This window comes from Porticoccus sp. (assembly GCF_965660005.1).
Classification (GTDB): domain Bacteria; phylum Pseudomonadota; class Gammaproteobacteria; order Pseudomonadales; family Porticoccaceae; genus Porticoccus.
This window is the reverse complement of the sequence record NZ_CBFHYF010000003.1, coordinates 14,125-114,376: the sequence shown is the minus strand read 5'-3', so window position 1 is coordinate 114,376 and position 100,252 is coordinate 14,125. Positions and strand designations below refer to the sequence as shown.

Annotated in this window: 97 protein-coding genes; 52 read left to right on the top strand and 45 right to left on the bottom strand. The window is 51.7% G+C overall.

The genetic code is table 11. From position 1 onward, the window contains the following. Positions 1-447: integrase core domain-containing protein (locus ACTF5G_RS01815; RefSeq protein WP_438951104.1), on the top strand; the 447-nt coding region annotated here is incomplete at its 5' end. A 38-nt stretch (positions 448-485) separates the two neighbouring features. Further along, the gene (locus ACTF5G_RS01810; RefSeq protein WP_438951103.1) at positions 486-1,241 is read left to right on the top strand and encodes a hypothetical protein; all 756 of its coding nucleotides are present in this window, start codon (positions 486-488) and stop codon (positions 1,239-1,241) included. Between the two features lie 417 nt (positions 1,242-1,658). Here ACTF5G_RS01810 and leuA read toward each other — a convergent pair whose 3' ends face one another. Continuing rightward, the gene (gene leuA / locus ACTF5G_RS01805) at positions 1,659-3,350 is read right to left on the bottom strand and encodes a 2-isopropylmalate synthase (RefSeq protein ID WP_438951102.1); all 1,692 of its coding nucleotides are present in this window, start codon (positions 3,348-3,350) and stop codon (positions 1,659-1,661) included. A gap of 222 nt (positions 3,351-3,572) precedes the next feature. On the opposite strand from leuA, the gene ACTF5G_RS01800 reads away from it, so the two are divergent. Together ACTF5G_RS01800 and putA are read left to right on the top strand one after the other, a co-directional pair. Then, a complete protein-coding gene (locus tag ACTF5G_RS01800; protein WP_438951101.1) occupies positions 3,573-4,034 on the top strand; it encodes an Lrp/AsnC family transcriptional regulator in 462 nt (153 codons plus the stop codon). Between the two features lie 118 nt (positions 4,035-4,152). Beyond that, a complete protein-coding gene (putA, locus tag ACTF5G_RS01795; RefSeq protein ID WP_438951100.1) occupies positions 4,153-7,326 on the top strand; it encodes a bifunctional proline dehydrogenase/L-glutamate gamma-semialdehyde dehydrogenase PutA in 3,174 nt (1,057 codons plus the stop codon). Here putA and ACTF5G_RS01790 read toward each other — a convergent pair. The 7 genes from ACTF5G_RS01790 to ACTF5G_RS01760 all read right to left on the bottom strand — a co-directional run bounded on the left by ACTF5G_RS01790 (position 7,323) and on the right by ACTF5G_RS01760 (position 14,280). Further along, positions 7,323-8,090: an enoyl-CoA hydratase/isomerase family protein gene (locus ACTF5G_RS01790; protein WP_438951099.1), complete on the bottom strand. Its 768-nt coding sequence runs from the start codon at positions 8,088-8,090 to the stop codon at positions 7,323-7,325. The two genes, putA and ACTF5G_RS01790, sit on opposite strands and share 4 nt — an antisense overlap. A gap of 24 nt (positions 8,091-8,114) precedes the next feature. Next, the gene (can, locus tag ACTF5G_RS01785) at positions 8,115-8,771 is read right to left on the bottom strand and encodes a carbonate dehydratase (protein ID WP_438951098.1); all 657 of its coding nucleotides are present in this window, start codon (positions 8,769-8,771) and stop codon (positions 8,115-8,117) included. Between the two features lie 115 nt (positions 8,772-8,886). Further along, on the bottom strand, positions 8,887-9,576 hold the full coding sequence (gene phoU, locus ACTF5G_RS01780; protein ID WP_438951097.1) for a phosphate signaling complex protein PhoU: 690 nt from the start codon (positions 9,574-9,576) through the stop codon (positions 8,887-8,889). Between the two features lie 10 nt (positions 9,577-9,586). Further along, the gene (gene pstB, locus ACTF5G_RS01775) at positions 9,587-10,399 is read right to left on the bottom strand and encodes a phosphate ABC transporter ATP-binding protein PstB (protein WP_438951113.1); all 813 of its coding nucleotides are present in this window, start codon (positions 10,397-10,399) and stop codon (positions 9,587-9,589) included. A gap of 94 nt (positions 10,400-10,493) precedes the next feature. Then, positions 10,494-11,762 (bottom strand): phosphate ABC transporter permease PstA, encoded by a 1,269-nt coding sequence (pstA, locus tag ACTF5G_RS01770; RefSeq protein WP_438951096.1) that lies wholly within the window; start codon positions 11,760-11,762, stop codon positions 10,494-10,496. Positions 11,763-11,785: 23 nt separating this feature from the next. Next, entirely contained in the window at positions 11,786-13,174 is a 1,389-nt protein-coding gene (gene pstC / locus ACTF5G_RS01765) for a phosphate ABC transporter permease subunit PstC (protein ID WP_438951095.1), read from the bottom strand. Positions 13,175-13,290: 116 nt separating this feature from the next. Next, positions 13,291-14,280 carry a substrate-binding domain-containing protein gene (locus ACTF5G_RS01760; RefSeq protein WP_438951112.1) on the bottom strand — a complete coding sequence of 330 codons (990 nt, stop codon included), beginning with the start codon at positions 14,278-14,280 and terminating at the stop codon, positions 13,291-13,293. Positions 14,281-14,593: 313 nt separating this feature from the next. Here ACTF5G_RS01760 and ACTF5G_RS01755 point away from each other — a divergent pair, with 313 nt between their 5' ends. The 3 genes from ACTF5G_RS01755 to ACTF5G_RS01745 are packed head-to-tail and all read left to right on the top strand — an operon-like array spanning position 14,594 to position 16,954. Beyond that, complete coding sequence (locus ACTF5G_RS01755) at positions 14,594-15,151, top strand: TRAP transporter small permease subunit (RefSeq protein WP_438951094.1); 558 nt, start codon at positions 14,594-14,596, stop codon at positions 15,149-15,151. Continuing rightward, entirely contained in the window at positions 15,151-16,521 is a 1,371-nt protein-coding gene (locus ACTF5G_RS01750; protein WP_438951093.1) for a TRAP transporter large permease, read from the top strand. The genes ACTF5G_RS01755 and ACTF5G_RS01750 overlap by 1 nt, the downstream gene beginning before the upstream one ends. A gap of 34 nt (positions 16,522-16,555) precedes the next feature. Beyond that, positions 16,556-16,954, top strand: a complete 399-nt coding sequence (locus ACTF5G_RS01745; RefSeq protein WP_438951092.1) for an acyl-CoA thioesterase — start codon at positions 16,556-16,558, stop codon at positions 16,952-16,954. 109 nt (positions 16,955-17,063) lie between these two features. Here ACTF5G_RS01745 and ACTF5G_RS01740 read toward each other — a convergent pair whose 3' ends face one another. Continuing rightward, entirely contained in the window at positions 17,064-17,318 is a 255-nt protein-coding gene (locus tag ACTF5G_RS01740) for a GrxA family glutaredoxin (RefSeq protein WP_438951091.1), read from the bottom strand. Positions 17,319-17,421: 103 nt separating this feature from the next. Continuing rightward, entirely contained in the window at positions 17,422-18,111 is a 690-nt protein-coding gene (locus ACTF5G_RS01735; RefSeq protein WP_438951090.1) for a ceramidase domain-containing protein, read from the bottom strand. Between the two features lie 499 nt (positions 18,112-18,610). Between ACTF5G_RS01735 and glyQ the strand changes: the two genes are divergently transcribed. The 5 genes from glyQ to ACTF5G_RS01710 all read left to right on the top strand — a co-directional run bounded on the left by glyQ (position 18,611) and on the right by ACTF5G_RS01710 (position 23,213). Next, positions 18,611-19,561, top strand: coding sequence for a glycine--tRNA ligase subunit alpha (gene glyQ / locus ACTF5G_RS01730; protein WP_438951089.1), 951 nt, complete (start codon positions 18,611-18,613; stop codon positions 19,559-19,561). Further along, complete coding sequence (gene glyS / locus ACTF5G_RS01725) at positions 19,558-21,651, top strand: glycine--tRNA ligase subunit beta (protein WP_438951088.1); 2,094 nt, start codon at positions 19,558-19,560, stop codon at positions 21,649-21,651. Before glyQ ends, glyS begins: the two co-directional genes overlap by 4 nt. Continuing rightward, positions 21,652-22,227: a D-glycero-beta-D-manno-heptose 1,7-bisphosphate 7-phosphatase gene (gmhB, locus tag ACTF5G_RS01720; protein ID WP_438951087.1), complete on the top strand. Its 576-nt coding sequence runs from the start codon at positions 21,652-21,654 to the stop codon at positions 22,225-22,227. After that, the gene (locus ACTF5G_RS01715) at positions 22,224-22,952 is read left to right on the top strand and encodes a lysophospholipid acyltransferase family protein (RefSeq protein ID WP_438951086.1); all 729 of its coding nucleotides are present in this window, start codon (positions 22,224-22,226) and stop codon (positions 22,950-22,952) included. The genes gmhB and ACTF5G_RS01715 overlap by 4 nt, the downstream gene beginning before the upstream one ends. 87 nt (positions 22,953-23,039) lie before the next feature. Next, positions 23,040-23,213, top strand: a complete 174-nt coding sequence (locus tag ACTF5G_RS01710; protein ID WP_438951085.1) for a hypothetical protein — start codon at positions 23,040-23,042, stop codon at positions 23,211-23,213. Positions 23,214-23,320: 107 nt separating this feature from the next. Here the strand turns inward: ACTF5G_RS01710 and gyrB are convergent, their stop codons facing one another. From gyrB to rpmH, 9 genes are all read right to left on the bottom strand, one after another. Beyond that, the gene (gyrB, locus tag ACTF5G_RS01705) at positions 23,321-25,741 is read right to left on the bottom strand and encodes a DNA topoisomerase (ATP-hydrolyzing) subunit B (protein ID WP_438951084.1); all 2,421 of its coding nucleotides are present in this window, start codon (positions 25,739-25,741) and stop codon (positions 23,321-23,323) included. A gap of 36 nt (positions 25,742-25,777) precedes the next feature. After that, the gene (gene recF / locus ACTF5G_RS01700) at positions 25,778-26,881 is read right to left on the bottom strand and encodes a DNA replication/repair protein RecF (RefSeq protein WP_438951083.1); all 1,104 of its coding nucleotides are present in this window, start codon (positions 26,879-26,881) and stop codon (positions 25,778-25,780) included. A gap of 46 nt (positions 26,882-26,927) precedes the next feature. Then, positions 26,928-28,028: a DNA polymerase III subunit beta gene (dnaN, locus tag ACTF5G_RS01695; protein WP_438951082.1), complete on the bottom strand. Its 1,101-nt coding sequence runs from the start codon at positions 28,026-28,028 to the stop codon at positions 26,928-26,930. 103 nt (positions 28,029-28,131) lie between these two features. Then, on the bottom strand, positions 28,132-29,559 hold the full coding sequence (gene dnaA / locus ACTF5G_RS01690; protein ID WP_438951081.1) for a chromosomal replication initiator protein DnaA: 1,428 nt from the start codon (positions 29,557-29,559) through the stop codon (positions 28,132-28,134). Between the two features lie 344 nt (positions 29,560-29,903). After that, positions 29,904-31,277: a tRNA uridine-5-carboxymethylaminomethyl(34) synthesis GTPase MnmE gene (gene mnmE / locus ACTF5G_RS01685; RefSeq protein ID WP_438951080.1), complete on the bottom strand. Its 1,374-nt coding sequence runs from the start codon at positions 31,275-31,277 to the stop codon at positions 29,904-29,906. Between the two features lie 35 nt (positions 31,278-31,312). Further along, positions 31,313-33,010 carry a membrane protein insertase YidC gene (gene yidC, locus ACTF5G_RS01680; protein WP_438951079.1) on the bottom strand — a complete coding sequence of 566 codons (1,698 nt, stop codon included), beginning with the start codon at positions 33,008-33,010 and terminating at the stop codon, positions 31,313-31,315. Positions 33,011-33,016: 6 nt separating this feature from the next. After that, positions 33,017-33,247 (bottom strand): membrane protein insertion efficiency factor YidD, encoded by a 231-nt coding sequence (gene yidD / locus ACTF5G_RS01675; protein ID WP_438951078.1) that lies wholly within the window; start codon positions 33,245-33,247, stop codon positions 33,017-33,019. Positions 33,248-33,249: 2 nt separating this feature from the next. Then, the gene (gene rnpA / locus ACTF5G_RS01670) at positions 33,250-33,615 is read right to left on the bottom strand and encodes a ribonuclease P protein component (protein ID WP_438951077.1); all 366 of its coding nucleotides are present in this window, start codon (positions 33,613-33,615) and stop codon (positions 33,250-33,252) included. A gap of 26 nt (positions 33,616-33,641) precedes the next feature. Then, complete coding sequence (gene rpmH, locus ACTF5G_RS01665) at positions 33,642-33,776, bottom strand: 50S ribosomal protein L34 (protein ID WP_305170331.1); 135 nt, start codon at positions 33,774-33,776, stop codon at positions 33,642-33,644. Positions 33,777-34,357: 581 nt separating this feature from the next. On the opposite strand from rpmH, the gene mnmG reads away from it, so the two are divergent. The 15 genes from mnmG (at position 34,358) to glmS (ending at position 49,191) form a co-directional block, all read left to right on the top strand. After that, complete coding sequence (gene mnmG / locus ACTF5G_RS01660) at positions 34,358-36,250, top strand: tRNA uridine-5-carboxymethylaminomethyl(34) synthesis enzyme MnmG (RefSeq protein WP_438951111.1); 1,893 nt, start codon at positions 34,358-34,360, stop codon at positions 36,248-36,250. Beyond that, a complete protein-coding gene (gene rsmG / locus ACTF5G_RS01655) occupies positions 36,251-36,877 on the top strand; it encodes a 16S rRNA (guanine(527)-N(7))-methyltransferase RsmG (RefSeq protein WP_438951076.1) in 627 nt (208 codons plus the stop codon). It begins immediately after the preceding gene. A 10-nt stretch (positions 36,878-36,887) separates the two neighbouring features. Then, positions 36,888-37,682: a ParA family protein gene (locus ACTF5G_RS01650; protein WP_438951075.1), complete on the top strand. Its 795-nt coding sequence runs from the start codon at positions 36,888-36,890 to the stop codon at positions 37,680-37,682. Between the two features lie 4 nt (positions 37,683-37,686). Then, the gene (locus ACTF5G_RS01645) at positions 37,687-38,544 is read left to right on the top strand and encodes a ParB/RepB/Spo0J family partition protein (protein ID WP_438951074.1); all 858 of its coding nucleotides are present in this window, start codon (positions 37,687-37,689) and stop codon (positions 38,542-38,544) included. A 168-nt stretch (positions 38,545-38,712) separates the two neighbouring features. Beyond that, on the top strand, positions 38,713-39,096 hold the full coding sequence (locus ACTF5G_RS01640; protein WP_438951073.1) for an ATP synthase subunit I: 384 nt from the start codon (positions 38,713-38,715) through the stop codon (positions 39,094-39,096). 24 nt (positions 39,097-39,120) lie between these two features. Continuing rightward, positions 39,121-39,984, top strand: a complete 864-nt coding sequence (atpB, locus tag ACTF5G_RS01635; RefSeq protein WP_438951072.1) for a F0F1 ATP synthase subunit A — start codon at positions 39,121-39,123, stop codon at positions 39,982-39,984. A gap of 41 nt (positions 39,985-40,025) precedes the next feature. After that, positions 40,026-40,256 (top strand): F0F1 ATP synthase subunit C, encoded by a 231-nt coding sequence (gene atpE, locus ACTF5G_RS01630; RefSeq protein WP_036858829.1) that lies wholly within the window; start codon positions 40,026-40,028, stop codon positions 40,254-40,256. A 49-nt stretch (positions 40,257-40,305) separates the two neighbouring features. Beyond that, positions 40,306-40,776 (top strand): F0F1 ATP synthase subunit B, encoded by a 471-nt coding sequence (locus ACTF5G_RS01625; RefSeq protein ID WP_438951071.1) that lies wholly within the window; start codon positions 40,306-40,308, stop codon positions 40,774-40,776. Between the two features lie 12 nt (positions 40,777-40,788). Continuing rightward, on the top strand, positions 40,789-41,325 hold the full coding sequence (locus tag ACTF5G_RS01620) for a F0F1 ATP synthase subunit delta (RefSeq protein ID WP_438951070.1): 537 nt from the start codon (positions 40,789-40,791) through the stop codon (positions 41,323-41,325). An 18-nt stretch (positions 41,326-41,343) separates the two neighbouring features. After that, entirely contained in the window at positions 41,344-42,888 is a 1,545-nt protein-coding gene (atpA, locus tag ACTF5G_RS01615) for a F0F1 ATP synthase subunit alpha (RefSeq protein ID WP_438951069.1), read from the top strand. A 50-nt stretch (positions 42,889-42,938) separates the two neighbouring features. Next, positions 42,939-43,799 carry a F0F1 ATP synthase subunit gamma gene (atpG, locus tag ACTF5G_RS01610; RefSeq protein WP_438951068.1) on the top strand — a complete coding sequence of 287 codons (861 nt, stop codon included), beginning with the start codon at positions 42,939-42,941 and terminating at the stop codon, positions 43,797-43,799. Between the two features lie 38 nt (positions 43,800-43,837). Next, positions 43,838-45,238, top strand: a complete 1,401-nt coding sequence (gene atpD, locus ACTF5G_RS01605) for a F0F1 ATP synthase subunit beta (RefSeq protein WP_438951067.1) — start codon at positions 43,838-43,840, stop codon at positions 45,236-45,238. Between the two features lie 23 nt (positions 45,239-45,261). After that, a complete protein-coding gene (locus ACTF5G_RS01600) occupies positions 45,262-45,693 on the top strand; it encodes a F0F1 ATP synthase subunit epsilon (RefSeq protein WP_438951066.1) in 432 nt (143 codons plus the stop codon). 276 nt (positions 45,694-45,969) lie between these two features. Beyond that, positions 45,970-47,346 carry a bifunctional UDP-N-acetylglucosamine diphosphorylase/glucosamine-1-phosphate N-acetyltransferase GlmU gene (gene glmU, locus ACTF5G_RS01595; RefSeq protein ID WP_438951065.1) on the top strand — a complete coding sequence of 459 codons (1,377 nt, stop codon included), beginning with the start codon at positions 45,970-45,972 and terminating at the stop codon, positions 47,344-47,346. 15 nt (positions 47,347-47,361) lie between these two features. Beyond that, the gene (glmS, locus tag ACTF5G_RS01590; protein ID WP_438951064.1) at positions 47,362-49,191 is read left to right on the top strand and encodes a glutamine--fructose-6-phosphate transaminase (isomerizing); all 1,830 of its coding nucleotides are present in this window, start codon (positions 47,362-47,364) and stop codon (positions 49,189-49,191) included. Positions 49,192-49,639: 448 nt separating this feature from the next. On the opposite strand, the gene ACTF5G_RS01585 is transcribed toward glmS, so the two are convergent. Further along, a complete protein-coding gene (locus ACTF5G_RS01585; RefSeq protein WP_438951063.1) occupies positions 49,640-50,500 on the bottom strand; it encodes an SIS domain-containing protein in 861 nt (286 codons plus the stop codon). 128 nt (positions 50,501-50,628) lie between these two features. On the opposite strand from ACTF5G_RS01585, the gene uvrD reads away from it, so the two are divergent. Then, positions 50,629-52,797 (top strand): DNA helicase II, encoded by a 2,169-nt coding sequence (gene uvrD, locus ACTF5G_RS01580; RefSeq protein ID WP_438951110.1) that lies wholly within the window; start codon positions 50,629-50,631, stop codon positions 52,795-52,797. A gap of 17 nt (positions 52,798-52,814) precedes the next feature. Next, entirely contained in the window at positions 52,815-53,909 is a 1,095-nt protein-coding gene (locus ACTF5G_RS01575; protein ID WP_438951062.1) for a TRAP transporter substrate-binding protein, read from the top strand. A 21-nt stretch (positions 53,910-53,930) separates the two neighbouring features. Here ACTF5G_RS01575 and ACTF5G_RS01570 read toward each other — a convergent pair whose 3' ends face one another. The 9 genes from ACTF5G_RS01570 to def all read right to left on the bottom strand — a co-directional run bounded on the left by ACTF5G_RS01570 (position 53,931) and on the right by def (position 62,439). Beyond that, positions 53,931-54,977 (bottom strand): succinylglutamate desuccinylase/aspartoacylase family protein, encoded by a 1,047-nt coding sequence (locus ACTF5G_RS01570; RefSeq protein WP_438951061.1) that lies wholly within the window; start codon positions 54,975-54,977, stop codon positions 53,931-53,933. Between the two features lie 13 nt (positions 54,978-54,990). Beyond that, complete coding sequence (gene rimK, locus ACTF5G_RS01565; protein ID WP_438951060.1) at positions 54,991-55,896, bottom strand: 30S ribosomal protein S6--L-glutamate ligase; 906 nt, start codon at positions 55,894-55,896, stop codon at positions 54,991-54,993. Further along, positions 55,893-56,318 carry an ATP-dependent zinc protease family protein gene (locus ACTF5G_RS01560; protein ID WP_438951059.1) on the bottom strand — a complete coding sequence of 142 codons (426 nt, stop codon included), beginning with the start codon at positions 56,316-56,318 and terminating at the stop codon, positions 55,893-55,895. The genes rimK and ACTF5G_RS01560 overlap by 4 nt, the downstream gene beginning before the upstream one ends. A gap of 37 nt (positions 56,319-56,355) precedes the next feature. Continuing rightward, the gene (locus ACTF5G_RS01555) at positions 56,356-56,670 is read right to left on the bottom strand and encodes a tetratricopeptide repeat protein (RefSeq protein WP_438951058.1); all 315 of its coding nucleotides are present in this window, start codon (positions 56,668-56,670) and stop codon (positions 56,356-56,358) included. A 63-nt stretch (positions 56,671-56,733) separates the two neighbouring features. Then, positions 56,734-58,185 carry a TrkH family potassium uptake protein gene (locus ACTF5G_RS01550; protein ID WP_438951057.1) on the bottom strand — a complete coding sequence of 484 codons (1,452 nt, stop codon included), beginning with the start codon at positions 58,183-58,185 and terminating at the stop codon, positions 56,734-56,736. Between the two features lie 23 nt (positions 58,186-58,208). Continuing rightward, on the bottom strand, positions 58,209-59,591 hold the full coding sequence (gene trkA / locus ACTF5G_RS01545) for a Trk system potassium transporter TrkA (RefSeq protein ID WP_438951056.1): 1,383 nt from the start codon (positions 59,589-59,591) through the stop codon (positions 58,209-58,211). A gap of 62 nt (positions 59,592-59,653) precedes the next feature. After that, positions 59,654-60,961, bottom strand: a complete 1,308-nt coding sequence (gene rsmB / locus ACTF5G_RS01540; RefSeq protein ID WP_438951055.1) for a 16S rRNA (cytosine(967)-C(5))-methyltransferase RsmB — start codon at positions 60,959-60,961, stop codon at positions 59,654-59,656. After that, positions 60,958-61,902 carry a methionyl-tRNA formyltransferase gene (gene fmt, locus ACTF5G_RS01535; protein ID WP_438951054.1) on the bottom strand — a complete coding sequence of 315 codons (945 nt, stop codon included), beginning with the start codon at positions 61,900-61,902 and terminating at the stop codon, positions 60,958-60,960. Before fmt ends, rsmB begins: the two co-directional genes overlap by 4 nt. 30 nt (positions 61,903-61,932) lie before the next feature. Continuing rightward, on the bottom strand, positions 61,933-62,439 hold the full coding sequence (gene def, locus ACTF5G_RS01530; RefSeq protein WP_438951053.1) for a peptide deformylase: 507 nt from the start codon (positions 62,437-62,439) through the stop codon (positions 61,933-61,935). A gap of 135 nt (positions 62,440-62,574) precedes the next feature. On the opposite strand from def, the gene ACTF5G_RS01525 reads away from it, so the two are divergent. From ACTF5G_RS01525 to aroE, 6 genes are all read left to right on the top strand, one after another. Further along, positions 62,575-63,597, top strand: a complete 1,023-nt coding sequence (locus ACTF5G_RS01525) for a LysM peptidoglycan-binding domain-containing protein (protein WP_438951052.1) — start codon at positions 62,575-62,577, stop codon at positions 63,595-63,597. Positions 63,598-63,682: 85 nt separating this feature from the next. Further along, a complete protein-coding gene (dprA, locus tag ACTF5G_RS01520; RefSeq protein WP_438951051.1) occupies positions 63,683-64,780 on the top strand; it encodes a DNA-processing protein DprA in 1,098 nt (365 codons plus the stop codon). Between the two features lie 102 nt (positions 64,781-64,882). Next, positions 64,883-65,389 carry a 5-(carboxyamino)imidazole ribonucleotide mutase gene (gene purE, locus ACTF5G_RS01515; RefSeq protein ID WP_438951050.1) on the top strand — a complete coding sequence of 169 codons (507 nt, stop codon included), beginning with the start codon at positions 64,883-64,885 and terminating at the stop codon, positions 65,387-65,389. Between the two features lie 11 nt (positions 65,390-65,400). After that, positions 65,401-65,958: an L-threonylcarbamoyladenylate synthase gene (locus ACTF5G_RS01510; protein ID WP_438951049.1), complete on the top strand. Its 558-nt coding sequence runs from the start codon at positions 65,401-65,403 to the stop codon at positions 65,956-65,958. A gap of 91 nt (positions 65,959-66,049) precedes the next feature. Beyond that, positions 66,050-66,952 (top strand): oxygen-dependent coproporphyrinogen oxidase, encoded by a 903-nt coding sequence (gene hemF, locus ACTF5G_RS01505; protein WP_438951048.1) that lies wholly within the window; start codon positions 66,050-66,052, stop codon positions 66,950-66,952. A gap of 23 nt (positions 66,953-66,975) precedes the next feature. Further along, positions 66,976-67,803: a shikimate dehydrogenase gene (gene aroE / locus ACTF5G_RS01500; RefSeq protein WP_438951047.1), complete on the top strand. Its 828-nt coding sequence runs from the start codon at positions 66,976-66,978 to the stop codon at positions 67,801-67,803. Between the two features lie 39 nt (positions 67,804-67,842). Here the strand turns inward: aroE and ACTF5G_RS01495 are convergent, their stop codons facing one another. Then, entirely contained in the window at positions 67,843-68,409 is a 567-nt protein-coding gene (locus tag ACTF5G_RS01495; protein WP_438951109.1) for a gamma carbonic anhydrase family protein, read from the bottom strand. Positions 68,410-68,531: 122 nt separating this feature from the next. Here ACTF5G_RS01495 and ACTF5G_RS01490 point away from each other — a divergent pair, with 122 nt between their 5' ends. Further along, positions 68,532-68,771: a YheV family putative zinc ribbon protein gene (locus tag ACTF5G_RS01490; RefSeq protein ID WP_438951046.1), complete on the top strand. Its 240-nt coding sequence runs from the start codon at positions 68,532-68,534 to the stop codon at positions 68,769-68,771. 15 nt (positions 68,772-68,786) lie between these two features. On the opposite strand, the gene ACTF5G_RS01485 is transcribed toward ACTF5G_RS01490, so the two are convergent. After that, positions 68,787-69,440 (bottom strand): hypothetical protein, encoded by a 654-nt coding sequence (locus ACTF5G_RS01485; RefSeq protein WP_438951045.1) that lies wholly within the window; start codon positions 69,438-69,440, stop codon positions 68,787-68,789. Between the two features lie 88 nt (positions 69,441-69,528). Then, positions 69,529-70,848 (bottom strand): MATE family efflux transporter, encoded by a 1,320-nt coding sequence (locus ACTF5G_RS01480; RefSeq protein WP_438951044.1) that lies wholly within the window; start codon positions 70,846-70,848, stop codon positions 69,529-69,531. 190 nt (positions 70,849-71,038) lie between these two features. On the opposite strand from ACTF5G_RS01480, the gene coxB reads away from it, so the two are divergent. From coxB to ACTF5G_RS01460, 4 genes are read left to right on the top strand one after another with little or no spacing between them, the layout of a single operon-like run. After that, positions 71,039-72,184 (top strand): cytochrome c oxidase subunit II, encoded by a 1,146-nt coding sequence (gene coxB, locus ACTF5G_RS01475; protein WP_438951043.1) that lies wholly within the window; start codon positions 71,039-71,041, stop codon positions 72,182-72,184. Positions 72,185-72,199: 15 nt separating this feature from the next. Then, entirely contained in the window at positions 72,200-73,753 is a 1,554-nt protein-coding gene (gene ctaD / locus ACTF5G_RS01470) for a cytochrome c oxidase subunit I (protein ID WP_438951042.1), read from the top strand. A gap of 17 nt (positions 73,754-73,770) precedes the next feature. Next, complete coding sequence (locus tag ACTF5G_RS01465) at positions 73,771-74,325, top strand: cytochrome c oxidase assembly protein (protein ID WP_438951041.1); 555 nt, start codon at positions 73,771-73,773, stop codon at positions 74,323-74,325. A gap of 46 nt (positions 74,326-74,371) precedes the next feature. Further along, a complete protein-coding gene (locus tag ACTF5G_RS01460) occupies positions 74,372-75,277 on the top strand; it encodes a cytochrome c oxidase subunit 3 (RefSeq protein ID WP_438951040.1) in 906 nt (301 codons plus the stop codon). Between the two features lie 80 nt (positions 75,278-75,357). Here ACTF5G_RS01460 and ACTF5G_RS01455 read toward each other — a convergent pair whose 3' ends face one another. Then, positions 75,358-75,612 carry a twin transmembrane helix small protein gene (locus tag ACTF5G_RS01455; RefSeq protein ID WP_438951039.1) on the bottom strand — a complete coding sequence of 85 codons (255 nt, stop codon included), beginning with the start codon at positions 75,610-75,612 and terminating at the stop codon, positions 75,358-75,360. A 41-nt stretch (positions 75,613-75,653) separates the two neighbouring features. On the opposite strand from ACTF5G_RS01455, the gene ACTF5G_RS01450 reads away from it, so the two are divergent. The 5 genes from ACTF5G_RS01450 (at position 75,654) to ACTF5G_RS01430 (ending at position 79,828) form a co-directional block, all read left to right on the top strand. After that, complete coding sequence (locus tag ACTF5G_RS01450; RefSeq protein WP_438951038.1) at positions 75,654-76,442, top strand: SURF1 family protein; 789 nt, start codon at positions 75,654-75,656, stop codon at positions 76,440-76,442. After that, positions 76,439-77,068 carry an SCO family protein gene (locus tag ACTF5G_RS01445; protein ID WP_438951037.1) on the top strand — a complete coding sequence of 210 codons (630 nt, stop codon included), beginning with the start codon at positions 76,439-76,441 and terminating at the stop codon, positions 77,066-77,068. Before ACTF5G_RS01450 ends, ACTF5G_RS01445 begins: the two co-directional genes overlap by 4 nt. Positions 77,069-77,201: 133 nt before the next feature. Beyond that, positions 77,202-78,191, top strand: a complete 990-nt coding sequence (locus ACTF5G_RS01440) for a COX15/CtaA family protein (protein ID WP_438951036.1) — start codon at positions 77,202-77,204, stop codon at positions 78,189-78,191. Positions 78,192-78,209: 18 nt separating this feature from the next. Further along, positions 78,210-79,124, top strand: coding sequence for a heme o synthase (gene cyoE, locus ACTF5G_RS01435; RefSeq protein ID WP_438951035.1), 915 nt, complete (start codon positions 78,210-78,212; stop codon positions 79,122-79,124). 77 nt (positions 79,125-79,201) lie between these two features. Then, positions 79,202-79,828, top strand: a complete 627-nt coding sequence (locus ACTF5G_RS01430; protein ID WP_438951034.1) for an SCO family protein — start codon at positions 79,202-79,204, stop codon at positions 79,826-79,828. 18 nt (positions 79,829-79,846) lie between these two features. On the opposite strand, the gene znuB is transcribed toward ACTF5G_RS01430, so the two are convergent. From znuB to ACTF5G_RS01415, 3 genes are read right to left on the bottom strand one after another with little or no spacing between them, the layout of a single operon-like run. Beyond that, the gene (gene znuB / locus ACTF5G_RS01425) at positions 79,847-80,626 is read right to left on the bottom strand and encodes a zinc ABC transporter permease subunit ZnuB (protein WP_438951108.1); all 780 of its coding nucleotides are present in this window, start codon (positions 80,624-80,626) and stop codon (positions 79,847-79,849) included. After that, positions 80,619-81,362, bottom strand: a complete 744-nt coding sequence (gene znuC, locus ACTF5G_RS01420; RefSeq protein ID WP_438951107.1) for a zinc ABC transporter ATP-binding protein ZnuC — start codon at positions 81,360-81,362, stop codon at positions 80,619-80,621. The genes znuB and znuC overlap by 8 nt, the downstream gene beginning before the upstream one ends. Positions 81,363-81,364: 2 nt before the next feature. Further along, the gene (locus ACTF5G_RS01415; protein WP_438951033.1) at positions 81,365-81,853 is read right to left on the bottom strand and encodes a Fur family transcriptional regulator; all 489 of its coding nucleotides are present in this window, start codon (positions 81,851-81,853) and stop codon (positions 81,365-81,367) included. Positions 81,854-82,056: 203 nt separating this feature from the next. Here ACTF5G_RS01415 and ACTF5G_RS01410 point away from each other — a divergent pair, with 203 nt between their 5' ends. Continuing rightward, a complete protein-coding gene (locus ACTF5G_RS01410) occupies positions 82,057-82,962 on the top strand; it encodes a zinc ABC transporter substrate-binding protein (protein WP_438951032.1) in 906 nt (301 codons plus the stop codon). Positions 82,963-82,973: 11 nt separating this feature from the next. Here the strand turns inward: ACTF5G_RS01410 and ACTF5G_RS01405 are convergent, their stop codons facing one another. Further along, positions 82,974-83,942 carry a homoserine kinase gene (locus tag ACTF5G_RS01405; protein ID WP_438951031.1) on the bottom strand — a complete coding sequence of 323 codons (969 nt, stop codon included), beginning with the start codon at positions 83,940-83,942 and terminating at the stop codon, positions 82,974-82,976. Positions 83,943-84,054: 112 nt separating this feature from the next. Between ACTF5G_RS01405 and polA the strand changes: the two genes are divergently transcribed. Next, entirely contained in the window at positions 84,055-86,781 is a 2,727-nt protein-coding gene (polA, locus tag ACTF5G_RS01400) for a DNA polymerase I (protein ID WP_438951030.1), read from the top strand. Positions 86,782-87,225: 444 nt separating this feature from the next. On the opposite strand, the gene yihA is transcribed toward polA, so the two are convergent. After that, a complete protein-coding gene (gene yihA / locus ACTF5G_RS01395) occupies positions 87,226-87,834 on the bottom strand; it encodes a ribosome biogenesis GTP-binding protein YihA/YsxC (protein ID WP_438951029.1) in 609 nt (202 codons plus the stop codon). 133 nt (positions 87,835-87,967) lie between these two features. Between yihA and ACTF5G_RS01390 the strand changes: the two genes are divergently transcribed. The 4 genes from ACTF5G_RS01390 to ACTF5G_RS01375 all read left to right on the top strand — a co-directional run bounded on the left by ACTF5G_RS01390 (position 87,968) and on the right by ACTF5G_RS01375 (position 91,863). Further along, positions 87,968-88,606 carry a c-type cytochrome gene (locus ACTF5G_RS01390; protein WP_438951028.1) on the top strand — a complete coding sequence of 213 codons (639 nt, stop codon included), beginning with the start codon at positions 87,968-87,970 and terminating at the stop codon, positions 88,604-88,606. 109 nt (positions 88,607-88,715) lie between these two features. Further along, positions 88,716-89,360 (top strand): thiol:disulfide interchange protein DsbA/DsbL, encoded by a 645-nt coding sequence (locus ACTF5G_RS01385; RefSeq protein WP_438951027.1) that lies wholly within the window; start codon positions 88,716-88,718, stop codon positions 89,358-89,360. 181 nt (positions 89,361-89,541) lie between these two features. Further along, on the top strand, positions 89,542-90,657 hold the full coding sequence (locus tag ACTF5G_RS01380) for a phosphoserine transaminase (RefSeq protein WP_438951026.1): 1,116 nt from the start codon (positions 89,542-89,544) through the stop codon (positions 90,655-90,657). Positions 90,658-90,693: 36 nt separating this feature from the next. After that, positions 90,694-91,863: a phosphoglycerate dehydrogenase gene (locus ACTF5G_RS01375; protein WP_438951025.1), complete on the top strand. Its 1,170-nt coding sequence runs from the start codon at positions 90,694-90,696 to the stop codon at positions 91,861-91,863. A gap of 37 nt (positions 91,864-91,900) precedes the next feature. On the opposite strand, the gene ACTF5G_RS01370 is transcribed toward ACTF5G_RS01375, so the two are convergent. The 5 genes from ACTF5G_RS01370 to ACTF5G_RS01350 form a co-directional block, all read right to left on the bottom strand. Next, positions 91,901-92,146 carry an Hpt domain-containing protein gene (locus tag ACTF5G_RS01370; protein ID WP_438951024.1) on the bottom strand — a complete coding sequence of 82 codons (246 nt, stop codon included), beginning with the start codon at positions 92,144-92,146 and terminating at the stop codon, positions 91,901-91,903. Next, on the bottom strand, positions 92,110-94,554 hold the full coding sequence (locus ACTF5G_RS01365) for an ATP-binding protein (protein ID WP_438951023.1): 2,445 nt from the start codon (positions 94,552-94,554) through the stop codon (positions 92,110-92,112). The genes ACTF5G_RS01370 and ACTF5G_RS01365 overlap by 37 nt, the downstream gene beginning before the upstream one ends. Before the next feature lie 14 nt (positions 94,555-94,568). After that, complete coding sequence (locus ACTF5G_RS01360; protein WP_438951022.1) at positions 94,569-94,997, bottom strand: ABC transporter substrate binding protein; 429 nt, start codon at positions 94,995-94,997, stop codon at positions 94,569-94,571. A gap of 14 nt (positions 94,998-95,011) precedes the next feature. Beyond that, positions 95,012-95,458 (bottom strand): hypothetical protein, encoded by a 447-nt coding sequence (locus ACTF5G_RS01355; protein WP_438951021.1) that lies wholly within the window; start codon positions 95,456-95,458, stop codon positions 95,012-95,014. Positions 95,459-95,610: 152 nt separating this feature from the next. After that, the gene (locus tag ACTF5G_RS01350; protein WP_438951020.1) at positions 95,611-97,611 is read right to left on the bottom strand and encodes a TonB-dependent receptor plug domain-containing protein; all 2,001 of its coding nucleotides are present in this window, start codon (positions 97,609-97,611) and stop codon (positions 95,611-95,613) included. Between the two features lie 302 nt (positions 97,612-97,913). Between ACTF5G_RS01350 and pdxH the strand changes: the two genes are divergently transcribed. Further along, the gene (gene pdxH / locus ACTF5G_RS01345; protein ID WP_438951019.1) at positions 97,914-98,549 is read left to right on the top strand and encodes a pyridoxamine 5'-phosphate oxidase; all 636 of its coding nucleotides are present in this window, start codon (positions 97,914-97,916) and stop codon (positions 98,547-98,549) included. Between the two features lie 72 nt (positions 98,550-98,621). Here the strand turns inward: pdxH and rho are convergent, their stop codons facing one another. Beyond that, complete coding sequence (rho, locus tag ACTF5G_RS01340; RefSeq protein ID WP_036861129.1) at positions 98,622-99,881, bottom strand: transcription termination factor Rho; 1,260 nt, start codon at positions 99,879-99,881, stop codon at positions 98,622-98,624. Between the two features lie 217 nt (positions 99,882-100,098). Continuing rightward, the coding region (locus ACTF5G_RS01335; protein ID WP_438951106.1) for a thioredoxin family protein at positions 100,099-100,252 on the bottom strand (154 nt) is incomplete at its 5' end.

The window sequence follows — 100,252 nt, the reverse complement described above, 5'->3', positions numbered from 1 at the left end:
GCTGATACGTTAGATGACGCTCTAGCCTTCGCTGACATTGAACAAGTAGAGGTCGCGTACCGACTCCGCCTGCTCAGTGACAATGGCCCATGCTATCTGTCATCTGATCTGGCCGATTACCTGAAGGGCCAGGGCATGACGCACACACGAGGGCGGCCCTATCACCCGCAAACGCAGGGCAAGATTGAACGCTGGCATCGTTCGATGAAGAACCAGATACTTTTGAACAATTATTACTTTCCGACAGAACTGGAAGAGCAGCTACACGGCTTCGTGCAGTACTACAATCACGAGCGTTACCATGAGTCGCTGAACAACCTGACACCTGCAGATATGTACTACAAACGAGGAGAAGAAATACTGGAGCAACGGGCCCTGATCAAACGCAACACCTTAGCGATGAGACGGAAAACGCACTACGATAGACAAGCAACCCCGATGAGCTAACTCTCTCTTAAATCAGGCGTGGCCAAGTCCGGATTTCTTTGACGACATACAATGATAGGCATGCCATTTTTAGAAACTCTAGCTCTAACTATACCGACAATGAAGATAAAAAAATTGAGGTTCCACCGGAAGATATAATTCTAAATTTCTTTGAGTTGGCGCCAGATTTCTCGGTACAAGGAGATATGATTAAGTATGATGAATCTCTAGACTACAAAATAGAATTGGGGGAGGTAGATCGTGCTCTTGTTGAAGCAATACTTGCATCTGACTCCGGCATTGTTACAAGGTCAGAATTATTAAAAGCTGGCATTGAACGGGGTTTGAATGAGTCTTCGTTACAGGTTTCGATCACATATTCCCCACTTTTAAAACATATCGGAATAGATACTTATAAGCTCATTGGAAAAAATTTAGAAACTGGCACACTTTTAGCCCACCGCGATATTGTAGCAAGTAAGACCAAGAGAAAAAGCTTACTCTTCAGCGACTGGCACCAAGGTTTGATTAGGCTTGTAGTACGATGTCCACAATTTAATTCTTTGGTGGTCGGTTCTCCATCAATGTTTAAAAGTTACCTGACGGATAAAAAATTTCGTGCTGTTGATGAAAATGGCGACTCTTTCGGGACTATTGGAATAAATTCACGTGGAACTATCTACGGGATGAATACGTTCGTGGCACAAAAAAATGTTAGAGAGAACGATATACTTGTCATTATGTTTGATATCTTGGACTCAGTAGCACATCTTCACATAGCTGATATTAATGAGTTTCAAGATATGGTCGACTAGTCTGTATTTAATAGCTCATCAGTTCTAGCAATCACAGGAACCGTTCGTTTCGCACACTCGAGGGTGTTCAAAACTCTGAGTCAGCCAATCAGCGGTTATAGGCTGATATAATATTAGGGTCAGTGTAAAAACTCACTTATCGATCTTCTCTCAATTCAATGGGCTTGGAGTCATTGATTTCCAGTTGAATTCTGGGGTAAGACCAGCTCTATTTTCTTTATTCACCGCAGCATCCAAGTCACCGAAAACCAGCGGCAGTTGAAGGGTTGGGAGAAAAAATTGTGACGTGAAAGGCATCTATCTTCCTTGATAGGAGGATGGCAACGGGGAAACAGCATCGTCGACTGAGGCAACCCTGCCAAATACTGGCCGCCGGGGTTGGAGAAACCCCGACAGTCCTATGGCCTATTAAGGGAGTTAGGCGCTGACTGCTGCCACCGGTTCTAATTCCTGTGCTACCCGCTGACGGTTAAGCCCATTAAAAATCGCCACAATCGCCGCACTGACAATATTCCGGTGCACCCCTACGCCGAATATCGCCGGGCCATCATCGATCTGCATTTCGATATAACACACTGCCTCCACTTCTGAACCAGTGCCCAGGGCGTGCTCGTGGTAGTCGATGATGCCAATATTCCCGTCCAGGGCTTTTACCGCCGCGTCAATGGTGCCGTTGCCAATGCCGTTTACTGTTATGGCTTTGCCATGCGCCACAAACCGGATCTGCACTTCGGTGGCACCTTTGTCACCGTGGCTGTGGGTGGTGACATCCGCATCTTCGAAACTGTAAGCGCCGTTATCCTGCAAGTACTCCTGTTCAAACAGGGCGAAAATATCGGCACTGCTGGCCTCGCGGCCCTGCCGGTCGGTGAAGGCCTTCACCACACGGCTGAACTCGATTTGCAGGCGACGCGGCAATTCCAGCCCGTACTGCTGTTGCAACAGGAAGCTGACGCCACCCTTGCCGGACTGGCTGTTGACCCGTACCACCGCTTCGTAACCCCGGTTCAGGTCCGCCGGGTCGATGGGCAGGTAGGGCACCTCCCAGACCTCGCCCTCCACCTGCTGGGCAAAGCCTTTCTTGATGGCATCCTGGTGGGAACCGGAAAAGGCGGTGAACACCAGCTCACCTGCATAGGGGTGGCGGGGGTGCACGGGCAACTGGTTGCATTCCTCGACGGTGCGGCGAATGGCCTCGATACGGGAAAAATCCAGCCCGGGGTGAACGCCCTGGGAATAGAGATTCAACGCCAGAGTGACAATATCCACATTGCCGGTGCGCTCACCGTTACCGAACAGGCAGCCCTCCACCCGGTCGGCACCGGCCATCAGCGCCAGTTCTGCCGCCGCCACGGCGGTGCCCCGGTCGTTGTGGGGGTGGACGCTGATAAGAATGCTGTCCCGGCGCGCCAGATTGCGGTCCATCCATTCCACCTGATCGGCATAGACGTTGGGGGTGGACATTTCCACCGTGGCCGGCAGATTGAAAATCATTTTGTGCTCGGGGGTCGGCTGCCAGATGGCGCTGACCGCGTCGCAGACCTCTTTGGCCACCGCCAGTTCGGTGCCGGAAAACACCTCCGGCGAGTACTGGTACACCCACTCGGTCTCCGGGTGCTGGCTAGTGTAGTGCTTGACCCAGCGGGTACCCTGCTCGGCGATGGCTTTCACCCCCGCCACATCGGTGTTGTAGACGATGCGGCGGAATTGTGGCGCCGTGGGGTTGTACAGGTGCACGATGGCGCGCCGGGCACCCACCACAGATGCCACAGTGCGGGCGATCAAATCCTCTCGCGCCTGGGTCAATACCTCAATGGTGACATCTTGGGGGATACGATCTTCCTCAATCAGGCGGCGCACGAAATTGAAGTCGGTGTCGGAGGCGGCTGGGAACGCCACTTCGATCTCCTTGAAACCAATCTCCACCAGCATCTCGAAAAAGCGCAGCTTGGTGTCCACCGACATGGGGTCGATCAGGGACTGGTTGCCGTCCCGCAGGTCGGTGCTCATCCAAATGGGCGGTTTTTCGAGGGTGCGGCCGGGCCAGCGGCGGTCGTGCAATTGCACCGGCACGAAAGCCCGGTATTTGCTGGCGGGATTGCTGATCATACGGTTCTCCAGAGTTATTGAATAAACCCTGAAAAAAGCCGGTAACCAAAGCAGAGGGGCGGGTAGCGGGACTCTGGGGGTACCGGGAGCTTCTGGCCCACTGCTTTTCTCAGGATGGTTGACAGTTTAATGCGTTAAAGGCGGCATTTTATTGCTACTTGTATAGTAATTTTTATTATTTAAGCAATAATATGTTTATATAAATATTAATTGAGCAATTATATGAAACTGGACGCCTACGACCGGGCAATTCTCAGAAAGCTGCAACAGGAAGGGCGCATCTCCAACCAGGATCTGGCGGAAAATGTGAACCTCTCGCCATCCCCCTGCCTACGCCGGGTGCGGTGTCTGGAAGAGGAAGGGGTTATCGATGGCTACACCGCCCGGCTGAATGCCCGGCGGCTGGGATTAAACCTGATGGCCTTTATCCAGATCAGTATGGACAAACATATTCCCGAGCGCTTCGAAGGGTTCGAATCGGCGGTTGCCAACTTCCCGGAGGTGCTGGAGTGCCACTTGATCACCGGACAGGCGGCGGACTACTTGCTCAAGGTGGTGGTGGAGGATATGGACGGCTACCAGCGGTTTTTGCTGAATAAAATTACCCGTATCGAGGGGGTATCCGGAGTGCAATCTTCCTTTGTGTTGAAATCGCCGCAGAATACGGCAGCATTGCCGGTATGAACACCTATCACTTGCTGAGGTTTTTTCTGCCACTGTAACAAGGGCAGCATAGCTATTCGAAACTTGCCAGATCAGCGTCCATACTTAACTCAGCGCCCATCTTTCTCTCCGGATAGCCATGACATTGACCGATCTCAGAACCCGGATTCAACAAACCACCATTGCCGACGAGCACGGTTGTGTCGAACGACTGCTGGCGGCCTTCCCGCTCAGCGAGACACCGCAACAGCAATCACTTATTCAGGCCCGCCAATTGGTAGAGAGTTGCCGAGAGACAACCGAGGGCAAATACCTGCTGGATGCCTTTTTACAGGAATTCGGCCTGTCCAATCGCGAAGGCGTTGCCCTGATGTGTCTGGCGGAGGCACTGCTGCGGGTGCCGGATGAGGCCACCGCCGATAAACTGATCGCAGAAAAAATTCGCGACGGCAACTGGGCCAATCACCGTGGGCACTCGGATTCCCTGTTCGTCAATGCCTCGGTCTGGGGCCTGATGCTCAGGGGTGCGATGCTGCCCCTGGGTGAATTCCCGCTGACTGAAGAGATCACCGCAGATACCAGCCGCTGGATGAAACCATTGGTGAGCCGACTGAGCGAACCGGTGGTAAGACGGGCCATGTTGCGGGCCATGCAGATGATGGGCAGCCACTATGTGCTGGGCCAGACCCTGCCCGAAGCCATCGCCAGGGGCCATGACGAGGCACCACCGAATACCCGGTTTTCCTTTGATATGCTGGGTGAAGGGGCCCGCACGGAAGCGGACACCCGGCGTTATTTCGAGGCCTATGCGGCCGCCATTGAAACCATCGGCAATGCCAGCCGGAACGCGACTACAGCCCCCACCTCACCCCGTACCTCGGATGGCATTTCGGTCAAGCTGTCCGCCCTGCACCCCCGCTATCAATTCAGTCAGCGGGATCTGGTGATGCGCGAACTGCTGCCGCGCATCCGTGAGCTGGCCATGGCTGCCCGAGGGCACCGTATCGGCCTGAGCATTGATGCCGAGGAGGCCGCCAGACTGGAGCTGTCCCTCGATATTTTTGAAGCGCTGGCCCACGACCCTGCGCTGGCTGACTGGAATGGTCTGGGCTTTGTGCTACAGGCCTACCAGAAACGTGCCCCGGCTGTGGTTCCCTGGTTGATCAGGCTGGCCGGCGAAACCCGTCACCAATTCATGGTCAGGCTGGTGAAAGGCGCCTATTGGGATACAGAGATCAAACTCGCCCAGCAACAGGGACTGGCGGACTACCCGGTGTTTACCCGCAAGGCACATACGGACCTCTGTTACCTGCACTGTGCGCAACAGCTGCTCGCGGCGCCGGGAGCCGTTTATCCGCAATTTGCTACCCACAACGCCCAGACCATCACCACCATTCAGCAGCTGGCCGGCGATGCCCCCTATGAATTCCAGCGCCTGCACGGCATGGGCGAGGTACTCTACGGGCAATGGCAACATGGGCAATCGCAACGGCAGCCGGCTGATCTGCCACCGGTAAGGGTTTACGCGCCGGTGGGCGAACACCGCGATCTGTTGCCCTATCTGGTGAGGCGTTTACTGGAAAACGGCGCCAACAGCTCCTTTTTAAACCACCTGCTGGATGAGCAGATGTCGGTGGATTCTCTGGTGAGCCCCCTGCTACCCCAGATTCGCTCGGTGACGCCCCATCGCCACCGACTGATTCCATTACCGGTGGATATCTACCGCGCCGCCGGTGAAGAGCGTGCCGGGGCGGCCGGTTTGGACCTGAACAATCCACTGATCAGTGAACCACTGGTTGCCGCACTCAACGAGACACCCGTCCCTGTCCAGGCTGGACCCGTGGTGGGCGGGGAATGGATACAGCGGGACCCGCAGCCGGTCCTGTCCCCCGCCGATGGCATAACGGTGGTGGGCCACTGCACGATGGCCAACGATGAGGATGTGGCCAAAGCCCTGCAGCAGGCGGCCACAGCACAGTGGGAATGGAACCAGCGCGGCGGTACCGCACGCACTGACATACTGGAACGCATGGCCGAGCTGCTGGCAGAACATCAGCTGGCGCTGTTGAAGCTGATTGTGCAGGAGGCGGGGCGCACAATTGCCGATGCGCTGGCCGAGGTCCGGGAAGCAATCGACTTCTGCCACTATTACGCCCTGCAGGCCCGCTACCGGTTTTCCGGGGGTATCGATCTGCCCGGCCCCACCGGAGAGAGCAACCAGCTCTGTCTCGAAGGCCGGGGCGTGTTTCTCTGCATCAGTCCGTGGAATTTCCCGCTGGCGATTTTTACCGGACAGACCGCAGCGGCATTGGTGGCAGGCAATGCGGTGATCGCCAAACCCGCCCTGCAGACACCGCTGGTGGCCGCCAAAGCCACAGAACTGTTCCATCGGGCCGGTGTTCCAGTCGATGTGTTGCACCTCCTGCCTGGCGAGGGCGCAAAACTGGGCGAACGGTTGCTGCCGGATCCACGAATCGCCGGCGTTGCCTTTACCGGCTCCACCGCTACGGCCAAAACCATCCAGCGCCAGCTGGCCCGTCGCCCCGGTGCCATCGTGCCACTGATCGCGGAGACCGGTGGCCAGAATGTCATGCTGGTGGATTCCACCGCCCTGCCGGAACAGGTGGTGGACGATGTGATTTATTCGTCTTTCCTCAGTGCCGGGCAACGTTGCTCGGCACTGCGAGTGCTGTTCATTCAGAACGATATTGCCGATGACCTGCTGACGACGCTTACCGGCGCACTGCAAACCCTGAAAGTTGGCAATCCCGCCAGCCTGGCTACCGATATAGGCCCGGTGATTGACGGGCGCGCCAGGGATACGCTGATGGCCCATATCGAGCGGATAAGCCGGGAAGGCACATTACTGGGGAGTCTGAAAACGGAACAGATACCCTCGCGAGGATATTTTGTGGCGCCGCATCTGGTTGAGATCGACTCACTGGCGCAACTGCCGGAAGAAGTGTTTGGACCAATCCTGCATGTGATTCGCTATCGCGCCGCAGACATTGACCGGGTACTGGCGCAAATCAACGACAGTGGCTTTGGTCTGACACTGGGGATTCAAAGCCGCCTGAAACGGTTTGCCGATTATGTGTTCAGCCATACCCGGGTAGGCAATACCTATATCAACCGCAACATGGTGGGCGCTGTGGTGGGCAGCAATCCCTTTGGCGGCTGCGGACTATCCGGCACCGGCCCGAAAGCCGGAGGCCCCCACTACCTGATGGCCTTTGCGACCGAGAAAACCCGCACGGAAAATACCACTGCTCGCGGCGGCAATACGGCGTTGTTTTCGCTGCCGGATAATTAGCGGTGGGTAAAATTCGGTTGGCGATTTTCCCAGCGCGCCCGCAGCCCTTCCTGCAGATCTCCGGAGCGGTGGCAGCGCAGGGTCAACGCGAGGGTATCGGCAGGGTCAACATTGCCATCTGCCGCCTGATCGCAGAGCTGCTTCATGACGCTTACTGCGGTCGGTGAGAGTGGTGTCAATGTGCCCACCAGTTTCGAAGTTTCCACCTCAAGCTCATCCTGAAGCACCAGATGGGTCAGGTAACCGGCCCGCAACAGCATTTCTGCATCCAGCACTTCCGCTGCCACCAGAATCCGTTTGGCCGTGGTGACACCCAGTCGCTTCACATAGCGGCGAATGCCGTTGGGCGGATAGCAGAGACCGATTTCGGCGGCAGGCACCTTGAGCCGCATACCGTAAACACCTATCCGGAAATCGCAGCACAGGGCAATTTCCGAGCCACCTCCGTAGACACTGCCATTGAGTGCACAGATCACCGGCATGGGCATGGCCGTGAGTCGATCAGTGAGGGTTTCAAGTTTATCACCGGTCAGGTCGCCCGAAGTCACCTCTTCGAGCGATGCGCCAGCGCAAAAGGTTTTCTCCCCCTGACCGGTGATCACCAGGACCCGGATATCCCGGTTGGCGTCCACCTGATTCAGGCAATCGATAAACAGATCAATGCCAGCGGCAGTCAGTGAATTGTGTTTGGCTGGGTTATTGAGAAGGATGTGAGCTACCGCTCCTTCCATGGATAGCACAACCGGGGCGTCCAAATTGCTCATAGTTTCGGGCTCTTGTATTCGGGATCAGGTGGGTTCGGCATAGCGTTGTTTGATGCCTTCGACAGCTGCGTGATAGACGTTGCGCATTTCTTCACGACAACTGATATTCATGTTCAGATCGCGCAACAGGCCATCGGCAATACCGTAAATCCAGCCATGCACCGTCAGCGACTGACCGCGGATCCAGGCATCCCTGATGATGTTGGTTTTACAGACATTGACCACCTGCTCAATGACGTTCAATTCACAGACCTGATCGATGACCCGGTCTTCATCGGCATTATCGGTCAGGTAAGTCTGATGGATGTACTGCACATCCTGAACATTCAACAGCCAATGGTCGATCAATCCCAGATTTTGCTTCAAGACGGCGGCTTTGACACCACCACAGCCATAGTGACCAGTCACTATCACGTGCTTGACCTTGAGATATTCGACGGCATACTGCATCACTGAGAGGCAGTTGAGGTCACTGTGCACCACCATATTGGCCACATTTCGGTGGACAAATAATTCGCCGGGCATCAGGCCGACAATTTCATTGGCCGGCACCCGGCTATCGGAACAGCCGATCCACAAATACTCCGGCGTTTGCTGTTTTAAAAGCCGCTCAAAAAAGGAGGGATCGTTCTTTTTCTGGGCCGCGGCCCAGGCAACATTGTTCTCAAACAGTTGTTTCACTGTGAATACTCCACCGGACTCTTTCAGGCAACAAGTGTACGGTCAGTGGGGATACAAAAAAACCGGATTTTTAATCCGGTTTTTAAAGTGAGTCTGGCCGTGTCGCTACGGTGATTCAACCGGGGTCGCGATGCCGGATATCCCGACCCTGCACCAGATAGACGATATGCTCGCAGATATTCTTGGCGTGGTCGCCAATGCGCTCCAGGGAGCGCAGTGTCCAGAGAATATTCATGGAACGCGAAATACTGCGGGGGTCTTCCATCATGTAAGTGATCATTTCACGCAGGGCAGACTTGTAGTCCATATCCACCTGACGGTCGTCTTTCATCGTGGCGATTGCCGACTCGGCATCAAAACGTGAGAAGGCGTCCAGGGCATCATTGAGCATTTTTCTCACACAATTGCCGATATGACGCACCTCGGTATAGCCCCGGGGAGCGCTGCCATGCTCGGAGAGCAAAATCGCCATTTTGGCAATTTTGTTGGCTTCGTCACCGATCCGCTCCAGATCCCTAAGTGTCTTGGACACGGCGAGCACCATCCGAAGATCACTGGCCGCTGGCTGACGCCGGGCAATCAGGGTGGTGCAGGTATCATCAATGTCCATTTCCATGGCATCGATTCTGGATTCCACCTCGATGACTTTATCTGCCAACGTGCTGTCAGCATCTTCCAGAGCACGAATTGCATCGGCTACCTGTTTTTCCACCAGGCCACCCATTTCCAGCATGCTGCTCCTGATTTCTTCCAGGTCTTCATTAAATTGTCTGGAAATATGTTGGTCGAGATTCAAGTTGTCCATCCTCAGCTCCTTAGCCAAAGCGTCCTGTGATATAGGCTTCCGTCAGCTCGTGTTGCGGCTTGGTGAAGACGGTGTCGGTGTCGTTCATTTCGATCAGCCAGCCGAGGTGGAAATAGGCGGTGCGCTGGGAAACCCTTGCGGCCTGCTGCATCGAGTGGGTCACGATGGCGATGGTATAGGACTCACTCAACTCCCTGATCAGCTCTTCAATCCTGGCGGTGGCAATCGGGTCCAGGGCCGAGCAAGGCTCGTCCATCAATACCACTTCCGGGCTGACGGCAATGGTCCTGGCAATACATAGCCGTTGTTGCTGCCCACCGGAAAGGCCGGTACCGGGAGAGTCCAGACGATCTTTCACCTCGTCCCACAACCCCGCCTTGCGCAAGCTGTTTTCGACAATCTCGTCCAGATCGGTTTTGCGATTGGCCAGGCCGTGGATGCGCGGGCCGTAGGCGACGTTGTCATAAATCGACTTGGGAAAGGGATTGGGCTTCTGGAACACCATTCCGACCCGGGCGCGCAGTTCCACCACATCCAGCTTCGGGTCGTAAATATCCTGATCTTCCAGATACAGGCTGCCCTGAACACAGCAGATATCAATCGTATCATTCATCCGGTTCATGCAGCGCAGGAAGGTGGATTTACCACAACCACTGGGGCCGATCAGTGCCACCACCTCGTTTTTACCGATATCAAGACTGATGCCGTGGATCGCCTGATCCGTATCATAAAACACATCAACATCGCGCATGCGCATCTTTGGGTCATCCACAAAGGGTGCGCCAACGGTCTTTTCCGGAATAAACAAATTTTCTTCTGCCATAATCTGCTCTTGTGCATCAACTCTTCGGTCCACCTGCACAGCATCCTGAAACACATTTATTTTTTCTGCAATATCCATTGTTTCTTCCTGTCAGTTACCAGCGACGTTCCAGGCGTTTGCGCATGACCACCGCCAGGGTATTCATGGTGATGAGAAATGTCATAAGTACCATGATGGCTGCCGATGTCATGGTGACAAACGATTGTTCGGGGCTGCTGGCCCAGAGAAATACCTGAACCGGCAAGACCGTGGCGGCATCCAGTGCCCCAGCGGGCAGCTCAACGATAAATGCCACCATGCCAATCATCAGCAACGGGGCTGTTTCGCCCAGGGCCTGGGCCATTCCAATGATGCCACCGGTCAGCATGCCCGGTAGCGCCAGCGGCAAGACAAATTGCAGTACCACCTGCATTTTTGAGGCGCCCAGCCCCATGGCCGCCTGGCGAATGCTGGGGGGAACCGCCTTGATTGCTGCACGACTGGAAATAATGATGGTGGGCAACGTCATCAACGTCAGTACCAACCCACCCACCAGGGGAATCGAGCGCGGCATGCCGAACAGGCCGATGAATACTGCCAGCCCCAGTAAACCGAAGATGATGGAGGGCACAGCGGCCAGATTGTTGATATTCACTTCGATAAAGTCGGTGAAGCGATTTTTCGGCGCAAACTCCTCCAGATAAACAGCCGCGGCCACCCCGATGGGGAAACTCAGCGCCAATGTCACCAGCATGGTGAATAGAGAGCCCAGTATCGCACCCAGAATACCGGCCTGTTCCGGTTCACGGGAATCGCCCCGGGTAAACAGCGAGTGATTAAAACCCGCTCGAATCTCCTGAGTTTGCTCCAGTTCAACCATCCAGGCTCGCTGTTGTTCGCTGAGACGGGCCGTTTTACGCTTTGCCTCACTGCTCTTCAGAAACATATCTGCATCATCATCGAGCTGTAACCACAACGTGCGGGTCTGGCCGAGTAACTCCGGTGAGTCTTCCAGCATGTTCCGCAGTAGATACCCCGCAGCGGTGCTGACCAGGGCATACAGTGCGCGCTTGTCTTCACGCCCTTCCACACCGGGAAAGCGTGCCAGCAGGGCCTCGCGGACAATGCCTTCGTAGTTGCCGTACTGCAATTGTTCCGGGTCGCGCGGATCGTCTATTTCCAGGATTTCCGGATCAAAGGTAATCTGCAGAGAGACGGAATATTCGTAAAATGCCCGATAGCCCTTGCCAATGATGTCGGTGAACAGCAACAGCAGCGCCAACAGACCAATACTGATGGCACAGATACCATAGACCTTGAAGCGTTTTTCCGCCCGATAGCGCCGTGCCAGCGTTTTGCGGACCTGCTCAGTGGTTTCACTCATACTTTATTCTCCTGCAGCCGAGTCTATTCGTACTGTTCCCGGTATTTCTTGACGACGTGCAGAGCAACCACATTCATCAGCAGCGTGGTGACAAACAGCATCAGGCCCAGGGCAAATGCCGCCAGTGTTTTGGCGCTGTCGAATTCCTGATCCCCGGTCAGCAGCGTGACAATCTGTACCGTGATGGTGGTGACAGCCTGCAAGGGATTGGCGGTGAGATTTGCCGCCAGACCGGCCGCCATCACGACAATCATGGTTTCACCGATGGCCCGTGAAGCCGCCAGTAGAATACCGCCCATAATGCCCGGCAGCGCCGCGGGGAAAATCACCTTTTTGATGGTTTCCGAACGCGTGGCACCAAGGCCCAGTGAAGCATCCCGCATCGCTCTGGGCACGGCGGTGATCACATCGTCAGACAGGGACGAGACAAAGGGAATCAACATGATCCCCATCACCAGTCCGGCAGCCAGCGCAGATTCAGATGAAACGGACAACCCCAGGAACTGGCCGACATCGCGAATAAAAGGCGCCACGGTGAGCGCAGCAAAAAAACCGTACACAACGGTTGGCACACCAGCCAGCACTTCCAGTGCCGGCTTGGCGAAAGATCGCACCTTGGAGTGGGCATATTCCGCCAGATAAATGGCCGACATCAGCCCCACGGGTACCGCCACGATCAGGGCAATGGCAGAAATCAGCAGGGTGCCAGCGAACAACGGCACAGCACCAAAGGCACCCTCCGAGGCCACCTGGTCCGCACGCAGCGCCATTTGCGGGCTCCAGTTGAGCCCGAATAGGAAATCCGTGATTGGTACCTGACCAAAAAACCGGATCGATTCAAACAGCACAGAGAACACGATGCCGACCGTGGTCACAACAGCCAGTACCGCGCAGAGCATGAAGATGACCAGCAATACCCGCTCCACCTGTTCGCGGGCAGGCAGCCTAGCGGAAACGCGCAACCATGCCCAGGCACCACCCAGCATGGCCAGTACAATCACGACCACGGCCATGGCCATGGCACTGATCGATTGCAGCTGGTTCAATCGTTCGGCGGCTTTGGCCACGGCGGCATCCACGAAATCCGGTGGCAGTGCACCACTGGCAACATTGCCTATCTGGCTGAGAGCCAGGTTGCGTGCAGTGTCATCCACCGGTTGCAGCCCTGCGGGCAGGCTGTCCAATACCATGATACGGATCAGGGTCTGATCGAATACCATCCAGAACACCAGCACCATCAGTGCCGGCAGCGCACACCAGATCGCCGAGCGCATCGCATAGTAAAACGGCAGCGAGCGCAGATGACGGATACCACCCAACGGCTGTGCAACCTGCAGTGCCCGGTGGCGACCCATGATGAAGGCCGTAACAATCATCGCGGCAAGTATTAATAATAACTGTCCGGTCTGCATGAACTGCTCCAGTCTCTCTCCGTCATCAACATTTATTCAGTGACGTGAACTTCCCGATAACCGGGGACAAAAAAGCCCGACGTATTTCACGCCGGGCCGGGTGACTCTAGTCTGGCTTATTCAAACTCTTTGCCTGTCATGCTGTTGAGCGATTTGGCGTTATTTGCCCATGTCATGCGCTCATTTTTTGGTGACGGAATCAGGCCCTTGTCCGCCAGATAGCCTTTATCGCCCCAGGCGCGATCATTGGTGAACTCTTTCACGTACTCCTGGATACCGGGAATCACACCGACGTGGGCTTTTTTCACGTAGAAGAACATGGAGCGGGCCATCGGGTATTCACCACTGCCGACTGTTTCCATGTTCGGGCTGACACCTTTGATTTTTACGGCTTTCACAATAGAGCGGTTCTGATCGAGGAACGAGAAGCCAAAGACGCCCAGTATAGTGGGTGAAGATTCCAGTTTCTGAACGATCAGATTATCGTTTTCGCCAGCTTCGATGTAGTGGCCATCTTCGCGAATGCTGCGACACACGGATTTGTATTTGTTTTTGTCCTGAGCTTTCATCGCTTTTAACCAGGGGAACGTTTTGCAGCCGCCTTCAACACCCAGTTCGTTGAACGAATCGCGGGTACCGGAAGTAGGCGGCGGACCTACCACTTCAATTTTGACATTTGGCAGTGCCGGATTGACGTCTTTCCAAGTTTTGTAGGGATTGGGCACCAGCTCTTCTGTGCCGTTCGGATTTGGCACATCCTTGGCCATCGCCAGGTACAGATCACGCAGGGAAATATCGAGATCCGCTCCTTTTACGGAATTGGCGACTACCAGACCATCATATCCGATCTGCACTTCGGTAATATCTTTAACACCGTTGGAGTTGCACAGCTCAAACTCCGACTGCTTCATACGACGGGAAGCATTGGTGATATCGGGATGCTGGGTACCGACACCCTGACAGAACAGCTTTAGTCCACCACCGGAACCGGTGGATTCAATTTTGGGGGTCGGGAAACTGGTGTTGCGGCCGAACCGTTCTGCCACCACAGTGGCAAAGGGGTAGACGGTGGATGAACCGACTATGGAAACGGTATCACGAGCCATTGCTGGCACACTGGATAGAGCCAGTGCTGCAGCGAGTACTAATTTATGGATATTTTTCACGTTTGCCTCCAGGGCTGATCATTAACATCGGGACTGATGCTAGTGGTCTATCGTGACAACTCTATGAATCTTGTATGACAGTAATGTGACAGCTATCAGATGCCAATATATATACAGGCTTCCAGCTGGATTGCCATGCCGGCTTCATCTTTGCCACAAGCGCCTTTCATGACCTGCCCGACCGGACAGGTTTGTTCTGGTCGCGACCGGCTCGGTCTTATAAACTGTGCGGCAGTTGCGAGAGATAATAAAAATGCCTCGACTTGTTCATTTTCTTGAGAGTCTGGCCAGGGGTATCGACTGTTTTACCGAATGGACCGGCAAGCTGGTCGCCTGGTTGACCCTCGCCATGATGGCACTGACCTGCCTGGTGGTGGTGATGCGCTACTTCCTGCAGTCCGGCTCGATCGCCCTGCAGGAATCCGTCACGTATCTTCACGCGCTGGTTTTCCTGCTGGGTGCAGCTTCTACGCTGAAACGCGGCGGTCATGTCCGTGTGGATATTTTCTATCAACATTACAGCCCCCGTATCAAGGCACTGGTAGATGCACTGGGCGGTCTGCTGTTTCTAATCCCCGTGTGCCTTTTGATACTGCTGTTCTGCTGGGAATACGTCGAGAACAGCTGGGCAATCCGGGAAGTTTCCAGGGAAGCGAAGGGGTTGCCGTGGGTATACCTGCTGAAAACACTGCTCATCGTCATGCCGGTGACTCTACTGTTACAGGGCATAGCGGAGTTGATCAAAAATCTGCTGTTTTTCTTTGGCCTGACCCAGATACAGACCATTGAACATCAGGAGCACCTGCTCTGATGGCTGAATACATTCCCCTGCTGATGTTTGCGGTAGTCTGTCTGATGCTCATGGGGGGCTACCCGGTGGCACTCTCGCTGGCAGGGACTGCCCTGATTTTTGCGATGGTGGGCACCGCTACCGGCCATTTTGATATGTCCTTTTTGCATGCCCTGCCCAACCGGCTATACGGCACGATCGATAACACCACCCTGATCGCGGTACCCCTGTTTGTCCTGATGGGCGTGATGCTGGAGAAATCCAGGTTGGCGGAGGACCTGCTGGACAGCATGGCCCTGCTATTTGGCAAGTTCAAGGGAGGTCTGGGCATTTCAGTGGTGGTGGTGGGTATGCTGCTGGCCGCCAGTACCGGGATTGTCGGCGCCACAGTGGTAGCCATGGGCCTGATGTCCCTGCCCACCATGTTGAAACGGGGTTATGACCCCGCACTGGCAACCGGCTCGATCTGTGCTACCGGGACGTTGGGCCAGATCATTCCACCTTCAATTGCACTGGTTCTGCTGGGCGACATCCTGTCCAGCGCCTATCAGCAGGCCCAGCTCGGGCTGGGTATTTTCAATCCCAAGACGATCTCCATCGGAGATCTTTTTGTCGGCGCCATTGTGCCCGGCACACTGCTGGTAATCATGTACATTCTGTATTTGATTCTCATCTCGCGAATTAAACCGCAACTTGCCCCGGTGGTTGAAATCGACGGGGATTCAAACCTCTCACCCACCAGGTTACTGCGCAGCCTGTTGCCGCCGGTGGCATTGATCGTGGCCGTACTGGGCTCGATCCTCAGTGGTGCCGCCACCCCCACGGAAGCGGCGGGCGTCGGCGCGATGGGCGCCACACTGCTGGCTTTGGGTCGCCGGCAACTGACCATGAAAAGATTGCGCGACGTCACGCAGTCAACCACTGAAGTCACTGCCATGGTGTTTCTGATTCTGATCGGTGCCGCGATATTTTCACTGATCTTCCGGGGTTTTGGTGGCGAGGAATTGATGGAGGATCTGTTCAATCGTATTCCCGGCGGGATTATCGGTGCCACACTGGTGGTCATGGTGGTGATTTTTCTACTGGGTTTTATTCTCGACTTTATCGAAATTACATTTGTCGTCGTACCCATCGTCGGACCTATTTTGCTGGCAATGGGGCTCGATCCAATATGGCTTGGTATCATGATCGCCATCAATCTGCAAACCTCTTTTCTGACACCGCCGTTTGGCTTTGCCCTGTTCTATCTGCGCGGTGTCGCACCCCCCTCGGTGGCGACCCGTGATATCTACCGTGGCGTCGTGCCCTTTATCATCATTCAGCTATTGCTGATGTTGATGTTGGCCATCTGGCCACCACTGGCCACCTGGCTGCCATCGGTGGTTTTTTGAAACCCCCACCGGATCCAATAATAAGGAGTAGAGCTTGACCGAGATTAATCAACCGCCGGCACCCCGTGGCGAACTCACCCTGCAAACCATTGCCATGCCCAAGGACACCAACTCCAGTGGTGATATTTTTGGCGGCTGGCTGCTCTCGCAAATGGATCTTGGCAGTTCCATTCTTTCTCAGCGAATTGCGCGAGGTCGCGTGGCAACGGTTGCGATCAGTGAAATGTCGTTTCTTCGACCGGTTCCGGTTGGCGCCATCGTCAGTTGCTACTGCGAGCTGATGCAGGTTGGCAGCAGTTCCATGACCATCAACGTTGAAGTCTGGATCAATATTGAACCCACCAATGAGCCCGCGAAAGTGACAGAGGGGCAGTTTGTCTTCGTTGCCATCGACGAACAGGGGAACACCCGCACGGTCAAAAAAGACAAATAAAAACGGTACTGGTGTTGAGCCAATACCGTTCTGTATGTTTATGCAGAGGTGTGCATATGGTCGTGTGTCAGGCCCGGGTCCATTTCAGGCGGGGACTGCTGAAGCCTGCTCAGGCCTGCTGCGTAGGATCTGTTTTCTCAAAATATTCGGTCAGTTCCTGAAAACCACCGATATATTGCTTGCCATGAAATATCTGTGGCACTGTATTGACCGGCTGTCCAATCGTTTTCGCCAGGTCTGCCGGGGTGATACCCTCATCGTGGATATTCACATAACGGTATTCCAGCCCCTTTGCTTCCATCAGAGCTTTAGCCCGGCGACAGAAACCACAGGCATCGTGACCGAAGATCGTAAAAGGTTGCATGGTTCATCTCCTGCTGGAATCGGATGTTTATAGTAAATACTTTAACTTTCCACCAACAATAGCTCCAGCTAATTATAACTATGCAGGCAATAGCAAAGCGCAATTATCGGTTTGCTATCTGCTCACGCAACCACAGCATTCTCAGCAATATCAGGATAGCAACCGCTGCCAGCAAGTGCTTGAGGGTATGCCCACTGATGACGGTAGTTGCAGCAAAAATCTGCTGGTCCAGAAATTCCGTCAACTTTGCCAGACCGTAGCAGAGCAAAATGACCGGGATATCCCGGCTCCTGGTGAACCTTGACTGACTGATGGTCATCAGCAGGACAATGCAGATTATCGGCAGAAACTGCACCAACAGATAGGGCCGCAAGTCGCCCCTGCCGAGGCTTTCCGTAATATGCCAGTAGATAACGGATGCTGTTCCGGTCAACAACAGTGGATAAAAAAGTATTTTTTGCAAATAACGACCCAGGTACTCGGCAAACAACGCCGTACTCATCGCCATAAAAACAACGGCCATTGGCAGACGATCCCAGAACAGCGCCTGATTGCTCGGATTGAGATGAAACCAGGTCGAACCGATACCGGTAAACATAACAGCAGCAAACAGCGTCAGGTAGGTGGGTGTCACGGAGAGATTATCGTGCACCAGCTGCTTTCTCCACAGCAGCACAACACCACAAATGCCGAGCAGGATAAGCGGCAGGTTGGACACCACATTCAGGAAGTTTTTTATGCCAAACAGCATTCTTTGGTCGGCAAACTGCAGATATTGTTTCGGCTGTGCCACGGGATCTAAAACCAGAAAAACTAGGCCACTAACGCTGAGCAGCAAAAGTAGCAGGAGAGCAATTTTCTTATCCACGGCGTGAGCACATTTTTCTGGTATCCCTATTGATCCCTGACTGGTGGGCAAGATTAACTGCCATGGCGTATCCTGTGATCGGGAACATTATTCCCAACCTCCTCCCCGACACCCACTGCCCGTCGAGCCTCGCGGTGGGCTATAGCACAATCACCCCTGCGCTGGCTTTTCCTGTACGGCCAGTGAAGCACTGTATCAACCTTTGACTTTGTCTGCTCAGCAACCAGCCGCCCAAAGTGAATACCAACCGTCTTGCAAAGCGCCCTTCGCACTTCGTATTGCCAGGACAACTCCCGCAAACCCGCTTTCAAATCCTGTGGCAGGTATTGACTGTCCAGGCAGACACCCCCCGGCAATAAAGCCCTTACTATTCGGGGGTTGCAGTCTTATAATTGCCAACTTTGCATGTCATAGGGGAACTCAGTTGTCACAAACTACACCGGATGTTTCAACTTTCCAGGGGCTGATTCTGGCTCTGCAACATTTTTGGTCGAAGCACCACTGTGTGATCCTGCAACCGCTGGATATGGAAGTGGGTGCAGGCACCTTCCACCCGGCAACTTTCCTGCGTGCGATCGGCCCGGAAAGCTGGCACAGCGCCTATGTGCAACCCTGTCGTCGCCCCACGGACGGTCGTTACGGCGAGAATCCCAATCGACTTCAACATTACTACCAGTTCCAGGTGGTCCTGAAGCCTTCCCCCGACAATATTCAGGAGCTGTATCTCGACTCCCTGCGACAACTCGGCATCGACACCAATATCCACGATATACGATTTGTTGAGGACAACTGGGAATCCCCCACACTCGGCGCCTGGGGTCTGGGTTGGGAGGTGTGGCTGAACGGCATGGAGGTGACACAATTCACCTACTTTCAACAGGTGGGCGGTCTCGAATGTTTCCCGGTTACCGGTGAAATCACCTACGGTCTGGAACGGATTGCCATGTATTTGCAGGGCGTGGACAGCATTTACGACCTGGTATGGACTGAAGGGCCGGAAGGTCGCGTCACTTACGGGGATGTTTTTCACCAGAATGAAGTGGAGATGTCGGCCTTTAACTTCAATGAGGCCAATGTGGATTTCCTGTTTCACAGCTTCGATGTTTACGAAAGCGAGAGTCAGCGATTGATTGAAAAAGGTCTGCCACTACCCGCCTATGAAATGGTCATGAAAGCCTCTCATGCTTTCAACCTTCTGGACGCGCGGCGCGCCATTTCTGTCACAGAGCGACAGCGTTTCATTCTCCGGGTGAGAGCCCTGGCAAGAGCCGTGGCTCAGGCCTATTTCAATTCACGCCTGGCGCTTGGCTTCCCGCTGGCCCTACCCGCACTTGCCAAAGAGGTTCAACAACACGCCGCAGAGGCTCAAACATGAGTTCAGATTTTCTTGTTGAAATTGGCACAGAAGAGCTCCCGCCAACCTCACTGTTGGACCTGTCAGAGGCGTTCAGGATAGCGATTGTTAACCGACTGACCGGACTAGAGCTGAATTTTGGTGCAGTGGCTTCATTTTCGTCCCCTCGTCGCCTGGCAGTGGTTGTTCGCGAGCTCGATCCGATGACACCCGGACAGGAAGCCATCATTTGGGGTCCACCCAAATCCGTTGCCTTCGATCAGGCCGGCATGCCAACCCGCGCCGCCCAGGCCTTTGCCGAGAAAAACAACTGTCCACTGGCTGGGTTACCGGAAATGGTTGAGCATGATGGCAAACAGGAAAAACTGTGCCACAGGGTCAGCCAACCGGGACAATCAACGGCTGCCCTGCTGGGGGATATCGTGTCCGGTGCCCTGGCGGCACTGCCCATCCCAAAGCGGATGCGCTGGGGTACACGCCGCGAAGAATTCGTTCGACCCGTTCACTGGATCATCATGTTATTCGGTAAGGATGTCGTCGATGCGCAAATAATGGGCCTCCCCGCCGGCAACCGGAGTCGCGGTCACCGTTTCCATGCCCCCGATGATATCGTTATTGACAGTCCGGCCAGCTATTGTCAGCAACTGAAACAAGCGTACGTCTTGGCAGACTTTGATGAACGCCGGGACTTGATCCGGGCAGGTGTTGATCACGCAGCCAGACAAGCTGGTGGTCATGCAGTCATCGATGACGATTTACTTAATGAGGTAACGGCCCTCAATGAATGGCCCGTGCCATTGGTGGGACAATTTGAACCGCGCTTCCTGGACGTGCCGGCGGAAGCCTTGATTTCTTCCATGAAATCCCACCAAAAATATTTTCATGCCCTGGATGATAGCGGCAAGCTAATGCCGATCTTTATTACCATCGCCAATATTGAGAGCACAGACCCCGATCAGGTCATCCGCGGCAATGAAAGGGTGATACGACCACGCCTGTCGGATGCCGCCTTCTTTTACGACACTGACCGGCAAACCACATTAGCCGAGCGGCGCGAATTACTTCGCAGCGTTGTGTTTCAGGCAAAGCTCGGATCCTTGTTTGATAAGTCTGAGCGCGTTGCCAACCTGTCCCGGGCACTATCGGGGACAACTGGCGCTGACAGTGCACTGGCTTATCGAGCCGGCCAGTTAAGCAAGTCGGATCTGGTGAGCGAAATGGTCGGTGAGTTTGATGACCTGCAAGGGACCATGGGCCGCTATTACGCCATGCACGATGGCGAAAACCCAGAAGTCGCCAGTGCGCTCTTCGAACAATACCTCCCCCGCTTTGCCGGTGACGCCATCCCCACCACCAAAACCGGCATTACGCTGGCTATTGCCGATCGTCTCGATACCCTCGTTGGCATCTTCGGTATTGGACAGCCACCTAGTGGCTCGAAGGACCCGTTTGCCTTGCGTCGCGCGAGTCTCGGTGTATTGCGCATTATTATCGAACACAACATCGACATTGATCTCAAAGCGGCACTGAAACTGGCCCTTGATCAACATACCGGTGTATCCACACTGGCTGACAACACTGACAAAATAAGCAAGCAAGTACTCACTTACATACTGGAGCGTTTTAAGGCGAGGTATGACGACGAGAATATGCCCCCCGAGGTTTTCCAGTCCGTTGCTGCGCGACAGCTCAGTAATCCACTGGATATTCATTTGCGAGTGCTGGCGGTGCACACTTTCAATCAATTAGCTGAAGCAGAGGCCCTTGCCGCTGCCAACAAGCGAGTATCCAACATTCTCGCCAAACAAACCGATCTGATCAACCGGAAGGACCTAAACCACAGCTTGCTCACCGAGCCCGCCGAACAGCAGCTTGCGAGCATACTGGGGACACTGACTGATGTGGTATCCCCACTCCTGCAAACCCGAGATTACTCTACCGCATTAAAAGAACTGGCTAAATTACGGGCCCCTGTCGATCAGTTTTTTGATGAGGTTATGGTCATGGCAGAAGACCCAGAAGTGCGCTTGAATCGTCTTGCGCTATTACAAAAGCTTCAAGATCTGTTCCTCAATATAGCGGATATTTCACTGCTGGTACCGGCCAAGTAAATGACGAAGCTGGTGATTCTCGATCGGGATGGCGTAATCAATCAAGACTCTGATAATTACATCAAGTCTGTCGATGAATGGGTGCCCCTGCCCGGCAGTATAGATGCTATAGGCAGGCTCTACCGGGCCGGTTATACCGTGGTTGTTGCTACTAATCAGTCTGGTATTGGACGAGGTCTTTTTGATCTTGATGATCTGGAAGCCATGCATGCAAAGCTGTCTGACCTGTTGATAGAACAGGGCGCAGAACTGGGGGGGATCTTTTATTGTCCCCATACACCGGAAGATCACTGCCATTGCCGCAAACCGGCACCCGGGCTTATCGATGCCATTGCCAATGAATTTGGTATTTCTCTCAACAGAGTTCCGCTGATCGGGGATAGCCTGCGGGATCTTCAGGCGGGATTGAGTAATCACTGTGTTCCCATTCTGGTAAGAACCGGTAAAGGTGCCACCACAGAAAAGAAACTGCCCTCACAACCAGAAATCGAGTTACAACAGGCAGCGGTGTTTGATGATCTTGATCAGGCTGTGGATCATATACTGGCCCACCCGGGACACAGGAATTCCCCATGAATAAAGCGATTATGCTGCTGCGCTCATTGTTGTTTTATCTACTTTATATGCTAATAGTTTTTGTTTTCGGCCTCGTTTCTACCTGCTCCGGGCCTTTTCTAAGCTACCTGAACCGACACCGTCTACTCACCACTGCTGGCATGCTAATCAATCGAGCTCTGAGTCTCACCTGCGGCATCAAAGTTAAGGTAGATGGCCTGGAAAATATCCCTCAGACCCCATGTGTCATACTCAGCAAGCACCAGTCCACTTGGGAAGTATTTTTTCTACAGCGGCTGTTTATGCCTGTCAGCACTATTCTGAAACAGGAGTTGCTGAAAATACCTTTTTTTGGCTGGGGTATCCGCCTTATGCACCCCATTGCCATTGACCGAAGCAATCCTCGTCAGGCCATGAGCCAGGTTATGAGTCAGGGTAAACAACGTATTATTGAGGGTAACCGGGTAGTTATTTATCCGGAGGGCTCCCGGATCCCCTTCGGTAAAATTGGTAAATATGGCAGAAGCGGCGCAGCCCTGGCCATTGCAGCAGGCGTGCCCATCATACCCGTAGCCCACAATGCTGGCTATTGCTGGCCTGCCCGACAGCTGATTAAGCGATCGGGTACGATCCATGTGATCATTGGCAAACCCATAAATATTACACCGGGGAGCAACAGTCAGCTTGTTACTGAGCAAGTTAAGGATTGGATAGAAACACACCAGTTACAACTGACGTGCCATTAATTTTGCCATCACTTGCTGTGCTAGATTTTCAGCCTATACTCTCTTAAACTCAACTTGTGAATACCGCAATCAAAATGAGTTTTATCCATGAAAGATATTGATAACGGCTCTTACGTCGGCGAGGATCGCCGCAAAGAACAGCAGCGAAAAAGCGATGATCGACGAGAAGATATTCGCTTTGAACCGGATAAAGAGGATCGCAGAAAAAATCGGGGCCGCCGAAAAACGGATGGTGACATCTGGCGACAACGTGAAGAATAGAACCGGATCGTCTTTCGTACCCATCCGCCCTAGGAAGACTCTCTCAGAAGAGTACAAGAAATAAAAAACCCGGCATAAGCCGGGTTTTTTATTTCTAAATGAATTCCCTAGACGTCCAGATTGGTGACGGATAATGCGTTGGTTTCAATAAAGAGCCGTCGTGGTTCCACTTGATCACCCATCAACGTATTGAACATCTGATCTGCGGCGATAGCATCTTCAATGGTTACTCTGAGCATTCGTCGCGTTTCAGGATTCATTGTTGTCTCCCAAAGCTGCTCTGGATTCATTTCGCCCAGACCTTTATAGCGCTGAACATTATAACCGCGACGTGATTCACCCATAAGCCAACTGATGGTTTCACTAAAGCTGGTAACCGGTTTACGCCGATCGCCCCGCTGGATATATGCGCCCTCTTCAATCAGGCCTTGCAGCTGCCTGCCCAAGGCAACAATTGCACCATATTCACCCGATACAAAAAATTCATGGTTAAACCGGTACTTGGTCGGCACACCATGGGCGGTCAATTCAACGACGGGCAAAAAGATATGTCGCTCTGGGTCCTCAACAACACTTACCTGATAGCGGTGGCTACCTGCAACGTTGTCCTGTGTGAATGAGCTAGCCAGCTCATCGCTCCACTTTTCGACAACCCCACGATCTGAAAGCTGTCGGGATTCAAGGGGAGTGGTATAGATCAATTTTTGCAAGACGCTTTCAGGGTAAACCCTCGACATGCGATCAATAATATTCATCACACGGCGATAGTCTGCAACCAGGCTTTCCAGCGCGGGGCCGCTGATCGGGGGGGCCTCTGCGGTCACATGGAGGCTGGCCGTTTCCAGTGCGGACTGGGTAAGAAAGGCCGTCAGTGACTGGTCGTCTTTAAGGTATTGCTCCTGCTTTCCCTTGCTGATTTTGTAAAGGGGCGGCTGGGCAATATAGATGTGTCCCCTTTCAACCAATTCGCGCATTTGACGGAAGAAAAAGGTCAGCAAGAGCGTTCGGATATGAGAGCCATCCACATCGGCATCTGTCATGATCAGAATCGTGTGGTAACGAAGTTTGTCGGGATTGAATTCTTCAGTCCCGATACCGCAGCCCAGCGCGGTAATCAGTGTGCCCACTTCAGCACTCGATAACATTTTGTCAAAACGGGCTTTTTCCACATTGAGTATTTTGCCTTTCAGGGGAAGAATGGCCTGTGTGCGCCGATCTCTACCCTGCTTGGCAGAACCACCCGCAGAATCACCCTCCACCAGATACAGCTCTGATAAGGCCGGGTCTTTTTCCTGACAATCGGCCAGCTTTCCAGGCAATCCGGCTATATCCAAAGCACCCTTGCGGCGAGTCATATCACGTGCTTTGCGGGCAGCTTCCCGTGCCCTGGCTGCATCCACCATCTTGTTGACAATACTCCTGGCATCCTGGGGATTTTCCAAAAGGTAGTCTGTAAAATTGCTGCCCATCTCTTGCTCAACAGCTGTTTTTACTTCTGAGCTGACAAGCTTGTCTTTTGTTTGTGACGAAAATTTCGGATCAGGCACTTTAACCGAAACAATTCCGGTTAATCCCTCTCTGGCATCGTCTCCAGTAGTATTGACCTTGGCGTTTTTGCCAAGCCCCTCTTTTTCAATGTATGTATTGAGGCTTCTCGTTAAAGCGGCCCGAAACCCTGCCAAATGGGTGCCACCGTCACGTTGCGGTATGTTGTTGGTGTAACAGAAAATATTTTCCTGGAAGCTATCATTCCACTGGAGTGCCACCTCAACGCCAATACCATCTTCACGTTGAACATTAAAATGCATTATTTGATTGATCGTGGTTTTGTTAGTATTCAGATACTCCACGAAAGCCTTGAGTCCACCCTCATATTGATAAATGTCCTCCTTACCACTCCGCTCATCGAGCAATACGATACGCACGCCTGAATTAAGAAACGATAACTCTCTCAACCGTTTGGCCAAAATTTCATAATGAAATTTGATATTGGTAAACGTCTCTGTAGAGGGGATAAAGTGAATTGTTGTGCCAGTTTCACTCGTATCGCCCACTACCGCCAATGGCTCCTGGGGAACACCATGGCGGTAAAGTTGTTCATAGATATGCCCACCACGCCTGATGATAAGCTTCAGCTCTGCAGACAGCGCGTTAACCACGGAAATGCCGACCCCATGCAATCCGCCGGAAACCTTATACGTGTTATCGTCAAATTTTCCACCGGCATGGAGCACTGTCATGATCACTTCAGCAGCAGAGACGCCCTCTTCGTGCAGCTCCGTGGGTATACCTCGTCCATTATCAGAGACCGATACTGATTCATCTGGATGAATAACGACCCTGATTTCCGAACAATGGCCAGCAAGCCCTTCGTCAATGGAATTATCGACAATTTCAAATACCATGTGGTGTAAACCGGTACCATCGTCGGTATCTCCGATATACATCCCCGGGCGCTTTCTTACCGCATCAAGGCCTTTTAGAACCTTGATGCTGGAAGAGTCGTAGCTATTTTGTTCGTCAGTCATAGGAGTCCCTAACAATTGTTAATTTCCGGACAAGAATCACCCTGTGTAGCGATCTTCCCGGATACAACCCTGTTCCACGTGGAACAATTTCATGTCGTTTGCGGAATCAGACCAAAGGTTCAACAAGCCCTCTCGCTCTACTCCGGTAACAAAGATCTGCGCACCCAAAACGGCGAGCCTCTCACATACCTGCCTTCTATGCTTTATATCCAGCTCTGCCGGCAGATCATCTATTAGATAGAGGCCGGACCTGCCGGTCTTATTGTTAAAAAGGTATCCTTGGGCAATCTGCATAGATATGGCGAGTATCTTTAGCTGCCCACGAGACAATATATCGGCTGCATTTTGCTTTTTGATCCTAATGCGTAAATCTGCGCGGTGGGGTCCATGATGGGTGGTTTTTAAATGACGATCTCTGGGGCGATCTGTCAGTAACACCTCTGATAAATCCTTTGTTTCATCCCAGCCAGGAAAAACACTGTAATCTACATCACCCAGATCTTCTGATAGTTCACAGGCTATCTTCCTGACTATCGGCAGTAGCTCCTGGAGGTATACTTTTCTCAAGCAGTCAATCTGTTGGGCGAGCTCGACAAACTCCGCGTCCCAAACAGCCAGAACCTGTTCGTCTATTCTATCATGTCGCATTAGCGAATTGCGTTGTTTCAATACCCGCTGATAGCGCTGCATCAAATGCCGGTAGTTGTGTTCCACGTGGAACACACCCCAGTCGATGAATCGACGTCGATATTGTGGCCCCCCACCAATCAGATCAAAGCCTTCCGCATTCAAAAGTAATAGCGGCAAAGCTTCAGCCAGCGCAGAGGCAGCGGCAATTTGTTGTCCATTTATTTTGAATAAGAAATCTCCCTGTCGACCACGGGATACGCCGATTGGGGTTGATACACCGGAAGATTCTCGCAAACCATAAGCGGTGCAAACCTGCTCTTGTGTATTTATTACGGTATTGAGGATACGGCTCCGAAAAGAGCGGCCACGGCCCAATAAAAAAATCGCCTCCAGGAGGCTTGTCTTCCCGCTACCGTTAGCACCGTGAAAAAGATTTACTTGAGGGGAAAGAGACAGCTCAATGTGCTTCAAATTTCTCAATCCATGCACATGCAACTGTTTAAGATACATTGAAGGTGTCTATTTTTATACCCAAAATCAGATCAGGCGCGTCGTATTATAGCCGCATCGGCATAACCACGTAGACCGCGCCCTCAGATGCCGGATCTTCAATCAGTGCGCTGCTATTCGCATCGGACAAGGTGAAACGCACCTCATCTCCTCGCAATACGTTAAGCACGTCAATGACGTAACTGACATTAAAGCCGATTTCCAATTCACCGGCATTGTAGTTAACAACGACATCCTCCTGAGCTTCCTCCTGTTCCGGATTGTTCGCGGTCAGAGCAAGGAGACTGTCACCGAGGAGTAAGCGCACTCCACGATATTTTTCATTGGAGAGAATTGCCGTGCGGCTAAATGCGTGACGCAACTCTTCACGACGCCCGGTGAGCTGCTTATTACCTCCTTTTGGTAAAACACGCTGGTAGTCCGGATAAGCACCATCAACCAGTTTCGATGTAAAACGAAATTCGGGCGTGGAAACTCGTATGTGGTTATTGCCAAGTACAACCTCTACATCCGCAGCCTCGACAAGCAAGCGGGATAGCTCCAGAACACCCTTACGCGGTATGATCACCTGTATCTTGTCGTCAGCAGTGCTCTCCAAAGGTGCATCCCGCATTGCCAACCGGTGACCGTCAGTTGCAACAGCACGAACATGGCCGTCCCCAACCTCCAGCAACATCCCGTTCAAATAATAGCGAACATCCTGCTGCGCCATAGCAAAAGCTGTACTATCCAGCAACTGCTTGAAGGTTTGCTGACTCAGCGAAAACTCTCTGTTACCTGGACCATCCTCTACACTTGGGAATTCATTTGCCGGCAGCGTTGAGAGCGTAAATCGGCTGCGCCCACTGGTGACGATTGCACGACCACCATCTACAGAAATAGTCAGCTCTGCTCCGTCAGGTAGAGAACGACAAATATCCATCAACTTTCGACCCGGAACGGTGATTTCGCCCTCTACTGATGGACTATCCAGATTGAGATAACCAAGAATTTCCACTTCAAGATCGGTTCCGGTTAACGACAAACGGCCGCCACTCAAACCAATCAGCACATTGGAAAGGATGGGCAGAGTCTGGCGTCTTTCAACGACACCTACCACCAATTGCAGAGGCTTAAGAAAATCTTCTCGGGATACGGTGAACTTCATTAGTAATCTTCCAACAAGTAAATAAGGTCGGTTCGTTGAGGGCTATCATTATCATCTATCCTGCAATCCGGGAACAGTTTTTGTCCCACCCTCTCTCCATACATTAGGTAGTCAATGCGCGAAGCAATTGCTTCATATCGTCACTGATATCGCGGCTGGTTTCCTGCAGCTCTTTAACCTTTCGGCAGGCGTGGAGAACCGTTGTATGATCTCTGCCGCCAAATGCCTCACCTATTTCAGGCAAACTGTGGTTCGTCAGCTCTTTTGCCAACGCCATTGCCACCTGACGCGGTCTGGCTATGGATCTGCTTCTGCGTTTTGAGAGTAACTCTGATAGTTTGACTTTGTAATATTCGGAGACTACCCGCTGAATATTGTCGATGGTCACCAACTTATCCTGCAGGGCCAAGAGATCCCGGAGGGATTCCCGAATTAAATCGATATCTATCATCCTGCCCGTAAAGTGAGCACTTGCTATCACTCTCTTTAATGCGCCTTCTAGCTCTCGTACATTTGACCTGATTCTGTGGGCGATGAAAAAAGCAGCATCGGTGGGCAGATCAATCTTTGCCTGGTGCGCCTTTTTTATCAAGATTGCCACGCGTGTTTCAAGCTCGGGGGGCTCAACCGCGACCGTCAGCCCCCAGCCAAAACGGGACTTGAGGCGCTCCTCGAGACCATTGATTCCCTTTGGGTAACGGTCACAGGTCAGTATCATTTGCTGCCCTCCCTCCAGAAGTGCATTGAAGGTATGGAAAAACTCTTCCTGTGACCGCTCTTTCCCTGCAAAAAATTGAATATCATCGATTAACAGTGCATCGACAGAACGGTAAAAGCGCTTGAAATCGTTTATAGCATTTAACTGCAACGCCTTGACCATATCGGCAACAAATCGCTCGGAATGCAGATAGATAATCTTTGCATTGGGTTTCTGCAGACGCAGGGCATTGCCCACAGCATGCATCAAGTGAGTTTTCCCTAACCCGACACCGCCATAAATAAACAACGGGTTGTAGGAGCCACCCGAGTTTTCTGCCACCTGTTTGGAAGCCGCCAGAGCCAACTGGTTCGATTTACCCTCCACAAAGGAAGAGAATGTAAACACTTCATTTATGTTGCTTTGATGATTCAGGCCACCTTCTATACCACTATTTCTGGGGATAGAGTGCCCCTGTGATCGGGGTGGTACAACAACGGCCGGGGGTGATACTTCCGTGTCAGCCTCCGCCGCGGTATTTGGCATCGGCATGGCCACAGCATCGCTTTTTTCGTGAACACCTGATTCAACTGAAACAGCACACCGCTCCCCGCAAACCTGTTGGTAAATGTCGACGATTCGATCGAGAAACTTGTCAGACACCCAGTCTTTTACAAAGCGGTTAGGTGCCAGCAAACAGACATTATTCGGGGAGCTCGATTCCCCGGATTTTGACGTGTCGAGCCTAAGTGGCCTTATCCAGGTATTAAATTGCTGTGCTGGCAATTCTTCCTGAAGATAACCCAGGCACTTTTCCCATAAAATTTGAGCCAAACCAAACCCCTTCTTATGCTTCGTGGGTGGCACGAAAATACGGATAATTCGTGTTGTTTTTATGGACTCAGTCTATCGACAAAATGGTTGGTTATCCACACCTATCTGATATTACCAATACTGGCGATAAATTATAATAATTTATATATATCAGTAAGTTATATAATATCTATAGTTATCTATTATGCACAAAAAATATATTTATTATGGTTGTTTTTTAACCAGTATCTGTGGATAACCTGTTATCAAAATGTGAGTTTGCTGGGGGTTTGCTGTCGATTAGTCCACAGGAACTGGCGGCGTCACCGGATTTCCATGATTGATGACTACCTGTACAAGAAAAGTCATTTTCCGATACAAAAACTGGCAAAAATTCGCCCAAGTAGATCATCCGAAGTAAATTCACCTGTAATTTCCGCCAGGCACTGCTGCGCCAAACGCAGGTCTTCGGCCAACAACTCCCCCGCTCCCGCTTGATGAAGCTGCTCTACACCACTGTGCAGGTATTGTTGTGCCCGCTCTAATGCATCCAGGTGTCGTCGTCTTGCGGCAAAACTGCCAACCTCGCTACTCGTATAGCCCATGCATTGCTTGAGGTGGTCAACCAGATAGTTCAATCCCAAACCCTGTTTGACGGAGAGTGTTACTACTGGATGGCCACGGTCCTCTGTAATTCCGACCGGAAGAGTTGATGTGTCGGCTTTATTCAAAATAAAACTGATATTTTCTGCCTGAGGAAACCTGCTGAAATAATCAGGCCAGTTTTTTTTTGGATCCAGTGAGTAGGGTTGGCTGCTATCCACCACAAATAAAATCCGATCCGCCCCCTCTATTGCCTGCCAGGCACGGCGAATGCCTTCCTTTTCCACCGGATCACCCGTATCACGAAGGCCCGCCGTATCAATTACGTGCAGTGGCATTCCATCCAGGCTTATCTCCTCCCTCAATAAATCTCTGGTGGTTCCCTCTACTTCGGTGACTATTGCACTATCCCGACCAGATAGTGCATTGAGTAAACTGGACTTGCCGGCATTCGGTTTGCCTGCGATGACAACCGTCATGCCCTCTTTCAGCAAGGCACCCTGTCTTGCCTGATAAAACAGCTCATCGAGCTGGATAATGATTCCATTCAAATCAGCACTGACCCGGCCATCGGCCAAAAAATCGACTTCTTCTTCGGGAAAGTCGATAGCTGCCTCGACATATATCCGCAGGGCGGTCAACGCCTCCAGCAATTGGTGAATTTGCGTTGAAAAGGCTCCCTGCAGAGAGCGGATTGCACATCGGGCTGCCTGTTCGGAGGTGGCATCAATCAGGTCAGCAATGGCCTCAGCTTGAGTCAGATCCAGCTTATCGTTAAGGAAGGCCCGTTGTGAAAATTCACCGGGGCGGGCAAGTCTGGCACCCAGCTGAATAGCGCGTTGCAGGAGCATATCCATGATGACTGGACCCCCATGCCCCTGCAGTTCGAGTACATGCTCTCCGGTAAAAGAATGCGGTGCAGGAAAGTAGATCGCTAAACCGCGATCAATAACCTGATTTTTGGCATCGTGAAAGTCCGTAAATACCGCTTGTCGTGGTTCGAGCTTTCTCCCGATAAAACCGTTGATCAATGGGTCAAGAGCAAGACCTGAAATACGTACCACACCAACCCCGCCCCGTCCGGGGGGGGTGGCTACTGCGACAATAACATCCTGATCGTGACTGAGGCCGTTCATGTATCACCAACAAGGCCCCCTGCGGGAGCCTTGTATCATTTCTTTTTCAAGGGAGCCGCTTCTATCTGGCGGGTGATCATCCACTGTTGGATTATTGAAAGAATATTGTTTACCGTCCAGTAAAGCACTAGTCCAGCCGGGAAGAACATGAAGAAAAAAGTAAAGGCTATGGGCATCATTTGCATGATTTTGGCCTGAGTAGGATCCGGAGGTGTGGGATTCAACTGCTGCTGAATATACATGCTGGCACCCATTAGCAACGGCAGAATAAAGAGCGGGTCCTTGACCGACAAATCCTGAATCCAGAGTATCCATGGTGCATGCCGCAGCTCCACACTTTCAAATAGTACCCAATAAAGTGCTATAAACACCGGCATTTGCACCAGAATAGGCAGGCACCCACCCATAGGATTTACTTTTTCTCGCTTGTATAGATTCATCGTCTCCTGGGATAGCTTCTGGCGATCATCCCCATAAAGATCTTTGAGGCGCAACATTTCTGGCTGCAATCGACGCATATTTGCCATGGAGCGATAGCTGGTGGCAGATAATTTATAGAATGCTGCCTTAATGAATACGGTCAGGAGAATAATCGACCAACCCCAGTTACCAATCAGTTCATGCAATTGATAAAGGACCCAGAACAGGGGTTTTGACACCCACCAGAGCCAGCCATAGTCCACAGTCAAATCAAGGTAGGGAGAAATTTCTTCCAACCTGTATTGATCTTTGGGACCAGCATAAAACGCTGCTTTAAGCTCTCCGGTGGCACCTGGTTCAACTGATATTTGTGGTGAGGTAAAACCAATAGTGTAAAGATCCTGGTTACCCAATTGACGCAGGGAAAATGCATTGGTCGTCGATTGATCCGGTATCCAGGCACTGATGAAATAATGTTGGATCATAGCAATCCAACCGCCCTCCAGGGTGTCCTTGAAAGGTGCTTCAACGAGATCTTCAAACTCGACCTTTTTGTAATTTTCTTCTGTGGTGCGCAAAGCGGCACCCACATAAGGGTTCATCCCCATTCCAGTGGCCACGGATGGCTCGTGGCTATCCCGTTTTATCTGGCCAAATAAGCCGGCTTGCCAAGCATTGGTGCCCTGATTGTCAACAAGGTAGGTTACTTCTATCAGGTGATCAGCTCGAGTAAAACTGAAGCGTTTAGTAATGGTGACGTCATCCTGCTGGAACACCATATCTACCTGTATTCCCTCGGCACCATCAGCAAGCCGATATTCACTTTTTTCAGCTTTGAAGAGAGGACGCCCCTCGGTGTTATCTGTTCCATTAATGCCAATCAAACCACTCTGGGCAATGTAAGTATTACTGGCTGTCTGATTTAAAAGAACGAACGGCGGAGAATCTTCCTGTAACCTTGTCAGGTGTTCCGGCAGTTCCACCCGAACAATATCACCGCCCCGAGTATCGATCAGCACATGCAGTACATCGGTAGATACCGACAAAAGCCGTGTTGTTGAAGTACCCGGAGCGTCCGTTTCTGTCGATGTGGCCTTCACCGCAACATTATCATTTTGTAATGTCGGTATTTCGTTGGTCGCAGGTTCGGGGGTTGACTCAGCCGGTAGTTGCTTTGTATCCGGGGCTAGTATGGTTTCTTCAGACACAGGATTCTGATCTGTCTGGGCACCTTGAAAGGTATCCCACTCAAGAAACAACATATACAGCACTACCAACATGCCACCTATCAATAAAGAACGTTGCCAATCCATAGTAATTTAACTCTTTTCTTTTTCAGATTGCGGTACAGGATCATAGCCACCGGCATAGAAGGGGTGACACTTTAACAGACGCTGGAAGCCTAGATAGACACCCTTTGAAGCGCCGTGCACTTTAATTGCTTCCTCAGCGTAGCAAGAGCAACTGGGATAGAAACGACAGTTTTTTCCTAACAGTGGGCTTACCAGGTACTGATACCCCTTTAGTAGAGCCAGCAAAAATGAGCGCACGACTACAATTCCGCCTGAAGTTTACGCGATAAACGCCGCCAGCTGTTTTCAAGCAGGTCGGTTTGTTCTTTCGGCGTTAAGCAATCCATACCCTGACGGGCCAGGAAAATGATATCGAGAGAATCGAGAAGGTTTTGAGACTGGCGAAAGGTTTCACGGACAACTCGCTTGACACGATTGCGATCAACTGACCGACGAATATGTTTTTTTGCCACCACAAGACCGAGCCTGGGCAGACACAGCCCGTTAGGTTTGGCCAGTAATAGAAGATTTGGGTGTGCAACTTTGAAGCAGGTACCAGAAAAAACAGCCTGGTAAGCCCGGGCTGTTAATAGACGCTTGTTTCTGCCAAAAGATGTCTCGGGCACAGGACTGCCCTGATCAAGGATAACAGTCAGGCTGCCAGGCGCTTGCGGCCCTTGGCGCGACGACGATTGATTACCTGACGACCATTTTTTGTGGCCATGCGTGCACGAAATCCGTGGGTACGCTTGCGCTTCAATACACTGGGCTGAAATGTTCTTTTCATGGCGGACTTCCTTAAGCTGGCCGGTTACCTTCTGAGGGCGGAGGATTTTAATGAATATCTGGAGGCATATCAATGAAAGATCTTCCGCTGAAACAAATAATCTTCATACAAACTTACCCACAGAAAAAACCACCTTCAAAGCTAGTTACCCACAGCTGTGCTAAAACTGTGGGTAACTTACGGGATAATTGGGCGGATTTATCCTTAATAAAATTGTGGGTAACTTCTTATTTACGAGACCTGTGGGTAACAGGGGGTTTAGCCCACAAGATACACAAAGAAACGGGCGGCTCTCTATGCAACTTAGCAAGTGGTTTATACAGCTTGTAACTAATTAATATTAAAAGGATATTTTGATCTACCCACAGAAAAACAACCGTACATATATAACTACTATTTACTAATACTTACATAAAGAAAATATATTTAATCTATTTTTATGGTTAACGGAGACAATACCGAACTTGCCAAATTAAACAAAGAGACAATGAATAGGGCTAACAAAACCAAACGGTTAAATTATAAACAATTTACTTTATAATCACCGCCCCTGCCAAAAACTACAGAGCGGCCTTTTGTCCATGTATTATCCGGAAACGTTCGATGTCATCGTCATTGGTGGCGGTCATGCCGGAACTGAAGCTTGTCTGGCTGCGGCCCGAATGGGTTGCAAGACACTATTGCTTACACACAACATCGAAACATTGGGACAGATGTCCTGTAACCCGGCAATCGGGGGCATAGGCAAAAGCCATCTAGTGAAAGAGGTCGATGCCCTGGGTGGCATTATTGCCAAAGCAACCGACTTGAGCGGTATACAGTTCCGAACCCTGAATGCCAGAAAAGGGCCAGCCGTCAGGGCAACCAGGGCCCAGGCAGACCGTATTCTATACAAGGCCGCTGTTCGTCAGATTCTCGAAAACCAGCCCAATCTGTGGATTTTTCAGCAAGCAGCTGAGGATTTGCTTATGGATGGGCTGCGGGTGAGCGGTGTGGTTACTCAAATGGGGTTGCGTTTCAGCGCGAAAACAATTGTTTTGACAGCGGGGACCTTTCTGGCGGGAAAAATACATATCGGGCTGGAAAACTATGCCGGTGGTCGAGCAGGCGATCCGCCAGCGATGGGGTTGGCGGCAAGGCTTCGGGAGTTGCCCCTGAGAGTTGATCGGCTGAAGACCGGGACACCGCCAAGGATTGATGCCCGAAGTGTGAACTTTGATGGATTGCAGGTACAGTGGGGTGATAAACCTGAACCTGTCATGTCCTATCTCGGAGACGCCTCTCAACACCCACAGCAGACCTGCTGTTACATTACCTACACCAATGAGCGGACACATGAGATTATCCGTGGTGGGATGAACCGCTCACCCATGTACACCGGGGTTATCGAGGGAGTTGGTCCCCGATACTGCCCTTCGATTGAAGATAAAGTGGTACGGTTTGCCGATAAGCAAAGTCATCAGATCTTCATTGAACCGGAGGGCTTGACAACCCACGAACTCTACCCCAACGGTATTTCGACCAGTTTGCCCTTCGATGTGCAGATGGAACTGGTTCGCTCGATAGAGGGCTTTGAAAACGCACATATAACCAGGCCGGGTTACGCCATTGAGTACGATTATTTTAATCCTCAGGATTTGCAGTATTCATTGGAGAGCAAGCACATTGACGGGTTGTTTTTTGCTGGCCAGATAAATGGTACTACCGGGTATGAAGAAGCTGCCGCACAGGGCTTGCTGGCGGGATTAAATGCCGGATTGCGGAGTCGTGAAAAGGCACCGTGGTGCCCGCGACGGGATGAAGCCTACATCGGTGTCTTGGTGGACGATCTGATTACCATGGGAACGCAGGAACCCTACCGGATGTTTACCAGTCGTGCAGAATATCGGCTGTTGTTGCGGCAGGACAATGCCGACCTGCGTCTTACTGAGAAAGGGCGGGAACTCGGATTGGTTAACGATGAGCGTTGGCAGCTCTTTTGTACGAAACGTGAAGCGGTAGCAAGAGAGCAGCAACGACTGAAGGGTTGCTGGATTCAGCCAGATAGCCCGCAGGCTGAGGTGATCGCCCAAAAAACCGGATCTATGCCAATGCATGAATACAGTCTCTTCGAGCTGCTGAAGCGACCGGAATTGCACTATGAAGATATTCGATTATTGCAGGAAGTGCCGCCGCAAATAGCCGAGGAAGTGGCTGAGCAAGTGGAGATCGATGCAAAGTACGCAGGCTACATTGCCCGCCAACAAGAAGAAATTGACCGTATGCAGCGCCAGGAAAACACGCCGATCCCAGCTGATTTTGATTTCAGTGTAGTCAAGGGGCTGTCCAATGAGGTAAAACAGAAACTGATAGCCGCGCGGCCGGACACCCTGTCCAGAGCATCCCGTATACCGGGTGTTACGCCAGCGGCGGTATCTTTGTTGCTAATCTATCTCAAACGAAAATCGCTGGTTGAAAAAAAGATCGCCTCCTAAATGTCGGACCGCGAACGGATACTCCGCGAAGGACTGCAAAGCCTGGGGTTACCCTTGGATGCTGGACAGGTAGCTGCCCTTTTTGCTTATCTGGAGTTATTGCAGCAGTGGAATCGTGCCTATAATTTGACAGCTATTCGTGACCCCGAAATGATGCTTACCCATCACTTGCTGGATAGTCTGAGCATAGCTTCATGGATAAAGGGCACGCGTATTATTGATGTGGGCACCGGCCCCGGGTTGCCAGGTATACCACTGGCTATCTGTTACCCGGAGCGCCAGTTCAGCCTGCTAGACAGCAATGGCAAGAAAATCCGCTTTCTCTTCCAGGTAAAAACCACCCTGGGTTTGGGGAATGTTCAGGAGATTCAATCCCGCACTGAAGCCTACCGGCCGGAACAGCCCTTTGATGCCGTAATCAGTCGGGCGTTTACGAGTCTGGCCGGAATGACTGAAAAATGCGCTCATCTGCTTTCTGCGCATGGGCGTTTCTATGCCATGAAGGGCCAATATCCTGAGCAGGAGTTGAGAGAGTTGCCAAAACACTATAATGTCGTTGGCGCACATCAGCTTGTTGTTCCAGGTGTTGAAGGTCGTCGGCACTTGATAGAAATTGCGCCCGTCTGAGGACATTGCCTTGAGTCAAACATTTGCCATTGCCAATCAGAAGGGTGGCGTGGGGAAAACCACCACCAGTGTAAATCTGGCGGCTTCATTGGCCAGCTATAACAAGCGTATCCTGTTGGTAGACATGGATCCCCAAGGTAATGCCACCATGGGCTGCGGTGTAGAAAAAAACCAGCTGAAAACCACCATCCTTGATGTACTCACCGGTGACACGAAAACAGAAGAAGCGCTGCAGCGTTGTGAAACAGGCAACTTTGATCTGTTACCAGCCAACGGTGATCTCACGGCAGCCGAAGTGGAGTTGCTTCGAGTGACCAATAAAGAAAGCAGGTTGCGCCATGCTCTGGCCAGGGTGAAAAACAGTTACGATTACATTGTTATCGATTGCCCGCCGTCACTGAGTATGTTGACAGTGAACTCACTGGTGGCCTGTGATGGCGTCATCATACCCATGCAATGCGAGTATTATGCCCTGGAAGGGTTGTCGGCGTTGATGATGACCATCGGGAGAATAGGGAAATTTCTCAATCCGAAGCTACAGGTCGAAGGTATATTGCGCACCATGTACGACCCCAGAAACAGTTTGACCAATGAGGTGACAGCGCAGTTGCGAAGATACTTTGGCGACAAAATCTATCGTATTGCCATCCCTCGTAACGTCCGACTGGCGGAAGCCCCAAGTTACGGACAACCGGCGCTCAGCTACGATAAGCACTCGAAGGGAGCGCTTGCGTATCTGGGGCTGGCAGGAGAGATCATCCGCAGAGGTAAATCGCCGAAAGTGCAGATTGACAAAGCAGGTTAATTTTATGGTCAGAAGAAAAGGTTTGGGCCGCGGTCTGGATGCACTCCTGGGGGTTGATGACGATGAGAATACATCAGTCTCTCAGGGGGCAGATCACCTGAAAGAGTTGCCTCTTGAATTTATGAGCCGCGGTAAATATCAACCGCGCAGGGATATGCACCCTGAAGCACTGGAGGAGCTTGCCAACTCCATTCGTGTGCAGGGAATAATGCAACCTATCGTGGTGAGACCTGTCGGTATAGACCGCTATGAAATTATTGCCGGCGAGCGCCGCTGGCGAGCAGCCCAACAGGTTGGCCTGGAGACAATCCCTGCGTTAATCAGGGAGGTGTCGGACGAGTCTGCCATTGCGATGGCATTGATTGAGAATATTCAACGTGAAGATCTCAATGCAATGGAAGAAGCCCAGGCTCTGACGCGACTGCAACAGGAATTTGATCTGACCCAGCAGCAGGTCTCGGATGCGGTGGGTAAACCCCGCAGCACGGTAGCAAATATCATGCGCCTGATGAGCCTTGAGGAAGACGTGCAAAAATTGCTGGAGCATGGTGATCTGGAAGCAGGCCATGCCAAAGCCCTGCTTGGCTTGTCGGGTATGGAGCAGGCGGAGGTTGCCAGAACGGCTGTGGCAAAAGGTTTGACTGTCCGGCAGACGGAAGCACTGGTGAGGAAGAAGCTCCAACCACCGGTGGGAAATAAAATACGAAAAGAAAACAGTGATATCAGGGTACTTCAGGATAAGTTGTCGGAGCAGATCGGCGTACCTGTATTTATTGAACACTCGGCTAAGGGCAAGGGAAAATTGACCTTTAAATACAATAATCTGGATGAGCTGGAAGGAATTCTTGAGCACATAAAATAGCGCCAAGCCATAAGCAGCATCAATGGCGGCTATTTGTACGACAGCAACTAAAACTAACCCCGGTGGCAAAGTTTAGTTGAATCTGCAACTTGTACTACCTATAATTGCCGCCCGTTTGGGTTGACAAAATTGTCATCATGAGCAGATAGCACGAGTGGAGGGTGGTGAATGAAAGCTACCATTGAATCTCCACCGGTAGCTCGAATAGCGCTGGTCCAACTGATGGTTCTGTTGGTTTCGGTACTGGCATTGCTACCGCTAGATAGCGTTCTGTGCTGGTCCTTGCTGATTGGTGGGGTGATACAGATAGGCCCACACGCCTATTTCACCCGGCAAACCTTTCGCTATATGGGGGCCAGGCAGACACCAAAAATAATACGTGCCATATACAGGGGAGAGGCGGGCAAATTATTGCTCACGGTTGTGTTGTTTGGTTTGACGTTCAGTTATATGTCGCCAGTCAGCATACCTGCGATTTTTCTTGGCTATGGCGCGATGATAATTGTGCAGTGGCTTTGCGCCGCAAAGGTGTTGAGCCACACGGGTAATTAGACCTAGCTGGTTTGAGAGATAAAAATGGCAGGCGATACACAACAAACGGGAACAGAGTACATCCAGCACCACCTGACCAACCTTACGTATGGTCAGCACCCGGAAAATGGCTGGAGTTTTGCTCACAATGCCCAGGAAGCAGCTGAAATGGGCTTCATGGCAGTCAATGTGGACAGTTTGGGTTGGTCATTCGGTCTGGGTCTTATCTTTCTTGTTCTGTTTCGCTGGGCAGCCAAACGTGCCACTACGGGCATTCCATCTGGCTGGCAAAATTTTGTTGAAATGATGGTGGAATTTGTCGATGGAACTGTAAAAGACAGTTTTCATGGCAGAAATCCCTGGATAGCACCGATGGCCCTGACAATATTTGTCTGGGTTTTCCTGATGAACCTGATGGACCTGATACCGGTCGATGTGATCCCCTGGTTAATGCTTCAGGCCGGTGTACATTTTCAGAAAATCGTTCCCTCCACTGACCCAAATATCACCCTCGGAATGGCATTAGCCGTTTTCGTCATGATTATCTATTACAGCATCAAGGTGAAAGGTGTTGGTGGGTTTGTGGGTGAGTTGACCCTGCAACCCTTCTCCGCCAAAAATCCCGTGGTTCAAGCTATTTTTGTACCAATCAACCTGGCCCTTGAGTTGGTTGGCCTCCTGGCGAAACCTTTCTCCCTGGGTTTGCGGTTGTTCGGCAATATGTATGCCGGTGAAATGATTTTTATCCTCATCGCCATGATGTACAGCGCAGGTTGGATATTGGGAACCTTTGGTGGTGTTCTGCAATTGGGATGGGCCATATTCCATATTCTGATCATTACCCTGCAAGCATTTATTTTTATGGTTTTGACCGTCGTGTACCTGAGCATGGCACACGAAGATCACTGATTTACTTTTAACTTTACTACTACAGTCATTAGGAGATAAAAATGGAACTCATCTTGGTTGCAGCCGCAATTATGGTTGGTTTTGGTGCCCTGGGTGCCGCAGTTGGTATGGGTCTGCTCGGGGGTAAACTCCTGGAAGGCACTGCTCGTCAACCGGAGCTGGGTCCGATGCTGCAGGGTAAAATGTTCCTTCTGGCGGGTCTGATTGATGCGATTCCGATGATCGGTGTGGGTATCGGCATGTATTTGATCTTCGCGGTTTATGCCGGTTAAGCAACAACAACCCGATTCTTTTATTTAACCCCAGGAACGAGGTGTTGGCGTGAATATTAACCTGACCCTATTTGGGCAGCTGGTTTCTTTTCTGTTCTTTGTGTGGTTCTGCAAAAAGTTTGTATGGACTGCCATTATCAATGCAATGGAAGAACGGCAGAAGAAAATAGCCGATGGCTTGGATGCTGCTGATCGCGCGTCGCGTGATCTGGAGCTGGCACAAGAAAGAGCCACCGAGCGGCTCAAGGAAGCCAAACAGGAAGCGGCATCCATACTTGAGCAAGCAAACAAGCGGGCTAACCAGATAGTTGGAGAAGCCAAAGAGCAAGCTCGCGCCGAAGGCGATCGTCTCAAAGCGGCAGCTCAGGCGGAAATCGAACAAGATGTTAACCGTGCGAAGGAAGAGCTTCGTAAAAAGGTTGCAACACTTGCTCTGGCTGGCGCTGAGAAAATCTTGCAGGCAAATATTGATGAAGGCGCGAACCGTGCGCTTGTCGATAAACTTGCAGCCGAGCTGTAACCGAGGTTTAACATGGCTGAATTGAGCACGTTGGCCCGGCCCTATGCAAAAGCGGCTTTTGAATATGCCGAAGGTGCGGGTGATCTGCAAAACTGGTCTGATAGTCTTGCTGTAGCAGCTGCGGTTGCACAGCAGCATGTAGTAGAAAAGCTGTTGAGTTCGCCAGCCTACACGGCAGCACAACAGGCAGAAAAAGTAATAACAGTTTGTGGTGATGCCCTTTCCGGCAAGACGCTGAATTTTATTCAGGTTTTGGCGGATAATCGCCGTCTCAGACTTTTACCACAGATTTACCAGCAGTTTGAAACACTCAAGGCTAACCGCGAAAAAACCGTTGAGGTAAATGTGGTTTCAGCCCGGGAGATCAGTGCTGAGCAACAAGAAAAGCTGGCCAGTGCGCTCAGTGCGAAACTGGAACGCACCGTTAATATGCAGGTATCCGTTGACAGCACCCTGATAGGTGGCGCTGTGGTAAGGGCTGGAGACACTGTCATTGACGGATCCATACGCGGGCGATTGTTAAAACTCGCCGAAGCATTACATTCATAGGATTGAGGACCAGAGCAAATGCAGCAACTGAATCCATCCGAAATCAGTGAGATCATCAAACAGCGTATTGATAGCCTTGATGTTTCCTCTGAAGCGCAAAACGAAGGCACAATCGTTTCGGTATCTGACGGTATTATTCGCATTCACGGCCTTGCCGATGTGATGTACGGTGAGATGATCGAATTTGAAGGTGGTATCTACGGTATGGCCCTCAATCTCGAGAGAGATTCTGTCGGTGCCGTTATTCTGGGTGATTACCAAAGTCTGGCTGAAGGTCAGAAGGCCCGGTGCACAGGCCGCATCCTGGAGGTTCCGGTTGGACCGGAGCTGGAAGGCCGTGTGGTTGATGCTTTGGGCAATCCCATTGATGGTAAAGGTCCAATCAATGCGAAAATGACGGACCCACTGGAAAAAGTTGCGCCCGGTGTTATTGCCCGTCAATCTGTAGACCAACCGGTACAAATCGGTCTCAAGGCCATTGATGCCATGGTGCCGATTGGACGCGGACAGCGGGAACTGATTATTGGTGACCGCCAGATCGGTAAAACAGCGATCGCGGTCGATGCCATCATCAACCAGAAAGATTCTGGGATTAAATGTATTTATGTGGCGATCGGTCAGAAGGCATCTTCCATTGCAGCCGTTGTGCGCAAGCTGGAAGAGCACGGTGCTATGGCCCATACCATTGTGGTTGCGGCAACCGCATCTGATCCCGCTGCCATGCAATATCTGGCCCCTTTTGCTGGTTGTACCATGGGTGAGTACTACCGCGATCGCGGTCAGGATGCCTTGATCATTTATGATGACCTGACCAAGCAGGCCTGGGCGTATCGTCAGATTTCTTTGTTGTTGCGTCGTCCGCCGGGCCGCGAGGCTTACCCTGGCGACGTCTTTTACTTGCACTCTCGCCTCCTTGAGCGCGCCGCTCGCGTTAACCCCGCCTATGTTGAAAAATTCACCAACGGTGAAGTCAAGGGGAAAACCGGTTCATTGACAGCATTACCTGTGATTGAAACCCAGGCGGGCGATGTATCAGCATTTGTACCGACTAACGTTATTTCGATCACTGACGGACAGATCTTCCTCGAGGCAGATATGTTTAATGCCGGCATCCGTCCTGCCATGAATGCCGGTATCTCGGTATCACGGGTAGGTGGCGCCGCACAAACCAAGGTGATCAAGAAATTGTCGGGTGGTATTCGTACGGCACTTGCCCAGTATCGTGAACTGGCGGCATTCTCTCAGTTCGCCTCGGATCTGGATGAGGCGACCAAGTCTCAGCTCGATCACGGTGAACGAGTTACTGAATTGATGAAGCAGGGCCAATATTCACCCCAGAGCGTGGCAGAAATGGCCATGATGATTTATGCCGCTGACCGGGGTTATCTGAAAGAAGTTGAGGTCAGCAAGATTGGTGATTTTGAACATGCGCTGCTTTCGTACATGAAAGCAGAACACAGCGACTTGCTTGATCAGATAAATCAGACCGGTGACTGGAACGACGACCTTGATGCCAGTTACAAGGCTGCGCTGGAGAAGTTCATCAGCACTCAAACCTGGTAATTTCTGATTTGGGCTGACATCGTCAGCCCAAAATTGTGAAAGGCTAAATTATGGCAGTCGGAAAAGAAGTCAAAACAAAAATCAACAGTATCCGCAGCACACAGAAAATCACCAGTGCTATGGAGATGGTTGCAGCGAGTAAAATGCGGCGGGCACAGGAGCGTCGCGAAGTGAGCAAGCCGTATGCCGACAGAATTCGTTCGGTTGTAGGCCATCTCGCCAATGCTAATGTTGAGTACAAACATCAGTACATGGAAGAGCGCGAAGTAAAGCGCGTCGGGTTCATTATCGTATCAACTGATCGCGGCTTGTGTGGTGGTTTGAACACCAACCTGTTTAAAGAAGTCATTCGGTCAATGAAATCCTGGTCGAATGAAGCCATTGCTATTGATCTCTGCGTGTTGGGGAACAAAGCGGCAGCCTTCTTTGGTGGTTTCGGCGGCAATATTGTTGCCACCGTAAAAGACCTTGGTGACCAGCCTTCCGCCGGCGACCTTATCGGTGGTGTAAAGGTAATGCTTGATGCCTATGATGAAGGAATCATTGATCGCCTCTATCTGGTTTCAAATGATTTTGTCAATACGATGACCCAAAAGCCTGTTGTGGAGCAGTTGTTACCCCTTTTGCCAATCGAAGATCAAAAGATGAAGCACCACTGGGACTACATCTACGAACCCGATGCCAAGGATTTGCTTGACGGACTCCTGATTCGTTATATCGAATCCCAGGTTTACCAGGGCGTGGTAGAGAACAAAGCCTGCGAACAGGCGGCGAGAATGATTGCCATGAAGAGCGCCACCGATAATGCGGGTGACTTGATCAATGAATTGCAGTTGCTTTACAACAAAGCACGTCAGGCGGCTATTACCCAGGAGCTGTCGGAAATCGTTAGTGGTGCAGCAGCCGTTTAACACAAGATTTTACAGCCTTAGTTTAAGAGGAATCAGACATGAGTAGCGGACGTATCGTACAAATTATTGGTGCGGTGATTGATGTGGAATTCCCACGCGATCAGGTACCCAACGTATATGACGCACTGTTAGTTGATAAGCAAGGTCTGACCCTGGAAGTCCAGCAGCAGCTAGGTGATGGCGTAGTGCGTACTATTGCCATGGGCTCCTCAGAGGGTTTGAGCCGGGGCCTCAGTGTTGGCAATACCAACGCGCCGATCAGTGTACCAGTCGGTCTTGCAACACTCGGTCGCATCATGGATGTACTGGGTAATCCGATTGATGATTGTGGCCCTATCGGGGAAACCGAGCGCGCCTCAATCCACCGTAAGCCACCGGCCTATGATGAGCTGGCTGCGTCTACAGATTTGCTGGAAACAGGAATCAAGGTAATTGATCTGGTGTGCCCGTTTGCCAAGGGCGGTAAGGTGGGATTGTTCGGTGGTGCCGGTGTCGGTAAAACCGTAAACATGATGGAACTGATTAATAACATCGCTACCGAACACTCTGGATTGTCGGTGTTCGCTGGTGTCGGGGAGCGTACCCGGGAAGGTAATGACTTCTACTTTGAGATGCAGGAATCGAAAGTCGTTAACATCGAAACACCCAGTGAGTCGAAGGTGGCAATGGTCTACGGTCAGATGAACGAACCGCCGGGTAACCGTCTTCGCGTCGCATTGACCGGCCTGACCATGGCGGAAAAATTCCGCGATGAAGGTCGTGACGTGTTGCTGTTTGTTGACAACATCTATCGTTACACGTTGGCGGGTACGGAAGTTTCTGCGTTGCTCGGTCGTATGCCCTCTGCTGTGGGTTACCAGCCAACGCTGGCTGAAGAAATGGGTGTTCTCCAGGAACGTATTACCTCTACCAAAGTGGGTTCCATCACATCGGTACAGGCTGTGTATGTTCCCGCAGATGACTTGACTGACCCGTCACCTGCCACCACATTCGCTCACCTCGACTCAACGGTTGTACTGAGCCGTGATATTGCAGCCAAGGGTATTTATCCTGCAGTAGACCCGCTGGATTCTACGTCACGTCAGCTCGATCCGCTGGTAATTGGTCATGATCATTACGATACAGCCCGCGGTGTACAGACGGTTCTTCAACGCTATAAAGAGCTGAAAGACATCATTGCCATTCTTGGTATGGACGAACTCTCAGAGGAAGACAAGTTGGTGGTATCTCGCGCCCGGAAAATCGAGCGCTTCCTGTCCCAGCCTTTTCATGTGGCTGAGATCTTCACCGGTTCACCTGGAAAATATGTTTCTTTGAAAGACACGATTGCCGGCTTCCAGGGCATTCTTAACGGCGACTACGACAATCTGCCCGAGCAAGCATTTTACATGGTAGGTACGATTGATGAAGCTGTTGAGAAAGCAGGAAAAATGAAGTAAACGATCAATATAGGCACTAAGATATGGCTATGACTGTGCACTGTGACATCGTAAGTGCCGAGCAATACCTGTTCTCCGGTTTAATAGAGCTTCTCGTTGCCAGTGGTTCTCAGGGGGAACTCGGTGTTACGTTTGGTCACGCCCCGCTGTTAACTGACCTCAAACCTGGTCCTGTCCGGATAGTTAAGCAGAATGGTGAGGAAGAAATTTATTACCTTTCCGGTGGTTATCTGGAAGTGCAGCCTAACAAGGTATCTATTCTGGCTGATACAGCATTGCGGGCAGATGATCTCGACGAAGCTGCAGCACTAGAAGCCAAGAAGCACGCAGAACAGGATATGACCAATCAGAGTGGCGAGTTTGACTATTCCCGGGCCGCCTCTCAATTAGCCGCTGCGGCTGCTCAGCTCCGTACCATTGAGCAATTGCGTAAAAAAATGGGTGGCAAAAAATAATCCGTTTTGAATCGTTGTTTATAAAAGGGTGGCATTTGCCACCCTTTTTTTATGCGGTCACAGACAGAACACCACGGGTTTGCCTGTGGATGAAGGTCAACTCTGTCAGGAGTTGTAATTTAGCGAAGCGGGGCGTAGTCCCCAGAACCCCGGCTTTAGCCGGGGGAATCTATACGTGGTTATTGCCTGCCAGCTGGAGGGAGGGCATGGGCTCTGACATCGTGGTAATTAGCAGCTGATACTGATTAAATACCCCGATTTACCGAGGAGATTCCTATGGCAACGGACGTCGTCATACTGGCTGCTGGCAGGGGGACCAGAATGAAATCCCGTCTGCCTAAAGTACTGCATTGCCTGGCCGGACGCCCATTGCTACAGCATGTTGTAGATGCCGGCAACGATCTCAAGACAGCCAGAATCATCATTGTCACGGGTCACGAATCGGAAAAGGTTAGGTCCGCTATCAATGGCGAAGCCCTGTTCTACGTTGAACAAAAGCAGCCATTAGGCACGGCCCACGCGGTTCAGCAGGCGGTTCCGGAAATTCGTAGTGATGCCACAGTATTGATACTTTATGGCGATGTTCCGTTAATTCAGCCAGCTACAATTCAGACTATGGTCGATATGGCCGCTGACGGGTCATTGGTGCTGTTAACGGTGTTACTTGGCGATCCGTCTGGGTATGGGCGAATCATCAGGGATCAAGCGCAGGAAGTGGTGGCGATCGTTGAAGAAAAGGATGCTAGCCAACAGCAACTGGATATTTGTGAAGTGAACACCGGTGTGATGGCGCTGCCCGCAGAAAAGCTGAAAAACTGGTTACCTGTGATTGATAACAAGAATGCTCAACAGGAGTACTATCTCACAGACCTTATCTCGCTTGCACACCAGCACCATTATAAGATTAAAACGTTGCAGCCCCTTTTCCCACAAGAGGTAGAGGGTGTGAATAATCGTAGTCAGCTGAGCCGGCTGGAACGTTATTATCAGCGACAGCATTCGGAACAGCTCATGCTGGCAGGAGTCACCATCGCCGATCCAGACAGAGTGGATGTGAGGGGGAAACTGACCGCCGGCATAGACAACTACATCGACGTTAATGTGGTTTTTGAGGGCGATGTCCAGTTGGGCAATAATGTATCTATTGGTCCAAATTGCCTGATTATCAACAGCCGTATTGCCGATGGGGCCGAAATAAAAGCCAACAGTATTGTGGAAGGAAGCCTGGTCGGCCCAGACTGTGTTGTGGGCCCTTTCGCGAGATTGAGGGCGGGTACAGAGATGGCCGAAAGTGCGAAAATAGGTAATTTTGTAGAAACCAAAAACTCTTCCCTGGGGAAAGGCACAAAAATCAACCATCTCAGTTATGTGGGGGATGCCTGTTTGGGTGCCAACGTCAATATTGGAGCAGGCACTATTACTTGTAACTACGATGGTTTGAACAAGCACCGGACTACGATCGGTGACAATGCTTTTATTGGCTCAAATACTTCTCTGGTGGCGCCGGTTACTATTGGCAAGAACGCCACCGTAGGGGCGGGTTCCACTATTACATGCGATGTACCCGATGGTGAGCTCGGGTTGACTCGGGCGAAACAGCAGAACATCGAAGGTTGGAAACGGCCGGGAAAAAACGATGAATCTCTTCAGTAATTAACGGAAAACCTTATGTGCGGAATAGTTGGGGCACAAGCACAACGGAATGTGATCGGCATCCTGATCGAGGGGCTCAAAAGACTGGAATATCGCGGTTACGACTCCGCCGGTTTGGCTGTAATTGATCAAAACGGTGAGCTGCAGTTACGGAAGAACAAAGGCAAGGTGGCACAACTCGTCGATCGACTGGTTGAGCAGCCCACTCGGGGTAGCGTGGGCATTGCCCACACACGCTGGGCTACTCACGGCGTCCCCAACGAAATCAATGCCCACCCACATACCTCCGGTGGGGTTGCCGTTGTGCACAATGGCATTATTGAAAACCATGCAGAATTGAAAAAAGAGCTGACGGGTTTGGGCTACCAGTTTACTTCGGAAACAGATACCGAGGTGGTTGCCCATCTTGTTAACCATCTTCTTAAAAGCACCGCCTCGTTACGTCATGCAGTGCAGATTTGTACGACCAGATTGCAAGGCGCCTATGCGCTGGCAGTGATCAGTACTTCTGAACCCCGATCATTGATTGGTACCCGTAGTGGTAGCCCGCTGGTAATTGGTGTTGGTATAGAAGAAACATTTCTTGCCTCTGACCAAATGGCGCTGCGCCAAGTAACGGATCGCTTTGTATTCCTGAAAGAGGGTGATCTGGTTGAACTGGCAGAAGGTAGCTACAGGATTTTCGACAAGACAGGCAACCTGGTCGAGCGTGATGTAGACACGCTGCCCGGAGGTGATGATGTCACCGATAAGGGTGGTTACCGACATTACATGATGAAAGAGATATTTGAGCAGCCAGCTGTCCTTGATGCCACACTACAGGGACGTATCGGTCAGGCCCATGTATTGCCGGAAGCATTTGGAAGTCGCGCCGTAGAGGTATTTGCCCGGGTAAAAGCCGTCCATATTGTCGCTTGTGGCACCAGTTATCACGCCGGGCTTGTAGCCCGCTACTGGTTGGAAGAGTGGGCCGGTATTCCCTGTCAGGTAGAAGTGGCAAGTGAATATCGTTACCGTACAGTTGTTGTTCCCACCGATACGCTGTTTGTCACGATTTCTCAATCCGGAGAAACAGCCGACACCCTGGCCGCCCTGACTTCGGCAAAAACATCCGGTTATCTTGCCACGCTGGTCATCTGTAACGTAGCCAACAGCTCACTGGTGAGAGAGTCAGATATGGCCCTCATGACCCATGCCGGGCCTGAGATCGGTGTCGCATCGACAAAAGCATTCACCACCCAGTTAGTGGCCTTGCAGCTACTCTGCATCGGTATTGGTAAAAGCCATGGCCTGACTGAAGAAACAGAGCGATTGCTGGTGGAGGCCCTTCGTCAATTGCCCCAACTCTGTCGGGATACGCTTTTACTGAATGAACAGATTGAAAAAACCTTTGAATGTTTTGCCGATAAACAACATGCGCTTTTTCTCGGTCGAGGTGTGCAGTACCCGGTTGCACTTGAGGGAGCGCTCAAGCTCAAGGAGATCTCTTATATTCACGCTGAAGCCTACCCTTCAGGTGAACTCAAACACGGCCCCCTGGCGCTGGTCGACAAGGACATGCCGGTGGTGGCTGTGGCACCCAACAACGAGTTACTGGAGAAATTGAAGTCAAATCTACATGAGGTAAAAGCCCGGGGTGGTCAACTGTTTGTCTTTGCCGACCTGAATGCCGGCTTTGAGAATGAAACGGATCTGACGGTGATCAACCTTCCCCATGTCCCGAAGAGCCTTGAAGCCATCATTTATACGTTACCGCTGCAATTACTCTCCTATCATGTGGCTGTATTGAAGGGGACCGATGTAGACCAGCCACGCAACCTGGCGAAGTCCGTCACCGTGGAATAAGCGTCATCAAATGGCCTGATTCCAAGGCCATTCGCCTGAGAGTCCCTCTCGCTTTTATTGAATATCCGGTAACAACCGATAATTGTGGCTGTTCCCTGTGCGCGAAATTCAGGACGCCTGAACTGCGCAAAGGTCATGCCGCTTGGGGCGAATAATCGGGTGTGAAGGCATAGACAGCAGACAACCACGATAAAATTAGTAATTGATCATCATGTTATGATGATAGTATAATAATAAAAGTTGATTCCCATCCAATTTAAAGTTAAATAATACGCAACTGTTCCTCCTGAGCAACCAGCCCTCTGATAGTGAGAAACGTGTTTTTACGAAAGGGACGGGGGAAAGCGCAACCGACGAAAGTTGGGTGCCAAAATTTTTATCTCGTAGCTCGAACCTTTACCCCATTTCTTAATGGGGTTTTTTTTGCCCGATTTTGGTGGAGTGGGCTTTAGTGATTTTCCAGTGGTTCACGGAGTACTTCCAGACCGAGTTGCATTTCCAGCAGGTGTTCCTGGAGGCGACCGCCTTTGTGCTGGGCAACACCGATTGCCAGCACATCAATCAACACGAGGTGAGCAATGCGTGATGACAGTGGGGTATAGATTTGAAAATCCTCTTTGACATCAATAGTTAGCGGGATAGTAGCTGCATTGGCTACTGGAGAGTCTGAAGGGGCGATGGCGATAACAATGGCACCCCTACTCTTTACGCGCTCCATGGCATTGATCAACGTGGTCGTTCTTCCCGACTGGGAAATAGCAATGACGATATCACTAGGTGCCATTGAGGCAGCCGACATATTCTGTAAGTGCGGGTCAGCATAGGCGGCCGCAGAGACCTGCAGGCGGAAAAATTTGTGCTGTGCATCGGTTGCGACAGCAGCGGACGCACCAAACCCGTAGAACTCAACCCGATTGGCCACACAGATTGCCTGAACGGCCCGATCAAGCATTTTCAGATCCAGAGAATCACGAACTTTCAATAGTGTATCGACAGTGGAATCGAACACCTTGAATGTGTATTCAGCCACAGAATCCTGGTCAGTGACGGCAATCTGGCCATAGCTCGGGCTGGATGCCAGCTGCTGTGCCAGCACCAGCTTGAAATCCTGAAAACCATTGCAACCCACTGCGCGACAGAAGCGCACCACAGTGGGTTCGCTGACTTCAGCCTTTTCTGCCAAATCCACGATTCTCATGCGAATGACATCGGTCAAATTGGCCAAAATAAACTCTGCCACCTTGCGCTCGGATTTGCGTAAATTAGGCAGACTACTGCTGATGGCCCAGGTGAGTTCAGCGGGTTTCATGGTGATCTCTCCACAATACGAGCTTTATTGTAAATAATTTACAGAAAAATGGCATTCTTGTAGTGAAAGTCTATTGCCGTACGCAAGGATCGCCCACCGGCATCAGTGTTCTGATAGAATTTACCGCCATGGATGTCACAACAATACTCGATCCCCTGAATACCGCCCAACGTGAAGCCGTTTCCAGCAATGCCAGCCATCTTCTGGTGCTCGCAGGTGCAGGCAGTGGCAAGACCCGCGTTCTTGTTCATCGAATTGCCTGGTTGATACAGGTGGAACAGGTTTCGCCCTATTCGATCCTGGCGGTCACCTTTACCAACAAGGCGGCAAGGGAAATGCGGGGTCGCATTGAAGACCTGTTGGGTTTCTCCGCTCAGGGAATGTGGGTGGGCACTTTTCACGGATTAGCTCATCGGCTACTCAAAATGCATTGGCAGGATGCGGGTCTTCCGGAAAATTTTCAGATACTCGACAGTGACGACCAGCTTCGACTGGTCAAACGCCTGTATCAGAGCTTGGGCATTGATGATAGCCGCTGGCCCCAGCGGCAGGCCCAGTCGTTTATCAATAACCAGAAAGACGAGGGACTGCGCTGCCGCGATTTGCAACCGGCCCATGACCCCTATCAGCGAACCATGCAACAGGTTTATGCTGCTTATGAGGAAGCCTGTGAGCGCGGCGGAATAGTGGATTTCGGCGAATTACTGCTTCGCGCCCATGAGCTCTGGCTGAAAAATCCAGAACTCCTGCAACACTATCAGCATCGTTTCCGGCATTTGCTGGCAGATGAATTTCAGGACACCAATGCGATTCAATATGCCTGGTTGCGAGTGCTGGCAGGTGATCAGCTGCCGGTAACGGCAGTGGGTGACGACGATCAGTCCATTTATGGCTGGCGTGGTGCCAAGGTGGAAAACATTCTCAACTTCCCCCGTGATTATCCGGCCACCCGGATGGTGCGACTGGAACAGAATTATCGCTCCAGTAAAAATATTCTTGAAGCAGCCAATGCCGTGATTTCACGCAATTCCAATCGCCTGGGAAAAAACCTCTGGACGGACGATAACGAAGGTGAAGCTATTTCACTTTATGCGGCCTTCAATGAGCAGGATGAAGCCCGTTTTATTGCCGAGCGTCTGAGAGACTGGGTCAATCAGGGTAATCTGCGCGAGGAATCGGCCATTCTCTATCGTTCCAATGCACAGTCCCGGGTGCTTGAAGACGCCCTGTTGCGCGCTGCAATTCCCTACCGCATTTATGGGGGGCAAAAATTTTATGAACGTCAGGAAATCCGCAATGCCCTCGCCTACTTGAGATTGCTGGTCAACCGTCACGACGATGCAGCATTTGAGCGGGTGGTCAATACTCCGACCCGGGGGATCGGTGATAAAACAATTCAGGAGCTGCGTGAGCTGGCCCGTGATGAAGGGATGTCGCTCTGGCGAACAGCGGAGCATGCCATTGCTGCGGGTCAATTTTCTGGTCGGGCCAGTAATGCGCTGGAGGGCTTCCTGACCCTAATCGGGAGGCTCGACCAAGAGACTACAGATTTCCCGCTACATGAACGGGTGGATCATATTATCGAGGGCAGTGGATTAATCGATTTTCATCGCCGGGAAAAAGGAGACCGGGGTGAATCACGAGTGGAAAACCTGCAGGAACTGGTGATCGCCAGCCGATCCTTTGAGCCAGAAGACAAAGACCTGCCACCACTGTCGCAATTTCTCGATCAGGCGGCCCTGGATGCTGGAGATCGGCAGGCGGATGTGGGTGAGGATGCGGTACAGCTGATGACATTGCACTCGGCCAAGGGGCTTGAGTTTCCGCTGGTTTTTCTGGCGGGTATGGAGGAAAACCTGTTTCCCCACCGGATGTCCGCAGAGGATCCCGGACGACTTGAGGAGGAGCGGCGACTGGCCTATGTGGGGATTACCCGGGCGATGCAGAAGCTTTACCTCACCTTTGCCGAATCCCGTCAGCAGTATGGCACCGAAAATTATAACCGCGTATCCCGGTTTGTCCGTGATATTCCAGCCAATCTGGTGGAAGAGGTCCGGTTGCGAGCTCAGATCAAACGACCTGCCAGTTATGCCCGACAACCGGCGATGAACCTCAGCGATAGCGGAGAGAACACCAGTCTTTCTCTCGGGCAGCGGGTTTTGCACCCTATTTTCGGTGAAGGCGTCGTTTTAAATTTTGAGGGTAATGGTGCCCATGCCCGGGTACAGGTAAATTTTGATAAAGAAGGGACCAAATGGCTGGTTTTGGCCTATGCCAAACTCAGTCCAATGGGTTAATCATCGAGGAAAAGACTATGAAAACGCCTATTTTGTTGACCATGTTGTTATTGACCCTGGTGGGTTGTGGTGGCGACAGTGACATGGCTTCTCCTGGCCAGCAACAAGCCACCCAGAAAACCTACCAGTGGAAAATGGTCACTACCTGGCCAAAAAACTTTCCCGGACTGGGTATGGCCGCTGAAAACTTTGCTGTCCTGGTGGAGCGGATGAGTGGGGGCCGGCTGACAGTAAAAGTCTACGGGGCAGGCCAGCTTGTGCCGGCTATGGAGGTGTTTGATGCGGTCTCACAGGGGGCCGCTGAAATGGGACATGGGGCCTCCTATTACTGGAAGGGAAAATCGCCGTCTAGCGCACTTTTTACGACCATTCCGTTTGGTCTCAATGCCCAGGAAATGAATGGCTGGTTGCAATACGGCGGCGGCATGGCGTTGTGGCGCGAACTTTATGAACCCTTCAATCTGTTACCTCTGGCAGCGGGGAATACCGGTGTACAGATGGCCGGCTGGTTTAATCGTGAAATCAACTCTCTGGAAGATCTCAAGGGACTGAAAATGCGGATCCCGGGTTTGGGTGGAGAGGTAATCAGCCGTATGGGTGTTGAGGCAGTCAATATTCCCGGGGGAGAGCTCTATACCTCGATGCAAACGGGTGTTATTGATGCCACCGAGTGGGTTGGTCCCTACAACGATCTGGCCTTTGGTTTTCATCAGGTAGCCAAGTATTACTATTACCCCGGTTGGCACGAACCGGGTCCGACACTGGAGTTGATGGTTAACAAACAGGCCTTTGCATCACTGCCAGACGATTTGCAGGCCATAGTCGAGGGTGCAGCGAGAGCGATTAACCAGGATATGCTGGACGATTACACAGCCCGCAACAATGGTGCGCTAAAGGAACTGGTGGAAACTCACGGTGTAGAGGTGCGGCCGCTACCGGACGAGGTGCTGGCGGAACTGAATCGGGTCACCGATCAGGTGTTGGAGGGAATAGCCAGCAGGGACCCACAATTCAAACGGGTTTACGAATCCCAGCAGGCATTCAAAGCCGGTGTTATGAACTATCACAAAATCTCGGAAGAGGCGTATTATCGGGCCCGAGAGCTTAAATAGCGGTTGTTTGACAGAGAAAGATCAAAGTGGTCGTGTAAAAGTTTCCTGCTCGGGTTGGTCATCAAAGTGTTCCTGAAATGCTTCGACGCTATCCGAGGCTTTGCCCAGGGTGGTGAACTCTGCGATATGAAACAGGGCTTCCCCCTCGTTGACCAGTGGAATCTGGGAAGCTGCGATAACAATGCCGTCGCTGCCTGATTTCAGGGGTTTTTCCGGGCCGCCGAATGGCGAAGCGAGATAGGCCAGTACCTGGCCCTCTTTGACCCGCTGTCCCAGCTTGATTTTACTGATCACAATGCCATCGCGCTCTGCCCGCAACCAATAGCTTCGACTGGCCTTAACCGGCACCAGCTTGGGAGGGGAGTGATCCGTTCGTGCTGGCAGCATACCGAGATGACGCATGACCGACATGACGCCCCGTACGCCGGCCTTTATGGCGGGCTCGTCAAAACGCAGTGCCTCCCCCGCTTCATACAGTATGGCCGGAATACCCAGCTCGGTGGCAGCAGCGCGCAGTGAACCATCTCTGACTTTGGCATCCATAAAAATGGGCGCACCAAAGGCCTCTGCCATACCCAGTGCTGCGGGGTCATCGAGATCACCGCGAATCTGGGAAAGATTTTTGCGATGGATGGCGCCGGTATGAAGGTCGATAACGTGTGTGCAGTGACTGAGTAGTTCCGTATGAATCAGATTGGCCAGACGGCTTCCCAACGGTCCCCGGGGCGAACCTGGGAAACATCGGTTTAAATCGCGCCGATCCGGTAAATAACGAGACTGTTGGATAAAACCGAACATATTAACAATAGGAACAATTAGTAAAGTTACCGACAAACGACGTAGTAAGCGCTTACCGACAATACGACGGCAAATTTCGATTCCGTTAATCTCATCCCCGTGAATCGCCGCGCAAACCAGTAGTACCGGTCCGGGTTTGCGGCTGTGGATGACCTCCACCGGCAAATCGATGGGCGTATCGGTATACAGGCGTGCCGCGGGAATTGACAGCAGCCGGGTTTTCCCGGGATTGATGACCTCGCCTGCCAGTTTCAGGGGTGATCTGCTCAAAATAACGATCCTTCTATCCCTGCCCACGGGTTTTGGTGCGGGATTGCCGGGCATTTTTTTCCATGAACTGAATGATATTACCGGCAACGTCCTTGCCAGTGGCCGTTTCAATCCCCTCAAGGCCCGGCGATGAATTCACCTCCATCACCAATGGCCCGTGGTTGGAGCGAAGGATATCCACCCCCGCTACATTCAGTCCCATGGTTTTGGCAGGGCGAACGGCGGTAGAGCGTTCGGCTGGAGAGAGTCTTGCCAGCGTGGCTGTGCCCCCCCGGTGCAGATTGGAGCGAAATTCTCCCGGTTGGGCCTGTCGCTGCATGGCGGCGACCACCTTGTCACCAATAACAAAACAGCGAATGTCTGCGCCACCGGATTCCGAGATGTATTCCTGAACCATAATGTCGGCTTTCAGACCCATGAACGCCTCGATCACGCTTTCTGCCGCTTTTCGGGTTTCCGCCATCACCACACCGATACCCTGGGTGCCCTCAAGCAATTTGACCACCAGCGGCGGTCCACCCACCATATCGATCAGATCTGGAATATCGCTGGGCTTGTTGGCATAGCCAGTGACAGGCAGGCCGATTCCCTTGCGGGATAACAGTTGCAGGGAGCGCAATTTATCCCGCGAGCGGGTGATAGCCACCGATTCGTTCAAAGGGTAAACGCCCATCATCTCGAACTGGCGAAGTACCGCCGTACCGTAAGTGGTAACCGATGCCCCGATACGGGGAACGACCACGTCAAAAGCCGGCAGCTCCACACCCTTTACATGAATGCTGGGATTTTGGATGTTGATGTTCATATAACACTTCAACACATCGATAATTCTGACTTCATGGCCGCGCTCAATCGCGGCTTCTTTGAGGCGGCGAGTGGAATACAACTCGGCATTGCGGGATAGAATGGCAACTCTCATTTAATTTTTCCCGCTAAATAGGATGTCTGTGGATCCACAATGAATTGTCCCGCCAGAGCCGAACGCCCCAACAGCATACGAAATTTCATGGTATCCCGGTTGGTGAGGGTCATTTCTATGGGTACGGTTTTGGTGCCGAGCACCACGGTGGTTTGTATCACGATACGCCGTTCCCTGTGACCACCGGAATCAGTGACAACACGCTCATCCACAATGGGTGCTGCACAACAGATGCTGTGGTTACTGTTCTGCCGGGGGTGCACCCAGATTCTCACCCAGGGAGACCCCTGTTCAGTGAAAGGTTCAAGGTGATGGGCATGCAGGCAGGAAGTGCGCGCGCCAGTATCTATCTTGGCCTTGATCCGGGCAATACCCAAATCAGGCAATGACAACCATTCCCGCCAACCAATCAGCTGAGTCATGCAGTTTACTCAAGTAACAGCGTTGTCCAACAATGAATCAATCGCCAGCCAGTTTTTTCAAAAAAACCTGTATTTCACGTTCGGTTTGTTTGTCACCAGCAGCACCGGCTTTTTCAAGCCCTATTGCAAAGGTCTTTTTCGCAGCATCCAGTTGCTCAAGTTTGAACTGTGCTCGCCCCAGCAATTTGTAGGCAGCGGTATAATTTTCGTCCATTGCCAGACAGCGCTCCAGATGGTCGATTGCCTCGGTATAGCGTTTTTCATGAAGACAGGCGCTGCCCAGGCCAAATCGAAGCATTGCTGAATCATTGCCCTGGGCAAGCATTGTTTCAAGATTGTTGATCAGTGTCATGGAAGTTTCTCTGATCAGATGGTGGGTTTCTCCCGGGCCATTGTCTCTCTCGGACAAGCAGTTTCAACGGCGCCAGAACATGGGGGTGAGTAGTACCAGTAGCGTAAATATTTCCAGTCGACCTAAAAGCATACCGATACAGAGAACCCACTTGGCAAAGATATTGATATTGCCGTAATTGGCAGATACATCACCGAGGCCGGGACCAAGGTTATTGAGTGCGGCGGCTGTGGCGGACCAGGATGTGACATAGTCGAGGCCGGAAGCCAGCAGCAACAATACCATCAGATAATAGACGGCGAGATAAACACCGAAAAATGCCCAGATAGCATTGGTGATCTGCTCGGGCACACTGCGATTGCGTATTTTGATAGGGAACAGTGCATTCGGGTGAATCAGGCGATGGATTTCTCTGAGACTCTGTTTCGCCAGGATCAGCATACGTCCCACTTTAATACCGCCACCAGTGGAGTTGGCGCAGGCGCCGAAAAAGGACAGAAAAAGCATCAGAAATGGTACAAAAGTTGGCCAAACACTGAAATCGGCAGTGGAAAAACCGGTTGTCGTCATAATGGAAACCAGCTGAAAAACGCCGTGATAGACACTTTCACCCTTGTCATAGGTGCCGCTCCAGAAAAGATATGCTGTCACCGAAATACTCCCTGCCAGCAGCATCTGGAGATAAAGCTTGGCCTCGGGATTGCGGAGATAATGGGTGAGGGACTTTCTTATAAAGGCATAGTAGTGAAGACCAAAATTCAGGCCGGAAATGATCATAAAGAAAATACAGATACCGATGATGGTGGTGTTGCCATCAAAATAACCCATGCTGGCATCATGGGTAGAGAAGCCACCAATGGCTACGGTGGAAAAACTGTGCCCTACCGCGTCGAAAAAAGTCATGCCAGCCAGCCAGTAGGCAAGCATGCACGCAACGGTCAGACCAAGGTAAATAAAGAATAGTGCTTTTGCTGTTTCAGTAATGCGGGGAGTCAGTTTGTTGTCCTTCACGGGTCCGGGGGTTTCGGCACGATACAGCTGCATACCACCAACACCCAGCATGGGCATGATGGCCACGGCGATGACGACAATCCCGATGCCGCCCAACCACTGCAATTGCTGACGGTAATAGAGAATCGATTTTGGCAGGAAATCCAAACCGGTTAACACGGTTGCCCCGGTGGTGGTCAACCCTGACATGGATTCAAACACGGCATCGGTGATACTCAGTGGCAATGACTCAGAAAGTATAAAGGGCAATGCCCCGACAAGGGCCAGTTCAACCCAGAACATCACGGTAATCAGGAATCCGTCACGACTGCGGAGTTCTGCACTTTGGCGGCTGAATGGCAGCCACATGAGCATGCCCAGTGAAAAAGTGATGGCAAAGGACAGAAAAAAAGCAGCGTGGGTTTGCTCGTCGTAAATCGTGGCGACTACGATGGGTGTCAGTAGTGTCAGGCTGAAAACCATCAAGAGCAGCCCGAGAACTTTTGAAATTACATTAAAATGCATAGATCAGATCTTCGCTGCCAGCGCTAGAAGAAGGTAAAGCCGACGGCGAACAACTTTTCCACCTCCCGGGTACGGCGTTTGTCCACCACAAAGACAATCGCGTGGTCGTTGTTTTCCACCACCGTGTCGTGGTGGGCAATGATGACCTCGCCGTTGCGCACCAGTGCGGCCAGAGTGACGCCCGGCGGTGACTTGATTTCTTCGATGGTCCTGCTGACCACTTTGGAGGTTTTACTGTCGCCATGGACGACAATCTCCATGGCCTCGGCAGCTCCCCGGCGAAGTGAGTGAGCTTTAACCGTATCACCTCGACGCACGTGACTGAGCAGAATACTGGTGGTGGCCTGTTGGGGAGAGATGGCGATATCGATTTCACCCCCCTGAACCAGGTCGGCATAAACCGGATTGTTGATCAGGGTCATCACTTTACGGGTGCCCAGCCTTTTCGCCAGCAGGGATGCCATGATATTCATCTCATCGTCATTGGTGAGAGCAAGAAAAACATCGGTTCGCTCGATATTTTCTTCGAGTAACAGGTCCTGATCCGTGGCGGACCCATTGAGCACAACGGTTTTATCCAGTCGTTCGGAAATATACTGGCAGCGCTCTTCGGAAAACTCGATGATTTTGATGTTGTATTGTTTTTCCAGTGCTTTGGCCAGGCGGTAGCCGATGTTGCCACCGCCGGCGATGACAATCCGTTGGTATGGGTTTTCAAGCCTGCGCAATTCACCCATGACCTTGCGGATGTCTTTTTTAGCGGCGATAAAAAATACTTCGTCACCCTCTTCAATGACGGTATCTCCACGGGGAAAGATAGGCCGGTCGCGGCGGAAAATCGCGGCGACCCGCGCATCCACTTTGGGCATATGTTTGCGGAGGAGCCGTAATTCGTGACCCACCAGCGGCCCACCCTTGATGGCGCGGACAGCCACCAGCTGAACCAGCCCGTCGGCAAAATTCAAAACCTGAAGGCTGCCGGGTTGTTCAATCAGACGGAATATGTAGTCGGTAACCACCTGTTCCGGTGTGATCAGAAAATCAACCGGGCAATTGGCATCGTTGAACAAGCGCTCACGGACTTTATCCGCGGTGTAGCTGCGATCGCGGATACGGGCAATTTTGGTGGGTGTGCGGAACAGGGAGTAAGCGACCTGGCAGGATGCCATATTGATTTCGTCGCTGCTGGTGACCGCCACCAGCATATCGGCGTCTTCAATTCCTGCGCGGATAAGGACGTCGGGGTGAGAGGCCATGCCATTGACCGTGCGAATGTCCAGCCGATCCTGAAGTTCGCGCAGGCGACGGTCATTGGTGTCGATGACAGAAATATCGTTAGCTTCTCCGGCCAGATGCTGGGCGAGTGTTCCGCCCACTTGACCGGCACCGGTAATGACGATTTTCATAGCTGGGAATTCCCGTTATTTGGTTATATGGCCACCGATGGTGGAGAAAATAACCAACACTGTTAAGCCATTCCTGTCTTGACCAGACGGGCAAAATAAAAGCCATCGTGGCCGCCAATCTCCGGCATCAATTGCCGACCTGCTGACGTTGCAATTCCCGCTTGGGTTGCCACCGTTTCGAGGCGGACAGAATTGTTTTCCCGGACAAAATCTGTGATCACCTGATCATTTTCCTGGGGCAAGGTTGAGCAGGTGGCGTAAAGCAAAGCCCCGCCTTCTGCTAACAGTGGCCACAGCGCTTTCAGCAGGGACAACTGCAAAGTGGCCAGCTTAGCAATATCCGCCGGTTTGCGCAGTAGTTTCACATCGGGGTGACGGCGGATAACACCTGTGGCGGAACAGGGGGCATCCAGCAAAATACAGTCAAAGTACTGCTTGCCATCCCACCAACTGGCCGGATTGGCCGCGTCGGCGGTGAGCAGCTTTGCCTGCAGCCCCAGCCGCAGCAAGTTATCGGAAACTCGTGCCAGCCGTTCGGCCTCGATATCGATAGCAATGACATCACCCTGATTGTTAAGCAACTCGAGAATATGACCGGTTTTACCACCTGGCGCACAACAGGCATCTAGTATTCGCTGGCCGGGTTCGGGAGCCAGTAGCTGGGCCGCCAGTTGGGCCGCTTCGTCCTGGACGCTGGCGTCACCCTCGGCAAAGCCGGGTAAATTTGTCACATCACAGGGCTGTTCCAGCGTGATACCGACGTCGCTGAACCGGGTGGGAGATGCCTCGATACCGGCCTCTGTCAGTGTTGCCAGGTATTCGTCCCGGCTGCAGCGCATTTGGTTTGCCCGCAGCGTCATGGGTGGTTGATGGTTATTGGCGGCCACCAGCTGATCCAGCTGTTCTGGCCAGGCCGCTTGCCAGAGGTCGATGAGCCAATCGGGGTGTGCGGTCTGAAATGCACGATGATTCCCCAGCTTGATATCGAGTGAGACGCGCTCCCGCAGAAACCGTCGCAGCACTGCGTTGGTAAGGCCTTTGGCCCAGTTTTTTTTCAGCTTCAGACAGGTATCTACAGCTTCGTTGACCACTGCGTGAGGGGGAATACGGGTTTCAAGTAACTGATAGAGCGAGCAGGCCAGTGTTGCCTCGATGTCAAAATCCTTTATTTTGAAGGGTTTTGCCAGCAATTCTGCCAGATAAACAGACAGGCGCGGATAAAACCGCAATGTGCCATAACACAACTGTTGTAGGAGACCGCGATCACGATCATCCACCCTGGCGAGATACTCGGGCAAAAGCGTATTGAGTGAACCTTCACCCCTCAGGACAGACGCGATAATTCTGGCGGCAGCCACTCTGACATTCATGTGCCCATCACCGAGCCCGGTGCAAACAGGTCCGCGTGGGCGTTGAGTATTTCCCCGGCCTGGAGCGGCTTCTTGCCGGGGAATTGCAGTACTGTGATTAACAGGCAGCCCGCCCCTGCCTGTACCAGAATACCGGATTTATCAGCGTGAATGATCGTACCCGGTATCACATTTTGATCTTGACTTGGCGCCGCACTCCCTTTCCAGATACGGATGCGCTCTCCCGAGAGCGTGCTGTAACAAATTGGATAAGGGTTAAAAGCGCGAATTTTCAACGCCAGCGTTTTAGCGGGTTCATGCCAGTTGATCAGGGCTTCTTGCTTGGTGATTTTTGGTGCGTAATTGCTCTGCCCGTTATCCTGCTTCTCAGCCACAGCACTACCCTGTTCAATCTGGTTGAGGGCTGCGAGCAAGGCGCCGGGGCCTATATTGGCCAGTCTGTCATGCAGGGTGCCGGCATTGTCCTCCGCTTCAACGACGCAGTGGGCTTTTAGAAGCATATCACCGGTATCCAGTCCTTCGTCCATCTGCATGATGGTGATGCCCGTTTCGGTATCTCCTGCTTCGATGGCACGCTGAATGGGGGCAGCACCTCGCCAGCGGGGTAACAGAGAGGCGTGGACATTGATGCAGCCATGCCTGGGAATAGCCAGCACGGCCTTTGGCAGTAGCAGACCATAGGCTACAACCACCATGATGTCGGCGTTATAATTAGCCAGAATTTGCTGCTCGTCAGCAGCTTTCAGGCCAACTGGCTGATGAACGGGTATTTGGTGGTCCACAGCCAGCAATTTAACCGGGCTGGCCGTGAGTTTTTTGCCGCGTCCGGCCGGCCGATCAGGTTGCGTGAATACGGCGACCACCCGATGGGAGGGGCAATCCAGCAGTACCTGAAGATGTGATGCCGCAAATTGCGGAGTGCCAGCAAATACGATGCGCAAAGAACTATCCTCGGGGTTGATCTGGCGGTGTCAGTCTTGTTGACGGTGGAGCTTTTCCAGTTTTTGCCGGATTCGTTGCCGCTTGATAGGAGACAGGTAATCCACGAAAAGTTTGCCGTCGAGGTGATCAATTTCGTGCTGAATACAGACTGCCAGCAGCCCCTCCGGCTCGAGCATATAGGGTTGCCCTTCCCGGTCCAGTGCTCTGAGGCGAATATGCTCTGGTCGCTGGATGGTCTCATAAAAGCCGGGTACTGAGAGGCAGCCTTCCGGATGGGGGCAAATGGCATTGTCGAGCACTTCTATTTGTGGGTTGATCATGACGATCGGCTGATCACCATCATCTGACAAATCCATGACCACAATTCGTTTATCGACATTGACCTGGGTAGCGGCGAGGCCGATCCCGTTAGCCTGATACATCGTCTCCAGCATATCGTCCACCAGTGACCTGGTGCCTTGATCGATTTCTGAGACCGGTGCAGCTCTGATGCGCAAGCGAGGGTCAGGGAATTCAAGGATGTTGAGTATTGACATTTGTTTGTGACGAGTTTCTAGCAATCTGGCGTAAACCACTGCTAACATAAGGCCAATGGAGCGGTATTATCAGTTAATACTGTCGGGTGAGAAGTATACACATAATCCGGATATAGCACACAGGACGGCCATAAGATGAAAAAAACATTGTTGGGGATAATAGTAGCTGCTTGCGCTATTGCAATTGCCGCCATTGCTGCAGAGGCACCCTTTAATGAGAATGTTCCTGAAAAATATACCGTCAAGAAAGGCGATACATTGTGGGACATCTCTGACCTGTATCTGCGGGATCCCTGGTTGTGGCCTGAAATCTGGTATGCCAACCCGCAGATTGCCAACCCCCATCTGATTTACCCCGGTGACATAATTTCCATGGTTTATATCGATGGTCGTCCCCGTCTGATGCTGGAAAAGCGCGACCGGCTGGTAAGACTTTCTCCTGAAGTAAAGGTGGTACCCGAGTCCGAGGCGATTCCGGCACTGCCGCTGGATATCATCAACAGTTTTCTGACTCGGAACCGGATAGTAACCCAGGAAGAAATCGACGCAGCTCCGTATGTGGTGGCCGGTCATGAGAAAAAGCTGCTCTCTGGGTCTGGAGATACGTTCTACGCCCGCGGTCAGTTTGACGAGACGCCGGCCTATGGTCTGTACCGGATTGGTGCACCCTACCTCGATCCGCAGACCCAGGAAATATTGGGTATACGCGCGCAGGACGTGGGGTCAGCCAAGGTGCAAAGAGTGGCCGATGATATTGCGACCATGCTGGCGACCCGATCTCTGGAGGAAGTGCGTATCGGGGAGCGGCTGTTACCCCATGAAGAGCGACCGCTGAATTCCATTTTTTACCCGAGTGCTCCCGAGACTGCGGTAGAGGGTGTGATCATGGCGGTTGAGGGCGGTATCACACAGATCGGTCATCTCGATGTGGTATCAATTAACCGAGGTGAGCGGGAAGGTCTCGAAGCGGGAAATATCCTGGCCATTTTCAAGCGCGGTGAAAAAGTAACCGATTATATCGCCAAGGAAAAAATAGACCTGCCGAATGAGCAGGCCGGTTTATTGATGATCTTCCGTGCGTTTGAAAAAATGAGCTACGGTCTGGTGATAAAGGCTGAACGTCCTCTGGCGGTGGATGATATTGTCAAAAACCCCTAGGTACCAGAACAGCTGAAACGCCGACACCTGTCGGCGTTTTTTGTGGACAAGGGACATCAAACGGGTACAAGGGAGTACCAATTCTATGGACAGGGAGTCCAAAGCAGCACTTGTCATGGCTTTTCTCGACGGAGGCTCACCTGCGGATATTGTCAGGTTGTGTCGATCATCCGGCTCATTTGTCGAGGCAGTTTCTCAGGCAGAAGATTATTTTTCCTCTCAGCCCACCAGTCGGTTGGGAAAGTTGTTCGGAAAATACCGTAACCGGCGAGCGGAGCTGGAGGATCGGGCAGAGAAAGTATTGGCTTGGTGCCGACAAAATCATGTTACCTGCCTCAATTTGTTGGATTCGGATTATCCTCCCCTATTGCAGGAGCTGAGTGTTCCTCCACCCCTGTTGTTTGTTCGAGGTGATGCGCAACTGCTGTCCATGCCACAAATTGCCATTGTCGGTAGCCGCAATGCCAGTCCTGGTGGACTTGATAATGCCCGGGCTTTTGCCACCGCACTGGCGGCCAGTGGCTTTGTGGTTACCAGTGGCATGGCACTGGGTATTGATGGTGCGGCCCACGACGGTGCCCTGAAAACGGGTAAAACCATCACCGTGCTGGGTGCCGGCCCAGATGTGATCTACCCTCGTCGGCATGCTGATCTGTATCGGCGGATAATTGATCAAGGGGGTGCGATCGTCAGTGAGTTTTTGCCTGAAACGCCACCCCTGCGGGGCAATTTCCCCCGCCGCAACCGGATAATCAGTGGCTTGAGTCTGGGTATTCTGGTGGTTGAGGCAGCATTGAAAAGTGGGTCGTTAATCACTGCCCGGTATGGCCTGGAGCAGGGACGTGAAGTATTTGCCATTCCCGGCTCTATCCATAGTGCCTTCAGCAAAGGCCCCCATCAGTTGCTCAAACAGGGCGCCACTTTGGTAGAATCAGCAGCGGATGTTGTAGAGCAATTGGGTGGTCTGCTGGCCTATATAACGCCAAATATTGAAACAGACCGGCAACCATTGTCAGAGATGAGGCATCTCCTGCTGGAGGCAATGGGATTCGACCCGGTTGATATCGATGTGCTTGTGCAGCTTACGGCCATGCCTGTAAATGCATTGACGCAGGAGCTGCTGTTGCTGGAACTCGAAGGCACTATTGCGGCCGGACAGGGAACTTACCAGCGGTTGCCCTGATACGGCGGTGATGAGTGATAAATCAGCCTGTTAGAAGGCGGATTTTATTGCGAAACCGCCCAGGTTCCGGTAGCCTGCCGCGTTTTACAGGGGGATTAAAAAATGAACAAACCCTTTATTGTCATACTGATGGGTTCGGATTCGGATCTGCCGATCATGGAAGCCAGTTTCGAAGTGCTCAAAAAGTTCGAGGTGCCCTTCGAAGTTAAAGTCCTGTCGGCGCATCGAACACCCGAGGCAACGCACCGCTATGTGAAGGATGCGGATCAGCGGGGTTGCGCAGCCTTTATTTGTGCCGCAGGAATGGCAGCACATCTGGCGGGTGCGGTTGCAGCCAATACCCTGAAACCCGTGATTGGTGTGCCTATCAATTCCTCACTGGACGGTCTTGATGCGCTGCTCTCAACGGTGCAAATGCCCGGTGGAATTCCTGTTGCAACCGTGGCTATCGGCAAGGCAGGGGCAAAGAATGCAGCCTATCTGGCAGCCCAGATAATAGGTGTCAGTGATGGTTCGCTGCATCAGAAACTGCTGGAAGAACGAGCAGCCAATGCCCGAGCCATTCTGGAAAAAGACGCGGCCTTACAGGAGAAGCTGAAAAGCCTCTGAAGCAGTTTCCCGTGAGCACTATTCGTGTAGCCAGGGCGGTGGATTTCCTTCGTAGTGGTGGATTGATTGCTTATCCCACTGAGGCCGTATGGGGGCTTGGTTGCGATCCGTTTGCAGAGGCAACCGTGATGCGACTGTTGGCACTTAAAAAACGCCGGCGGGATATGGGGCTGATCCTGGTTGCCGCCTCCATGATACAGCTGGAATCTTTTTTGGCCGGGATCCCGGCGTCCGATCGTCGGCGACTCGCGGCCAGCTGGCCCGGGCCGCAGACCTGGCTGGTCCCCAATAATGGTTATGCACCAAACTGGGTTACCGGTGGCAGAGAGACGTTGGCGCTTCGTGTCACAGACCATCCCGTGGCCGCAGCACTTTGTCGTGCTTACGGGGGGCCACTGATCTCGACATCGGCCAACCCGCATGGTCTAAGGCCAGCCATGTCTTTGTTAAAGCTGAATCTTTATTTTCATGGCCAGCTTGATTATGTGCTGCCGGGTTTTCTCGGTGGTCTGAAATCACCGACCCCGATCAAAAACCTGATAACCGGAGAAGTGGTTCGGCACAGCTGATACTTCCGGCTTCTGGTTTGTTGGTAGGTTGTCAGCGACGTACCGGCAAATCAATTAGTGCTTTTTCGCCACATAACACCGTGAGGATCTCATGACAGATAAAACGGCCGTCAAAGAGTACCTGCTGGATTTGCAGGATCGTATCTGCCAAGCCCTGCAGGCTGAAGATGGTCGCGGTGTGTTTACAGAGGACAGCTGGGTTCGTGAAGAGGGTGGTGGCGGTCGCAGTCGGGTGATGGTTGAGGGATCAGTATTTGAGAAAGGTGGGGTGAATTTTTCCCATGTTCATGGTGCGCAGCTGCCTCCTTCGGCAACCGCAGCCCGCCCGGAGCTGGCTGGTCGGAGCTTTGAAGCGATGGGTGTGTCACTGGTGATGCACCCGGAAAACCCCTATGTCCCCACCTCCCACGCAAACGTGCGGTTTTTCATTGCGGAGAAAGCGGGTGAAGAGCCTGTCTGGTGGTTCGGGGGTGGCTATGATCTGACGCCCTACTATGGCAATGAGGAAGATTGTCACCATTGGCATCAGACAGCCCGTGCCGCTTGTCAACCATTTGGTCCGGAGATCTATCCCCGTTTCAAAAAGTGGTGCGATGAGTACTTTTTTCTCAAACACCGCAATGAGCCTCGTGGTATTGGCGGGCTTTTTTTTGACGATTACAACGCGGCGGAATTTGAGCAGAGCTTTGCCCTGACACGGGCGGTTGGAGACAGCTATATTGATGCCTATCTACCCATCGTCCAACGCCGCAAGCATATTTCCTGGGGGGAGCGAGAGCGCCAGTTTCAATTATATCGACGTGGTCGCTATGTGGAATTTAATCTGGTTTATGACCGCGGCACATTGTTTGGCTTGCAGACCGGTGGCAGAACCGAATCCATTCTGATGTCGCTGCCACCCCTGGTTCGCTGGGAATACAACTGGCAGCCTGAGCCTTGCTCTGCCGAGGCGGAACTCTACCAGTTTTATCTGCAACCCCGTCAGTGGGTTTGATCCGCTAACAAATGGAATACAGCATGACTGATCGATACGCCGTTTTTGGCAATCCTGTGGAGCACAGCAAGTCGCCGCTTATTCACCAGGCTTTTGCTGTTCAAACAGGTGAAGCGATTGAGTACAGCAAACAATTGGTTGAGTTGGACAAGTTTGATCACGCAGCTGATACCTTTTTTGCGGAAGGTGGCAAGGGTCTCAATATCACTGTGCCGTTCAAGCAGGAGGCCTACAGTTACGCTGCGAGACTGACGGCGCGCGCGCGCTATGCGGGTGCGGTGAACACCCTGGCCATGCAGGATGATGGCACGATATTGGGGGACAACACCGATGGCATCGGTATGGTCAGGGACATGCTTGCAAACCTCGGCTGGCAAATAAAAGGTAAGAAAGTCCTGATTTTGGGGGCTGGTGGCGCAGTAAGAGGTATCCTTGAGCCTTTGCTGGTGCAATTGCCGCAGCATGTCGTCATAGCCAATCGAACGCTCAGCAAGGCATTACAGCTGGCCAAAGGTTTTGCGGAAATGGGCTATTTGCTCGGTTGTGACTATGCAATGCTCAAAGGTCAGCAGTTCGACCTAATCATCAATGGCACCAGTGCCAGTCTTGCTGCACAGCTGCCGCCTCTCCCCGATGGACTATTGGCAGCTCAGGCCTGTTGCTACGACATGATGTACGCTGCGCAGCCAACGGTATTTTTAGTCTGGGCCAAACAACAGGGTGCCGCCAGCGTTGCCGATGGGCTGGGCATGTTGGTCGAACAGGCGGCAGAGTCTTTTCGGCTGTGGCGCGGAGTGAGCCCAAACACTGCACCGGTTATTGCCGGAATCCGTCAGTCCCTGATGGACTAGGTTTGTTTTCAGATGCCTGAAAAATTCATTTCCAGGGCTTTATTCGGCATCATTTCGCCAGTCAATAGCCTGTTCGGCGAGATATTGGTCTTTAAGCTTGACGTAGTTGCCTGGTGAATAGGAAAAGAATGCCCGCTCTTCGTTAGAGACTGGTCTCAGTAACCGGCAGGGGTTGCCCACGTAGAGGTTGCCGCTTTCCAGGTGCTTCCCCGGTGGCACCACTGTCCCGGCGCCGATAATCACTTCATCCTCTACCACGGCGCCATCATTGATGATGGCGCCATTGCCCACCAGAATATGGTTGCCCAAGGTACAGCCATGCAGAATAGCGCCGTGACCGACAATCACGTTTTCGCCGATAGTCAGTGGCCAGCCACCGGGGTTGAAGTCGCTTGCATGCGTAATATGTAATACGGCGGTATCCTGAATATTTGAGCGACGACCAACGGCAATGCGGTGCATGTCGCCGCGAATCACAGCCCCGGGCCAGACAGAGACGTCGTCGCCGAGGGTGACATTGCCGATCACGGTCGCTGCCGGATCAATGTAAACTCGTTCACCCAGGGTGGGTGTAACACCTTTATATGCGCGAATGTTCTCTGTCATCATGATTCCTGTGCTGGGTAATGGTCTACAACGATATAATACGTTGCCAGATGGCTGGCTTATAGCCGTTGTAGCGACTTGGCAAATTTTTTACTTGTCACCGACCCGAAGGCCTTTCACTGATGTTTAAAGCTGATAAGCGTTTTATTGCAGGGGCTGTCTGCCCGCGCTGCAACCAGATGGATAAACTGGTGGTTTTTAATGAGGATGGCAAGGATTTCAGGGCTTGTGTCAGCTGTGATTTTCGGGAGCAGATGTTTTTGCAGAGCACTCCCCGAGAGCTGGAGACCCGGGTTAATCTCTCCCCGGAGGAAAGGCGGGTTGACGTTCAAGCGGTGAAGCTCGTGGATCCCAAAAAATGATGGTGTCCGCCGACATCAGTGGATCAACAATTGCCCCGATCCGTTGAATAGCAGATTTACCGACAAATTATCGATCAGGCAGGGCCACCGCTGAAGATCACTTGCCCATCGGCTGCTGCGATCCTCCCTGCATGCCTCGGGGACAAATACCAGATCTTTTTGTTGCAGTTCATCGACGATCAGATGAATCGCGCTGTCGAGTTGATTGGCGAAAGGTTCACCAATCAGGTGGTGAATAATCAGGTTTGAACGAGTCATATCCATCGGTACCAATGGCGTGTTGTACCCCGAGATAAACCGGTCATTGACCTCTTCGACCAATCGATGAGCGAGATAGGATTCGCCCATCAGAGAGTTGAGCCCCTCGTGACCAGCCACCAGCGCCGGTGGTCTGATGAAAAATTCCCCGGCAGCGGAAATCACCGGTTCCATGTAGTCGATCAACCCGCACTCATCAGCAATGGCATCGACAGCATCAATGAACTCTGGAACCTGGTCTATGTAGTGAATAATAAAATTGAGCAACGCTGGAATGATATTCTCGGACGGCAGTTGAATGGACTTGTGGATTGCGCTGACGCGGGTTTTGAGCAACGTGACGAGCTGTCCGGTGGCTCTTTCATGTGTCTTGGCAGCGGCGATGGCTTGGCGAATATTTACAGTGTCCATAGTCAAAAGTTAGTTGAGCTAAATAAAAAGGCAAAGAACATCTTGCTATAAGCCCAGGGACTTTCTGTACATGCGGTTCATCAGCTTTCTAAACAATCCACCGGCCACCTATACTGTAGCGGGCGAACAGCCAGGCCATCTGAACGCTACGCGCGGTTAAAAAACCCAGATACGCCAACCACAGCCCATGATTGCCGAGTGGAGTTGAAAAGTACCACAAGGGCAAAAAAATCAGAAAAGCTGCTATCAGCATGCTGTCCTGCATTGCACGGGTTTTGCCGCTGCCGACGAAAATACCATCGGCCATGAAGCAAACAAGACCAACCAGTGGCATGGCTGTCAGCCAGGGCCAATAGATTTCCACCGCAGGCAAAACCTCAGGCAGGTTCGTAATCGCGCCAATAATGATGGCCGGGAAAAACGCATAAATGAGGGTGGCGATCAAGGCGATGACCAAACCCCAGACGGTGGTAATCAGACAAATACGGTAAAAGTCTTTGAGATCTCTCTTGCCGATAGCATGGCCCGCAAGGGACTCGGCGGCGTGGGCAAACCCATCCTGTGTAAATGCCACGAGCAGTATTAGCTGCATCAGGATGGCGTTGGCTGAAAGAATGACATCCCCCTGTCGTGCCCCCTGTGCGGTGAAAAAAGTCATGATGAAGACAAGGCAGGCCGTGCGAACGAACAGGTGACGGTTGGCCCTGAACAGTTCGCGATATCTGGACCACTGTGTCAGTTGTATTGATCTGATCGGTGTTTTGAGCTGGCGGATAGTCGCTTTTACCAGCAATAGTGCGAGCGCCAGTCCGAGATATTCCGCAGTCAAAGAGGCCCATGCCGCCCCGGCACTGTTTAGTTTCATTCCGACGATGAACAGAAAATCAAAAGCAACATTGCTGAGATTGATGAATAGCATGAGGAGCAGAGTGGTGCCGGCCCTCTGCAGCCCGAGCAGCCAGCCCATCACGCAAAAGGTAGCCAGGGTGGCAGGCGCTGCCAGAATACGAATCTGACAGTATTCCATGGCCAAGGGTCTGGATTCAGCGGAGGGTTTGATCAGATCGAGAATGAGACTGAGAACGGGTTGCCGTAACAGAATCATCAGTATTCCGAAAATTGATGCGACGACAAGTGACTGAGTCAGCACCTCAACACACCGGGATGTGTCTCCGGCACCCCAGGCTCTGGCAGTCAGACCGATGGAGCCCATACGCAAAAAAACAAATAACCAGAACAGCATGGTGAGAACACTGCTGCCACTGGCCACGGCGGCGAGAAAACGGGCATTTGCCAGATGACCGAGAATGGCGGTATCGACGAGGCCCAAAACCGGGATACTGATGCTTGCCAGGGTCATAGGCAGGGCGATCGCCAAAATTTTTTGTTGGTTAGGCGACGATTTCATTTTGTTCCCCGGGCGGTTAAATAGGCTATTTTGGCAGAACCAGCATCAATTCTTTAGGCTGAATACTCTGGAGCGATGCGGGGAAAATCTGGTATACTCGCCCGGTTTTTCGTGTCCAGAACAGCTACCCTGCGTTCATAACATGAAATGCGTTAATAGAAACAATAACTTATTGACTGGAGATAGGGCGATGTCAAGAAGAGCACGTATGCTTTTCGCGCTAGTGCTAGCCCCTGCGATGTTCCTGGCCACTTTTGGTAAGGCATTGGCAGATGATGCACAGCGTTGGGCGGTGAACATGCCCAAGGGGGTCACCCCTGTGAGCAACGCAATCTACGATATTCACATGATCATTTTTTGGATCTGTGTGGTGATCGCAGTTGGCGTATTTGGCGTGATGTTTTACAGCATGTATGCGCACCGCAAGTCCAAGGGTGCCGTTGCTGCAAACTTCCATGAAAATACCACAGCTGAGATTGTCTGGACCGTGATTCCAGCCGTTTTGCTGATCGTTATGGCGATTCCGGCAACCAGCACGCTACTGCAGGTGTATGATGCCAGTGAAGCCGAGATGGACATCAAGGTCACCGGTTATCAGTGGAAATGGCAGTATGAGTATCTCGGTCAGGATGTCTCCTTCATGAGCGAACTGGCCACGCCCGAATCTGAAATCTACAATACCGCGCCTAAGAGCCAGTATTACGTGCGGGAGGTGAGTGAACCCCTGGTGATACCGGCCAATACCAAGGTGCGTTTCCTGATTACAGGGAAAGACGTGATCCATTCCTGGTGGGTGCCTGACCTCGGTGTCAAAAAAGATGCTATTCCCGGTCTGGTCAACGAAACCTGGGCCTATGTCAATGAGCCGGGTATCTACCGTGGAGCCTGTACTGAGCTTTGTGGCCAGGGCCATGCCTTTATGCCAGTTGTGGTCAATGTGCTTGAAAAGGAAGCCTATAATTCCTGGCTGGCAGAGAAAAAAGAAGCCGCTGCCGCAGTTCGTGAACTGTCCAAAAAAACCTTTACGCTGGATGAGCTGATGGTTCAGGGGGAAGAGGCCTACAATCGTTCGTGTGCTGCCTGTCATCAGGTGAACGGCCAGGGTATTGTCGGTGTGTTCCCTTCAATGATTGGCGGAATGACGACTGGCGACATCACTTCACATATCGATATTGTGGTCAATGGCAAGGCGGGAACGGCGATGCAGGCTTTCGGTGGTCAGCTATCAGAAGTGGATATCGCTGCGATTGTGACCTATGAGCGCAACGCCTGGGGCAACAATACCGGTGATGTCGTGCAGCCCATCGATATTCTCAAACACAAGCAAGGCCAATAAGAGGAGGATTAAGTCATGGCACACGGTCCCGCAAAAGGTATTAGCCGCTGGCTATTTACCACTAACCACAAAGACATCGGCACGATGTATCTATGGTTTAGTTTTGCCATGTTTCTGTTGGGTGGCTTCTTTGCCATGGTGATTCGTGCCGAGCTGTTCCAGCCCGGTATGCAACTCGTCAAACCCGAATTTTTTAACCAGATGACAACAATGCACGGCCTGGTGATGGTATTTGGTGCCATCATGCCGGTGTTCGTTGGCCTGGCAAACTGGTTGATCCCGATGATGATCGGGGCGCCAGATATGGCGCTGCCGAGGATGAACAACCTCAGCTTCTGGATCCTGCCTTTCGCATTTTTGATGCTGACATCCACCCTGTTCATGGATGGCGGTGGTCCCAATTTCGGCTGGACGTTCTATGCCCCACTGTCGACAACCTATGCCCCTGATTCGGTGAATTTCTTTATCTTCGCGATTCACATCATGGGTGCGTCCTCCATCATGGGTTCCATCAATATTATTGCCACCGTACTCAACATGCGGGCTCCTGGCATGACATTGATGAAAATGCCAATGTTCGTCTGGACCTGGTTGATTACCGCATTCCTTCTGATTGCTGTGATGCCGGTACTGGCAGGCGCCGTGACTATGATGCTGATGGATATCAATTTTGGTACCAGCTTCTTTAATGCGGCTGGTGGTGGTGATCCGGTATTGTTCCAGCATGTGTTCTGGTTCTTTGGCCACCCCGAGGTTTACATCATCATCCTGCCGGCTTTTGGAGTGATTTCACATATCATTCCCACATTCAGCCGCAAGCCGCTGTTTGGCTACAGCTCCATGGTGTATGCAACGGCATCCATTGCCTTCCTGTCATTCATCGTATGGGCACACCATATGTTCCTGGTGGGAATGCCCGTGGGCGGACAGCTCTACTTCATGTACGCCACCATGCTGATTGCAGTGCCAACAGCGGCCAAGGTGTTCAACTGGATCAGCACCATGTTCAGGGGCTCCCTGTCCTATGAAACACCGATGCTGTTTGCCATAGCCTTTGTGATTCTGTTTACCATCGGTGGGTTTACCGGCCTGATGTTGGCCATTGCGCCTGCGGATGTGCAGTACCATGACACCTATTTCGTCGTCGCGCACTTCCACTATGTCATGGTTGCCGGATCCCTGTTCTCTGCCACCGCAGCAGTGTATTACTGGCTGCCCAAGTGGTGTGGACGGATGTACAACGAAACGATGGGCAAGGTGCAGTTCTGGATCTCGTTCATTGGTTTCAACGTCACCTTCTTCCCACAGCACTTCCTGGGATTGGCCGGTATGCCGCGTCGTTATGCCGATTACGCGCTGCAGTTCTCTGACTGGAATATGATTTCCAGTATTGGGGCCTTCATCTATGGTGCTGCGCAGTTGCTGTTCCTGTTCAATGTTGTTCGGACCATCAGATCTGGCACACCCGTGAGTGAACCAAAAACCTGGGAAGGTGCAGAAGGCCTGGAGTGGACTGTTCCCACGCCGGCCCCATACCACACCTTCAGTACAGCACCGGTTGTCAAATAACAGGAAAACAAACGAGCATGTGGACCAATCCAACCAGGCCCCTGATTTTCAAACTCCTCGGCGGAGTGGTCTGCATGTTTGCGTTTGCCATATTTGTTATGCCGCCGTTGTACGACATGTTCTGTGAGGTCACTGGTATTGGTGGCAAAACAGCGGGTCCGTATGTGGCCTCTGAAGCGGGTATTGATACCAGCAGGACTATCAAGGTGCAGTTCGTTGCTACCAATAATGCCGCCATGCCCTGGCAGTTTTCGCCCAAGGTCTATGAGGTCGTTGTGCACCCTGGTGAGGCGACCGAGGTGGTGTTTTATGCGAAAAACAGTACCCACAGGGATATGGTTGCCCAGGCAATCCCAAATGTTACGCCCTTTAATGCAGCATCTTATTTCCACAAGACCGAGTGCTTCTGTTTTAACCAACAGCCCCTGAAAGCGGGTGAAGAAGCAGATTTACCATTAGTCTTTATCGTGGATCGTGATCTGCCCAGAGCGGTCAAGACAATCACCTTGTCCTATACCCTTTTTGATATAACGGATCGTGTAGATAACGGTTCGGTAGCAAAATTAAACTGATGATAAGAACCGATCCAGCAGGGTCGGCGTTGATGGAGAAAAAGTAATGTCTACAGAGAGCAGCTATTACGTTCCCGAACAAAGCAAGTTGCCTGTGCTGGCGGCGCTGGGGATGGGTCTGATGGCCTACGGTGCCGGGAGTTGGGTGCAGGGAGGGTCGCCACTGGTATTACTCGCTGGTTCCATTGTGATGGTGTTTACCCTCTACAACTGGTTCAGCACCGTTATCAATGAAAATATGGCGGGAATGAACAGTGCTCAGCTGAAACGCTCCTATGTATGGGGCATGAGCTGGTTCATTTTTTCTGAAGTGATGTTTTTTGCCTGTTTCTTTGGAGCACTGTTTTATGTGCGGGTGCTGGTGCTGCCCTGGTTGGGTGGTGAAGGTGGTCATGCGGGGAATCAACTACTGTGGGAGGGTTTCGAGCCCGCCTGGCCGCTGATGACCACGCCCGACATGGTTGCCAACGGGGAAAATGCAACATTTATGGGTCCTGACCAACATATGAGTTTTCCCGGCTGGGCCAATTTGTTGGGATGGCTACCGCTGTGGAATACCATTGTTCTGCTGTCTTCAAGTGTGACGGTACATATTGCTCATACCGCACTGAAAAACAGTCATCGTGCCAAATTCAACCTGTGGTTGGGAATCACTGTCCTTCTCGGTGCCATCTTTATCGTGCTTCAGGTCGAAGAATATATCCATGCCTATCAACATATGGGTCTGACTCTGGAGTCAGGGATTTACGGAACCACTTTCTTTATGCTGACAGGGTTCCACGGTGCTCACGTGACCATGGGAACGATCATGTTGCTGATAATGTTCCTGCGGGGCCTCAAGGGCCATTTTACTCCCGATGACCAGTTTGGGTTTGAGGCGGCCTCCTGGTATTGGCACTTTGTTGACGTGGTCTGGGTCGGGTTGTTTATTTTTGTATACGTGCTCGCCTGATTCATTACTTTCAGGCTGAAATAAAAAAAGCGGTCAGGGTTTCCCCTGACCGCTTTTTTCTCGCTCAATGGAGAAAAAACCTATTGATGCATTTGTGGAGCGACCCTTTCAGGATGCAGTTGACGATCCCAAGGTGCTTTACTGGTGAGTTGTCCGGAGTAGATGCCCCAGGCAATGGTTCCCACCAATGCAACAGCCAGTACGACCCTGACACCCAGCGCGTGAAGGGTTCTTTTGCTCGGGTTGCCGACGTCTTTCATCAGAAAAACCAATGCACTACTCAGGCTGACAAGAACCGCGATAAACAAAAGCACAACGATAGTTTTGAGTAGCATATACGTGACCCCCGACATTCAGAGAATTTATTTAAACACAGATGTCAGTCGAACCGCAGCAGCAAGCTAAAATTTCCTTTCAGTGGCAGTGGAACTGGAAAATATTGCTATTTGCCGGCATTTTTTTCCCAATCACACTCAGCCTGGCCTTCTGGCAATTGGAGCGTGCTGATGAAAAGCATGCACTGCTCGACACCTACCAACAGAAAAAGCTTGCCGCACCTGTTTCCATAGCTGAGGCAATGGAGTTTCCCGATCAACAGTATGTTCGTGTTCATCTTAACGGTGAATACGATAATCGCTCTGTCCTGTTGGTCGACAATCAGGTCCGCAACGGGCGTCCGGGTTATGAAGTTGTCACTCCATTTAAAGCCTCACAGGGGGAGTGGCTTCTGGTCAACCGGGGTTGGTTGCCGGGGGGGCTTGATCGCAGCGTTTTACCCGACGTGGATGCAGTGTCCGGCAATGTCACCCTGGTAGGCTATTTGTATCGCTCCCCCGGCAAGCAGCTGATGCTGGGGGAAGATATCTGGAAAGAGGGTGCTGGACCAAAAATTATTCAAAATGCGGCGCCGGAAAATGTCTCAGACAAGTTGTCGATCCCTTTTTATGATTATACGCTGCGACTCGATGCCGGCATGCCTGGAGCGCTCGAAACCGGTTGGCAAGTGGTGAATGTGGTACCTGGTATGCACACTGGCTATGCAGTTCAATGGGCAGCATTGTCCATGGCACTCCTCATTCTGACCCTGGTTGCCAATTCAAACGTGGGTGCTGTCCTCAAGCACCGCAATTTATATACAGATAAAAAGCCGGAGAAACAGAAATGACAGAGCATCAGAGCAAGTCGGGCTATTGGCCAGTATTGATCATGATCGGGATACTGACGGGGGTTATTGTGGCCGGTTTTCTGTTGTTCCCGAAAACGCCTGATGAGCGCAACAGCATATTGGGCCGTCTTGGGACAACGAATTTCGGGGAGTTTGTTGTTCCGGCAGTATCGATGACCGATTTGAGCTTGAAGACCGGGGATGGCAGCCCCTGGGCATTTTCCGAGCAGAAAATAAAATGGCGCATGATTATTCCCGGCATGGGTAGTTGTGTTGATGAGTGTCGTGAACTTCTCCATACCACCAGACAGGTGCATATCAGTCTGGGGAAATACAGTCGCCGATTTGAGCGGGTCTACATCGTACTCGATGATGAGATCGACCCCGAAACCAGCAATCACATGGAAGAACACCCCTTTTTGAAAGTTGTTTACGGCAAACAGAATGAATTGGAAGCATTATTAAAGGACACCAATGCACCATTGAGTACGGTCTCAGGTGGTGCGCCACTCAGGGCTTATCTGGTTGATCAGGAGGGTTTGATCATGATGTCCTATACCCTGGCCAATGATGGTAAGGAAATGATTGAGGATATCGAACATCTGATGAAATACTCGCCTGGCTGAAATCCTTGTTGCCAGACGAACGAATGTCGCCAGCCTTCATCAAGCAGTTGTGTTTTGGTGAGCTCAACAAACCACCTAGTGAACTTTGTTAATGTCCGTATATTCGCCTAAACAACGCCAAGCCGGATTCAACTTGGCGGTAACCGCTACAGCCCTGTCGATCGCCGTTTTGATACTGGGCGTCTTTACACGCTTGACTGATGCGGGTTTGAGTTGCCCCGACTGGCCAGGTTGCTATGGCCATTTTTCGTGGCTGACCGACCCCGATGCCATTGCGCGAGCCGAACGGCTTTATCCGGACAATCCAATCGAACAACAAAAAACGGTAGTCGATATGGTACACCGGTATACAGCGGGAGTGCTGGGTATTCTGGCGATTGCACTGGCTGTTATTTCCTGGTTACGCAGGGAGGACGAAGCGTATCCCTTCCGGTTGCCAACATTTATTTTGTTCTTGATGGTCTGGCAGAGCCTGTTTGGCATGTGGTCTGTCACATTACAATTGTGGCCGCAGATTGTATCGCTGCATCTGCTCACTGGCATGGTGACTTGTTCGCTGTTATGGTTACTCACCCTGCGTTTGAGTGGTCGCGAGTGGCGGCTTTCTCCGGATGTGATGGGCAAGTTGCCTGGCGTCAAATCCTGGTTGCTGGCGGTGATAACCGTGACACTGTTGCAAATACTTTTGGGGGGGTGGACCAGTGCCAATTATGCTGCCTTCGCCTGTACAGAGTTTCCTACTTGCCAGGGTCAATGGTGGCCTGAAATGGATTTCAAAAACGGCTTTAATCTGACCCAAACGATTGGACCCAATTATTTGGGTGGAAAATTGGAAGGTGAGGCGCGCGTAGCCATTCACGTGATGCATCGACTTGGTGGTCTGATTGTTGGACTGTTGATGGTCGGTTTAGCGGTGCGGTTGTTCACGATTAAAAGTACTCAGTTCCGCTGTATGGCACTGATTATGCTGGCCATTTTGACAGTGCAAATTACCCTCGGGGTCAGCAATGTTTTTCTGATGTCGCCACTGCTCACTGCATTGATGCATCACTTGGGAAGTGTCCTGCTAATGTTGGTATTGGTCACGCTCGGTGCCAGAACCTGGACAGCCAGGCTGGAATGAAAGATACGGGAGTGTTTAATGACGAATGAAATAGGGGTCGAGACAGGGAAGGCGGTCTGGCGCGATTATCTGGAGCTCACAAAACCCAATGTAGTGGCACTGATGATACTCACTACTGTGATTGGTATGTTTCTCTCAGTACCGGGCATGGTGCCTTTGCATGTTTTGATTCTAGGTAATCTGGGCATTGCTCTCTGCGCCGGGGCTGCCGCCGTGGTTAACCACGTAGTGGATCGCCAGATCGATACCAAAATGACCAGAACGGTTAACCGCCCTGTGGCTAAGGGTCGAGTTGAACCTGTCCAGGCAATGGCATTTGCCACAGTGCTCGGCCTGCTCGGCATGGCCATCCTGCTGGTCTATATCAACCCCCTTACTGCCTGGTTGACTCTGGCATCACTGGTGGGCTATGCAGGTGTCTACACCCTGTTCCTGAAACGCGCCACACCCCAGAATATTGTCATAGGCGGGCTGGCGGGTGCCGCGCCTCCGCTACTTGGCTGGACCGCTGTAACTGGCGAGATTCACGGTCATGCGCTACTGTTGGTGCTTATTATTTTTGCCTGGACGCCACCGCATTTCTGGGCGCTGGCACTACACCGCAAGGATGAATATGCCAAAGCGGATATTCCGATGTTGCCGGTTACCCACGGTGAAAAATACACCAAGCTGCATATTCTTTTATATACCTTGATGTTGCTGGTAATCAGCGTACTTCCCTTTGTTACCGGCATGAGTGGTTGGCTCTATCTGTTAGGGGCATTGGCGCTCGGGGTGGGGTTCATTTATTGGGCCATTGTGATGATGGTCGGCAAAAAAGCCAATGCGGGGATGGATACCTTTAAATACTCGATCATCTACCTGATGGCGCTGTTTGTGATTATGCTGCTCGATCACTATTTGATTACGGTACCCGAATTCTTTCCTCAGTGAGCTATTTTGAATAGCTATACCCAAGAAAAAAATGTGAGATGTTCAACGTGTTAACCAAGCAAAAGAATAGAGGCAGCGTGAAGCTGACTGTCACGGTATTGGTTGTTTTTATTGTACTGGTAATCGCCGGTTTTGCCTTCAAACTGAATCAGCCTCATGTCCTTAGCCAACAGGAACTACAGGCCAATGGCGCTGTACTTCTGGAAACACCCCGTCGGTTCAGCGAGTTTCAGTTAACCAACCAACGGGGTAGCGTATTCGATAAAGAAAGCCTGAAAGGCAAATGGTCACTGCTGTTTTTCGGGTTCACCCATTGTCCCGATATCTGCCCCACTGCGATGGCGGTGGCTGCGAAGATGTATGCTGGCCTCGAGCCTGGGGAGCGGGAAAATCTGCAAGTTGTGCTGATTTCACTGGATCCGGAAAGGGATACCACGGATAAACTTGCCGAGTACGTGCCCTATTTCAATTCAGAATTTATCGGCGCCACCGGAAACCAGTATGTGTTGCTCAAGCTGGCCACTGAGCTGAATGTCGCCTTTACGAAAGTCGAGCTTGAAGGAGGTGATTACACCATAGATCACAGCGGCAATATGGTGCTTGTTAATCCTTATGGCGACTATCATGGTTTTCTCAAACCACCTTTTGCAGAAGAACAGATGCGCTCGACCCTGCGCTCAATTATGACTTCATTTCAACATTAACGCGGATTATCACTGAGTTCACTGCTTTTTAATCAGTGAGACCAAAAATAGTCCACCCGCACAGAGTACGATTGACGGCCCGGCTGGTGTGTCCAGAAACCAGGAGCCTGAGAGCCCGCAGGTCACAGCGATGCAGCCGATGAGGCTGGCCAGCAATGCCATCTGCTCCGGCGTGCGTGCAAAGCGCCTCGCCGTGGCAGCAGGTATCACCAGCAGTGATGTAATCAACAGAATGCCCACCACCTTCATCGCAATGGCAATTTCCAGAGCAATGATCAGCATAAAAGCCGATCGTACCGCCGTTACCAGTATCCCTTCTACCCTGGCCAGTTCTTCATGAATCGTGATCGACAGCAGTGGTCTCCAGAGGAGTACCATCAATAGAATTGACGCGGTACCAATACTGTAGATAATCAGGATATCTCGCGCAGTAACGGTCAATAAATCGCCAAACAGGAGGCTGAGTAAATCTACTTTGACAGAGGGCATCAGGGAAATTGCCACCAAACCAATAGCCAGTGAAGTATGTGAAAGGATTCCCAGTAATGTGTCCGAGGCAAGATTCTGCTGTTGCTGCAATATCACCAGAATTAGCGCCAGTACCAGGCAGACAATCACCACCGACAGAGTCGGGTTAATGGACATCAACAGGGCCAGCGCGACTCCCAGCAGGGAAGAGTGAGCGAGGGTGTCACCAAAGTAGGCCATGCGCCGCCAGACAATAAAGGCACCCAGCGGCCCTGTGACCAGAGCTACCCCCAGACCTGCCAGCAGGGCGTAAAGCAAGACCTCAATCATGATGACAGTCTCCGGAATGAGCACTGGTGTTGTCATCATGCAAACCATGACTATGATCGTGGTGGTGTGTATAAGGTGCAGTCCGACTACCGAAAAGCTCAATAAAAGCGGGGTTTGTGCTGACCTGATCAGGATGACCGTGACAGCAGACATGTTGGTTCAGACAGATAACTTCGTCTGTGGCGGACATCACCAGATGCAGGTCGTGGGAGACCATCAGCACGCCACAATTCAGTCGATCACGGAGTTGTCCGATCAAGCGATAAAGCCCCTCCTGACCGCTTACATCAACACCTTGAACCGGTTCATCAAGTACCAGCAAATTGGGTTTGCGCAGGATCGCACGGGCCAGCAGAGCCCGCTGCATTTCCCCACCGGAGAGAGATTGCAATGGCATATCAATCAGCTTTTCGATGCCTACTTCTGCCAGAGCATCCTGGCAGAGCTGTGAGCCGGGTTCCGCCAATGCGAGAAAACGGCGTAACGTAATGGGTAGTGTCGGGTCGATATGTAGTTTCTGTGGCATGTACCCGACGCGCAGATCCGGGGTTCGAACCACTGTACCGGTATCGGGCTTCAGCAAATCGAGTACGATTTTCACCAGCGTGGTTTTACCGGCCCCGTTTGGGCCGATTAGGGTGATAATCTGGCCTGCCTCGATTTTCAGGCTGACATCGGACAAGACCTGATTGTCCCGAAAGGAGTGCCCGATTGCATGGAGCTCGATCAGCTGCATAGTCACAACTGGCACTCCGGGCAGATACCGACAATTTCTATCACCTTGGACTCAATCTGAAAATTTGCCCGACCGGCGGCATGGGTTACCGCATGATCCAATTGATCTTCGCTGCACTCTGCGGTTGAACCACAGTGTCGGCAGATAAGAAAAAAATCGCTGTGATAATTACCCGGAAAGGGGCAGCCTATATAGGCATTCAGGGAGGTGAGACGATGAATCAGGCCCTGATCAAGCAGGAACTGAACAGCCCGATAAACCGTGGGTGGTAAAACATGATGACGGGAGATTTCTGATTGTGACATCTGGTCGACTATTTCATAGGCTCCCAGAGGGCGGTGGCTCGCCCATATGGTCTCCAGGACGGTTTCACGTATCGGCGTGAGTCGAGCCTTTCTGGCATCACAAAGTTCCCGTGCACGGTTCAGTGCTGCGTTGATGCAGCGCTTATGATCATGGCGGTGATAAGCAATTCGTGAGTTGGTCAGCACGTCTACTCTACTTAAGGAAATAATGTTACTTTGTATCGTTTATTTTACAACTGAATCACAGAGACATTTCGGTAGATTGAATTGATACATTATTGCATTAATAGTTGTTTGTCAGGAGATAAACGGTTTTATGGCCCTTTGGCCTGGCAGTCAGTATAATCCTGAAACATATAATTGAAACAATATATCAATAGATAATGAAAATGAAGAAATTTACGCAGTGGATTTTGCTGTTGATGGGGTGGTTAGTGTTGACCACCAGGCCAATCGCAGATGAGGCGCCTGAGGTGGTCACCTCTATCAAACCCCTTGCAGCCATAGCGGAAGCCATTGCGGGTGATAACATTGCGGTCAATGTGTTATTACCAGCAAATATCTCACCTCACGATTACTCGCTGAAATTTTCCGACATTCGTGCATTACGATCCGCCAGGCTGATTATTTGGATAGGGCCACATTTCGAGTCTGTATTGCAGAAACCTCTCGCGCAGCGATCCGACGAACAATTACAGGTCGCCCAATTAACAGAGCTGGTTTGGCCGCCACAAGATGCTGAAAAAGATTCGGCGCAGTCACACGGATATGAGCATGATGGCTTCACACGGGACCTGCATGTCTGGCTCAATCCGATGAACGGGCTTGTGATTGCAGAGGCGATCGCAGCGGAACTGAGTAAAAAATACCCGGCCAAAGCAGCCTTTTTTGAAAAGAATCTCCAGACATTTCTCGAGGCGGTCACCCGGCTGGATGCGGTAAACAGGCAGCGGCTTGCAGGTTTGCGCGAACGGGGTTTTATTGTCATGCATGATGGCTACAGTCACTTTGTTACCCACTATGGGCTGACGCAGTTGGCTTCTGTGCAGCTGTCGGGAGGGATAACACAGGGCATCCGCCATTACGGGCAAATGATGGCGCTGGGAGAGCGCGTAGTCTGTGTCTTTAGTGAGCCGCAAATGGACAGTAAGCCCGCTCTCCAGTTGGCACAGCAACTGGGGGCGAAAAATGCTGAGCTCGATCCTCTGGGTATGCACCTGAATTCAGGAAACGGGGGTTACCCAGCACTGATAGAGACCCTTGTGGACACGTTTGTCGATTGCCTGAGTGAATGAATGTCGGTAGATCAGGCAGGATCCGGCAGGGGAAAGTAACCGACAATGCGCCGACGCAGTTTTTCCCTGTATTCAGCCGGCTCGCGTTTCACTGACGCGGTATCGCCATCCTCGGGAAGCAGGGAATTTAATAGCCTGGAGATCCAGAATCGTGTGGCAGAGAAGCACAAAATGTCCTGCCAGTACTGATTTTCCACGGCTGTGAAAGGTCTTTCTGCGGCATAGGCATTCAGCAATGCGCTGGTCAGCTGTTTGTCCAGTTCGCCCTGTTGATTACAGCACCACTCATTGACGGCCTGGGCCACGTCCAGGAGAAGCCAGTCAGTACAGGAAAAGAAAAAACCGGTAACGGCCTGCAGCAGCTCCCCTCTGAAAATTAACTGATCACCAAACAGACTGCCTATAAGAGGGCCGGAAGGTAAGTCCGGGTCAGTTTCTACCGTTCGCCTGAATCGACTCAACTGCTCTTGCAGTAGCGCAGCATCGCCTGCAGATAATGGCTCTATAAGCTCCTGTGCGGCAAGATTCAACCAGATCAGGCTGCGCGGGTTGCTGTACTGTTCACAAAAGCCATGGGTACTTGCGTGCATTCTGCCAAGGAACGTGCCAATTTCTTTGCATATCGATGTGTTTGACTGCTCTGGCGCATGCCCTTCCGGTAACTGAAAAAGCAGTGCCGGGGATTCGCCATAGTTGGTCACATGATGACCCGAGTGGTCGGCGAGGCAGGGTGTGACAGGGATTTGTTGCTCCCTGAGATAATTTACCAATCGTGCAGAGAACGCCAGCCGATCTCTGGCGGCCTCACTCGCCACCACGAGAAAAAAACGTTCGCCGGGGGTGCCGACAATACTGAATCTGCAAGTCAGATGATTCCTGGCTGAATAAACGGCATCAATGCCAGCGACCAATCTTTCTGGTGAGTATTGGGCAAGAAAATGATTGAGTGTCCGGATATCTGGCAACAGGAACGAAGACATGGCGTTAATGATACCTCACGAATTTCCTGGTTAGATTAGCCGCTTGTTGGCTGGAAAGAAACAATTTGGGGTATGCTTCACCCATTCAAGTCTCTGCTCAAGTTGCCTGCCAATGAATAATAAAACACCGCTCGTACTGGTGGACGGATCCTCCTATCTTTACCGGGCCTTTCACGCGTTGCCTCCCCTGATGACTTCGAGTGGACAGCCGACCGGCGCTGTCAAAGGTGTTATCTCGATGATACGCCGCTTGTTGAAAGATTACCCAGGAAGTCCTCTGGTGGCGGTGTTTGATGCCAAGGGAAAAACCTTTCGCGATGAGCTGTTCGAAGAGTACAAGTCGCATCGCCCACCGATGCCTGATGACCTTAAAAAACAGATTGAGCCGATCCATCAGATTATTCGTGCCATGGGGTTGCCACTGTTGGTGGAGGAGGGAGTGGAAGCTGACGATGTCATTGGCACCCTTGCCCTGCAAGCTGCGAAAAGCGAAACGCATGTGGTGATTTCCACCGGCGACAAGGATATGGCTCAACTGGTTTCTGAGCAGATCACGCTGGTCAACACTATGACTGAAACCGTACTGGATCGGCAGGGGGTGATCGACAAATTCGGTATTCCGCCGGAATTGATGATTGATTATCTGGCACTGGTTGGCGATAAGTCAGACAACATACCCGGCGTGCCTGGTGTGGGTGAAAAAACGGCTCTGGCCATACTGCAAAAGCTGGGTGGCATTGATGCCATATACGGCAATCTGGAGGCGATTGCCGAGCTCGATTTCCGCGGTGCTGCGAAAACACCGGAGAAGCTTGCCGAGAACCGGGATCAGGCATTTCTTTCCTACCAGTTGGCGACCATTAAAACCGACGTACCGTTGAAGGTGGCATTGTCGGAACTGAATAATGGCCAGCCAGACAGCAAGGCTTTACTGGAGTGGTTTCGCCAACTGGAGTTCAAGGGTTGGGTTGAGGAATTGCTTGCTGCCCAAGATAGTGACAGCGAGGACAGCTTGCCGTCCTCAGTGGCTGACAAGGACTATCAGGTGGTTCTCACCCAGCAGCAACTTGATCAATGGCTACAGAAATTGGAACAGGCTGAGCTGGTCGCCTTTGACACGGAGACCACCAGCCTCGATTACATGCAGGCCAGCATTGTCGGTGTTTCCTTCGCAATCACGGCGCATCAGGCTGCCTATGTCCCCCTTGCCCACGATTATCTGGGTGCTCCCCGGCAACTCGACCGGGATGCGGTGCTGGAACAATTGAAACCGCTGCTTGAGTCACCAACACTGGCCAAAGTAGGTCAAAATCTCAAATATGACATGAGTGTACTGGCCAATCACGGTATTGCCATGCAGGGCATCCGCTTCGATACCATGCTGGAATCCTATGTGCTGGATTCCACCGCCACTCGGCATGACATGGACAGCCTGGCATTGAAGTACCTTGGGGAAAAAACCACCCAATTTCAGGATATAGCCGGTAAAGGCGCCACTCAGCTAACTTTTAACCAGATTGCCATTGAGCAGGCCGCTCCCTATGCCGCAGAGGATGCGGATATTACCCTGAGGCTTCATGAAAAACTCTGGCCCAAACTGCAGGATATAACCGGACTAGAACATGTCTACCGGGCTATTGAAATGCCATTGGTACCTGTTTTATCAAGAATAGAAAGAAATGGAACAAAAGTGAGTGCTGACTTGCTTAGAAAGCAGAGTGCACAGTTGGGTGAGCGCATAGCGGAGCTGGAACAGCAGGCATTTGAGCTGGCGGGGGAGGAATTCAACCTGGCCTCACCCAAACAGCTTGGCCATATACTCTTTGAAAAACTGAAAATTCCGGTACAAAAGAAAACGGCCAAAGGTGCGGCTTCTACCAAGGAAGAGGTGCTCCAGGAGTTGGCGCTGGATTACCCGCTACCGAAATTACTGCTTGAGCATCGTAGTCTCAGCAAACTCAAATCCACCTATACCGACAAGCTGCCTTCGCTGGTCAATCCTGCCACGGGGCGGATTCATACCTCCTACCATCAGGCCGTAACCGCAACGGGCCGATTATCTTCCTCTGACCCGAATTTACAGAATATCCCCGTGCGATCTGCAGAGGGGCGTCGGATTCGTCAGGCATTTGTTGCCGCGCAAGGTTGCAAGATAGTGGCGGCCGATTATTCACAAATCGAATTGCGAATCATGGCGCATCTCTCTGGGGATCGGGGATTAAAAGCGGCTTTTGAGCAGAATCTCGATGTACATAGTGCCACTGCAGCAGAAGTGTTCGGTATTGAGCTGGCGTCGGTGACGGCAGAGCAGCGGCGCAGCGCCAAAGCGATCAATTTTGGATTGATCTACGGTATGTCGGCCTTTGGTCTGGGCCGCCAGTTACACATTGGGCGCAATCAGGCCCAGGAATATATCGATTTGTATTTTGCCCGCTACCCCGGGGTGCAGGCCTATATGGATTCCACTCGCAGGTGTGCAGCCGAGCGAGGCTATGTTGAGACATTATTTGGCAGACGTTTGTATCTTCCCGAAATCAAAGCCAGTAACGGGATGCGTCGACAGGCCGCAGAGCGCACAGCGATCAACGCGCCAATGCAGGGAACGGCGGCCGATATCATTAAACTGGCAATGATCAGCGTCGACCAGTGGCTGGCGAAGAAAAAACTTAATGCAAAGATGATAATGCAAGTACACGATGAACTGGTTCTGGAGGTACCGGAGGCTGAGTTGAATGACGTGTTGTCTGGCCTCAGAGCTCACATGACCGATGCTGCCCGGCTGGATGTGCCACTGGTTGTCGATGTGGGTGTTGGCGATAACTGGGATGAGGCACATTAATCGTTTTGCCGCTTCAGCAAAGCGTACCTGTTTTCGCGCCTTGATCAAGGCAAAAAATACTATATAATCAATGGGTTAAAATTTTTTATCTTGATGGGAACTCAATTCATTAATAACGGACTAATTTAACGAGCAAGCAAACATTGCTTTGTTCTCCCCCAAACTAAATGCAAAGCCTGTTAATCTCCAAACAACAGCGAAGCACACCCTGGTCTCAATGGTCAGGGTTTTTTTGCTCTGAAAACTCTACTGGGCTTGCCAGAAAATTTTTTTTACCCGGAGGGAACTTCTCGGAAACAGGGGGGACTAACTATTACAAGCAACATTGCTATTTTCTCCCCAAGTTAAATGCAAGGTTTGTTAATCCCCAAGCAACAGCAAGGCATACCCTGATCTCAATGGTCAGGGTTTTTTTTGTGCTGGGGTACATGCAAAACAGGATTGTCAGTTGGTCAACCAGGATTGAAGCACCAGTTTTAGTTGTTCAATACCTGTTTTCTTGAGTGATGAAAAGGTTTGTACCGTTACGTTATCTCCGAACCCGGCGCTGGCCAGTTCGCGCTTGACCATCAAAAGCACTGTTTTGGCCGGGCCATTATTCAATTTATCTGCCTTGGTGAGCAACAGGTGAACCGGCATGGCAGACTGTGTGGCCCAACCGATCATCTGCCAATCATATTCCTGTAACGGGTGGCGAATATCCATCAGCATCACCAGGCCTCTCAGAGAGCGGCGTTGTTGCAGATATTCTGCGAGATTGCGGTCCCACGCCTGTTTCATAGCCTTGGGGACTTTAGCGAAGCCATAACCGGGCAGATCGACCAGGCGACAGTTTTCGGTCAGGGAGAAAAAGTTAAGCAGCTGCGTGCGGCCCGGAGTTTTGCTGGTTCTGGCCAATTTGCTGTTGTTGGTGAGTGTATTGATGGCACTGGACTTCCCGGCATTGGAGCGTCCGGCAAACGCAACCTCCTTACCCACATCCTCCGGGCATTGCCACACAGTCGGGGCGCTAATGAGGAATTGAGCCTTGGTGAAAGAGATTTCTTCTGACATAAGGAAAAAGCCTTGATGGAGTAACCTGATATCAACTATTAAGGTCAGGAGGGGTTTGGTATATAATGCCTGCGCTTTTTACAAGGCAATAAGAACTTCCTATTGTAGCGGAATGCAGAGAGCGGATTAACTAATGAAAAAAATGATTCTGACAGTGGTTGCCTTACTCGCAACGGTCCTGGCATCACCCCTTATTTTTGCAGCGGGAGATGCTGCTGCCGGTCAAGCCAAAACAGCAATGTGTGCGGGCTGTCATGGTGCCGACGGCAATAGCGCCATGGCGAGTTTCCCGAAGCTGGCCGGGCAGGGTGAGAAATATCTGACCAAACAACTGCAAGATATCAAGGCCGGTGATCGCTCGATACCTGAAATGACCGGTATGCTGGATAACTTATCGGAGCAGGACTTGCAGGATATGGCAGCGTACTATGCATCCAAGACCATTCAGATGGCTGGCGCCAAAGAGGCTGGTCTCGATCTTGGTGAGCGGCTCTATCGCGGCGGAAACATTGAAACCGGTGTGCCAGCCTGTACCGGTTGCCACTCACCTGCGGGCAATGGTAACAACCCTGCGGGCTATCCGGCATTGGGTGGTCAGTTTGCCGAATATATCGCCAAACAGCTGCGTGCGTTCCGCACTGGTGCTCACGACCCCGGTAATTCTTCAGCCCGCACCAATGACGGTGATTCGCAAATCATGCGCGGTGTTGCTGCACAAATGAATGATGTTGAAATTGAAGCAGTAGCCAATTTTATTGCCGGGTTGAAATAACTACCCGCATCCAAAGGCGGTTTCGACCGCCTTTTTCAATGCTGTACAGGGAACCTGTCCGCTCTCTGTGGTCTATGCAGGGTAATTCAATAATCACAAGGAAAAGCCAATGCGCAATCTGCTGTCGACATTTACGGTAACTGTCGCAATGCTGATGGTTGTCATGTCTCCTGCTCATGCAGAGGAGCCCTACAAAGCCGGTGTTCATTACGAGGTGCTGACCGAAGCGGTCGTCACCAGTAATCCTGCGAAAATTGAGGTGGCAGAGGTATTCTGGTATGGCTGTAGCCATTGCTACAGTTTTGAACCTGTGCTGAACAAATGGACTCAGGCGCTACCAGAGGACGTTGACTTCGTCCGTGTTCCTGCGATCTGGCATCCGATTATGCGTCTTCATGCCAAGGCTTATTTTACCGCCAAAGCCCTGAAATCCCTTGATCAGATCCATGAACCTATTTTTGAGGCGATGAACCTGAAAAAAGCCAAACTGAAAACAGAGGAAGAAATTGCTGCCCTGTTTGAGGCCCAGGGTATAGATCGCGCGAGATTTACCAAGGTATTTAACTCGGCAGGCATCAATATGGCGGTTGATCTGGCAGAGAAAAAACAGGAGCGCTACCGGACTCAGGGAACACCCGAAATGGTTGTGAATGGAAAATACCGAATCTCCGGTCGCGATAATGGCGGCAACGAAGGCATGTTGAAAGTCGTCTCCTACCTTATTGAGCAGGAACGTTTATCGATCGGCCAATAAGTTGTTATTTGATCTCTTCGGCCCCTCGCGTCAATCGTCGCTATCGGCACTGTAAATCGTCCTACCGCAGGGTGCTCAATTATCCAAATATTGTTGGCGGCTTTTACTATTAGTGGCTTTGCGAAGCAGCCAATCCCACTTAAAATGTCCCGCTTCTTTTAATCTTCCAGGCAGATCAATCATGAAACCGACTCAAAAGCCGGCCAACCCAAATTTTTCTTCCGGGCCTTGCAGCAAGCGTCCCGGCTACGATGTCTCAGCCCTCGACCTTGCTACCCTGGGGCGCTCGCACAGAGCGGCTATTGGCAAGACTGCGTTACAGCGGGTATGCGAGGAGACGGCTCAGGTTCTGGGCTTGCCGGAAGGTTACCGAGTGGGTGTGGTTCCAGCGTCGGATACCGGAGCAGTTGAAATGGCGCTCTGGTCGATGTTGGGCCCCCGTCCGGTTGATGTGTTTTCCTGGGAGTCCTTCGGGCAGGGCTGGCTGACGGATATTGTCAAGCAACTGAAGCTCGAACAGGTCAATGATTACGGTGCCGATTATGGAAAGTTGCCGGATTTAAGTCTTGCTGATCCCACGCACGATATCGTGTTTACCTGGAATGGCACCACTTCCGGTGTCAAGGTTCCCAATGCTGACTGGATCAGTGACTCCCGTGAGGGTTTGACCATTTGTGATGCCACTTCTGCAGTATTTGCCATGGAGATGTCCTGGGAAAAACTGGATGTGATTACGTTCAGTTGGCAAAAGGTGCTTGGTGGTGAGGGTGCCCATGGCATGCTGATTCTTAGCCCCAGAGCAGTTGAACGATTGGAAACCTATACACCATCATGGCCGCTGCCGAAGATTTTCCGCATGACCAAAGGTGGTAAATTGATTGAAGATATTTTCACGGGTGCCACCATCAATACGCCCTCCATGCTCTGCGTGGCAGATTATCTCGATTCGCTGGATTGGGTTAAGTCTATCGGCGGAGTGCAGGCAACGATTCGTCGGTCCAGCGACAATCTGGCGGTCATTGAGCAGTTTGTTGCGACGCGTGACTGGATTAGTTTTTTGGCTGAAGACCCGGCCACCCGCTCAAGCACCAGTATCTGTTTGATCCTTGCACTGGATGCCAGCCAGGTAAAACAACTGGTCAAGCTACTTGATAGCGAAGGTGTGGCCCATGACATTGGTGCCTACCGTGATGCCCCAGCCGGTTTGCGTATCTGGGGTGGTGCGACCGTCGAAAAAACAGATATTGAAGCACTGATGCCCTGGATTGAATGGGCCTATGACGAAGTGTCCCGTTAATAATTGGCATTAAGTAGCGTTGCGTGAGACAAAACCATGTTTAAAGTACGGACCTATAACCAGATCTCAGCCAAAGGGCTGAATCGTTTTCCCCGAGAAAACTACGAAATAGCCAGTGAGCTTTCGCAGCCGGATGCGATTTTATTGCGCAGCCAGAAGTTGCATGAAGAAATTATTGCCGGGAGTGTCAAGGCGGTGGCGCGTGCCGGTGCCGGTGTGAACAATATTCCGGTGACTGACTATACCAAGCGCGGTATCGTGGTATTCAACACCCCCGGCGCCAATGCCAATGCAGTGAAAGAGCTGGTGGCCAGTGCATTGTTTCTCGCTTCAAGAGATATTTTTGGCGGTATGAACTACGTGCAGGGGCTCACTTCAATCACGGATGCTGCCGAGATGTCGAAGCTGCTGGAAAAGCAGAAAAAGCAGTTTGCCGGTTGTGAGGTGGCTGGTAAAACTCTCGGTGTCGTCGGCCTTGGCGCCATCGGAGCGCTGGTTGCCAATATGGCTCTTGAGCTCGGCATGAATGTGGCCGGTTATGACCCCGCTATCTCTGTCGAAGCTGCCTGGCGCCTGTCCCGGCGGGTTCAGAAAGTGGAGAACCTGCAGAGCCTGCTGGCTTGCTCAGATTTTGTTTCCTTGCATGTGCCCGCCATAGAGGCCACCCATCATCTGATCAATGCTGAAGTGCTCCGCTGTGTCAGACCTTCTACCGTGTTGCTAAATTTTGCCCGCGAAGAAGTGGTCGACCTGGTGGCCATAACAGCGGCGTTGGATGAAAGACGTCTGGCGAAGTATGTCACCGATTTTCCGGTACCGGCACTGCTCGGACGTAAGGATGTGCTCTGTATGCCACATATTGGTGCCAGTACGGAAGAAGCCGAGGAGAACTGTGCCATGATGGCTGCCGATCAGCTCATGGATTATCTGGAAAATGGCAACATTCGCAATTCGGTAAATTTCCCGAACACCAAGATGGCCAGGAACGGTGGCTTTCGAATCACGTTCTGCAACGAAAACGTGCCAAAAGTATTGGGTCATGTGCTGTCCCTGCTGGCGGATCGGGATATCAATGTTATTGATATGGTAAACCAGAGCCGTGAAGGCATTGCCTACAATATTATTGATGTTGCCAGTGAGCCAACTGCCGACTTGCTCAGGGAAATTGCCGATGTCGAGGGCGTGGTTGCAATTCGGGCTGTCTGATAGGCTTCATTGAGGCGGCGAGTGGACGCGGCTTTTTCTACAGGTCAGTCCATTCAGCTTCCCGGTCAATCTCGTCGAGTAGTAATGAAACTGACGACAGCGATTCCATCTTGATCTGTTCGTGCAGATCCTTTACTAACTGCTCCAATACTTCCAGCCTGAACACACCGGCGATACCCAGTAACTGATGAATCTGTTCCCGCAATTCGGCACGGTCTTCATCGGCGAGTGCTTGACGCGCCTTTTTCAGCAGGCCTCTAACCTCCTGCCTGAATAAATCCACGGAAATATCGCCCCCCCGGGCTTGCAGAGTTGACGCATCAGTGGGGGGGGCCGGATGTTGAGCAGTTTACAGATATTGGTAAGTAATTCATTTTCATTGAGTGGTTTCAGTTGTAAACCATTGGCTCCGGCATCAAACAGTGCTCTTTCCTCTTGCTGAAGTATATCTGCCGTAAGGGCGAGGGCAGGAATCTGTGCGTTGAGATTATTGCTGCGACGCAGGGTGGTCAGGGTATCAATGCCATTTTTCTGGGGCATATGTATGTCCACCAGCAACAGGTCAAAGACATCCTGCTGGCAGGCGGCAAGCGCTTCATTGCCATTGTTTGTCAATGTGCAGTAAGCCCCCATCTTGCTCAGCAGAGTATCCAGCAACAGACTGGTGAATTGATTATCTTCGGCTATCAGAATATTCACACCATCAAGGAGTTGGCTGTTTACTGGTGTAACGGTGGTGATGTTTTGCGGCAGCCCATTATCTTTCAGCGATCGGTACAGCTCGGACAGTGGTGGTGGCATTGATAGAAAAGTGACCGGATTCAGCTCTGCCCGTTCCTTGGCGTTGAATTGCTGATAGAAATTCAGTTGTGATGCCGTGAGAATGAGCTTGGCTTTGGTGGTGTTACGCAACTGGACCATGAGTGTCGAGAGATCGCCATTGGCCATTTGCGGAGCAGGTATGCAGACAATAACCCGGTCCTCGACCTCAAGGAGTGCTGTCGTATCGAGTAAATGGGCGTAATCCATGATGACGGTATCGCTGATCCCAAAGCGTTCAAGTGCATGTTCGAGTGCCCGCGTAGTAAATTCATTACAGCTGGCAATGACCACCCTGCAGGGGCTTATTTGCCAGTTCGGCTGGCTTTCACAGAGTGGCAGCGGAAGTGTTATGCGGAAAGTGGAACCTCTGCCTTCCTGACTCTCCAGATCAATTTCACCACCCATCAGGTCAACCAGGCTTTTGACAATCGAAAGGCCCAGGCCAGTGCCGCCGTAGTAGCGGGAGATCGAGGTGTCTGCCTGGGTAAACGCATTAAACAGCAGGCCTTGTGAATCGCCGGGAATACCAATACCGGTATCCAGCACTTCAATAATAACCGCTTGCTCCGGATTGGTTTTCAGGGAGATGAAGACGCCACCCTGGTCAGAAAATTTGATGGCATTGGCAATCAGATTACTGAGAATTTGCTGGAGACGGATCATATCTCCCACGCGATGCAACAATACATCGGGCGCATAATCCACAGCGATACAGAGCCCCTTCTGTTGGGCCTGAGGAGAAAACAGGGCGCTTACCTGCTCCACGCATTCCGCCAGATCAATAGGTTGCTGGTCGAGCTCCACGGCATTGGACTGGAGCTTTGAGCAAGCCAGGATATCGTCAATCAGTTTCAGTAGCTGGAGTGCGGATTGATCAATAATCTGGCAATAATGACGATCGGTTTCCGACATGACGCTGACATCGAGCAGGCGTACAAATCCCTGAATGGAGGTGATTGGTGTACGCAGCTCGTGGCTCATTCTTGCCAGAAAATCACTTTTCGACTGATTCGCTGTTTCTGCTTCCTGCCGTGACAATTCCAGTTCATGGTTCTTTTTTTGCAGGCTCTCGAGGGTGTCCTGTAACTGCCTGGTAGCGAGATGAATACGATATTCAAGGTTTTGTTTGCCCTCAGTAATAGACTCGGCCAGTTGGTTGATACCATTGGCGAGAATGGCAAGCTCGTCCCGGGTTCCGGTTTGGGCCCGAATACTCAGGTTACCGCTGGCCATTTTTCTTATGATTGCGGTGAGGTGTTGAATCGGGGCAATCAACCCCAGGCTCAGGTAATAAGTCAAAACGACAGCAATAATCAGGCCCAATAGGGATAACCAAAGTGAGGTAGAAATAATCTGGCGCTGCTTCTGAAGCAAACTGGCTTGATCAATCGCGACGATAACCCAGCCGATCAGTTCATCATCGGGGGCTTGCGTGGCCTCTTCCTCATAATCACTGAACTCAACACCCAGTAGATAAACAGGTTTTTTGAAGTAGACGTGATTATCCAGCTGAAAGGGCTGTTTGTCCGCGGGGGGTGTCAGAGCGGCCGCAGGCAGATTCCCAGAATTCAGAACAAGCGCGCCTGCCTGGTCCAAAAAAGCCACACCGGATACATCGGCCAGGCGAATCGCCCCAGTTGATGTATTTGAGAGCAACTTGAGATTGCGTGAATAAAGTGACAGATCCGAAATCGTCGCCAGATAATCCGAGGTCATATTGCCGGACTGGTAAAGATTTTCTGACAGATCGCCCCGCCTGGCATCAATTGTGTAGAGCGTCAGCAGCGTGATGATTAACAATAACGGGAAAAGTGCTACGGCAAGAAACCGACGATGTATTGACTTGCTGAGCAAAGGGCCTTCGATCATTGTTCTGCCTGCTCCTACTTTTCAATATTCATGTAAAGCATATTCTCTGCCGGTAGGGATATGCCCAGCGCGCGCGCTATGGCAGGGTTTGTGGAAATACTGAAATAACGGGGATACTGCGGTTTGCCGAGGGTCTTTTCCGGGTTGGGCAACCACTCACTGATCAGTTCGCCTGCCTGCCTGCCAATATCTTCGGGTGAGGAATAAATGGAGGCCAACGCTCCAGCGGTGGTATAGGCCTTTGAAAAGCCGATCACCGGGATTTTTTGTTGAAAACTGAGGTGCAGAATCCATTTGGCGATTGCCCGGTTGAGTACTGCCTGATCCGGCAGGGCAAGAAACAGATCAGTACCGGTGACCACCGGTCGTAGCACTGCCACGGGGTTATCCTTCTGATCAAGATAACCGTGCTTGAGAATCAGGCCCCGCGTAGCGGTGAGCAACTCCAGCTCTGGTCTCAGGCCGCTGGAGGCGGGGCCAAAATGGTGCTGAACCTCGTGGCGCCCGGCTTCAGCAATGATGCGAGGGTTATTATCCGGCCGAGGGGTTGATCGAGAAAAATTGCAGAAGCCTGGCGGGGTGGTGCTTCGTGGTGTGCTGTCCAGGCAGATTCATAGGCATTTTTTGGTGTAAAAATACTGAGTATGGGCGTTTCACTGTGCCAATTAACGGCCTCTCGGGTAGCATGGCTGCCGATAGCAACAATCAGTTGATAAGGGACATCTTGTTGATTTGTCAGTTTGGTTTTATTGAGGTTAATGACGCTAAAGCCGGGATTTTTCGGTAGCGCTTTGTTGACAGTCCGTTGCAGCGAATCCGCTGTTTCAAGGTAGTAAGTGGCGTTACTCGATAACAGCAATAGAATCTCCGCCTGGGTGATTGTGCCGGTCAAAAGTGACAGCATGAAGAGCCCAAGCTTCCATAGGGGGGCAGAGATACCTTGTTTCCTTGCCGGTCGCTTTGACATGTCTTCCCTAAGTAACACTGCAATTGAACATGAGACCGCTCATTTCCGGATCGTGGTGATTATGTCCAGACCACGGGACGTCAGACACATCAAAAATTCAGCACGAGGCGCAAAAAAACTCTCGTTTCAAAAACATTGTTTTGAGCATGCTCCATGTAGTCACCGCCCAGATTTTGCCCGATAAGTGACAGATTTCCGGTGTTTGAACCCACGGCAAAATCATAACCCAGATGGGCGTCTACCCGGACAAACTGTTCTACAGGGTTGCCATCACGCCAGTCTGCTGCGGTCACATGGTAGATATTGACGCCTGAGGACCAACCTGCAGAAAATCGCTGAAACAGCAGCAAGCCAGCCGTATGCCGAGGTGCACGGTCATTGTGGTCCTTGATCTGAAAATAGGGTTCGTAGCGGGAAATATAAGAACTGTCCACATCCCGATAACCGTAGTGGGCATTGATCAGGGTTCGCTCGGTGGGCTGGTAGCGGAGTTGCAGTTCTATCCCGCGGGTTACCCAGCGACTGTTATTGTCGCGAACTGAAATGGTTTCATCCAGGCCGAGCGACGGAATACCCAGATCAGCGGGTGCCTGGTAAGTATCGATGCCGTCTTTGACGGACTCGCGAAACAACCTGGCATCGAAAGTCAGGCTCTGTGCCGGCAGCTGGGCCAGATAGCCCAGTTCCAGGCTTTTAAGTCCCTCTTCCTGGACATTTTCAGCGGATTTTCGAATCGCCTGAACCAGTACCTGATCGGCGAGAATATCCACATTCAGCTCCCGAGCCTCACCCAGTGAAGGTGAGCGTCGACCAATGGCATAACCGACTCGAAGGGTGTGGAGAGGGTTGATGTGGTAATTGGCGGCGATCCGGCCGGATGCGATGGTATCCACCAGAGTATTGTTTTCTATCATCAGGCCGGTATTCAGAGTCCAGTGGGAACTGGCCTCCCACTCCATATGTCCGAAAAGTCGGCGGCTGGTCAGTGATTCATCGCCGCCATGACCAAACACCGTTTTGCCACTCACATTGTCATAGCGCAGTCCGGCTCCCCAGGTTGTCCGCAAACTGGGTGTGATTTGCAGGCGATGCTCCAGTTCCACATCGTAGCGCTCTGAATCAATGCCCTGAAAGCCGACGATATAGTGCTGATCTTCAATATCCAGGGCTGGATCAATCATCTGAAAAAAGCCGGGCACCTGTTCCGGTGTCAGGGTGAATCCCAGTTCCTTTGACAGCAGATTCGAAACCAGCCCCAGATCGATATAGTTCTCACCTTCAATTCGATTGTGATACAGATGGATTTGTAGACCGTCACCGTTGATCAGGTCCCGGTTCCACTTCAGGGACTGATACTGGTTTTCGAACTGGACACCGGCGTACTCGTCCGGACGGTCGGCATCACCCCAACCGGAGTTGTTGTGGGTAAACCCGGCTTGAAGGTCGAAAGTATCCGTAATATTTGGGGTATACATGGCGCGCAGGTTCAGAGCCAGCATCTCCTTGCCATCCTTCATGGGCCCCCGATCCTCCCCGGCGTTTACCGGTGGGAAACCGTCGTTGTGCTGATAATTAAAACTGATGCGGTAATCCAGCCTGTCGGCATTACCGCTGTAGCGAACAGTGGTTTCCCGGGTTTGCTGGTCTCCAGCTGTCACTCCGACCTGCCAGCCGCGCTCCTGCACAGGTTTGCGAGTGATGATATTGACAGCGCCCAAAAATGCATTGGAACCGTAGGCCGGGGCATTCGATCCCCGCACAATCTCAATATGGTCGATATCCTCCAGGCTGACGCCCATAGAGCCCCATTCAGTATTGGCAAAGACCGGGTCATAGATCGGTCGGCCATCAACCATAATCTCCAGATGGTTCGGGAATTCGCGGCCAAAGCCGTGGTAACCGATACCGTAGCGATTACCATTGATGTAGTAGGACTCAAAGCCGGGCACCAGACGAAAGACATCGACCCAGGTCATGGCGCCGGAAGCCTTGATCAATTGTTGGTCGATAATGGTGACACTGGCGGGAACCTGGTTCAGGGGCTGAACCATCCGTGCCACGGAGGCTACCGATGGCAGTTCACCGAGCATGTCCTCTTCGGTAATGAACGCTGATTGGGGCTGACCAAGAACCAGTTAGCTGTAGAGTAAACCCGCTACTGTCAGGCTCAATGTGGCGCAAGACATAACGTGCTCCCGGGAGAATTGGCATTATTTTTGGTAGGGACATATTCTAAGTCCCCGATACGGGAATATCAGCTGTTTATTCCTTGACGGACAAAGAAAACCAATAATGAATCATGCCTTGGGATTGAATGATGTTATCGCTGTATCGAATAGCAGCAGCACTTCCTGATCTGGGCTAAAATGCGCTCTGGTTGAGGAGAAAGCTGATGTCGCTGGAAGATACCCGTCGCGAATACCAACATGGGCGCCTGTGCCGGGAGTCACTGAAAGATTCTCCCTTTGATCAATTCAATTTGTGGATGGAACAGGCCATTGATTCCGATTTATCCGATCCCACGGCGATGTGTCTCGCCACTGTCAGCACGGAAGGTAAACCCTGGCAACGGACTGTGCTGTTGAAGGGTATTGATCAGCGAGGATTGATGTTCTACACCAATCTGGGTAGTCGCAAAGCCAGAGAGATGACAGGCAACCCCAATGTCAGTCTCCTTTTTCCCTGGATGCGACTGGATCGGCAGGTGATTGTTGGCGGACAGGTGGAGAGGCTCACTAAAACGGAAGTATTGGGCTATTTTCTCAAGCGTCCGAGAGGGAGTCAGCTGGCAGCCTGGGCTTCACAACAGAGCAGGCGGCTCAGTTCCCGACAGGCCCTGGAAGCTCAATTTATGCAAATGAAAGAGAAGTTTGCCTCCGGTGAGATACCGGTGCCGGACTTTTGGGGTGGGTACCGGGTGGTACCCAGCGAGTTTGAATTCTGGCAGGGTGGTGAAAACCGCCTGCATGATCGCTTTCAATACCTGCGATCCGGGAATGGTTGGTCTATTTCGAGATTGGCACCATGACTGAACCCGTGCCGGATCAGACCCCACAGAAAAAAACCTGGCTAATGCCAGGTTTTTTGATGCCGCTTGAGACTATTTGCGTTTCATCGACAGGAAAAACTCATCATTGGTTTTGGAGTCTTTCAGTTTATCGATGAGGAACTCGGTAGCATCAGAGTCTTCCATGCTGTGGAGTAGTTTGCGCAAAATCCACACCCGTTGCAGTTCTTCTTCACCCATTAAAAGGTCTTCGCGACGGGTGCCGGAGCGGCGGATATTGATAGCGGGATAGATGCGCTTCTCTGCCATTTTCCGGTCCAGGTGCAGCTCCATGTTGCCGGTGCCCTTGAACTCTTCATAAATGACTTCGTCCATCTTGGAGCCGGTTTCTACCAGTGCTGTAGCGATAATGGTGAGACTGCCGCCTTGCTCGATATTTCTGGCAGCACCAAAAAAGCGCTTGGGCCGTTCCAGTGCGTGAGCATCCACCCCCCCGGTCAGCACCTTGCCTGACGATGGCTGTACGGTGTTATAGGCCCGGGCGAGTCGGGTTACCGAGTCGAGCAGAATGACCACATCTTTTTTGTGCTCTACCAATCGCTTTGCCTTTTCGATAACCATTTCAGCGACCTGTACGTGGCGTGAGGGTGGTTCGTCAAAGGTAGAAGCAATGACTTCACCGCGCACCGAGCGCTGCATTTCAGTCACCTCTTCCGGACGTTCATCGATCAGCAACACCATGATATAACACTCCGGATTGTTACGGATGATGGACTGTGCGGTGTGCTGCATGAGAATGGTTTTACCGGCCTTGGGCGGGGCCACGATGAGACCGCGCTGGCCTTTGCCAATCGGTGAAACCAGATCAATAATTCGAGGGGTCAGGTCTTCGGTGGAGCCGTTGCCTGCTTCCAGTACCAGTCGCTCATCGGGGAATAGTGGTGTGAGGTTTTCAAACAGAATTTTGTTGCGGGCATTTTCCGGTTTGTCAAAATTTATTTCGTCCAGCTTGAGCATGGCAAAGTAGCGTTCGCCCTCTTTGGGCGGGCGAATTTTGCCGGAAATGCTGTCGCCGGTTCGCAGGTTGAACCGGCGGATCTGACTGGGGGAGACATAAATATCATCGGGGCCGGCAAGATAAGAGCTGTCGGCAGATCTTAAAAAACCAAAGCCATCGGGGAGTATTTCAAGAACGCCATCTCCGTAGATGTCCTCACCACTTTTGGCATGCCGTTTGAGAATGCTAAAGATGACATCCTGCTTGCGCGAGCGGGCCAGGTTATCCAGGCCTATTTCCTCGGCAAGTTTCAGAAGTTCATCGATGGGTTTAGTCTTGAGCTCGGTCAGATTCATAAATACAGACATAGTAATATTGTTGTTAGGATTTGAGACAGGCTGACAGCCGGCCGAAAATTATTTTTGGTGTCCTGGAAGGGCTATATGGGATTTTTTGGTAAGGTTTCTCGCCAAAGAGGTTCGACGGGAACAGCCACAGTATAGGGGGGGCCACTGTAAAGCGCAACAATCTGGGCGGCAGCGAAAAAGGCGGGCCGCCCAGTCCCAGTATAGATCAGAGGCTGGCCTCAATAAATTCTACCAGCTGGGTTTTGGACAGGGCCCCGACCTTGGTGGCTTCTATGTTACTGTCCTTGAAAAGGATTAATGTCGGGATGCCGCGAACATTGAATTTTGCAGGCGTCTCGGGATTGGAATCCACATCGACT

What these genes read in the sequence shown, in the direction of transcription:
- leuA (WP_438951102.1), bottom strand. Translation starts at nt 3,350, where the DNA reads ATGATCAGCAATCCCGCCAGCAAATACCGGGCTTTCGTGCCGGTGCAA.
- ACTF5G_RS01800 (WP_438951101.1), top strand. Translation starts at nt 3,573, where the DNA reads ATGAAACTGGACGCCTACGACCGGGCAATTCTCAGAAAGCTGCAACAG.
- putA (WP_438951100.1), top strand. Translation starts at nt 4,153, where the DNA reads ATGACATTGACCGATCTCAGAACCCGGATTCAACAAACCACCATTGCC.
- ACTF5G_RS01790 (WP_438951099.1), bottom strand. Translation starts at nt 8,090, where the DNA reads ATGAGCAATTTGGACGCCCCGGTTGTGCTATCCATGGAAGGAGCGGTA.
- phoU (WP_438951097.1), bottom strand. Translation starts at nt 9,576, where the DNA reads ATGGACAACTTGAATCTCGACCAACATATTTCCAGACAATTTAATGAA.
- pstB (WP_438951113.1), bottom strand. Translation starts at nt 10,399, where the DNA reads ATGGCAGAAGAAAATTTGTTTATTCCGGAAAAGACCGTTGGCGCACCC.
- pstA (WP_438951096.1), bottom strand. Translation starts at nt 11,762, where the DNA reads ATGAGTGAAACCACTGAGCAGGTCCGCAAAACGCTGGCACGGCGCTAT.
- pstC (WP_438951095.1), bottom strand. Translation starts at nt 13,174, where the DNA reads ATGCAGACCGGACAGTTATTATTAATACTTGCCGCGATGATTGTTACG.
- ACTF5G_RS01760 (WP_438951112.1), bottom strand. Translation starts at nt 14,280, where the DNA reads ATGGCTCGTGATACCGTTTCCATAGTCGGTTCATCCACCGTCTACCCC.
- ACTF5G_RS01755 (WP_438951094.1), top strand. Translation starts at nt 14,594, where the DNA reads ATGCCTCGACTTGTTCATTTTCTTGAGAGTCTGGCCAGGGGTATCGAC.
- ACTF5G_RS01750 (WP_438951093.1), top strand. Translation starts at nt 15,151, where the DNA reads ATGGCTGAATACATTCCCCTGCTGATGTTTGCGGTAGTCTGTCTGATG.
- ACTF5G_RS01740 (WP_438951091.1), bottom strand. Translation starts at nt 17,318, where the DNA reads ATGCAACCTTTTACGATCTTCGGTCACGATGCCTGTGGTTTCTGTCGC.
- glyS (WP_438951088.1), top strand. Translation starts at nt 19,558, where the DNA reads ATGAGTTCAGATTTTCTTGTTGAAATTGGCACAGAAGAGCTCCCGCCA.
- gmhB (WP_438951087.1), top strand. Translation starts at nt 21,652, where the DNA reads ATGACGAAGCTGGTGATTCTCGATCGGGATGGCGTAATCAATCAAGAC.
- ACTF5G_RS01715 (WP_438951086.1), top strand. Translation starts at nt 22,224, where the DNA reads ATGAATAAAGCGATTATGCTGCTGCGCTCATTGTTGTTTTATCTACTT.
- ACTF5G_RS01710 (WP_438951085.1), top strand. Translation starts at nt 23,040, where the DNA reads ATGAAAGATATTGATAACGGCTCTTACGTCGGCGAGGATCGCCGCAAA.
- gyrB (WP_438951084.1), bottom strand. Translation starts at nt 25,741, where the DNA reads ATGACTGACGAACAAAATAGCTACGACTCTTCCAGCATCAAGGTTCTA.
- recF (WP_438951083.1), bottom strand. Translation starts at nt 26,881, where the DNA reads ATGTATCTTAAACAGTTGCATGTGCATGGATTGAGAAATTTGAAGCAC.
- dnaN (WP_438951082.1), bottom strand. Translation starts at nt 28,028, where the DNA reads ATGAAGTTCACCGTATCCCGAGAAGATTTTCTTAAGCCTCTGCAATTG.
- mnmE (WP_438951080.1), bottom strand. Translation starts at nt 31,277, where the DNA reads ATGAACGGCCTCAGTCACGATCAGGATGTTATTGTCGCAGTAGCCACC.
- yidC (WP_438951079.1), bottom strand. Translation starts at nt 33,010, where the DNA reads ATGGATTGGCAACGTTCTTTATTGATAGGTGGCATGTTGGTAGTGCTG.
- rpmH (WP_305170331.1), bottom strand. Translation starts at nt 33,776, where the DNA reads ATGAAAAGAACATTTCAGCCCAGTGTATTGAAGCGCAAGCGTACCCAC.
- mnmG (WP_438951111.1), top strand. Translation starts at nt 34,358, where the DNA reads ATGTATTATCCGGAAACGTTCGATGTCATCGTCATTGGTGGCGGTCAT.
- rsmG (WP_438951076.1), top strand. Translation starts at nt 36,251, where the DNA reads ATGTCGGACCGCGAACGGATACTCCGCGAAGGACTGCAAAGCCTGGGG.
- ACTF5G_RS01645 (WP_438951074.1), top strand. Translation starts at nt 37,687, where the DNA reads ATGGTCAGAAGAAAAGGTTTGGGCCGCGGTCTGGATGCACTCCTGGGG.
- ACTF5G_RS01640 (WP_438951073.1), top strand. Translation starts at nt 38,713, where the DNA reads ATGAAAGCTACCATTGAATCTCCACCGGTAGCTCGAATAGCGCTGGTC.
- atpB (WP_438951072.1), top strand. Translation starts at nt 39,121, where the DNA reads ATGGCAGGCGATACACAACAAACGGGAACAGAGTACATCCAGCACCAC.
- atpE (WP_036858829.1), top strand. Translation starts at nt 40,026, where the DNA reads ATGGAACTCATCTTGGTTGCAGCCGCAATTATGGTTGGTTTTGGTGCC.
- ACTF5G_RS01620 (WP_438951070.1), top strand. Translation starts at nt 40,789, where the DNA reads ATGGCTGAATTGAGCACGTTGGCCCGGCCCTATGCAAAAGCGGCTTTT.
- atpA (WP_438951069.1), top strand. Translation starts at nt 41,344, where the DNA reads ATGCAGCAACTGAATCCATCCGAAATCAGTGAGATCATCAAACAGCGT.
- atpG (WP_438951068.1), top strand. Translation starts at nt 42,939, where the DNA reads ATGGCAGTCGGAAAAGAAGTCAAAACAAAAATCAACAGTATCCGCAGC.
- atpD (WP_438951067.1), top strand. Translation starts at nt 43,838, where the DNA reads ATGAGTAGCGGACGTATCGTACAAATTATTGGTGCGGTGATTGATGTG.
- ACTF5G_RS01600 (WP_438951066.1), top strand. Translation starts at nt 45,262, where the DNA reads ATGGCTATGACTGTGCACTGTGACATCGTAAGTGCCGAGCAATACCTG.
- glmU (WP_438951065.1), top strand. Translation starts at nt 45,970, where the DNA reads ATGGCAACGGACGTCGTCATACTGGCTGCTGGCAGGGGGACCAGAATG.
- glmS (WP_438951064.1), top strand. Translation starts at nt 47,362, where the DNA reads ATGTGCGGAATAGTTGGGGCACAAGCACAACGGAATGTGATCGGCATC.
- ACTF5G_RS01585 (WP_438951063.1), bottom strand. Translation starts at nt 50,500, where the DNA reads ATGAAACCCGCTGAACTCACCTGGGCCATCAGCAGTAGTCTGCCTAAT.
- uvrD (WP_438951110.1), top strand. Translation starts at nt 50,629, where the DNA reads ATGGATGTCACAACAATACTCGATCCCCTGAATACCGCCCAACGTGAA.
- ACTF5G_RS01575 (WP_438951062.1), top strand. Translation starts at nt 52,815, where the DNA reads ATGAAAACGCCTATTTTGTTGACCATGTTGTTATTGACCCTGGTGGGT.
- rimK (WP_438951060.1), bottom strand. Translation starts at nt 55,896, where the DNA reads ATGAGAGTTGCCATTCTATCCCGCAATGCCGAGTTGTATTCCACTCGC.
- ACTF5G_RS01560 (WP_438951059.1), bottom strand. Translation starts at nt 56,318, where the DNA reads ATGACTCAGCTGATTGGTTGGCGGGAATGGTTGTCATTGCCTGATTTG.
- ACTF5G_RS01555 (WP_438951058.1), bottom strand. Translation starts at nt 56,670, where the DNA reads ATGACACTGATCAACAATCTTGAAACAATGCTTGCCCAGGGCAATGAT.
- ACTF5G_RS01550 (WP_438951057.1), bottom strand. Translation starts at nt 58,185, where the DNA reads ATGCATTTTAATGTAATTTCAAAAGTTCTCGGGCTGCTCTTGATGGTT.
- trkA (WP_438951056.1), bottom strand. Translation starts at nt 59,591, where the DNA reads ATGAAAATCGTCATTACCGGTGCCGGTCAAGTGGGCGGAACACTCGCC.
- rsmB (WP_438951055.1), bottom strand. Translation starts at nt 60,961, where the DNA reads ATGAATGTCAGAGTGGCTGCCGCCAGAATTATCGCGTCTGTCCTGAGG.
- def (WP_438951053.1), bottom strand. Translation starts at nt 62,439, where the DNA reads ATGTCAATACTCAACATCCTTGAATTCCCTGACCCTCGCTTGCGCATC.
- ACTF5G_RS01525 (WP_438951052.1), top strand. Translation starts at nt 62,575, where the DNA reads ATGAAAAAAACATTGTTGGGGATAATAGTAGCTGCTTGCGCTATTGCA.
- dprA (WP_438951051.1), top strand. Translation starts at nt 63,683, where the DNA reads ATGGACAGGGAGTCCAAAGCAGCACTTGTCATGGCTTTTCTCGACGGA.
- purE (WP_438951050.1), top strand. Translation starts at nt 64,883, where the DNA reads ATGAACAAACCCTTTATTGTCATACTGATGGGTTCGGATTCGGATCTG.
- hemF (WP_438951048.1), top strand. Translation starts at nt 66,050, where the DNA reads ATGACAGATAAAACGGCCGTCAAAGAGTACCTGCTGGATTTGCAGGAT.
- aroE (WP_438951047.1), top strand. Translation starts at nt 66,976, where the DNA reads ATGACTGATCGATACGCCGTTTTTGGCAATCCTGTGGAGCACAGCAAG.
- ACTF5G_RS01495 (WP_438951109.1), bottom strand. Translation starts at nt 68,409, where the DNA reads ATGACAGAGAACATTCGCGCATATAAAGGTGTTACACCCACCCTGGGT.
- ACTF5G_RS01490 (WP_438951046.1), top strand. Translation starts at nt 68,532, where the DNA reads ATGTTTAAAGCTGATAAGCGTTTTATTGCAGGGGCTGTCTGCCCGCGC.
- ACTF5G_RS01485 (WP_438951045.1), bottom strand. Translation starts at nt 69,440, where the DNA reads ATGGACACTGTAAATATTCGCCAAGCCATCGCCGCTGCCAAGACACAT.
- ACTF5G_RS01480 (WP_438951044.1), bottom strand. Translation starts at nt 70,848, where the DNA reads ATGAAATCGTCGCCTAACCAACAAAAAATTTTGGCGATCGCCCTGCCT.
- coxB (WP_438951043.1), top strand. Translation starts at nt 71,039, where the DNA reads ATGTCAAGAAGAGCACGTATGCTTTTCGCGCTAGTGCTAGCCCCTGCG.
- ctaD (WP_438951042.1), top strand. Translation starts at nt 72,200, where the DNA reads ATGGCACACGGTCCCGCAAAAGGTATTAGCCGCTGGCTATTTACCACT.
- ACTF5G_RS01465 (WP_438951041.1), top strand. Translation starts at nt 73,771, where the DNA reads ATGTGGACCAATCCAACCAGGCCCCTGATTTTCAAACTCCTCGGCGGA.
- ACTF5G_RS01460 (WP_438951040.1), top strand. Translation starts at nt 74,372, where the DNA reads ATGTCTACAGAGAGCAGCTATTACGTTCCCGAACAAAGCAAGTTGCCT.
- ACTF5G_RS01455 (WP_438951039.1), bottom strand. Translation starts at nt 75,612, where the DNA reads ATGCTACTCAAAACTATCGTTGTGCTTTTGTTTATCGCGGTTCTTGTC.
- ACTF5G_RS01450 (WP_438951038.1), top strand. Translation starts at nt 75,654, where the DNA reads ATGTCAGTCGAACCGCAGCAGCAAGCTAAAATTTCCTTTCAGTGGCAG.
- ACTF5G_RS01445 (WP_438951037.1), top strand. Translation starts at nt 76,439, where the DNA reads ATGACAGAGCATCAGAGCAAGTCGGGCTATTGGCCAGTATTGATCATG.
- cyoE (WP_438951035.1), top strand. Translation starts at nt 78,210, where the DNA reads ATGACGAATGAAATAGGGGTCGAGACAGGGAAGGCGGTCTGGCGCGAT.
- znuB (WP_438951108.1), bottom strand. Translation starts at nt 80,626, where the DNA reads ATGATTGAGGTCTTGCTTTACGCCCTGCTGGCAGGTCTGGGGGTAGCT.
- znuC (WP_438951107.1), bottom strand. Translation starts at nt 81,362, where the DNA reads ATGCAGCTGATCGAGCTCCATGCAATCGGGCACTCCTTTCGGGACAAT.
- ACTF5G_RS01410 (WP_438951032.1), top strand. Translation starts at nt 82,057, where the DNA reads ATGAAGAAATTTACGCAGTGGATTTTGCTGTTGATGGGGTGGTTAGTG.
- ACTF5G_RS01405 (WP_438951031.1), bottom strand. Translation starts at nt 83,942, where the DNA reads ATGTCTTCGTTCCTGTTGCCAGATATCCGGACACTCAATCATTTTCTT.
- polA (WP_438951030.1), top strand. Translation starts at nt 84,055, where the DNA reads ATGAATAATAAAACACCGCTCGTACTGGTGGACGGATCCTCCTATCTT.
- yihA (WP_438951029.1), bottom strand. Translation starts at nt 87,834, where the DNA reads ATGTCAGAAGAAATCTCTTTCACCAAGGCTCAATTCCTCATTAGCGCC.
- ACTF5G_RS01390 (WP_438951028.1), top strand. Translation starts at nt 87,968, where the DNA reads ATGAAAAAAATGATTCTGACAGTGGTTGCCTTACTCGCAACGGTCCTG.
- ACTF5G_RS01385 (WP_438951027.1), top strand. Translation starts at nt 88,716, where the DNA reads ATGCGCAATCTGCTGTCGACATTTACGGTAACTGTCGCAATGCTGATG.
- ACTF5G_RS01380 (WP_438951026.1), top strand. Translation starts at nt 89,542, where the DNA reads ATGAAACCGACTCAAAAGCCGGCCAACCCAAATTTTTCTTCCGGGCCT.
- ACTF5G_RS01375 (WP_438951025.1), top strand. Translation starts at nt 90,694, where the DNA reads ATGTTTAAAGTACGGACCTATAACCAGATCTCAGCCAAAGGGCTGAAT.
- ACTF5G_RS01365 (WP_438951023.1), bottom strand. Translation starts at nt 94,554, where the DNA reads ATGATCGAAGGCCCTTTGCTCAGCAAGTCAATACATCGTCGGTTTCTT.
- ACTF5G_RS01355 (WP_438951021.1), bottom strand. Translation starts at nt 95,458, where the DNA reads ATGCTGTCACTTTTGACCGGCACAATCACCCAGGCGGAGATTCTATTG.
- ACTF5G_RS01350 (WP_438951020.1), bottom strand. Translation starts at nt 97,611, where the DNA reads ATGCTCGGTGAACTGCCATCGGTAGCCTCCGTGGCACGGATGGTTCAG.
- pdxH (WP_438951019.1), top strand. Translation starts at nt 97,914, where the DNA reads ATGTCGCTGGAAGATACCCGTCGCGAATACCAACATGGGCGCCTGTGC.
- rho (WP_036861129.1), bottom strand. Translation starts at nt 99,881, where the DNA reads ATGAATCTGACCGAGCTCAAGACTAAACCCATCGATGAACTTCTGAAA.